105 protein-coding genes and 1 pseudogene (2 of these 106 cut by a window edge) are annotated in these 113651 nt (G+C 68.3%); 58 read left to right on the forward strand and 48 right to left on the reverse strand.

Translation table 11 applies throughout. The annotated features are described in order from the left end of the window. Nucleotides 1-1039, forward strand: partial view of an epoxide hydrolase family protein gene (locus ACFXHE_RS18020; protein WP_379384347.1) — the 3' portion only. It extends 122 nt beyond the left edge of the window; the window shows 1039 of its 1161 coding nt (coding positions 123-1161); its start codon lies off the left edge, out of view; it ends in the stop codon at nt 1037-1039. A gap of 36 nt (nt 1040-1075) precedes the next feature. Beyond that, nucleotides 1076-2188 carry a winged helix DNA-binding domain-containing protein gene (locus ACFXHE_RS18025; RefSeq protein WP_379384349.1) on the forward strand — a complete coding sequence of 371 codons (1113 nt, stop codon included), beginning with the start codon at nt 1076-1078 and terminating at the stop codon, nt 2186-2188. Between the two features lie 263 nt (nt 2189-2451). On the opposite strand, the gene ACFXHE_RS18030 is transcribed toward ACFXHE_RS18025, so the two are convergent. Next, nucleotides 2452-3231 carry an amidohydrolase family protein gene (locus tag ACFXHE_RS18030; protein ID WP_379384351.1) on the reverse strand — a complete coding sequence of 260 codons (780 nt, stop codon included), beginning with the start codon at nt 3229-3231 and terminating at the stop codon, nt 2452-2454. A gap of 84 nt (nt 3232-3315) precedes the next feature. Between ACFXHE_RS18030 and ACFXHE_RS18035 the strand changes: the two genes are divergently transcribed. The 4 genes from ACFXHE_RS18035 to ACFXHE_RS18050 all read left to right on the forward strand — a co-directional run bounded on the left by ACFXHE_RS18035 (nt 3316) and on the right by ACFXHE_RS18050 (nt 8373). Then, nucleotides 3316-3684 carry a MerR family transcriptional regulator gene (locus tag ACFXHE_RS18035; RefSeq protein WP_379384353.1) on the forward strand — a complete coding sequence of 123 codons (369 nt, stop codon included), beginning with the start codon at nt 3316-3318 and terminating at the stop codon, nt 3682-3684. 31 nt (nt 3685-3715) lie between these two features. After that, nucleotides 3716-5647, forward strand: a complete 1932-nt coding sequence (locus ACFXHE_RS18040) for a CocE/NonD family hydrolase (protein WP_379384355.1) — start codon at nt 3716-3718, stop codon at nt 5645-5647. Between the two features lie 134 nt (nt 5648-5781). Continuing rightward, nucleotides 5782-7725 (forward strand): DUF6301 family protein, encoded by a 1944-nt coding sequence (locus tag ACFXHE_RS18045; RefSeq protein WP_379384357.1) that lies wholly within the window; start codon nt 5782-5784, stop codon nt 7723-7725. 9 nt (nt 7726-7734) lie between these two features. Beyond that, nucleotides 7735-8373: a class I SAM-dependent DNA methyltransferase gene (locus ACFXHE_RS18050; RefSeq protein ID WP_379384359.1), complete on the forward strand. Its 639-nt coding sequence runs from the start codon at nt 7735-7737 to the stop codon at nt 8371-8373. 12 nt (nt 8374-8385) lie between these two features. Here ACFXHE_RS18050 and ACFXHE_RS18055 read toward each other — a convergent pair whose 3' ends face one another. Continuing rightward, a complete protein-coding gene (locus tag ACFXHE_RS18055) occupies nt 8386-8511 on the reverse strand; it encodes a hypothetical protein (protein WP_379384361.1) in 126 nt (41 codons plus the stop codon). Between the two features lie 66 nt (nt 8512-8577). On the opposite strand from ACFXHE_RS18055, the gene ACFXHE_RS18060 reads away from it, so the two are divergent. From ACFXHE_RS18060 to ACFXHE_RS18070, 3 genes are all read left to right on the forward strand, one after another. After that, a complete protein-coding gene (locus tag ACFXHE_RS18060; RefSeq protein ID WP_379384362.1) occupies nt 8578-9480 on the forward strand; it encodes an NADP-dependent oxidoreductase in 903 nt (300 codons plus the stop codon). Nucleotides 9481-9569: 89 nt separating this feature from the next. Continuing rightward, nucleotides 9570-11105 carry an FAD-binding protein gene (locus ACFXHE_RS18065; protein ID WP_379384364.1) on the forward strand — a complete coding sequence of 512 codons (1536 nt, stop codon included), beginning with the start codon at nt 9570-9572 and terminating at the stop codon, nt 11103-11105. 69 nt (nt 11106-11174) lie between these two features. Further along, nucleotides 11175-12728: a phytoene desaturase family protein gene (locus ACFXHE_RS18070; protein ID WP_379384366.1), complete on the forward strand. Its 1554-nt coding sequence runs from the start codon at nt 11175-11177 to the stop codon at nt 12726-12728. Between the two features lie 39 nt (nt 12729-12767). On the opposite strand, the gene ACFXHE_RS18075 is transcribed toward ACFXHE_RS18070, so the two are convergent. Continuing rightward, entirely contained in the window at nt 12768-13184 is a 417-nt protein-coding gene (locus ACFXHE_RS18075) for a winged helix-turn-helix transcriptional regulator (RefSeq protein WP_379384367.1), read from the reverse strand. An 87-nt stretch (nt 13185-13271) separates the two neighbouring features. On the opposite strand from ACFXHE_RS18075, the gene ACFXHE_RS18080 reads away from it, so the two are divergent. Continuing rightward, a complete protein-coding gene (locus ACFXHE_RS18080; protein ID WP_379384369.1) occupies nt 13272-14171 on the forward strand; it encodes an NmrA family NAD(P)-binding protein in 900 nt (299 codons plus the stop codon). On the opposite strand, the gene ACFXHE_RS18085 is transcribed toward ACFXHE_RS18080, so the two are convergent. Both ACFXHE_RS18085 and ACFXHE_RS18090 read right to left on the reverse strand, forming a co-directional pair. Next, nucleotides 14146-14790, reverse strand: a complete 645-nt coding sequence (locus ACFXHE_RS18085) for a class I SAM-dependent methyltransferase (protein ID WP_379384371.1) — start codon at nt 14788-14790, stop codon at nt 14146-14148. The genes ACFXHE_RS18080 and ACFXHE_RS18085 overlap by 26 nt on opposite strands. A 28-nt stretch (nt 14791-14818) precedes the next feature. Beyond that, nucleotides 14819-15736 (reverse strand): LysR family transcriptional regulator, encoded by a 918-nt coding sequence (locus tag ACFXHE_RS18090; protein ID WP_379384373.1) that lies wholly within the window; start codon nt 15734-15736, stop codon nt 14819-14821. A gap of 182 nt (nt 15737-15918) precedes the next feature. On the opposite strand from ACFXHE_RS18090, the gene ACFXHE_RS18095 reads away from it, so the two are divergent. Beyond that, nucleotides 15919-17448, forward strand: a complete 1530-nt coding sequence (locus tag ACFXHE_RS18095) for a threonine/serine exporter ThrE family protein (protein ID WP_379384375.1) — start codon at nt 15919-15921, stop codon at nt 17446-17448. Here ACFXHE_RS18095 and ACFXHE_RS18100 read toward each other — a convergent pair. After that, nucleotides 17364-17990: a GDSL-type esterase/lipase family protein gene (locus ACFXHE_RS18100; RefSeq protein WP_379384376.1), complete on the reverse strand. Its 627-nt coding sequence runs from the start codon at nt 17988-17990 to the stop codon at nt 17364-17366. The genes ACFXHE_RS18095 and ACFXHE_RS18100 overlap by 85 nt on opposite strands. 239 nt (nt 17991-18229) lie before the next feature. Between ACFXHE_RS18100 and ACFXHE_RS18105 the strand changes: the two genes are divergently transcribed. Then, nucleotides 18230-20686 (forward strand): flippase-like domain-containing protein, encoded by a 2457-nt coding sequence (locus tag ACFXHE_RS18105; RefSeq protein ID WP_379384378.1) that lies wholly within the window; start codon nt 18230-18232, stop codon nt 20684-20686. Here the strand turns inward: ACFXHE_RS18105 and fadD5 are convergent. Further along, a complete protein-coding gene (gene fadD5, locus ACFXHE_RS18110; RefSeq protein ID WP_379384380.1) occupies nt 20683-22248 on the reverse strand; it encodes a fatty-acid--CoA ligase FadD5 in 1566 nt (521 codons plus the stop codon). The two genes, ACFXHE_RS18105 and fadD5, sit on opposite strands and share 4 nt — an antisense overlap. A 284-nt stretch (nt 22249-22532) precedes the next feature. On the opposite strand from fadD5, the gene ACFXHE_RS18115 reads away from it, so the two are divergent. The 5 genes from ACFXHE_RS18115 (at nt 22533) to ACFXHE_RS18135 (ending at nt 28344) form a co-directional block, all read left to right on the forward strand. Further along, entirely contained in the window at nt 22533-23507 is a 975-nt protein-coding gene (locus ACFXHE_RS18115) for an NAD(P)H-dependent flavin oxidoreductase (RefSeq protein WP_379384382.1), read from the forward strand. A gap of 143 nt (nt 23508-23650) precedes the next feature. Beyond that, nucleotides 23651-23824, forward strand: a complete 174-nt coding sequence (locus ACFXHE_RS18120) for a type II toxin-antitoxin system VapB family antitoxin (RefSeq protein WP_354840953.1) — start codon at nt 23651-23653, stop codon at nt 23822-23824. Between the two features lie 174 nt (nt 23825-23998). After that, complete coding sequence (locus tag ACFXHE_RS18125; RefSeq protein ID WP_379384384.1) at nt 23999-26683, forward strand: acyltransferase domain-containing protein; 2685 nt, start codon at nt 23999-24001, stop codon at nt 26681-26683. Between the two features lie 80 nt (nt 26684-26763). Further along, nucleotides 26764-27153, forward strand: coding sequence for a hypothetical protein (locus ACFXHE_RS18130; protein WP_379384386.1), 390 nt, complete (start codon nt 26764-26766; stop codon nt 27151-27153). 27 nt (nt 27154-27180) lie between these two features. Next, nucleotides 27181-28344, forward strand: a complete 1164-nt coding sequence (locus ACFXHE_RS18135) for a cation:proton antiporter (protein WP_379384388.1) — start codon at nt 27181-27183, stop codon at nt 28342-28344. An 87-nt stretch (nt 28345-28431) separates the two neighbouring features. Here ACFXHE_RS18135 and ACFXHE_RS18140 read toward each other — a convergent pair whose 3' ends face one another. The 3 genes from ACFXHE_RS18140 to ACFXHE_RS18150 all read right to left on the reverse strand — a co-directional run bounded on the left by ACFXHE_RS18140 (nt 28432) and on the right by ACFXHE_RS18150 (nt 30037). After that, entirely contained in the window at nt 28432-28845 is a 414-nt protein-coding gene (locus ACFXHE_RS18140) for an RNA-binding S4 domain-containing protein (protein WP_379384390.1), read from the reverse strand. A gap of 42 nt (nt 28846-28887) precedes the next feature. Next, entirely contained in the window at nt 28888-29559 is a 672-nt protein-coding gene (locus tag ACFXHE_RS18145) for an NlpC/P60 family protein (protein WP_354840938.1), read from the reverse strand. 220 nt (nt 29560-29779) lie between these two features. Next, nucleotides 29780-30037 (reverse strand): hypothetical protein, encoded by a 258-nt coding sequence (locus ACFXHE_RS18150; RefSeq protein WP_379384392.1) that lies wholly within the window; start codon nt 30035-30037, stop codon nt 29780-29782. Nucleotides 30038-30225: 188 nt separating this feature from the next. On the opposite strand from ACFXHE_RS18150, the gene ACFXHE_RS18155 reads away from it, so the two are divergent. From ACFXHE_RS18155 to ACFXHE_RS18170, 4 genes are all read left to right on the forward strand, one after another. Continuing rightward, the gene (locus ACFXHE_RS18155) at nt 30226-31410 is read left to right on the forward strand and encodes an AAA family ATPase (RefSeq protein WP_379384394.1); all 1185 of its coding nucleotides are present in this window, start codon (nt 30226-30228) and stop codon (nt 31408-31410) included. A 127-nt stretch (nt 31411-31537) separates the two neighbouring features. Beyond that, complete coding sequence (locus ACFXHE_RS18160; RefSeq protein ID WP_379384755.1) at nt 31538-33493, forward strand: acyl-CoA dehydrogenase family protein; 1956 nt, start codon at nt 31538-31540, stop codon at nt 33491-33493. A gap of 362 nt (nt 33494-33855) precedes the next feature. Beyond that, entirely contained in the window at nt 33856-34842 is a 987-nt protein-coding gene (locus ACFXHE_RS18165; protein WP_379384396.1) for an alpha/beta fold hydrolase, read from the forward strand. A 182-nt stretch (nt 34843-35024) separates the two neighbouring features. Beyond that, nucleotides 35025-35312, forward strand: coding sequence for a hypothetical protein (locus ACFXHE_RS18170; protein ID WP_379384398.1), 288 nt, complete (start codon nt 35025-35027; stop codon nt 35310-35312). On the opposite strand, the gene ACFXHE_RS18175 is transcribed toward ACFXHE_RS18170, so the two are convergent. Beyond that, nucleotides 35313-35906, reverse strand: a complete 594-nt coding sequence (locus ACFXHE_RS18175; protein ID WP_379384400.1) for a TetR/AcrR family transcriptional regulator — start codon at nt 35904-35906, stop codon at nt 35313-35315. It abuts the gene before it with no gap. A 115-nt stretch (nt 35907-36021) separates the two neighbouring features. Here ACFXHE_RS18175 and ACFXHE_RS18180 point away from each other — a divergent pair, with 115 nt between their 5' ends. Beyond that, nucleotides 36022-36495 (forward strand): nitroreductase/quinone reductase family protein, encoded by a 474-nt coding sequence (locus tag ACFXHE_RS18180; RefSeq protein WP_379384402.1) that lies wholly within the window; start codon nt 36022-36024, stop codon nt 36493-36495. Between the two features lie 24 nt (nt 36496-36519). Here the strand turns inward: ACFXHE_RS18180 and ACFXHE_RS18185 are convergent, their stop codons facing one another. Next, a complete protein-coding gene (locus ACFXHE_RS18185; protein WP_379384404.1) occupies nt 36520-37821 on the reverse strand; it encodes an acetyl-CoA acetyltransferase in 1302 nt (433 codons plus the stop codon). Nucleotides 37822-38157: 336 nt separating this feature from the next. On the opposite strand from ACFXHE_RS18185, the gene ACFXHE_RS18190 reads away from it, so the two are divergent. The 4 genes from ACFXHE_RS18190 (at nt 38158) to ACFXHE_RS18205 (ending at nt 41998) form a co-directional block, all read left to right on the forward strand. After that, nucleotides 38158-38991: a hypothetical protein gene (locus tag ACFXHE_RS18190; RefSeq protein ID WP_379384406.1), complete on the forward strand. Its 834-nt coding sequence runs from the start codon at nt 38158-38160 to the stop codon at nt 38989-38991. Between the two features lie 40 nt (nt 38992-39031). Beyond that, nucleotides 39032-40963, forward strand: a complete 1932-nt coding sequence (locus ACFXHE_RS18195; RefSeq protein WP_379384408.1) for a fumarate reductase/succinate dehydrogenase flavoprotein subunit — start codon at nt 39032-39034, stop codon at nt 40961-40963. A gap of 2 nt (nt 40964-40965) precedes the next feature. Then, nucleotides 40966-41712, forward strand: coding sequence for a succinate dehydrogenase/fumarate reductase iron-sulfur subunit (locus ACFXHE_RS18200; protein ID WP_379384410.1), 747 nt, complete (start codon nt 40966-40968; stop codon nt 41710-41712). A 130-nt stretch (nt 41713-41842) separates the two neighbouring features. Beyond that, nucleotides 41843-41998: a hypothetical protein gene (locus tag ACFXHE_RS18205; protein ID WP_354840902.1), complete on the forward strand. Its 156-nt coding sequence runs from the start codon at nt 41843-41845 to the stop codon at nt 41996-41998. Nucleotides 41999-42044: 46 nt separating this feature from the next. Here the strand turns inward: ACFXHE_RS18205 and ACFXHE_RS18210 are convergent, their stop codons facing one another. Both ACFXHE_RS18210 and ACFXHE_RS18215 read right to left on the reverse strand, forming a co-directional pair. Continuing rightward, nucleotides 42045-42248, reverse strand: coding sequence for a DUF397 domain-containing protein (locus tag ACFXHE_RS18210; RefSeq protein WP_354840899.1), 204 nt, complete (start codon nt 42246-42248; stop codon nt 42045-42047). Continuing rightward, on the reverse strand, nt 42245-43132 hold the full coding sequence (locus ACFXHE_RS18215; RefSeq protein ID WP_379384412.1) for a helix-turn-helix domain-containing protein: 888 nt from the start codon (nt 43130-43132) through the stop codon (nt 42245-42247). The genes ACFXHE_RS18210 and ACFXHE_RS18215 overlap by 4 nt, the downstream gene beginning before the upstream one ends. Before the next feature lie 263 nt (nt 43133-43395). Between ACFXHE_RS18215 and ACFXHE_RS18220 the strand changes: the two genes are divergently transcribed. The 4 genes from ACFXHE_RS18220 (at nt 43396) to ACFXHE_RS18235 (ending at nt 45288) form a co-directional block, all read left to right on the forward strand. Then, entirely contained in the window at nt 43396-43599 is a 204-nt protein-coding gene (locus ACFXHE_RS18220) for a hypothetical protein (RefSeq protein WP_040862491.1), read from the forward strand. Continuing rightward, nucleotides 43569-43799 (forward strand): hypothetical protein, encoded by a 231-nt coding sequence (locus ACFXHE_RS18225; RefSeq protein ID WP_379384414.1) that lies wholly within the window; start codon nt 43569-43571, stop codon nt 43797-43799. The genes ACFXHE_RS18220 and ACFXHE_RS18225 overlap by 31 nt, the downstream gene beginning before the upstream one ends. A 155-nt stretch (nt 43800-43954) precedes the next feature. Continuing rightward, nucleotides 43955-44425, forward strand: coding sequence for a GNAT family N-acetyltransferase (locus tag ACFXHE_RS18230; RefSeq protein ID WP_379384416.1), 471 nt, complete (start codon nt 43955-43957; stop codon nt 44423-44425). A gap of 2 nt (nt 44426-44427) precedes the next feature. Then, nucleotides 44428-45288 carry a hypothetical protein gene (locus tag ACFXHE_RS18235; RefSeq protein WP_379384418.1) on the forward strand — a complete coding sequence of 287 codons (861 nt, stop codon included), beginning with the start codon at nt 44428-44430 and terminating at the stop codon, nt 45286-45288. 30 nt (nt 45289-45318) lie between these two features. Here ACFXHE_RS18235 and ACFXHE_RS18240 read toward each other — a convergent pair whose 3' ends face one another. The 4 genes from ACFXHE_RS18240 to ACFXHE_RS18255 are packed head-to-tail and all read right to left on the reverse strand — an operon-like array spanning nt 45319 to nt 50170. Further along, the gene (locus ACFXHE_RS18240; protein ID WP_379384420.1) at nt 45319-46302 is read right to left on the reverse strand and encodes an SCO2521 family protein; all 984 of its coding nucleotides are present in this window, start codon (nt 46300-46302) and stop codon (nt 45319-45321) included. A gap of 12 nt (nt 46303-46314) precedes the next feature. After that, nucleotides 46315-47364 carry an SCO2522 family protein gene (locus tag ACFXHE_RS18245; protein ID WP_379384422.1) on the reverse strand — a complete coding sequence of 350 codons (1050 nt, stop codon included), beginning with the start codon at nt 47362-47364 and terminating at the stop codon, nt 46315-46317. Continuing rightward, nucleotides 47361-48293 carry an SCO2523 family variant P-loop protein gene (locus tag ACFXHE_RS18250; protein WP_379384424.1) on the reverse strand — a complete coding sequence of 311 codons (933 nt, stop codon included), beginning with the start codon at nt 48291-48293 and terminating at the stop codon, nt 47361-47363. The genes ACFXHE_RS18245 and ACFXHE_RS18250 overlap by 4 nt, the downstream gene beginning before the upstream one ends. Beyond that, entirely contained in the window at nt 48290-50170 is a 1881-nt protein-coding gene (locus ACFXHE_RS18255) for an SCO2524 family protein (protein ID WP_379384426.1), read from the reverse strand. The genes ACFXHE_RS18250 and ACFXHE_RS18255 overlap by 4 nt, the downstream gene beginning before the upstream one ends. A 195-nt stretch (nt 50171-50365) precedes the next feature. Here ACFXHE_RS18255 and ACFXHE_RS18260 point away from each other — a divergent pair, with 195 nt between their 5' ends. The 3 genes from ACFXHE_RS18260 to ACFXHE_RS18270 are packed head-to-tail and all read left to right on the forward strand — an operon-like array spanning nt 50366 to nt 53389. Then, nucleotides 50366-51253, forward strand: a complete 888-nt coding sequence (locus ACFXHE_RS18260) for a carbohydrate ABC transporter permease (protein WP_379384428.1) — start codon at nt 50366-50368, stop codon at nt 51251-51253. Further along, the gene (locus ACFXHE_RS18265) at nt 51243-52088 is read left to right on the forward strand and encodes a carbohydrate ABC transporter permease (protein WP_379384430.1); all 846 of its coding nucleotides are present in this window, start codon (nt 51243-51245) and stop codon (nt 52086-52088) included. Before ACFXHE_RS18260 ends, ACFXHE_RS18265 begins: the two co-directional genes overlap by 11 nt. 11 nt (nt 52089-52099) lie before the next feature. Then, nucleotides 52100-53389, forward strand: a complete 1290-nt coding sequence (locus ACFXHE_RS18270; RefSeq protein WP_379384757.1) for an extracellular solute-binding protein — start codon at nt 52100-52102, stop codon at nt 53387-53389. A gap of 7 nt (nt 53390-53396) precedes the next feature. Here ACFXHE_RS18270 and ACFXHE_RS18275 read toward each other — a convergent pair whose 3' ends face one another. After that, on the reverse strand, nt 53397-54314 hold the full coding sequence (locus ACFXHE_RS18275) for a DNA-3-methyladenine glycosylase family protein (protein WP_379384759.1): 918 nt from the start codon (nt 54312-54314) through the stop codon (nt 53397-53399). Between the two features lie 330 nt (nt 54315-54644). Further along, nucleotides 54645-57416: an FAD-binding and (Fe-S)-binding domain-containing protein gene (locus ACFXHE_RS18280; protein WP_379384432.1), complete on the reverse strand. Its 2772-nt coding sequence runs from the start codon at nt 57414-57416 to the stop codon at nt 54645-54647. A gap of 177 nt (nt 57417-57593) precedes the next feature. Between ACFXHE_RS18280 and ACFXHE_RS18285 the strand changes: the two genes are divergently transcribed. The 5 genes from ACFXHE_RS18285 to ACFXHE_RS18305 all read left to right on the forward strand — a co-directional run bounded on the left by ACFXHE_RS18285 (nt 57594) and on the right by ACFXHE_RS18305 (nt 63126). Then, on the forward strand, nt 57594-59474 hold the full coding sequence (locus ACFXHE_RS18285; RefSeq protein ID WP_379384434.1) for an ABC transporter ATP-binding protein: 1881 nt from the start codon (nt 57594-57596) through the stop codon (nt 59472-59474). 96 nt (nt 59475-59570) lie between these two features. Next, on the forward strand, nt 59571-60524 hold the full coding sequence (locus ACFXHE_RS18290; protein ID WP_379384436.1) for a class I SAM-dependent methyltransferase: 954 nt from the start codon (nt 59571-59573) through the stop codon (nt 60522-60524). Nucleotides 60525-60714: 190 nt separating this feature from the next. Beyond that, nucleotides 60715-61185 carry a hypothetical protein gene (locus ACFXHE_RS18295; protein ID WP_379384438.1) on the forward strand — a complete coding sequence of 157 codons (471 nt, stop codon included), beginning with the start codon at nt 60715-60717 and terminating at the stop codon, nt 61183-61185. A gap of 51 nt (nt 61186-61236) precedes the next feature. Beyond that, nucleotides 61237-62310, forward strand: a complete 1074-nt coding sequence (locus tag ACFXHE_RS18300; RefSeq protein WP_379384760.1) for a DNA polymerase IV — start codon at nt 61237-61239, stop codon at nt 62308-62310. 33 nt (nt 62311-62343) lie between these two features. After that, nucleotides 62344-63126, forward strand: coding sequence for an enoyl-CoA hydratase/isomerase family protein (locus tag ACFXHE_RS18305; protein ID WP_379384440.1), 783 nt, complete (start codon nt 62344-62346; stop codon nt 63124-63126). A 104-nt stretch (nt 63127-63230) separates the two neighbouring features. On the opposite strand, the gene ACFXHE_RS18310 is transcribed toward ACFXHE_RS18305, so the two are convergent. Further along, nucleotides 63231-63593 carry a hypothetical protein gene (locus tag ACFXHE_RS18310; protein WP_379384442.1) on the reverse strand — a complete coding sequence of 121 codons (363 nt, stop codon included), beginning with the start codon at nt 63591-63593 and terminating at the stop codon, nt 63231-63233. A 162-nt stretch (nt 63594-63755) separates the two neighbouring features. Here ACFXHE_RS18310 and ACFXHE_RS18315 point away from each other — a divergent pair, with 162 nt between their 5' ends. Continuing rightward, nucleotides 63756-64748, forward strand: coding sequence for an oxidoreductase (locus ACFXHE_RS18315; protein ID WP_379384762.1), 993 nt, complete (start codon nt 63756-63758; stop codon nt 64746-64748). Here the strand turns inward: ACFXHE_RS18315 and ACFXHE_RS18320 are convergent. The 8 genes from ACFXHE_RS18320 to ACFXHE_RS18355 all read right to left on the reverse strand — a co-directional run bounded on the left by ACFXHE_RS18320 (nt 64745) and on the right by ACFXHE_RS18355 (nt 74137). Then, nucleotides 64745-65446: an endonuclease/exonuclease/phosphatase family protein gene (locus tag ACFXHE_RS18320; protein WP_379384443.1), complete on the reverse strand. Its 702-nt coding sequence runs from the start codon at nt 65444-65446 to the stop codon at nt 64745-64747. The genes ACFXHE_RS18315 and ACFXHE_RS18320 overlap by 4 nt on opposite strands. A gap of 127 nt (nt 65447-65573) precedes the next feature. Further along, a complete protein-coding gene (locus ACFXHE_RS18325; protein ID WP_379384445.1) occupies nt 65574-65945 on the reverse strand; it encodes a DUF5073 family protein in 372 nt (123 codons plus the stop codon). Continuing rightward, on the reverse strand, nt 65942-66757 hold the full coding sequence (locus ACFXHE_RS18330) for a heavy metal-binding domain-containing protein (protein ID WP_379384447.1): 816 nt from the start codon (nt 66755-66757) through the stop codon (nt 65942-65944). Before ACFXHE_RS18330 ends, ACFXHE_RS18325 begins: the two co-directional genes overlap by 4 nt. Before the next feature lie 130 nt (nt 66758-66887). Continuing rightward, the gene (lon, locus tag ACFXHE_RS18335) at nt 66888-69341 is read right to left on the reverse strand and encodes an endopeptidase La (protein ID WP_379384449.1); all 2454 of its coding nucleotides are present in this window, start codon (nt 69339-69341) and stop codon (nt 66888-66890) included. Nucleotides 69342-69498: 157 nt separating this feature from the next. Beyond that, nucleotides 69499-71376, reverse strand: coding sequence for a sulfatase-like hydrolase/transferase (locus ACFXHE_RS18340; RefSeq protein WP_379384451.1), 1878 nt, complete (start codon nt 71374-71376; stop codon nt 69499-69501). A gap of 106 nt (nt 71377-71482) precedes the next feature. Further along, entirely contained in the window at nt 71483-73147 is a 1665-nt protein-coding gene (locus ACFXHE_RS18345) for an MFS transporter (RefSeq protein ID WP_379384453.1), read from the reverse strand. 259 nt (nt 73148-73406) lie between these two features. Continuing rightward, nucleotides 73407-73733: a DUF202 domain-containing protein gene (locus ACFXHE_RS18350; RefSeq protein ID WP_379384455.1), complete on the reverse strand. Its 327-nt coding sequence runs from the start codon at nt 73731-73733 to the stop codon at nt 73407-73409. Further along, complete coding sequence (locus tag ACFXHE_RS18355) at nt 73730-74137, reverse strand: YidH family protein (protein ID WP_379384457.1); 408 nt, start codon at nt 74135-74137, stop codon at nt 73730-73732. Before ACFXHE_RS18355 ends, ACFXHE_RS18350 begins: the two co-directional genes overlap by 4 nt. Before the next feature lie 157 nt (nt 74138-74294). Here ACFXHE_RS18355 and ACFXHE_RS18360 point away from each other — a divergent pair, with 157 nt between their 5' ends. Further along, the gene (locus ACFXHE_RS18360; RefSeq protein ID WP_379384459.1) at nt 74295-75182 is read left to right on the forward strand and encodes an alpha/beta hydrolase; all 888 of its coding nucleotides are present in this window, start codon (nt 74295-74297) and stop codon (nt 75180-75182) included. 87 nt (nt 75183-75269) lie between these two features. On the opposite strand, the gene ACFXHE_RS18365 is transcribed toward ACFXHE_RS18360, so the two are convergent. Then, nucleotides 75270-76232, reverse strand: coding sequence for a TauD/TfdA dioxygenase family protein (locus ACFXHE_RS18365; RefSeq protein ID WP_379384461.1), 963 nt, complete (start codon nt 76230-76232; stop codon nt 75270-75272). Nucleotides 76233-76306: 74 nt separating this feature from the next. On the opposite strand from ACFXHE_RS18365, the gene ACFXHE_RS18370 reads away from it, so the two are divergent. Continuing rightward, a complete protein-coding gene (locus tag ACFXHE_RS18370) occupies nt 76307-76864 on the forward strand; it encodes a helix-turn-helix domain-containing protein (protein ID WP_379384462.1) in 558 nt (185 codons plus the stop codon). A gap of 81 nt (nt 76865-76945) precedes the next feature. Here the strand turns inward: ACFXHE_RS18370 and ACFXHE_RS18375 are convergent, their stop codons facing one another. The 5 genes from ACFXHE_RS18375 to ACFXHE_RS18395 form a co-directional block, all read right to left on the reverse strand. Beyond that, nucleotides 76946-77710 carry a hypothetical protein gene (locus tag ACFXHE_RS18375; protein WP_379384463.1) on the reverse strand — a complete coding sequence of 255 codons (765 nt, stop codon included), beginning with the start codon at nt 77708-77710 and terminating at the stop codon, nt 76946-76948. Beyond that, entirely contained in the window at nt 77707-78417 is a 711-nt protein-coding gene (locus ACFXHE_RS18380; RefSeq protein WP_379384464.1) for a hypothetical protein, read from the reverse strand. Before ACFXHE_RS18380 ends, ACFXHE_RS18375 begins: the two co-directional genes overlap by 4 nt. A 431-nt stretch (nt 78418-78848) precedes the next feature. Continuing rightward, the gene (locus tag ACFXHE_RS18385) at nt 78849-80402 is read right to left on the reverse strand and encodes a sulfatase (protein WP_379384466.1); all 1554 of its coding nucleotides are present in this window, start codon (nt 80400-80402) and stop codon (nt 78849-78851) included. Continuing rightward, on the reverse strand, nt 80399-81346 hold the full coding sequence (locus tag ACFXHE_RS18390) for a formylglycine-generating enzyme family protein (RefSeq protein ID WP_379384468.1): 948 nt from the start codon (nt 81344-81346) through the stop codon (nt 80399-80401). Before ACFXHE_RS18390 ends, ACFXHE_RS18385 begins: the two co-directional genes overlap by 4 nt. Nucleotides 81347-81407: 61 nt before the next feature. Next, the gene (locus ACFXHE_RS18395) at nt 81408-82640 is read right to left on the reverse strand and encodes a glycoside hydrolase family 1 protein (RefSeq protein WP_379384470.1); all 1233 of its coding nucleotides are present in this window, start codon (nt 82638-82640) and stop codon (nt 81408-81410) included. Between the two features lie 184 nt (nt 82641-82824). On the opposite strand from ACFXHE_RS18395, the gene ACFXHE_RS18400 reads away from it, so the two are divergent. Beyond that, the gene (locus ACFXHE_RS18400; RefSeq protein WP_379384471.1) at nt 82825-84114 is read left to right on the forward strand and encodes an MFS transporter; all 1290 of its coding nucleotides are present in this window, start codon (nt 82825-82827) and stop codon (nt 84112-84114) included. Between the two features lie 115 nt (nt 84115-84229). Further along, nucleotides 84230-85993, forward strand: coding sequence for a sulfatase (locus ACFXHE_RS18405; protein ID WP_379384472.1), 1764 nt, complete (start codon nt 84230-84232; stop codon nt 85991-85993). 141 nt (nt 85994-86134) lie between these two features. Here ACFXHE_RS18405 and ACFXHE_RS18410 read toward each other — a convergent pair whose 3' ends face one another. Further along, complete coding sequence (locus tag ACFXHE_RS18410) at nt 86135-86707, reverse strand: PadR family transcriptional regulator (protein WP_379384473.1); 573 nt, start codon at nt 86705-86707, stop codon at nt 86135-86137. 138 nt (nt 86708-86845) lie between these two features. On the opposite strand from ACFXHE_RS18410, the gene ACFXHE_RS18415 reads away from it, so the two are divergent. Beyond that, nucleotides 86846-88189: an MFS transporter gene (locus ACFXHE_RS18415; protein ID WP_379384474.1), complete on the forward strand. Its 1344-nt coding sequence runs from the start codon at nt 86846-86848 to the stop codon at nt 88187-88189. Nucleotides 88190-88193: 4 nt separating this feature from the next. On the opposite strand, the gene ACFXHE_RS18420 is transcribed toward ACFXHE_RS18415, so the two are convergent. Further along, on the reverse strand, nt 88194-88796 hold the full coding sequence (locus ACFXHE_RS18420) for a TetR/AcrR family transcriptional regulator (RefSeq protein ID WP_379384475.1): 603 nt from the start codon (nt 88794-88796) through the stop codon (nt 88194-88196). Nucleotides 88797-88990: 194 nt separating this feature from the next. Between ACFXHE_RS18420 and ACFXHE_RS18425 the strand changes: the two genes are divergently transcribed. From ACFXHE_RS18425 to ACFXHE_RS18445, 5 genes are all read left to right on the forward strand, one after another. After that, entirely contained in the window at nt 88991-89542 is a 552-nt protein-coding gene (locus ACFXHE_RS18425) for an SRPBCC family protein (RefSeq protein ID WP_379384476.1), read from the forward strand. 114 nt (nt 89543-89656) lie between these two features. Continuing rightward, nucleotides 89657-90508, forward strand: a complete 852-nt coding sequence (locus tag ACFXHE_RS18430) for an alpha/beta fold hydrolase (RefSeq protein WP_379384477.1) — start codon at nt 89657-89659, stop codon at nt 90506-90508. Further along, entirely contained in the window at nt 90501-91073 is a 573-nt protein-coding gene (locus ACFXHE_RS18435) for a TetR/AcrR family transcriptional regulator (protein WP_379384478.1), read from the forward strand. Before ACFXHE_RS18430 ends, ACFXHE_RS18435 begins: the two co-directional genes overlap by 8 nt. Nucleotides 91074-91126: 53 nt before the next feature. After that, nucleotides 91127-91966: an alpha/beta fold hydrolase gene (locus ACFXHE_RS18440; RefSeq protein WP_379384479.1), complete on the forward strand. Its 840-nt coding sequence runs from the start codon at nt 91127-91129 to the stop codon at nt 91964-91966. Nucleotides 91967-92079: 113 nt separating this feature from the next. After that, nucleotides 92080-93087, forward strand: a complete 1008-nt coding sequence (locus ACFXHE_RS18445) for a zinc-binding dehydrogenase (RefSeq protein WP_379384480.1) — start codon at nt 92080-92082, stop codon at nt 93085-93087. 30 nt (nt 93088-93117) lie between these two features. On the opposite strand, the gene ACFXHE_RS18450 is transcribed toward ACFXHE_RS18445, so the two are convergent. Continuing rightward, complete coding sequence (locus ACFXHE_RS18450; protein ID WP_379384481.1) at nt 93118-94191, reverse strand: metallophosphoesterase; 1074 nt, start codon at nt 94189-94191, stop codon at nt 93118-93120. A 206-nt stretch (nt 94192-94397) separates the two neighbouring features. On the opposite strand from ACFXHE_RS18450, the gene ACFXHE_RS18455 reads away from it, so the two are divergent. The 6 genes and pseudogenes from ACFXHE_RS18455 to ACFXHE_RS18480 all read left to right on the forward strand — a co-directional run. After that, nucleotides 94398-95753, forward strand: a complete 1356-nt coding sequence (locus ACFXHE_RS18455) for a hypothetical protein (protein ID WP_379384482.1) — start codon at nt 94398-94400, stop codon at nt 95751-95753. An 87-nt stretch (nt 95754-95840) separates the two neighbouring features. Continuing rightward, nucleotides 95841-96632, forward strand: a complete 792-nt coding sequence (locus ACFXHE_RS18460) for a TIGR03084 family metal-binding protein (RefSeq protein WP_379384483.1) — start codon at nt 95841-95843, stop codon at nt 96630-96632. A 431-nt stretch (nt 96633-97063) separates the two neighbouring features. Next, entirely contained in the window at nt 97064-97816 is a 753-nt protein-coding gene (locus ACFXHE_RS18465) for a hypothetical protein (RefSeq protein ID WP_379384484.1), read from the forward strand. A 10-nt stretch (nt 97817-97826) separates the two neighbouring features. Then, nucleotides 97827-99020 carry an L-2-hydroxyglutarate oxidase gene (gene lhgO / locus ACFXHE_RS18470; protein ID WP_379384485.1) on the forward strand — a complete coding sequence of 398 codons (1194 nt, stop codon included), beginning with the start codon at nt 97827-97829 and terminating at the stop codon, nt 99018-99020. A gap of 50 nt (nt 99021-99070) precedes the next feature. Beyond that, nucleotides 99071-99571: an SRPBCC family protein gene (locus ACFXHE_RS18475; RefSeq protein WP_379384487.1), complete on the forward strand. Its 501-nt coding sequence runs from the start codon at nt 99071-99073 to the stop codon at nt 99569-99571. A gap of 10 nt (nt 99572-99581) precedes the next feature. Then, a pseudogene (locus tag ACFXHE_RS18480) lies at nt 99582-100091 on the forward strand (ribonuclease H); the annotation flags it as partial. Nucleotides 100092-100360: 269 nt separating this feature from the next. On the opposite strand, the gene ACFXHE_RS18485 reads toward ACFXHE_RS18480, so the two are convergent. The 9 genes from ACFXHE_RS18485 to ACFXHE_RS18525 form a co-directional block, all read right to left on the reverse strand. Then, nucleotides 100361-101254, reverse strand: a complete 894-nt coding sequence (locus ACFXHE_RS18485) for a hypothetical protein (protein WP_379384489.1) — start codon at nt 101252-101254, stop codon at nt 100361-100363. Nucleotides 101255-101345: 91 nt separating this feature from the next. Further along, entirely contained in the window at nt 101346-102518 is a 1173-nt protein-coding gene (locus ACFXHE_RS18490) for an MlaD family protein (protein ID WP_379384491.1), read from the reverse strand. After that, nucleotides 102515-103630, reverse strand: coding sequence for an MCE family protein (locus tag ACFXHE_RS18495; protein WP_379384493.1), 1116 nt, complete (start codon nt 103628-103630; stop codon nt 102515-102517). Before ACFXHE_RS18495 ends, ACFXHE_RS18490 begins: the two co-directional genes overlap by 4 nt. Next, the gene (locus ACFXHE_RS18500) at nt 103627-104748 is read right to left on the reverse strand and encodes an MCE family protein (protein ID WP_379384494.1); all 1122 of its coding nucleotides are present in this window, start codon (nt 104746-104748) and stop codon (nt 103627-103629) included. Before ACFXHE_RS18500 ends, ACFXHE_RS18495 begins: the two co-directional genes overlap by 4 nt. Then, entirely contained in the window at nt 104745-105743 is a 999-nt protein-coding gene (locus ACFXHE_RS18505; RefSeq protein ID WP_379384496.1) for an MCE family protein, read from the reverse strand. The genes ACFXHE_RS18500 and ACFXHE_RS18505 overlap by 4 nt, the downstream gene beginning before the upstream one ends. Continuing rightward, nucleotides 105740-106783: an MCE family protein gene (locus ACFXHE_RS18510; protein ID WP_379384498.1), complete on the reverse strand. Its 1044-nt coding sequence runs from the start codon at nt 106781-106783 to the stop codon at nt 105740-105742. Before ACFXHE_RS18510 ends, ACFXHE_RS18505 begins: the two co-directional genes overlap by 4 nt. Further along, entirely contained in the window at nt 106780-108255 is a 1476-nt protein-coding gene (locus ACFXHE_RS18515) for an MlaD family protein (RefSeq protein ID WP_379384500.1), read from the reverse strand. The genes ACFXHE_RS18510 and ACFXHE_RS18515 overlap by 4 nt, the downstream gene beginning before the upstream one ends. 12 nt (nt 108256-108267) lie before the next feature. Continuing rightward, a complete protein-coding gene (locus ACFXHE_RS18520; RefSeq protein WP_354849113.1) occupies nt 108268-109131 on the reverse strand; it encodes an ABC transporter permease in 864 nt (287 codons plus the stop codon). A gap of 3 nt (nt 109132-109134) precedes the next feature. After that, on the reverse strand, nt 109135-109953 hold the full coding sequence (locus ACFXHE_RS18525) for an ABC transporter permease (RefSeq protein ID WP_364609113.1): 819 nt from the start codon (nt 109951-109953) through the stop codon (nt 109135-109137). Nucleotides 109954-110452: 499 nt separating this feature from the next. On the opposite strand from ACFXHE_RS18525, the gene ACFXHE_RS18530 reads away from it, so the two are divergent. Then, nucleotides 110453-111118: a serine protease gene (locus ACFXHE_RS18530; protein WP_379384503.1), complete on the forward strand. Its 666-nt coding sequence runs from the start codon at nt 110453-110455 to the stop codon at nt 111116-111118. Nucleotides 111119-111170: 52 nt separating this feature from the next. Here the strand turns inward: ACFXHE_RS18530 and ACFXHE_RS18535 are convergent, their stop codons facing one another. Then, nucleotides 111171-111803 (reverse strand): hypothetical protein, encoded by a 633-nt coding sequence (locus tag ACFXHE_RS18535; protein ID WP_379384505.1) that lies wholly within the window; start codon nt 111801-111803, stop codon nt 111171-111173. 110 nt (nt 111804-111913) lie between these two features. Here ACFXHE_RS18535 and ACFXHE_RS18540 point away from each other — a divergent pair, with 110 nt between their 5' ends. Together ACFXHE_RS18540 and ACFXHE_RS18545 are read left to right on the forward strand one after the other, a co-directional pair. Beyond that, on the forward strand, nt 111914-113212 hold the full coding sequence (locus tag ACFXHE_RS18540; protein WP_379384507.1) for a cytochrome P450: 1299 nt from the start codon (nt 111914-111916) through the stop codon (nt 113210-113212). A 293-nt stretch (nt 113213-113505) separates the two neighbouring features. Continuing rightward, nucleotides 113506-113651: the 5' portion of an Ig-like domain-containing protein gene (locus ACFXHE_RS18545; protein ID WP_379384509.1), read on the forward strand. 760 nt of this gene lie beyond the right edge of the window; the window shows 146 of its 906 coding nt (coding positions 1-146); its start codon is at nt 113506-113508; the stop codon falls past the right edge of the window.

Below are 113651 nucleotides of genomic sequence, written 5' to 3' on the forward strand. Positions count from 1 at the left end.
CGGGATTTCGCTGGAGTACATGCGGGAACTGGCCGAGTACTGGCGCACCGGTTACGACTGGCGCGTACAGGAGGCCGAGCTGAACAAGATGCCGCAGTTCACCACCGAAATCGACGGGCAGAACGTGCATTTCCTGCATGTCCGCTCGCCGCAGCCGGACGCGCTGCCGCTGCTCCTGACCCACGGCTGGCCGGGCTCGATCATCGAATTCCTCGATGTCATCGGCCCGCTCACCAATCCGGCCGCGCATGGCGGCGATCCGGCGCACGCCTTCCACCTGGTGATCCCGTCGCTTCCAGGCTTCGGCTTCTCCGGCCCCACCACGGAAACCGGTTGGAACACCGGCAGAGTCGCGGCGGCGTGGGCGGAGTTGATGCTGCGCTTGGGTTATGAGCGCTACGGCGTGCAGGGCGGCGATCTGGGCGCGTTCGTCTCGGCCGAGCTGGGCCGCATTGCCGCCGATCACGTTGTCGGAGTGCACCTGAACGCCGCCACCTTCGGATTCATCCCGTTCGGAAAGGTCTCCGACGAGGAACGCGCCACCCTCACCGAGTCCGAGCGGGCGCGGCTGGAGCGTCTCGCCGACTTCCTCGGCGACGACAACGGCTACTTCCAGATCCAGGCCACCCGACCGCAGACCATCTCCTACGCCCTGGTCGATTCTCCGACCGGCCAGCTGGCCTGGATCATGGAGAAGTTCAAGGCGTGGACCTTCCCGACAGCGGACCTGCCCGAGCAGGTCATCGACCGAGATCGGTTGCTCACCAACGTGATGCTGTACTGGCTCACCGGCACCGCGGGCTCGGCCGCGCGCATGTACTACGAGAACATGCACGTCCAGAACTGGCACGCGCAGCCGTCGCCCACGCCGATCGGCGTCGCGGTCTTCGCTCAGGATGTGGCGATCCGCCGCATCGGCGAGCAGCTCAACAATATCGTGCACTGGTCCGAGTTCGACCGCGGCGGCCACTTCGCCGCAATGGAGGTGCCGGAGCTGCTGACCGCCGATATCCGCCGCTCTTTCGCCGAACTGAAGTGATCCGCCATATCGTCCGGTCCAGGAAAGGGATTCACCATGACTCCGGTGCTCGACCGGCGAGCGCTCAACCGCGCCACCCTGGCCCGTCAGTCGCTGCTGAGCCGTAGCGAGATGACGGTCCTGCAGGCCGTGCAGCATCTGGTCGGCCTGCAAGCACAAACACCGCACAGCTGGTATCTCGGATTCTGGTCGCGGCTGGCCGATTTCACCCCGGAGCAGACGGCCGAGCCGCTCGCCGATCGTCGCCTGGTGCGAATCGCGTTGATGCGCTCGACGATTCACCTGGTGACTCCGGGCGACGCGGAGGTGCTGCGCCCGCTGATCCAGCCGGTGCTCGACCGCGACCTGTACCACAACCACACGCACGGCAAGCCCATCGCGAACATCGACATGGCCGCGCTGATCACGGTCGGAGCCGACCTGCTGTACGAAAAGCCGCGCACCAACAAGGAACTCGGCCTCCTGCTCGGCGAGCGCTGGCCCGAATGCACACCGGCCTCGCTCGTCTATGCCGTCCGCAACCAGGTGCCGCTGGTGCAGGTACCGCCCCGCGGAGTATGGGGACGCAGCGGGGCGATCGCGCACACCACGCTGCGGGCCTGGCGCGGTACCGGGCCGACCTCCACACTCTCGCTGGACGAGATGGTGCTGCGGTACCTGACGGCGTTCGGTCCGGCCACCGTCCAGGATGTCCAGACCTGGTCCGGCCTGACCCGGCTCCGCGAAGTGATCGACAGGCTGCGTCCACGGCTCACTACCTTCCGCGACGAGCGGGACCGCGAACTGTTCGACCTGCCCGACGCGCCGCGCCCGGACGCGGAAACCCCTGCGCCACCGCGATTTCTCTATGACTACGACAACCTGCTGCTGTCCCACGCCGACCGCAGCCGAGTGATCACCGACGACCACGCGAGGCTGAACTACCGCGCCCAGCGCCCCACACCGCAGCTCCTGTTGGTCGACGGTTTCACCGCCGCCGACTGGACCATAACCCGGGATGCCGACACCGCAACGATGACGATCCGCCCATTCCGCCGCCCGTTCGCTGCGAGCGACACTGCCACCATCACCGATGAGGCCACCCGACTGCTGGCGTTCACAGATCCGGCCGCAACGAGCCGCACCGTGGTCTTCGGCGACCCGATCTAGAAGGCCATGTGTTCACTGCGCCACAGACAGCCGAATTCGAGCTTCCGCGAATCGATCTCATCGATTCCGATCCTCTCGCGCGACCGGCTGACGTGGCCGCAGGGATGTTCGGAACCGGTACCCGCACCAGGCGCAAGCGGGCGTGACGACGGGGGCAGTTCCCGTCGTCACGCTCGCTCGATGTGGCTATCGTCGGCCCCGCACGATTCGTTGCTGAAAATTAGCGACAATCTTGGGGATTGGCGTGTACCCGCAGGTCAGGCTCAGAGAATTCGTTGAAAGTTGTCCTCCAGGACCAGGGTTCGCACTGCCGGATCCGCGATGGCGGCCTCGACGGTGTGCCGCGCGGCGACCACGTCGCCGTAGGGTGTGTTCGAACCGAACAGGCACTGATCGGGGACTTCCCGTGCGGCGGCGGCGACCGCGAACACCTGCAACGCGCTCGATAGATCGATGTGCAGGTTGGGCCGCTCGGCGGCCAGCTCCACCAGGTCCAGGGCGTGGAATCCGCCCAGGGCGCCGACGATCAGGGGAACGGACGGATAGCGGGCGGCCAGTGCCGCATAGGTGCGGAGATCGTCGAGGGTGTTGGGCGCGAAGCCGTGGACAAGTACGGGTATCCCGCCGTGGTCGGCGCTGACGGCCAGCACCGGTTCGATGCGCGCGGCCTGGCCGGGCGGCGGGGTGACCTCGCCGATACCCACGATGCCGGGGCGGGTCAGGTAGGGCTCGAACCATTCGCCGAGGTGTTCGGCGGGCAGCAGCGAGGGCAGGCTCGCGAAGGCGAGGGTGGTGTCGGGGTGTGCGTCCAGCGCGCGCAGCACCTCGTCCATGGCCGCCCGTACCTCGTCCGCCGCCGCGTCCGCACCGCCGATAACGGCTGTCAGCCTGGCGAATTCGGCCCGCACCTCGTCGAGCGTGCGGGCGCGTTCGGGGTGGACCCGGGTGGACAGCAGCACCGTGCGATCCACGCCGGCCTGCTTCGCGCGCGCCAGTTGTGCGGCTGGGTCGATGGTGATGTGGGCGTGGACATCGGTGACCATGGCGTTTCCTCCGGCGGGGAATGGGCGGCAGCGGCTCGACGCTAAACGTTGACACTGGGGTCAAGGTCAAGCCGGAGGACATGGATGCTGATCAGCGAGCTGTCGCAGCGCAGTGGGGTGAGCGCCCGCGCGCTGCGGCACTACGACCGCAGCGGCCTGCTGGAGGCCGGGCGGCGGTCCAATGGTTACCGGGACTTCCCGGAGTCGAGTGTCGAACGGGTGCGCCGGATTCGGGCGCTGCTCGAGGTGGGTCTCGATCTGTCGGGGGTCGCGGAGCTGCTGCCGTCCTTCGCCCCGGACGGACAGCTGGGCGGGTGTGAGCGGGCGCGGCACCGGCTGACCGATCGGATCGCGGATCTGGACCGGTCCCTGGTGGCCATCACGCGGGCGCGGGCCGCGCTGGCCGCGGAGGTCGCGCGGTGGGATCGGCCTGCTTTGCCCGATTGTCGGTGAGTGGGTGTGGGACCGGGGTTACGGTCGATCAATGAGCCGTAGTGGGAAAGGGCGCGGTCGTATCGCTCGGGTGGGGGCGGTGGCCGGGGCGATCGCGCTGGTGGTCGCGGGCTGTGGGAGCGGGGGGAACGGGTCGGCGCCGCAGGGGGCGGCGAGCTGGCCGCCGTCGAACGGGCGCGGGTCGTGCGCGGTCGACAAGCAGGAGAATGTTCCCGCGACCATGCGCGACGGCGTGGTGCTGAAAGCGGATGTGTATCGGCCCGAGTCGGCGGATCCGGTGCCGGTGATTCTGATGCGGACGCAGTATGGCAAGGCGACCGCGCAGGTCCAGCCGTTCCGCTACCAGACCCCGGACTGGTTCGCCTCGCACTGCTATCTGGTTGTGGTGCAGGATATTCGGGGTCAGGGGCAGTCGGGCGGCACGTTCACCGAGTTCGCGAATGACACCAACGACGGCTACGACTCGGTGGAGTGGGCCGCCACCCTGCCGGGTTCGAATGGCAAGGTCGGGATGTACGGTTCCTCGTATGTCGGTGCGACGCAATGGCTTGCGGCCGTCGGCGCGCCGCCGCATCTGACGACCATCGTGCCCGCCAATACCGCCTCGGACTATTACGACGGCTGGACCTATGAGGGCGGTGCGTTCCGGCTGGCGTTCGTGGAGCCGTGGGCCATGGAGACCATCGGCGCGAGCGCGGCCCTCAATCGCGGTGACACCGCTACCGCCAAACAGCTGGGGGCCGATGGCGCGGACTACACGCGCTGGCTGGGTTTCCGCCCGTATCAGCAGTTTCCGCCACTGCACCCGGGTGATCCGGTGGTCGCGCCGTGGTTCTACGACTGGATCTCGCATTCCACCCGCGACGACTATTGGAAGCAGTGGAGTATTCGCGATCGGTACGCGAACGTGAAGGTCCCGGTGCTGGATGTGGAGGGTTGGTACGACGCGTTTCTCGCGGGCGGGGTGCAGAATTTCTCCGGCATGGTCGCCGGTGGCGGCACACCGGAGGCCCGTGCGGGGCAGCGGCTGGTGCTGGGCCCGTGGGATCACGTCGGCTGGGGCCGTCCGGGCAGCAAGGTGGAGACCCCGATGCTGGCGGCGAGCGGTGCGGCCGGCGACAGTCCGATCAACGACCTCATGCTGGCCTGGTACGACCATTTCCTGAAGGGCAAGAACAACAAGGTGTCCGGGCAGCCGGTGGTCGACTACTTCCTGATGGGTGCGAACAGGTGGAAGTCGGCCTCGGCCTGGCCGCTGCCGGATACCCGATGGACCACCTATTACCTGTCCGGCAATGGCGGCAATGGGATTCAGGGCCGGGCCGGGCTGCTCACCACCGATGCCCCGCAGGACGCGCAGCAGCCGGATCGCTACGACTACGACCCGCTCAATCCGGTGCCCAGCGCGGGCGGGCACTCGTGCTGTGGCGCGTCGACGGGACCGCAGGGCCCGGTGGATCAGTTCGTGGTGGAGCAGCGTTCGGATGTGCTGACGTATACGACCGCGGCTATGTCTTCCGACACCGAACTCACCGGTCCGATTCGCGTGACGCTGTGGGCGTCCTCGACCGCGACGGATACCGATTTCACCGCGAAGCTGGTGGCGGTGGCCCCGGACGGCTCGACGGTGAATCTCAACAACGGGATCGTGCGCGCCGCGTTCCGCGATTCGCTCGATTATCCGTCGCCGATCGTGGCAGGTCAGCCGTATCGGTTCACGATCGATGTGTGGCCGACCAGCTATCTGGTCAAGGCCGGATCGGCGATCCGGGTGGAGGTGTCGAGCAGCGATTTTCCGCAGTTCGCCCCGAATCCGAATACCGGTGACCCGTTCGGGCAGAACACGAATACGCAGGTAGCGACCCAGACCGTGTATCACGACAAGGATCACCCGTCGGCGCTGGTGTTGCCGATCATTCCGGCGGGCGACGCGGGAAGTTCACGTTTCCCGCTGGCGCACTGACATATTCGCCCCCGATCATGACCGTGGCCGGGCTTCCCGTGGATTGTCCGCCCCGTGCGGGAAGCACCGGCCGCCTACAGACTAATCGCGATCGCGAAGACCCCGGCACGGCCGGACCGGGTTAGTGTCGCTGGGTGGCTTTCGAGGTGCGTGTCGATACCGCGGGTGCGATCGAGATCGTGAGAGCGGCAGCGGGGTTCGGCTGGCGCTGGGGCTCCGGCAATGTCTCCGAATTCGCCCGGCTGGTCGGATGGAGTAGTCCGCAGCCGGTGGGCACACTGCGTACCGGTCCGGTCTTCTCCCGGACCGGGCTGTCGGTGTGGTGGGACTCGGCCATGTTCTGGGGCAGCGACCGCGGCCTCGACCATGTGCGCGTGACCATCTCCGACTGCCCGGCCCCCGCGGAGTTCGGCGGCCGGGAACTCCTGGACGCGGCGCTGGCCCGCACGGCAGCGGTGTTCACCGAGCACTGGGGCGATCCGGAGAGCCCGGCCGTGGGCCCGGCCGAGGGTCCGGCCTGGCGTTTCCCGACCGTGTTCGCGGGTCTCACCATCGGTGTGGACACCGTCGATCTGCTGCTGGTGAACCCGACCGCACAGCGGTACTGGATGGAACGCCGGCACGAGACCGCCCGCCGCCGCGCCGCCGCGGGCGCCTGGACCCGCTTCGCCGAGAACCTGGCGGGCTTCGTGGAGACGCTGCCGGTGGACGCGCGCCTGCTGATCACCGCGCCCGGCAGCCGCTTCGTGCAGTTCGACGCCGGGCCGGAGCAGCTGACCGGCGAGCTGGCCCGCACCGAATTCATCGACCCCACCTGGTATTACGGCCCGGAGACCGAGCAGCGGCTGTTCGACCTGGGCTGGACGCCGCCGCGCGAGGCCAACTGGACGCGCACCCTGTCCCGGCGCGCGGGCGCCGTGGCCATGAGCGGGCTGGCGCTGCGCACCGCCGACACACTGCGCACCGTCGGTGTCACCGCGCCCACCGAGCTGGTGGCCGACGCCTGGGTGGAGGGCGGCGCGGATCTGGACGTGACGCCGCTGGGCGTCCCGCCGCATCCCACCTCCCGCAGCCAGCGCGCCGAATTCCTGCGCCGCCACGCCGTCTCCGACTTCGATGCCGGGCCGCTGCGGGTGGACGTGCCCGCCGGGGTCGAGATCGCGCGCGCGGCGCGGGACTTCGACTGGACCTGGACGCGCGCCGATCTGGACGGCTTCGCGGCCGTGGTGGGCTGGAAACCGGTGCACGACAGCGATACCGGCGAGCGCACGGTGTGGGCGGACACCGAATTGCGTGTGGACGATCCGCGCGCCCGCTTCTGCTTCGACGGTGACCGGCTGGAGTCGGTCTGTGTCACCCTCAGCGACAGCATCGAATCGTTCCTCTACGACGAGGGCCTGCCCGGTGAGGTGCGCGAGCAGCGCACCGCGGCCCAGGCCCGCGCGCTGGACGGCTTCCGCACCGAGTTCGGTGTGCCGCGCCATGCGGTGCTGGGCCAGGCGCACGGACCGGCCTGGCCCGGCGACCGGCTCACGGTGGGCCTGGTCACCGAGCCGGACACGGTGGAGCTGTATCTGGTGCGGCCGGGCGAACGCGACCGCCGCCTCATCATCGAGCAGCAGCGCGCCGCCTTCCGCGCCCACGATCGCGAATGGGCGCAGTGCTACGAGGAATTGGCCGCCCTGATCGCCGATCTCACCGAGTCCGGCCAGCTCACCGTGGACGCCGGCGAACCGCATCGCGCCCGGATCAATCTCGACCACGACCAGGACCAGGAGCTGTTGCGGCTGGAACTGGCCAGCGCGACCGCCCGCGAATTGTCCCCGCGCGTCCTGAAATTCATGCTGCGCGACGGCTGGCAGCATCCTGATCACCGATATCCGCTGTGGCACATCGATCTTCCGCTGCCCGCCCTGCCGCGGGACCTGCGCCGGCTTGCCCGGCTGGCGGTGCTGCCGCTGCGCACCCTGATGCCGCCGCAGGCCCGGTTGCGCGTGCTGCTGAACGGCGAGTATCAGGCGGTGCGCGCACCGTCGACGGGCGCGATCGGCGCGCAGGCGGCCGCGCCGGACGCCTAGAGTCGAGGCATGATCGACAGCGAGGACATGCGCGTCACCCGGGCCGCCTACGACCAGGTGGCGGAGCTGTACGCCAAGCTCTTCCACCGCCAGCTGCACACCAATATCTTCGACCGATCGATGCTGGACGCCTTCGCGGAAGCGGTGCGGGAGAACGGGAATGGTGCGGTGGCCGATATCGGTTGCGGGCCGGGGCGGGTCACCTCGTATCTGGCGGCGGCGGGGCTGGAGATGTCCGGGGTGGATCTGTCGCCGGAGATGATCCGCCTGGCCCGGGAGGAGTACCCGGACATTCCGTTCGAGGTCGGTCCCATGGAGCAACTCCGGTATGGCGACGCCGCCCTGGCCGGGCTGGTGGCCTGGTACTCGATCATTCACATTCCGCCGCACCGCGTTCCGGCGGTGCTGACCGAGTTCGCGCGGGTGGTGCGGCCCGGCGGGCACGCCGTGTTCGGCTTCCAGGCTGCCGACGAGCCCACGGGCGTGCGGGATTACGCGCACAAGGTCGCCCCCGCCTACCGGTGGGCGCCGGGCACCTTCGCGGAAGCGCTGGCCGCCCATGGTTTCCGGGCCACCGCCACGCTGTCGCGGGAGGCCCGCCCGGACGAGTACACCCCGCACGCCACCGTGCTGGCGGTCAGGGCCTGAGAGCGCCGGTGGTCAGGGCCGGATCGGTTCCGGTTCCCGTGCCGCACGCTCGTCGAATTCGGTTCGGGCGGCAGTGATTTCCTCGGCGTGCTGCAGCGCCCACTGTCCGGATGGCTCCCAGTCGGAGACGGTATCCATGAGGTACCTCGGGATCAAAAGAGTGCCTTCTTCCCCCGAGATACTATGCGGCGCAGGATCGAGATCATGAAAGCGATCAGTCAGCGCACCCTCGGTGGACCGGACGTTCTGGAGACGGTGGAGGTCGATGTTCCGCGACCCGGCACCGGCGAGGTGCTGGTGCGGGTGGCCGCCACCTCGATCAATGCCGCCGATTGGAAACTCCGCTCGGGCGCGGTCACCAAACTGGGCCCGCCGCCGTTCACGCTGGGCTTCGACCTGTCGGGTGTCGTCACCGCGGTCGGCGCGGAGGTGACCGAATTCCGGCCGGGTGACGAGGTTTTCGGGAATGTGCTCAGCCGTTCCGGCGCGTACGCCGACTATGCGGTGACCCCGGCGCAGTTCCTCGCCCACCGGCCCGCCGGGCTCGACCACATCCATGCCGCCGCGCTGCCGACGGCGGTGCTCACCGCGTGGCAAGCGTTCACCGATGTCCAACCGGGACAACGGGTGCTGGTGCACGCGGCGGCGGGCGGCGTGGGGCATCTGGCGGTGCAGATCGCCAAGGCGCGCGGTGCGTACGTGATCGGCACCGCCCGTGCGGCCAATCACGACTTCCTGCGCGGCCTCGGCGTCGACGAGCTGATCGATTACACGGCAACCGATTTCACCATCGCCGTCAGCGCTGTGGACATCGTGTTCGACCTGGTCGGCGGCGACTATGCGGCCAGCTCGCTGCGGGTGCTCACCCCGCACGGCCGGATGATCGACGCCCAGGGCGAGGAGCCGCTCGACGATCCCCGCTACCACCGCCTCTGGTTCACCCCGTCCGGCGCGGACCTGCGCGCGGTCGCGGACCTGGTGGCGGCCGGGCAGCTGCGCGCCGAGATCGATCGGGTGATGTCCCTGGCCGATGCCGCCGAGGCGCACAAGCTCAGCGAATCCGGCCGGGTGCGCGGCAAGATCGTCCTGACCGCCTGGCACGACTGATCCGGCTTTCCGGCCATCGGGATACTTGATGCACGGGCCGCTCCCGGCGCATACCGTCGCGGAGAGACCACGTTGATCAGGGAGTAACGGTGACGGACTGGAACGAAGAAGTCGATGTCCTGGTGGCAGGGTCGGGCGGCGGCCTGGCCGGGGCCTATACGGCGGCGCGTGAGGGGCTGACGGTGGCGGTGGTGGAGGCCACCGACAAGTTCGGCGGTACCACCTCGTTCTCGGGCGGCGGCGGGGTCTGGTTCCCGTGCAATCCGGTGCTGCAGCGGGCGGGCGTGGACGACACCATCGAGGACGCGCTGACCTACTTCCGGTCCGTGGTCGGTGACCGTACCCCGGCCGAGCTGCAGGAGACCTACGTCCGCAATGGCGCCAAGGTCATCGAATACCTGGAGCAGGACGAGGCTTTCGAATTCCAGATGTTCCCGTGGCCGGACTATTTCGGCAAGGCGCCCAAGGCGCGGCTGGACGGCAAGCGGCACATCATCCCCGCGCCGCTGCGGGCCGCGAAGCTGGGCGAGCTGAGCGACTCGGTGCGCGGGCCGCTCGGCACCGATCGCCACGGCGACCCGCAGCCCGACTACCTGATCGGCGGGCGGGCCCTCGTCGGCCGGTTCCTGCTGGGGCTGTCCAAGTACCCCAACGCCAAGCTGTACCTGAACTCCCCGCTGGTCGAGCTGGTGACCGAGGACGGCGCGGTGGTCGGGGCGATCGTCGAGCGCGACGGTGAGCGGGTGGCCATCCGGGCCCGCAAGGGCGTGCTGCTGGCCGCCGGCGGTTTCGAGGGCAACGACGAACTGCGGCAGCGCTACGGCGTGCCGGGCGTGGCCCGGGACACCATGGGGCCGTGGGGGAATCAGGGCCGGGCGCACGAGGCGGGCATCGCGGTGGGCGCCGACACCGACCTGATGGATCAGGCGTGGTGGTCGCCGGGCCTGGTTCACCCGGACGGGCGCGCGGCCTTCGCGCTGTGGTTCACCGGCGGCATCTTCGTCAACCAGGCCGGTGAGCGCTTCGTCAACGAGTCCGCGCCCTACGACCGGCTCGGCCGTGACATCATCGAGCATCTGAACGACGGCTCGGCGACGCTTCCGTTCTGGATGGTCTACGACGACACCGAGGGCGTCGTGCCGCCCATCAAGGCCAGCAATGTGCCGATGGTCGACGCGGAGCGTTATGTCGAGGCGGGCCTGTGGAAGACCGCCGACACCCTCGAGGGCCTGGCCGCCGAAATCGGCGTTCCCGCCGAGGCACTGGTGGCGACCGTGGCCCGCTTCAACGAATTCGCGGCCCAGGGCGTGGATCCGGACTTCGGCCGCGGCGACGAGGCCTACGACCGCGCCTTCTCCAATGGCGAGCCCCCGCTCACCCCGATCGTGAAGGGCCCGTTCCACGCGGCCGCCTTCGGCATCTCCGATCTGGGCACCAAGGGCGGGCTGCGCACCGACACCGCCGCCCGCGTGCTGAACACCGACGGCGAGGCGATCCCGGGACTGTACGCCGCGGGCAACACCATGGCGGCCGTGAGCGGCACCGTCTACCCCGGCGGCGGCAATCCGATCGGCGCGTCGGTGCTGTTCAGCCACCTGGCGGCACTCGACATGAGCGGCCGCTAGCCGCTCCCGGCGCCCCGCCCGGAGCGAAGCGGAGGGCAAATTGAACACAGAATGTGATGCGATGGGCGCATGACGCGAGCGGGATACGACGTGATCGTGGTGGGCGGCGGCCACAACGGCCTGGTGGCCGCCGCCTACCTGGCCCGGGCCGGGCGTTCGGTGCTGGTGCTGGAACGCCAGGCCCACACCGGTGGCGCGGCCGTGTCCGAGCGGGTGTTCCCGGGCTTCGACGCTCGACTGTCGCGCTACTCGTACCTGGTGAGCCTGCTGCCCGAGCGCATCGTGCGGGACCTGGACCTCAGCTTCGAGACCCGCAAGCGGCGCATCTCGTCGTACACGCCGATCGGTGGCACCGGGCTGCTGGTGGACAACGGTTCCGAGGCCGCCACCCGCGCCAGCTTCGCGCAGGTCACCGGATCGGAGCGGGATTACGAGGCCTGGCAGCGCTTCTACGCCATGATGGGACACCTCGCCGAGCGCGTCTTCCCGACCCTGACCCACCCGCTGCCCACCCGTGCCGAATTGCAGCGCACGGTGGACGATTCCACGGCCTGGGAGACGATTTTCGAACGGCCCCTGGGGGAATCGGTGGAGGCCGCCTTCGCCGACGACACCGTGCGCGGCGTGGTGCTCACCGACGCGCTGATCGGCACCTTCACCCACGCCCACGATCCGGCGCTGCGGCAGAACCGCTGCTTCCTCTACCACGTGATCGGCGGTGGCACCGGCGACTGGAATGTGCCCGTCGGCGGCATGGGCGCGCTCACCGACGCGCTCGCCGGCGCGGCCCGCACGGCCGGGGCCGAGCTGAGCACCGGATGCACCGTCACCGGCATCGAACCCTACGGCGACACCGCCGACGTGCACTACCTGCACGGTGATCACCGGCACGTGGCCAGCGCGCGGCACGTGCTGGTGAACGCCGCGCCCTACGTGCTGGCGGGACTGCTGGGCGAGTCGGCCGAGAAACCCGAGGGCGCGCAACTGAAGATCAACATGCTGCTGCGGCGACTACCGAAACTCCGTGACCCGCAGGTGGATCCGCGCACCGCCTTCGCCGGCACCTTCCACATCGCCGAATCGGCCGGTCAGCTCGAGCGCGCCTACCGGGAGGCGGCGGCGGGCACACTGCCCTCGGCCCCGCCCTCGGAGATCTACTGCCACACCCTGACCGACCCGTCGATCCTCGCGCCGGAGCTGAACGAGCGCGGCTTCCACACCCTCACCCTGTTCGGGTTGCACACGCCCGCACGACTTTTCGCCGACGATCCGCGCGGCACGAAGGAGCGGCTGGTGGATGCCACACTGGCGCAACTGGATTCGGTGCTGGCCGAACCGATCCGCGACTGTCTCGCCCTGGACGGCGAGGGCAACCCGTGCCTGGAGGCCCGCACCCCGGTCGAACTCGAACGCGAGATCAGCATGCCCGGCGGCCATATCTTCCACGCGGACTTGTCCTTTCCCTACCGCGCCGACGATGCCGACGACAGCCCCGCCGCCCGGTGGGGCGTCGCGACCGGGCACCGCAATGTCCTGCTGTGCGGCGCGGGTGCGGTGCGCGGCGGCGGCGTCAGCGGCATCGGCGGCCACAATGCCGCCATGGCCGTCCTCGAAGCGGGCTGAGCGAATCCGCGTGCGGGGCTGAGCGACCGGAATCGGCGCTCAGTCCAGTTCGCCGTGCTCCGCGTCCCAGCGGGCGCGGGCCACGGCCACCGCGTCCATGTGCGCGCGGGACCCGTCGGCCAGGTAGAAGGCGACCCCGGCCAGGCTCTCACCCATCTCGGTGAGCCGGTACTCCACCTGCGGCGGAATGGTCGGGTAGGCCGTGCGCTCCAGGAAACCGTCGCGCAGCAGCCTTTTCGTGGTGAGCGTCAGCATGCGTTGCGAGATACCGGGCACCGCGCGCTGCAGCTCGCCGAACCGGCGCACGCCCTTGCGCAGTTCGACCAGCACCTGCACGGTCCATTTGTCGCCGATCCGGTCCAGGGTGTCGCGGATGCCGCAGTGGTCATCGCCACACGGCCCGGCGGGAACAGCGGCTGCGGCCTGGTCGGTAACAGCGGTGTTCGTGACTGACACCGAAGTGCCTTCTTCCCAGGTCGCCGCCGTCGTCGGAAGCTCGGTCAGGTCGTGGTCCACGACCTTCGCAACGCAAGGAGTAGCGCAATGATTCTCGTGACCGGCGTTTCCGGCGCTCTGGGCGGACTGGTACTGGCGGGCCTGCGGGCCCGGCCGGATCTGGAGGTGGTGGCGGGTACCAGCTCCAAAGCCCCGCAGCACAGCGACAACACCGCCCGGCGCATCGATTTCGACGATCCCGCATCCCTGACCGCCGGCTTCGACGGCGTGGACACGCTGGTGTTCATCTCCGCCGGATACGCCGAGGACGATGTGGTGACGGCCCGCCACGGCGCGGTGGTGGCCGCCGCGACGGCCGCCGGGGTGCGGCACGTCATCTACACCAGCCTCTCGGCGTCGGCAGGGCACACCACCATCGCCGTCCCGCACCTGTGGACCGAGAAGCAGCTGGCCGCAGCGCCTTTCGACGTAACCGTGCTGCGCAACGGGTTCTACAGCGAGGTGCCGGTGGGCCTGGCGGCCGGGGCGGCCGAATCCGCCGCCGCCACCGGGGTTTTCGCCGCACCGTTCGGCGCCGGCCGCATCTCCGGGGTATCGCGGGAGGATCTGGCCGAGGTCGCGGTGCGGGTGGCCGCCGAGGTCGAGCGCGACCTGCGCGCCGGAGCGTCCACCGCGCACGCCGGTCGCACCTACGAGCTCGAGGGTGTGACCTCGGTCAGCGGCGTGGAGATCGCCGGGCTGCTGAGCGAATCCCTCGGCCGCCCGGTCGAATACCGGGACGTGCCGCTCACCGAGCTGCGCGACAGCCTGCTCGGCGGGGGCCTCGAACCATATCGGATCGGGCACACGGTGTCGCTGTTCGCCAACCTGAAGGCGGGCTTCCTGCACGCCGCCCACAGCGATCTGCCCGCCCTGCTGTCCGGCGCACCGCGCCCGATCCGCGCCGAGATCGCGGCCGCGGTCAGCGGGCCGGGAGCAGCTGGGTGACGAGCCACAGGCGACGCGGCAGCTCGCCCTCCTCGAAGGAATGCCGCTCGCGCAGCTCCCATCCGGCGGCGAGGGTCTCGACGAGTTCCGCGGAGAAGAAGTGCACGGCGAAGCCGCCGTGCTCGTAGATGTCGTCGCCGAGGGATTTGCCGCTGCCGAAGTGGGCGTCGTCGGTATTGCGGACGGTGTAGACGAAGGCGCCACCGGGTTTGAGGACGCGGCGGATCTCGGCGACCAGGTCGCGGATCTCCTGGGTGCTGAGGTCCATGCACAGCAGCATGTGCGCGTACACCGCGTCCACGCTGCGGTAGGGCAGCGGAATCGGCTGGCGGACATCGTGTTCCAGGGTGCGGACCCGCTCGCCCGCGCCTTCGGCGTACGCCCGCTCCCGTAATTGCGCCAGCGCGACGGCACTGAAATCGGTGGCGGTCACCCGAAAACCCTGGCGCGCCAGGTGGAGTGCGTCCCGGCCGTGGCCCGCGCCCAGTTCCAGCACGTCGCGGGCCCCGCGCTCGCGGAACAGGCGCGCCGCGTACACGGCGGCCTCCGACGGCTCGTCGCCGTACATCTCCGGATGCGTGCGGTAGGTGCGCTGCCAGTGTTCGTGCTGGTCGCTCATGCCCCCAATCATGTCCGACCGGCGGCGGCTAGGAGGTGCGACGGCCGTCCGCGCCGTGCTGGCCCATGATGTCGGAGCAGCAGCGGATGAAATACCGCATGACCGGATCGGTCTCGGAGGCGTCCGGCCACACCACCGCCACCCGGGTGGGGCCGATGCCGTGCACGGGCCGGAACACCACGCCCGGGTACTCGGTGCGGGCGGTGGAGGCGGGCGTGAAGCTCACGCCGAAGCCATTGGCGATGGCGCGCAGCCATTCCTCGGTATTGCGGGCGATGGCCCCGATGATGGCGGTGTCCGCGGGCCGCGAGTCCAGGCCCATCCAATAGTCGCGCCACCAGCCGGTTTCCGCGGGCGAGGCGACATACGGCTCGTCCCACAGCTCCCGGAAGGCGATGTCGTCGCGCTGGGCCAGCGGATGGTCCTCGGGCAGCGCGATCCAGCGCGGTTCGGCGAACAGCTCCCGCAGGTGGTATTCGTCCTGGCCCGGAAAGGGCAGGCGCAGCAGGGCGACATCGACGTCGCCCTCGTCCAGCCCGGCGGTCGGGTCGGTCCAGCCGCCCTGGTGCAGATCGACCTGCCAGTCCGGGTGCAGCCGGTGGAAAACCCGGATGATCTCCGGAATGTGGCTGTCGGCAGCGCTGTTCACGCAGCCCAGCCGCAGCACCCGGGAGGCGCGGCTGGCATCGCTCTTGGTGTCGCGCAGGATCCGGTCCCAGGACGCCAGCAGCGCCGGCACCTGCTCGGCGAGCACCTTGCCGGCCGCGGTGAGGGTCCAGCCCGCGCGGGAACGGATGAACAGCTCCACACCCAGCTGCTGTTCCAGCTGTTTGATCTGGGTCGCCAGCGCGGGCTGCGCGACATGTAGTCGCTGCGCCGCCCGCGGCAGGTTCTCCGCGTCCGCGACTGCCAGGAAGTAGCGCAGCAGTCGCGTATCGATATCCATGCCACCAGGTTAGGAAGAGGGCAACCGGTAGGCATACCCCATGGCTTGGAAGCCGGGATTCGGGCGGGATGCTATCGGCAGTTCCGCTCCAGAGCGGGGATGCATGGGTGTGAGATGGCTCGCGTCCGGCGGATCCGGGCCCGCCGCGCGCTAGATTTTGATTGCTACAAAGTTGCTCACCTATGGAGGCGAGACCTACGAGTCTGACGCGGCACCACCCACAGCACCGGCGTGCGGCGCGCGGCCGGCGCGCGCTGTCGCGCAGCCTCTACGGGGCCACCCGCAAGGCCGCCGGATCCATGGATCGCTGGCTGCGGCAGGTCGGCCCCGGCGCGGTCGCCCCGGCGGAGCAGGCCCCGCCACCGGAGGAACCACCCATCTCCGCCGATCTGCTGGATCTGTTGCGGCACATGGGCGTAGCCCTCATCCGCTCGGGCGAGACCACCGGCCGGGTAAAGGACATCCTCGACGAACTGGCACGCCGCTACGATGCCACCGAGGTGCACTTCTTCGTGCTGCCCACGGGAGTGTTCGTGCGCGTACAGGATTCGCGCGGATCGGCGATGGACCTGCTGGAGGCCGACTCCGACACCCTGCGCCTGGATCAGATCGCCGCGCTCTACGAACTCATCGACCGGATCACCAGCGAACTGCCACCGCCGGCCGAGGCCACCGCGGCACTCGAGGACATCCTCGCCTCGCCGCAGCCGACACCGGTGTGGCGCTTGCTGACCGGCAATGTGGTGCTCACCGTGGGGCTCGGCCTGATGCTCAACCCCACTTCCACCGCCCTGCTCGGCTACATCGTGCTCGGGCTGGCGGTGCAGCTGCTGATCATGGCGGCCGACCGGTTCCGGCTGCTGTACACCAGCCTGCCGGTGCTCGCCGGGGCGGTGGTCACCCTGCTGTCGTTCGGTTTTCCCAACGCGCTCGGTGGCGGCAATCCCTCCCAGCTGCTGATCCCCGCGGTGTCGAGTCTGCTGCCGGGCGCCATGCTCACCAACGGGTCCATCGAGCTGGCCACCGGATCCATGATCGCGGGCGCCAGCCGCACCATCTACGGCTTCAACAAGCTGGTGCTGCTGGCCTTCGGGGTGCTGGTGGGGCTGCAACTGCTGGGCACGCTGCCCACGGTGTCACCGCAGGCCGGACACGGATTGGGCTGGTGGACACCGATACTCGGGGTGCTGCTGATCGGACTGGGCCACAGCCGGCGGGCCAGTGCCCCGCCGAGATCCCTGGGCTGGCTGCTGATCGTGCTGTACGCGGCGTTCTGCGGGCAGCAACTGGGCACCCAGCTCGGCGGCGGGCTGCTCGGCTCGTTCCTCGGCGGCATGGTGGCGGTGCCGGTGGCATATTTGGTGCAGCGCTTCAAGGATGCCCCGCCGACACAGGTGGTGTTCCTGCCCGCCTTCTGGATGCTGGTGCCCGGCGGCATGAGCCTGAGCGGGATCTCCGCACTGGTCACCGAGAACGACCCCAACGGGCTGCACATCCTGGTCACCGCGGTGCTCACCGTGCTCGCCATCGCGCTGGGCGTGCTGGTCGGCTCGGGCCTGGTGACCTCGACCCGGGAGCCGCGGCTCCAGGGCATGGTCGAGGACTGGCTGGGACCCGGAACCGAAACTCAGCGCACCACCGGCAGTTCCGAGCCCGGATCGGCCAGCCAGAGCAGCCAGTGCGGCGCGAGCAGGGCGGCGAACTCGTCGTAGCCGGTCGCGCCCGGATGGAAGCCGTCGCCGGCCGCGATATCGCGCATCCAGATCTGGTTCTCGCGCAACGGCTGATGCGCCCGCAGGTAGCGCACCTCGGCCTCCTCGCACAGGTCGGCGAAGCGGGCGTCCAGCACCAGCAGCCGGGCATTGTGCTCGTCGTCGACATTCGGCGGCGGCGCGACCACCATTGTCTGCCAGCCCTTTTCCCGTGCCCGGCGCAGGATGTCGGCCAGATTGCGCTCCGACTCACCGGGGTCGACCCGGGGACGGCCGTCCTCGAGCTGGGTGTCGTTGACACCGGTGGAGATCACCACCCGGCAGTCCGCACCCGCGGGTAGCCGGGGCGTGCACTCGGCCTCCCAGCGGGCCCGCAGCTCGGTGCTGTTCTCCCGCCGGATGCCGAGGTTGTAGTAGGTCAGCGGCTGTCCGGCCGCCGTGGCCCGGGCCGCCAGCCGGCCCGCCCAGCCCAGGCATCGCTGATCACCGACTCCCGCGACGAAGGACTCACCGACGAAACAGACACGGAGATCGAGCACCACGGCCCGATCCTCGCACGCCCGTTCGGCCCGTGCCCAAAGCTCGGATCAAGCCGGAAAAACCGATCCCGCGAACGGGCGCTGCGGACGCCCCGGACCGGGCTAGTCGGTACCGGCCAGCGGGCACGGGTTACGGTTACCGGCGTGTTGGGTGGCCGGGGACCCCGTCGCCTGCCGCATACTCACACCGAGCCGACCATGGGACCACAGCCGTTCCCACGATCCGAAAGCGCGAATAGGACATGCGAGTCGACGGGCGGGAGATTCCCGTCTCCGGCAGCCTGCTGCAGCCGCGGATCCGCCGGACCAGTGACATTCTGCGCGTTGTGCTGTCCGCGCTGTCGGTGGCCATCGTCATCGCCGGATCGCTGATCACCAGGCCGCAGTGGGAGGCGCTGGAACGCTCGGTCTCCGGCATCGTGGGGTTCCTGACCCCGGAACAGTCGAACCTGGTCTACATCGTCTACGGCATCGCCATTCTCGCGCTGCCCTTCGCCATTCTGGTGCGGCTGGTGCTGCGCGGGCAGTGGAAACTGCTGGCGGGCTTCGTCTCCGCGGGCCTGATCGCGCTGGGCCTGTTCTCCATCACCGGCGCCGGCTTCTCCGCGCCGCGCTGGCATCTGTCGGAACCGGGACAGGTCAACACCTTCCTGTCGCAGTTCCTCGACGATCCGCGCTGGATCGCCATGCTGGCGGCGACGCTCACGGTGGCCAGCCCGTGGCTGCCCGCGCGGGCGCGACGCTGGTGGTGGACGCTGCTGCTGGCCTTCGTGCCGATCCACCTGTTCGTGTCGCTGGTGGTGCCCGCCCGGGCCGCGCTGGGCCTGGTGGTGGGCTGGCTGGTGGGCGCGGTCATCGTGCTGGTGGTCGGCACGCCCGCGCTCGAGGTGCCGCTCGACGCGGCGGTGCGGGTGCTGGCCCAGCGCGGCTTCCGGGTGACCGCTTTCAAGGTGCTGCGCCCGGCCGCCCGTGGGCCACTGGTGCTTTCGGCGAGCACGGTGCCGCAGCCGGAACTGGGGGCCTCACCCAACGGCGTGCCCGCTGTGGCCGGGGCCGCGGCGGAGTCCGGTGAATCCCGTTCACCGGACAATGAATTGATCATCGAGATGTACGGCGCGAACCAGCGCAGCCGCGGCATGCTGCAGCAGCTCAAGCGCTGGCTCACGATTCGCAGCGGCGAGTACCCGGCGCCGTTCGCCTCCATGCGCCGCGCGGTCGAGCATCGCGCCCTGATGGGTTTCGCCATCGCGGATCTGGGCCTGGCCAGCAACAAGCCGCTCACCGTGGCGGCGCTGGACCGCGGCTGGATGGTGTACGCGCACACCGTGCCCCAGGGCCGGCCGCTGGCCGCCGCCGACGGGGAGCCGGTGCTGACCCGGGTGTGGCAGGCGCTGCACAGCATGCACCAGGCCCAGATCTCGCACGGCGAACTGCACGCTGAGGAGATCCGGGTCCTCGACGACGGCACCGTGCTGTTCGGCGGGTTCGTGCAATCCGAATTCGGTGCGTACCAGGCGCGTTTCGACTCCGACGTGGCCCAGCTGCTGCTGTCCTCCGCGCATCTGTTCGGTGTCGGCCCGGCCGTGCGCACCGCGCTCGAAGTACTGGACAAGCAGGCGGTGCTGGACGCCTCGGCCCGGCTCACCAAGACCGCGGTGCCCACCCACCTCCGCAAGGCGGTGCCGGACGCGGGCGAGCTGATGAAGGACATCCGCGCGGAGGTGGCCGCGCAGACCGGGCAGGACAAGATCGAGGCCGCGCAGATCACCCGCTTCTCGCGCAACCAGATCATCCAGCTGGTGCTGCTCATCGGCCTGGTGTACGTGGCCTACCCGTACATCAGCGCGGTGCCCACCTTCGCCTCGGAGCTGCGCAATCTGAACTGGGGCTGGGCGCTGCTGGGGCTGACCGTGTCCGCCCTCACCTATGTGGGTGCGGCAATGGCGTTGTGGGCGTGCGCCTCCGAGGCCGTCAGGTTCGGCAACCTGCTGCTCATGCAGATCGCCAACACCTTCGCCGCGACCACCACCCCGGCCGGCGTGGGGGGGCTGGCGTTGAGCGTGCGGTTCCTGCAGAAGGGCGGCCTGGGCGCGGTGCGGGCCACCGCGGTGGTCGCCCTGCAGCAGACGGTGCAGGTGGTGACCCACGTGGTGTTGCTGCTGATCTTCGGCGCGCTGGCCGGAACCTCCACGAACCTGTCGCATTTCGTGCCCAGTGCCACCGTGCTGTACCTGGTGGCGGGCGCCCTGCTGGGCCTGCTGGGCGTGACCATGTTCGTCCCCAAGGTCCGCAAGTGGCTGCTCAACGAGGTGCGCCCGCAGCTGGCGGAGGTGGTCGGCCAGCTGAAGGATCTGGCCCGGCGGCCCGGCCGGCTGGCCATGATCGTGGGCGGCTGCGCCACCACCACCCTGGGCATGGCGCTGGCGCTGTGGGCCAGCATCGAAGCCTTCGGCGGCAGTACGACTTTCGTGACCGTCACCATCGTCACCATGATCGGCGGCACCCTGGCCTCGGCCGCCCCGACCCCCGGCGGGGTGGGCGCGGTGGAGGCCGCCCTCATCGGTGGTCTGGCCGCCTTCGGTGTCTCGGCGGGGATCGCGGTCCCCGCCGTCCTGCTCTACCGGGTGCTGACCTGCTGGCTGCCGGTGTTCTGCGGCTGGCCGATCATGCGCTGGCTCACCGCCAAGGACATGATCTAGGCCGAATACGCCTTGCGCAGTTCGACCTTCACGACCTTGCCGCTGGCATTGCGGGGCAGCTCGGGCACGACCACCAGATGCTTGGGGTGCTTGTAGCGGGCCAGGGACTCGTTCAGGAACGGTTCCAGCTCTTCGAGGGTCAGGTCGTCGACGCCGTCGATGAGCGCGACCACCGCGACCGGCACCTCGCCCCACTTCTCGTGCACGCGGCCCACGACGGCGGCCTCATGGATCTTGGGGTGCGCGAAGAGCACGTTCTCGATCTCGGCGCAGTAGATGTTCTCGCCGCCGGAGATGATCATGTCCTTCTTGCGGTCCACCACGTAGATGAAGCCCTCCTCGTCCTGGCGGACCAGGTCCCCGGAGTGGAACCAGCCGCCGTGGAAGGCCTCCGCGGTGGCCTCGGGCTTGTTCCAGTAGCCCTGCATGAGAGTCGGTCCGCGATAGACGATCTCGCCGACCGTACCGGGTGCGACATCGTTCATCTCGTCGTCGACCACGCGGGCCTGGATGGTGGGGATGGGCAGGCCGACCGAGCCGATCTTGCGCAGCGCGTCCCTGCCCTCGAGCACACAGGTGATGGGTGACATCTCGGTCTGGCCGAACACCGCCACATTGAAGGCGTTCGGGAAGCAGTCGGCCATGGCGCGCAGCACCGTGTCCGACGCGGGGGCCGCGCCCCAGCACAGCGCCTGCAGTGCGAGCTTGCGCTGCTTGACCGTCGGTTCCTCGCAGATGAGCTGCCACTGCACCGGCACGCAGAAGGCGGCGGTGGCCTGCTCGGCCTCGACGGCGTCGAGGAATTCGGTGGCATCGAACGCGCCCAGCGGGTGCAGCACGGTTTTCCCGCCGAGCATGAAATACGGGGTGAGCGAGCCCAATCCGGCGATGTGGAACAGCGGTGAGCTGCAGAAGCCGATGGAGTCCGGGGTGATCTCCATGGCCCGGATACAGGTCAGCGCCTGCGCGTTCATGTTCGCGTGGGTGAGCACCGCGCCCTTCGGGCTGCCGGTGGTGCCCGAGGTGTACATGATCAGGCAGGGGGTCTCTTCCGGAATGTCCAGTGGCGCATGCGGTTCGCCCGGCTCGGCCAGGAAGTCCTCGTAGCCGATGACGCCCGCGCCGGTCTGCCCGTTGATGACCACGACCGTGGACAGGTCCGGGGCCTGCCCCGCGACGCCCACGGCCAGCGGTTGCAGCACCGAGTCGGTGACGATGGCCTTGGCCCCGGAGTCGGCCACGATGTAGGCGACCTCGGGCGGGGTGAGCCGGAAGTTCACCGGCACCGCGATGGCCCCGAGCGCATTGATGCCCATGACGGCCTCGATGTACTCGGTGTAGTTCAGCGCCAGGATGAGCACACGATCGCCGAACCCGACCCCTCGACGGGACAGCGCGTCGGCGAACCGCTCCGACCGCTCGTGCAGCTGCTTCCAGGTGGTGTCCACGCCCTTGCACTTGAAGGCGACCTGACCGGGCCGCATGGCCGCGTGGGTCGCGACCTGGTTCACCCAGTGGTTGCGACGCGACCGAATCGGCTCGTCTAGCGGCTGGAAGGTCATGCGGTGTCCTTTCACGCTGATCGACTGCGAGAATAGCGCTTAACTTTCTGACGTGACAAGGGTTACAGAGAAGGTTTCATCGAGAAGTTCTCACGGCTTCATTCAGCAGTTCAGAGCATGTATTCGAGCCTGTTAGACACTCATATCCAGAAGCAGCCACCCCCGTGTTCACTGGTCACAGCCCTGGTCAGGTGCAAACTCCGACTCACATCAGGGTTGTCGCTCCATATGCAACTATGCGAGTATCGGGGCAGTTTGCGAGAGGCAGGGAGAGGACAGCGCCCATGGCACTGAAGACCAGATTCACCGAGACCTTCGGGGTCGAGCACCCCATCGTCCAGGGCGGCATGATGTGGGTCGGCCGCGCCGAACTGGCCGCCGCCGTCTCCGAGGCGGGTGGTCTCGGCATCATCACCGCGCTCACCCAGCCCACCCCCGACGATCTGCGCCGCGAGATCGACCGCGCGCGTGAGCTCACCGACAAGCCCTTCGGCGTGAACGTCACCATCCTGCCGTCGATCAACCCGCCGCCGTACCAGGAGTACGTGCAGGCGATCATCGAGTCCGGCGTGAAGATCGTGGAGACCGCCGGGTCCAATCCGGAGCCCTTCCTGCCGTACTACAAGGAAGCCGGCATCAAGGTGCTGCACAAGTGCACCAGCGTGCGGCACGCGCTCAAGGCGCAGAAGATCGGCGTGGACGGTGTGTCCATCGACGGCTTCGAATGCGCCGGGCACCCCGGCGAGGACGATGTACCGGGCCTGATCCTGATTCCGGCCGCCACCCGGGCCCTCGACATCCCGGTCATCGCCTCCGGCGGTATCGCCGACGCCCGCGGCCTGGTCGCGGCGCTGGCGCTGGGCGCGGACGGCGTGAACATGGGCACCCGCTTCATGTGCACCCAGGAGTCGGCGATCCACCAGACGGTCAAGGAGCAGATCGTCGCCAACTCGGAGCGGGCCACCCAGCTCATCTTCCGCACCATGCACAACACCGCCCGCGTGGCGGACAACGAGATCAGCCGCAAGGTCGTCGAGATCGAGAAGGCCGGCGGCAAGTTCGAGGACGTCAAGGATCTGGTGGCGGGCGCGCGCGGCCGCCGGGTGTTCGAGGACGGCGACCTGGACGCCGGCATCTGGTCGGCCGGTCAGGTGCAGGGCCTCATCGACGACATTCCGACCTGCGGTGAGCTGGTCTCCCGGATGGTCATCGAAGCGGAGGCGCTGATCCAGCAACGGCTCGCGGGCATGATCGGATAATTCCGGCGAAATTCCGTACGTCCCAGACAATTACGACAGGGCCCTTGGCATTTCCTGCCAAGGGCTCTGGCCATTCCGGCTATCGGCGCCTGCTGGATCCGTCATGCTTTGAGGACACGACGGATGCGGCGGAGGTGCCTGAAATGGCCATCACTCGAATCTATCTCGACGACGACGCGCTGCGCCGGACCATGGCCATCTCCGGTGTGAACACCGAACAGGACGCGGTGAACCTAGCACTGCGGTTCTTCAGTTCCCATGCCACCGCCGAGGATTTCGACCATCCCTTCCAGGGGCGGACGGCCACGGCCTCGTAATCGTGCGGAACGATGACCCCGATGCCGTCGGGGCGATCGGGTAGGCGCTGACCTGCACAGCGCCGGGTGACGAATTCGCCTGCGCGAAAGCTCTTCTGGCCGCGGCGAATTCTTGGCAGAATCGCCGGTGGTACCTCGACGGCCGACAGCGCGCGGACACGGGAGGGCATTCCTGTGCGGCAGAGTACGAGAGCATCGACCGATCCCACCCCGTTCCCCCGGGTGTCGATCGTCGGCGTCGGCTGCCGGTCGACGGGTCTGGAGTTCGATCACGAGTGGTTCGGCATGGATCGCCTCGCGGCCGCCGGGCTCACCCCGCGCCAGCGCACCAACCTCGAGGTCGCCGTGGAAGCCCTGGACGACTCCGGATTGGGCTGTCTGGCACCGGCGTCCAATGCGGCGGTGGTCTTCGGCGCGGTCGGCGGCACCAACAGCGCCCACCACCTGTCGCGCGCCCTGGACCTGCGCGGTCCCAGCCTCACCGTGGACAGCCGGCGCGCCTCGCCACTGGTCGCCGTGGACATGGGCGTGCGCCTGCTGGCCGACGAAGCCGTGCCCTTCGTCATCGCGGGCGGTGTGGATCTCGCTCTGCTACCGGACATTTCGGACCTTCGGATACCGGTGCCCAGGAATCGCGGCGCCGGCGGCGGCAACGGCATCTGCACCGTCGTGGTGCTGCAGCGCACGACCGACGCGCTCCGGACCCGAACCCGCCGCTACGCCGATATCGGCGGTCCCGCCATCGGATTCCCCGAGGCGGACAGCCCCGACGCACACATCGCCCTGGACGACCCCGCGCGACCGAGCGGGACCCCTGCCCTCGACCGCGGCGACGAACCCCCGGTTCTGCTGCCCCTCACCGGACGCGACCCGGCCGCCATCCACGCCCTCGCGCTGCGCTGGGCCGTCGCCATCGGGTCCTATCGCTCGCTGCGCGAATTCGCCTCCGCCACCGCCCGGCTCATACCCGAACCCACCCGCGCGGGGGTCCTCGCGCGCGACACCGCCGAGGCCGCGGCCCATCTGCGCACCCTGGCCCGCCGCATCACCACCACGCCCGCGATCGCCCGCACCACGGGGACGGTCACGCCCGCACCCCTCCAACGCGCGGCCACCGGCATCTTCGACCCGGTCCGCACCGATCACGACGGCGGCACGCTCTTCCTCTTCCCCGGAACCGGCGGCCACCCGCGCATGGGACGCGCGCTCGCGGCCCGATACCCGGTCTTCGCGGCGGCATTGACCGCGGCCGTGGACGCCGTGGCAGCGGCCGGCGGCCCACGAGTCTGGACGCCGCGCAATGGATTCCACCGAACGACCCCTGCGGGTCGAGGCGGCGACCACGGGCCCGATCGCGCGCGCGAATTCGACTGTGAGGGTGACACATCGGGCGAATCCGGCGCGGGCGACATCGTATTCGAGCATTCGGCATTGTTCGCCTTTCAGATCGCACTGGCCGAATTGCTCGAGTCGGTGGGGCTGCACGCGGATGCGGTGGCCGGGCATGGCGCCGGTGAGGTCGCCGCCGCGGTCGCGAGCGGCGCGCTGTCGCTGGACGACGGGGCACGGGTGGTGGTGGCGCGGGCGCGGCTGCTCGAGCGGGCCGGTGGGGGTGGAGCCGCGGCCGTGCTCGAGGCGACTCTCGCGGAGGTGACCCGGCTGGTCGAGCCCATGCGCGCCGATGTCGCCGTCGCCGCGGTGGACGGTCCGACCGCCATCACCGTGGCGGGCGAGCCCCGCTATATCGACGCCCTGGTGCGGCGGGCCCATCGCCGCACCATCTTCGCCCAGCGCCTCCCGGCCGACGCAATACCCGCCGCCGCGCACCTGCCCGCGATTCGCGACCGCGCCGCCGAATTGCACGGTGAACTCACCGATCTCGAGGCGAACCCGCCGCAACTGCCCTTCTACTCGACCACACGGCCCGGCCCGGTGCCGCGCATGCCGGACACCCGGGCCACCGAGGACGAGACCACGCGCACTACGGCACCGCCCGCCACGGCGGACGATCTGCGCACGGAGGCCGCCTACTGGGCGGCCAACGCGTGGCATCCGATCCACTTGGCTGCGGCTCTGGAATCCGCTGCCGCCGACGGGATTTCGAGGATTCTCGAGATCGGGCCGCAGCCGGTACTGACCCCGGGATTGCGGGAGCGCGCCCCGTTCCGGGAGGGCGCGCAGGCCGTGCTGTCCCGCGACGACGAGGCGGAGAGTTTTCTGCACACCATCGCGCGGCGCTATCTGGACGGGTGCGCCGTGGACTGGACGGCCCTCGGCTCGCTGACGGCCGCTCCACCGCAACGGCAATGGCGCAGACCGGATTCCGGTGCGCGGCGCCGGTGGCGCGACGGCGGCTTCGGGGCGGCGTACCCGGCCGGGCAGCCGCAGGCACCGGCTTTTCCGGCCGTCGAAATCCGGGCGGACGGGACGTATCTGGTCGCGGGCGGGCTGGGCCCGCAGGGCGAGGTCGCGGTGCGCTGGCTGCTGGAGGCGGGGGCGCGGGACGTGGTGGTGCTGACCCGCACGCCGCGGCCGCTGCCGGCGGGGTTGACAGGGATGGAAGAGCGGATCGTGGTGATGCGGTGCGACTGCGCCGATCGCACCGATCTGGCGACGGCGCTGCAGGACATTCGCGAGTGCGGGCCGGCCGTCCGGGGCGTGGTGCACGCGTCGGGGGAGACGCGGCTGGTGGCGGCGGCGAATCTGCTGGAGTTGACGGCGGCGGATCCCACCGATTTCACCGTGCTGCTGACCTGCGTACCCAGTGCGGCCGAGCCGGGTGCGGTGCGGGAACTGGCGGCGGCGCAGGTGGATCGGCGGGTCATCTGCGTGGAGTGGGTGGTCGGCCCCGCAGCCTGACAGCCGGGCAAAACGGTCAATTGGGACCGAATTCCGCGTGTCCATAGGCGACCGGTCGGTCGCACGGGAATGATGACTCCATGGCGGACCCCGAGATCACGGTCAAGTGGAAGAAGGAGCCGGACGAGCACGACTACCCGGCCGCCGCGGACTACCTCGACATGCTGGCGGAGCCGGACATCGTCGACAAGGTCATCCAGAAGCTGCGCGATGCCCCCGTGGTGCACAAGAAGGCGAAGGACCTGCTGCGCGCCTCGCAGCTGGAGATCCTGCCGACCTACAACCCCTTCGTCCGCCGCGACCTCGCCAAGATCACGGCCGGCCTGACGCTCTCGCCGATCCTGGTGGTGCGCGGGGACTTCCGCAAGGCCGTGCCCATGCAGATCGTGGACGGCTATCACCGCGTCTGCGCCATCTACTACACCGACGAGAACATCGCGATCCCGGTGAAGATCGCCTCCCTGCCCTGACCGCCTGAATGCCGAGACGACAACACCGTGACCTTCCAGACCCTCACCCTCATCACCCTGCTCGGTCTGGCCGGGCCCTGGCTGGCCTGGCGGCAGTCCTGGCACCTGCCGGTCATCCTGGGTGAACTACTGGCCGGAATCGTCTTCGGCACCACCGGCTTCGGCCTGCTGCACCCGGAGGACCCGACCTTCGCCTTCATCGCCGACGTCGGCTTCGCGGTGGTCATGTTCGTGGCCGGCACCCACGTGCCGGTACGGGACGCGGCGATTCGCTCGGCGCTGGGGCGGGGCGCGCTGCGCGCGGTGCTGGTGGGCGTGCTCTCGGTGATCGCCGGGCAGGGCATCGCGGCCTGGTTCGACACCGGGCACGGACTGCTCTACGCCGTACTGCTCGCCTCCTCCTCGGCGGCCATCGTGCTGCCCATCATCGATTCCCAGCGGCTGAGCGGAAAACCCGTGCTGGAGACGACCGCTCAGGTCGCCATCGCCGACGCGGCCGCGGTGGTGGCGCTACCGCTGGTGATCGATCCGCACAATGCGAGCCGGGCCGCGCTCGGGGCGCTCCTGGTGGCAGGGGCGGCGGTGGTCGCGTACTTCTTCCTGCGCTGGCTCGAGGACTCCGGCATCCGGCATCGGCTGCACAAGATCTCCGAGGATCGGCAGTTCGCGCTCGAACTGCGGGTCAGCCTCGCCCTGCTGTTCGCCCTCGGCGCGCTCGCCACCCGCAGTCACGTCTCGATCATGCTGGCGGGCTTCGCACTCGGCCTGGTGGTGGCGGCCATCGGGGAACCGCGCCGAGTCGCCAAGCAGCTCTTCGCCATCAGCGACGGCTTCCTCGCGCCGCTGTTCTTCGTCTGGCTCGGCGCACGGCTGAACCTGCGCGAATTCGGCGACCACCCGCATCTGATCCTGCTGGGCCTGGCGCTCGGCGCGGGCGCGGTGCTGGCCCACGTGCTCATGCGGCTCCTGGGTCAGCCGATTCCGCTCGGGGCCATCGCTTCCGCGCAGATCGGCGTGCCGGTCGCGGCGGTCACGGTCGGCACCCAGCTGCACGTGCTGAAGCCGGGCGAACCGGCCGCGCTCATGCTCGGCGCGCTGGTCACCATCGCCGCCGCCGCGTGGGGAGCGCGGGCGGCGTCCACGAGCACGGGCACGCCGGGCGATGCCGCAATATCCCAACGAGACAACTGATTTCGTGAGTCGAGGGTAACTCGTCGGGCACGGCCGAATCGGGTTGGCACCCAACCTTCGGCACGGGTGCAAGGCTGTCGACGGTTCCTAGCCGTCCGCTGAAGTCCCGGGGAGGTCGCGCCCCAGCAACCGGTCCGTCTCGCGGCGCTCGCGCTTGGTCGGGCGGCCCGCGCCGCGATCACGGCGCGGCAGCAGGGCGGTCAGCTGCGGGTCGGGCGGGGGCGGGCTCTTGTCGATCATGCACTGCCCGGCCACGGCCGCGCCGACGCGCTTGGTGATGAGCTGCTCGACGATGACGATGCGTTCGGAACCATGGACGCGGACGCGGATCTCGTCACCGGGCTTCAGATGGTGTGCGGGCTTGACCGGTACGCCATTGACCCGCACGTGCCCGGACCGGCAGGCCGCGGCGGCCGCGGAGCGGGTCTTGAAAATGCGGACGGCCCAGGTCCAAGAATCAACTCGGGCCTGAGCCGTGGTGCTCAGTGGAGCAGTGGTCACACGTCGACGATACTGCGTCAGGCGTTGACGACGATATATGCGTCAGGCGTTGACGATGCGGCGCGCGGTGACGACCTGGCTCGCGTGCAGGTTGGTGTAGGAGACCGGGGTGCCGGTCTGCACGGCGTTCAGCAGCTTGCCGTCGCCGGCGTAGATGCCGACGTGGCCGCCGCCATTGGTGATGACGATGTCGCCGGGCTGCAGGTCCTCGAAGGCGACCGGGGCGCCGACGTTGGACTGCTCGAAGCTGGTGCGGGGCAGCTCGACTCCGGCCTGCTTGTAGGCCCACTGGACGAGGCCGGAGCAGTCGAAGCTGTAGGGACCGGTCGCGCCCCAGGAGTACTGGGCGCCGACCTTGGTCTCGGCGGCGTGCAGCGCGATGTCGCCGACGGAGCTGGACTTCTGGAAGATGCTGGGCAGCTGGAACTGCGGAGCGGGAGCAGCCGGGACGCCGACCTGAGCGCCGCCGCCCAGTCCGCCCGGGGTCTGCAGCGCCGTCTCGGCGTCCTTGACCGTCTGGTTGAACTGCTGCACCTGGGGGGCGAAATCGTCCGGCACGTCGAAGTTTCCGATGCCCGGGATCTCGACGGTGGCGGCGGTGGCGGTGATCGCCGGGAACACGCCGGTAGTCGTCGCGGCCATCGCACCCATGACGATGGCGCCCTTCACGGAATTCGGAAGCCGAGATTCCTGCTGCAAGCTGTGCTTACCCACTGAGCCGCATCTCCGATCTTGCTGCTGTAACGTCGCGGGCTGCCTCTCCGATGAAGCAACAGACTCCGCTAAGTCACGAGAAGATTACGACTAGGCCGCCGCGTTGTCCACCCGACACGATAGGCGCGTCGCATCTTTACGAAAACGCCCCGCTGAACAAGTAATTCGGTGTATAGGGCCGCGGATCACGAGACGATATACGTGGTCGATACGCCCGTTATCAATTCTTCGCCTCGATCGCCCGCTCCAGCTCGGCAATCCGCCGGCGAGCGTCCGCGAGATCGACTTCCAGCTGCCCCAGCGCCATGACCAGCGGACCCACCGCGAGATCGGCCACCAGTTGCGGATCGTCGTACCCGCGCTCGATGGCCACCAGGATGTTGTTGCGGATGCGCGCGGCCACGATCGCCTCGGCCGGCACGTTCCAGGATTCGACCACCTCCGCGACGGTGGGCGTGGGTACGGCTTCTTCCGACATGAACCCTCCTGCGCTGGATCCCAACGAATCAGGCATAAGGGTAGAGACCCCCGGGGACACCGCGGACTCGCTGTATCGACTTCCGCTGATCGCGAATCGGGCGAGCCGGTATGCCGGTCGATAGCTGTCTCTAGCGTCCTCGATAGATGCCCGGATAATCCGCGATGACCGCGCTACGGTTGGGCCGCATGGACCCTGTCAGGAATCCCTACGCACCCGGCGCAGGGCAGCGGCCGCCCGAGCTCGCGGGCCGGGACCGGCAGCTCGACGCCTTCGACATCGTGCTGGAGCGGGTGGCGCGCGGACGGCCGGAACGCAGCGTCATGCTCACCGGTTTGCGTGGCGTCGGAAAGACGGTGCTGCTCAACCAGCTTCGCTCGGCCGCCCGCTCGCGCGGCTGGGGCACCGGGAAGCTGGAGGCCCGCCCCGATCAGGAACTGCGGCGTCCACTGGCCTCGGCGCTGCACATGGCGGTGCGTTCGATCGCTGTGACACACCGCAATCCGGAGCAGGTGGATGATTTCCTGGGGATTCTCAAGGCTTTCGCACTGCGCTCCGCCGACGGCAAGGGCATGCGGGAACGCTGGAACCCGGGCATCGATGTGCCCGCGGTGACCGGACGGGCCGACTCCGGCGATATCGAGATCGATCTGGTGGAGCTGCTCATGGAGGCGGCGGCGCTGGTGCGCGATCTGGGCATCGGCATCGCGGTGTTCATCGACGAGATGCAGGATCTCGGGGCGGCCGACATCTCGGCCATCTGCGGGGCCTGCCACGAATTGAGCCAGGACGCCGCGCCTTTGATCGTGGTCGGGGCGGGTCTGCCGCATCTGCCCGCGGTGCTGACCGCGTCCAAGAGCTACTCCGAGCGCCTGTTCTCCTACCACCGCATCGATCGGCTGGATCGGGAGTCGGCCGACCAGGCGCTCATCGCGCCGGCCGAGCGGGAGAGCGTGAAGTACTCCGAGGAGGCGCTGGACGCGCTGTACCGGAAGGCCGACGGGTACCCGTATTTCGTGCAGGCGTACGGCAAGGCCGTCTGGGACGCGGCGGCGCAGAGCCCGATCTCGGCCGAGGATGTGGCGGTGGCGTCGCCAGCGGCCGAAGAAGAGCTGGCGGTCGGTTTCTTTGGCTCCCGCTACGAGCGAGCGACGCCGGCCGAGCGCGAATACATGCGCGCCATGGCCGACCTGTCCGGCGACGACGGGCCGGTGGCCACCTCGGCGGTGGCGCACGAGCTGGGACGCAAACCCGCCTCGTTGTCCCCGGCGCGCGACGGCTTGATCAAGAAGGGTCTGATCTACTCGGCCGAGCGCGGAACCATCGGTTTCACGGTGCCGCATTTCGGCCGATACCTGCGCGGCGTTCAATAACCAAAGATTAGCCATCCGATCAAGATCATCTCATGACAAGGCTTTTCGATCTTTGCCAGCCCCTACCGGCGGGTAACAAAGACTCCTACACTCGAATGTGATTCTCATCACGGTCGAGGAGGACATCATGGCGACTGCCGCCAAAGTCGACGCCACCGAAGAACAAGCCCGGGCACTGGTCGAGGAATCCCGCGAAACCACCTGGGCAAAGCCGTCCTTCGCCAAGGAGATGTTCCTCGGCCGGTTCCGGCTCGACCTCATCCATCCATTCCCACGCCCCGACGCCGCGGACGCCGCCAAGACCGAGGCGTATCTGACCCGGCTGCGCGCCTTCTGCGAGACCATCGACGGCCAGCGCATCGAGGCCGAGGGCCGCGTCCCCGACGAATACGTGCGCGGGCTGGCCGAACTCGGCTGCTTCGGCCTCAAGATTCCCGAGGAGTACGGTGGGGTCGGGCTGTCGCAGGTGGGCTACAACAAGTCCCTCATGATGGTCGGCTCCGCGCACGCCAGCCTCGGCGTGCTGCTCTCCGCGCACCAGTCCATCGGCGTGCCCGAACCGCTCAAGCTGGCCGGTACCCCGGAACAGAAGCGAGAGTTCCTGCCGCGCTGCGCCAAGGGCGCGGTGAGCGCGTTCCTGCTCACCGAACCCGATGTGGGCTCCGACCCGGCACGCATGGCCTCCACCGCGACCCCGACCGCGGACGGGGAGGCCTACGAGATCAGCGGTGTGAAGCTGTGGACCACCAATGGCGTTGTCGCCGAACTGCTCGTGGTCATGGCGCGGGTGCCCAAGAGCGAGGGCCATCGCGGCGGCATCTCCGCGTTCATCGTGGAGGCCGACAGCCCGGGCATCACGGTGGAGAGGCGCAATGCGTTCATGGGCCTGCGCGGCATCGAGAACGGTGTCACCCGGATGGACAAGGTGCGCGTACCCAAGCGGAATCTGGTGGGCCGCGAGGGCGACGGGCTCAAGATCGCGCTCACCACCCTCAACGCCGGTCGCCTCGCCATCCCGGCCATGTGCACGGCCGCGGCCAAGTGGTCGCTCAAGATCGCGCGGGAATGGTCGGCCACCCGCGTGCAGTGGGGCCGCCCAGTCGGCGAGCACGGCGCGGTCGGCGCGAAGCTCTCCTACATCGCCGCAACGACTTTCGCGCTGGAGTCGGTGCTCGATCTGTCGGGCACCATGTGCGACGAGAACCGCAACGACATTCGCATCGAGGCCGCGCTGGCCAAGCTGTGGGCCTCGGAGATGGCGTGCCGGATCGCCGACGAACTGGTGCAGATCCGCGGCGGCCGCGGCTACGAGACCGCGGCCTCGCTGCGGGCCCGCGGCGAAAGAGCCGTCGGCGCCGAGCAAATGGTGCGCGATCTGCGCATCAACCGCATCTTCGAGGGTTCCAGCGAGATCATGCGGCTGCTCATCGCCCGCGAGATGGCCGATGCCCACATGGCCGCGGCCGGGGCGCTGGTGGATCGCAATGCCGAGCTCAAGGACAAGGCCAAGGCGGCGGTCGGGGCGAGCGGCTTCTATGCGAAATGGTTCCCGCAGCTGACCGTCGGCGCCGGCACCGCGCCGGTCAGCTATGGCGAATTCGGCCCGCTGGCCCGGCACATGCGCTTCGTCGAGCGGATGTCACGTAAACAGGCCCGCGCCCTCATGTACGGCATGGCGCGCTGGCAGGCCAAGCTCGAGTACAAGCAGGGCTTCCTGGGCCGCATCGTCGACATCGGCGCGGAACTGTTCGCCATGGCCGCGGCCTGCGTGCGGGCCCAGTCCCTGCGGGTCGACGGCAATCCCGACGGCGTGGCCGCCGAGGAACTCGCCGAGGTCTTCTGCCGCCAGGCGCGCCTGCGGGTCGAGAAGCTCTTCGACGATCTCTGGTCCAACACCGATGACGCCGACACCGACCTCACCCGCGGCATCCTCGATGGGCGCTACCGCTGGCTCGAGGGCGGCGCACTGGATCCGAGCGAGGGCACCGGCCCCTGGATCGCCGAATGGCAGTTCGGGCCGTCGGTGGAACAGAACCTGCTGCGCCCGTTCCTCCCGTCCACGAAGACGGGGGCGGTCACGTAGCCAGGCTCCACACAGAAATCTGCCGCCCTCTAGTCCGATTTCTAGAGAGCGGCAGATTGTCATGACAGCCGGAATGTGACGATGCGGCATGGGACATGCGGTCACTCTCGATGCGATATGAATCTACTTTTGTCTAGGTCATTTGCTAGATCTAAGTAGAAATTGCGGACGCCGACCGGACGTACAGGGATTTCTACACGGGTCCAGCAATGTGGCGAGACTCCGACAGATCCCCCGACAGTCGTGCATAGATCAGCGGAGACAGTTGGACAACTTGTCTATAACGCCTGGTGTGGGGGGTTAACGCAGGGGTTATTTCTATCGACAACCGGGCAAGAAGGCGCACTCTTCAGGAGGACGTCATGTCCACGATCGACACCCGCGCGGCCGATTTCGACGGCCACCACATCACCGTGTCCGCCGATGACGGCGTGCCACTCGCGGTGCGTGAGTTCGGCACCACCGACGCCCCCGTCACCGTCGTGTTCGTCCACGGGCACTGTCTGCGCGCCGAATCGTGGGCGTTCATGCGCGGGCACCTGCTGCAGACCTGGGGCGACGACACCCACATGGTGTTCTACGACCATCGCGGACACGGGGATTCCGGCAATGCCGACCCTTCCACGTACACCATCGAGCAGCTGGCCCGGGATCTGGACGTGGTGCTGCGGGTCGTGGTGCCGACCGGACCCGTTGTCCTGGTGGGTCATTCGATGGGCGCCATGACCGTGCTGGCCTACGCCCGGCTGTATCCGGAGACGGTCGGGACCCGGGTGGTCGGCGTCGGCCTGCTCTCCAGCGCCGCCAACGGGGTGACCCGGGTGGGGCTGGGGCGGCTGCTGAGCGCACCGGCGGTGAACTCGCTGCGGGTGGCGGTGCGGCGCGCGCCGCGGGCCATGCAGGCCTCGAAACACCTGAGCCGCCGCATCTTCGAGCCCATCATGCGGGACGCCACCCTGGGCACCCGCAAGGTGAGCCCGCGCGTGCTGGCGGTGGCGACGGCCATGCTCAACGACACCTCGCTGCTGACCATGGCCAGCTTCCTGGAGTCGCTGATCCGCTTCGACGAGACCGCGACCCTGCACCGGCTGGGCTCGGTTCCGGTGCTGGTGCTGGCGGGGTCCGCGGACATCATGATTCCGTTCGCGCACTCGGTGGTGCTGGCCTCCCAGGTCGCCGACGCCGAGCTGGTGCGGCTGGACGGCGCCGGGCACAGCGTGATCCTGGAGCGGGCCGAGGAGGTGGCCGCCGCGGTGGTGGCGCTGGTGGCCCGGGCGACCGCGGCGGCGCGCGGCGCGGACCCGGACTGCGGTCCCGACTGCGGGCCGGAGTACGCCATCGCGGGGTAGCCGGAAGATCATCCGCGGCGGGCGGATTCGAAGATCTGAAACGTCCGCCGCCCCAATTCCGCATCCGGTGACAGGCCCTCTAGCTGCGAATATTGGTTGCCGACGAGACGAATCCCGCACGATCACGTACTGTGTTGTAGATCACGATGTGTGGTCTGTCACACGGCTCGAGGAGGGTTTCGATGACACGCAGCGAGATTGCGGAACTCCGCTACGCGGTCGGCCAGCTCCGGCAGTGCGTCACCGCACTGCGTTCACACTACGGAGACGCGGGCACCGTCCGCCGGCTGGAGAACGATCTGGAAAGGCTCGTCATCGACACCGATGAGTTCGAACAGGCGCCGCCGCCGGAAGCACCGCAGGCCAAGCAGGAGACGATCTACGTCCCCGACGCCAAGCACGATGAGGCGGCCTGGATGGGCGCGCAGGACGAGGGCCTGGGCTTCCACTCCCGCCCCCGCACCACGTAGCTAATCCTTCGTTTCGAACAGCGGGAGGGCCACCTCGACAATGGCGTCGAGGCTGGGCAATTCGGCGAGCGCGTCGGGTGGGCTCAGCTGCCGCTGCAGGGCGCGCTGATGAGCCGCGCCGACCAGCAGCAGAGCCGGGGTGCGCAGATCCGCGGCCTCGATGCCCCGGGCCGACAGGTAGGCGACCACGGCGTCCACCGCGCGATGCGGGCCCAGGTCGAGATCGCGGCTGCGTTCCCGATAGACCGCCCTCAGCTCGGCATCCGATTGCACCGCCGCCATCACCGGCAGGGCGGAGACGAAGAATTCCTCCAGGGTCGCGAGCAGCGCCCGCAGCGCCGTGCGCAGATCCGCCGCGGGCGCGTCGGCGAGCAGATCCACGAGCGGGCGCAGCTGATGCCGGATCACGGCCTGTAGCAGGCCCATTCGATCGCCGAAGTGGTAGAAGATGCTGGATTCGGCGACGCCGGCCCGGGCCGCGATCTCCTTGGTGGACAGCCGGGCGAGGCCGGATTCCGCGAGCACCTGTTGCGCGTTGGCGATCACGGCCTCGCGCACACCGGTACTGGGCCGCCCTCGGGAACGGGTCCCCACATCGCCTCCTGTCACGTTTCGACTGTCGTTTTCCGGCACGACCCTTGCAGTATGCCGCACCTGGTCGTATTTTCTGAGTAGTGACTCAGTAAATAGGGAACCGGAGGACGCACCGATGTCCCAGCCAGCAACGACAACCCCGAACCCGGCCGCCACCCGCAAACAGGAGAGGCTCAACGCCGTCATGCGCCGGGTGCTGCGCTCACCGCTGCACCGGGTGGTCAGCGGGAAACTGCTCATCGTCACCGTGGTCGGCCGCAAGAGCGGGCGGGTGTACGAACATCCCGTCGCCTATGCCGAACACGACGGCACACTGCTGATCGGCACCGCCGCCACGTGGCGGCACAACCTGCGCCCCGGCGAGCCGGTGCGAATCGGCCTGCGGCGCCGGGAGATCGACGCCGACTGGGAGGTCGTCACCGACGTGGACGCGGCGGCCGAACCGTATCGGATCATCCTCGAGCAGAACCCGACCCACGGGAAATACGCTGGCATCAGCCTGAATTCGGACGGCAGCGTCAACCGCGAGGAGCTGGCGGCGGCCTTCGCCCGGGGCACGGCGGTCGTCCGGCTCCGCCCGCGTGACTAGTCCTCGGTGGCGGTTGACCGGTCCTCAGTGGCGGTGCCGGCCACGGCCGGAGCGCCGGCCGCCGACGCCGCGGAAGCGGGCGCCGCGCGGAGCCTGCGAAACCGGTTCCAGATCGGGGGATTCGAAGATCGCGGCCAGGGCGCTGCCGGGGCCCGCGGGGGTCACGGCCAGGCCGAGACCGCCGTCGCGGCGGGCCAGTTCGTGCAGCATGGTGGTGACCATGCGCAGACCCGCCGCGCCGCCCGGATCACCGAGGGCGATCGCGCCGCCGTGCACGTTCAGGCGCTCCGCGGTGTCGTCCCCGAGGCCCAGGGTGCGGGCCAGCGCCAGCACCTCGACGGCGGAGGTCTCCTCCACCTCCAGCAGCTCCAGGTCGGACAGTTCGAAACCGGCGCGCCACAGCGCCTTTGCGACCGCGGAGGTGGCGGCGGGCACCGGGACGCCGAGGGGAGCGGTGGTGCTGACCCAGTCGAGCAGGTAGCCCATCGGCTCCAGGCTGAGATCCACCAGCCGGTCCTCGGCCACCACCAGGCAGGCCGCGGCGGCCAGGCCGCGGCTGCTGCTGTTCCCGGCGGTGGTCACGCCGTCGGGCCGGAAGGGGGACAGCGCCGCGAAGGCGCGGTGTGAGACATCGTCGCGCAACCCCTCGTCGCGATCGACCAGGCGGACCACCGCGGAATTCGGATCGCCGGGACGCGCGCAGACCACGACGGGCGCGGTCTCCGCGCCGAACACACCCTGGCGATGGGCGCGGGCGGCACGGCGGTGACTGACCGCGGCGAAGTCGTCGGCCGCGGCCCGGCCCAGCTCGTGGTCGCGGGCCAGCTGTTCAGCAAGGTCCGAATCCGCTTGTCCGCGTGCGGGTTCGGCGGACCAGATCGCGATCTGCTGGTCGGTGGTGGGTCCGTCGCCGGCCGCGGGCCCTGGGCGGACGCCGGGCAGCGGCGGGACGCTGGCGGATTGCGCGTCGAATCCCCCTGCGGCGCTGGAGCATTCGGCACCCACCGCCAGTACCACGTCGGCCGCGCCGGTGCGCACCATCATGGCGGCGGTGATCAGGGCGCGCAGTCCGCTGCCGGGACCCTCGCCCAGGGCGAAGTCACCCAGCTCCGGCGACAGTCCGCACTGCGGCAGGGCCGAGCGGATGGCCTCGGCATCGGGGACGGCGGTGACCAGCTGTTCGACCCGTGCGGGATCGATGCCCGAGCGGCCGAGCACCGCCGCGATGACCGTGCCGACCAGCCGGTTCGGCGGCACCGCGGCGAGTGCTCCGCCGGGCAGACCCACGGGCGTGCGCATCGGCATGACGATGGCGGCGCGTCTCATTACCGGCTCCCTTCGAACCCTCAGCAGACCGACAGGCCACCACACCGTTGTTGCTGTCATATGACGGCCGGTAACCGCCGCGGACGAGCCGCCCGACCTGCGCGCGGGCCGGAATCCGAAACACTCTGACAGCCCGGCGAGTTCGCGAGATTGCCGTTTGTTCACCAAGCAAACGAATCGCTGACGGCCACAGGAAATGTGGCGCAAATCACGGGATCACGAAATAGCTGTTGCGAGCTCGAGTGATAGCACCCCTGTCGTAAGGTGCTCACCATCACATTCGATGCCGGAGGTAACGATGACGTTCCACGGGGTAGAGCAGCGAGGCATCCAGCAGTGAGCGCCGCACCAGTCAAGGCTTCTGAATCGAGCACTACCGGGGTTTTCAGTAGGGGACGGGCCGCCATTTCGGCACGCACGCTCCGCACCGACCGGTGGTGGGTGCCGCCGGCCGCGACGGTGCTGGGGCTCGCGGCCTTCGTCATCTACGCGACCGTCAGATCCTTTGTGCGCAGCGCGTATTGGGTGCCGGACTTCCACTATCTGACGCCGTTCTATTCGCCCTGCCTGAGCGCCTCGTGCGTCGAGGGCTCCAGCCATTTCGGCACGCCGGTCGGCCACCTGCCCATGTGGATTCCGCTGGGTTTCCTGGTGCTGCCGTTCCTGCTGCTGTTCCGGCTCACCTGCTACTACTACCGCAAGGCCTACTACCGGTCGGTGTGGATGTCACCGCCGGCCTGCGCGGTGGCCGAGCCGCACGCGAAATACTCGGGGGAGACGCGGCTTCCGCTGATCATCCAGAACGCGCACCGCTACTTCTTCTACGTCGCGATCATCATCTCGGTGATCAACACCTATGACGCGGTGATCTCCTTCCACGCCAAGGGCGGCGGCTTCGGCATCGGCCTGGGGACGCTGATCATCACCGGCAACGCGCTGCTGCTGTGGGCGTACACGCTGTCGTGCCACTCCTGCCGCCACATCGCGGGCGGACGGCTCAAGCACTTCTCGCAGCACCCCGTGCGCTACCGCTTCTGGACCGTGGTGTCGAAGCTGAACACCCGGCACATGCAGCTGGCCTGGACCACGCTGGGCACGCTGGTCCTCACCGATTTCTACGTCATGCTGGTGGCGAGCGGAACCATCTCCGATCCTCGCCTCATCGGCTGACAGTCCTCTATTCCTCTGTCTCCCAGGAGTATTCGGTTCCATGCCTGAAGTCGAGCGGCACAAGTACGACGTCGTCGTGATCGGTGCCGGCGGTGCCGGCCTGCGTGCGGTCATCGAGGCCCGTGAGCACGGGCTGTCCGTGGCGGTGGTCTGCAAGTCCCTGTTCGGCAAGGCGCACACCGTCATGGCCGAGGGCGGCTGCGCGGCCGCCATGGGCAATGCCAACGAGAAGGACAACTGGCAGACCCATTTCAAGGACACCATGCGCGGGGGCAAGTTCCTCAACAACTGGCGCATGGCCGAACTGCACGCCCAGGAGGCCCCCGACCGGGTGTGGGAGCTGGAAACCTATGGGGCGCTGTTCGATCGGACCAAGGACGGCCGGATCAGCCAGCGCAACTTCGGCGGCCACACCTATCCGCGGCTGGCGCACGTCGGCGACCGCACCGGGCTCGAGATCATCCGCACCATGCAGCAGAAGATCGTCTCGCTGCAGCAGGAGGATTACGCACAGACCGGTGACTACGACGCGCGCATCAAGATCTTCGCCGAATGCACCATCACCGAGCTGCTCAAGGACGGCGACCGGATCGCCGGGGCCTTCGGGTACTGGCGGGAGTCCGGGCGCTTCGTTCTGTTCGAGACGCCCGCGGTGGTGATCGCCACCGGTGGTGTCGGCAAGTCGTACAAGGTGACCTCGAACTCCTGGGAGTACACCGGCGACGGGCACGCGCTCGCGCTGCGGGCCGGGGCGTCGCTGATCAATATGGAGTTCCTGCAGTTCCATCCGACCGGCATGGTCTGGCCGCCGTCGGTGAAGGGCATCCTGGTCACCGAGGGTGTGCGCGGTGACGGCGGGGTGCTCGAGAACTCCGACGGCAAGCGGTTCATGTTCGATTACATCCCGCCGGTGTTCAAGGGTCAGTACGCCGAAACCATCGAGGAGGCGGACCAGTGGCTCAAGGACAACGATTCCGCCCGGCGCACACCGGATCTGCTGCCGCGTGACGAGGTCGCGCGGGCCATCAACGAAGAGGTGAAGGCCGGGCGCGGCACCCCGCACGGCGGCGTCTATCTGGATATCTCCTCCCGCCTGCCCGCCGACCAGATCATCAAGCGGCTGCCGTCCATGCACCACCAGTTCAAAGAGCTGGCGGACGTGGACATTACGAAGGAGCCGATGGAGGTCGGGCCGACCTGCCACTACGTGATGGGCGGCATCGAGGTCGATCCGGACACCCAGGCGGCCACGGTGCCCGGCCTGTTCGCGGCCGGCGAATGCGCCGGCGGCCTGCACGGCTCCAACCGACTGGGCGGCAACTCGCTGTCGGACCTGCTGGTCTTCGGCCGGCGCGCCGGACTGGGCGCGGCCACCTATGTCGAGCAGCTGGCCGCACGGCCCGAGATCGCCGACACCGATATCGCCGCGGCCGCGAAATCGGCTGTGACGCCGTTCGATCCGCCCGCCGAGGGCGGCCCGGGCGAGAACCCGTACACGCTGCACATGGACCTGCAGCAGACCATGAACGATCTGGTCGGCATCATCCGCAAGGAACACGAGCTGAAGCAGGCCGTCGAGCATCTCTCCGAGCTGCGCGACCGCTACGACCACGTCACCGTGGAGGGCCACCGGCAGTTCAATCCGGGCTGGCATCTGGCCCTGGACATGCGCAACATGCTGCTCATCAGCGAATGCGTCGCCCAGGCCGCGCTGCTGCGCACCGAGAGCCGCGGCGGCCATACTCGCGACGACCACCCGGGCATGGATCCGGTGTGGCGCAACAAGCTGCTGGTCTGCACCATCGACCCGGACGAGGTCGGGTTCTCGGTGCCGTCGGTGACCGTCACGGCCGAGGCCCAGGTGCCCATGCGCACGGATCTGCTCCGGTTGTTCGACCTGGCGGAGCTCGAAAAGTACTACACCCCCGCCGATCTCGCAGAGTTGCGGGACGACGCCGGAAAGGCGGAATAGCCATGGGTTACGAGGCGAAGTTCAAGGTGTGGCGCGGTGACACCGAGGGCGGCGGCCTGCAGGACTTCACCGTCGAGGTGAACGAGGGCGAGGTGGTGCTCGACATCATCCACCGGTTGCAGGCCACCCAGGCGCCGGATCTGGCGGTGCGCTGGAACTGCAAGGCGGGCAAGTGCGGTTCGTGCTCGGCCGAGGTGAACGGCCGGCCGCGGCTGCTGTGCATGACCCGCATGTCGACGTTCACCCAGGAAGAAGTGGTGACGGTGACGCCCATGCGCACCTTCCCGGTGATTCGCGACCTGGTCACGGATGTGTCGTTCAACTACCAGAAGGCCCGCGAAGTCCCGTCTTTCACGCCGCCGGTGGATCTGAAGCCGGGCGAGTACCGGATGCAGCAGACCGATGTGGAACGGTCGCAGGAATTCCGCAAGTGCATCGAATGCTTCCTGTGCCAGAACACCTGTCACGTGGTCCGTGATCACGAGGACAACAAGCACGCATTCTCCGGTCCGCGATACCTGATGCGTATTGCCGAACTCGAAATGCATCCATTGGATGTGGCCGACCGCCGGGAACTGGCGCAAGAGGATGCCGGCCTGGGCTTCTGCAACATCACCAAGTGCTGCACGGAAGTGTGCCCGGAACATATCAAGATCACCGATAACGCGCTGATCCCGCTCAAGGAACGCGTGGTGGACAGGCAGTACGACCCGATCGTCTGGCTGGGCAACAAGCTCTTCCGGCGCTGACGGCCGAGCTGGTTGTTGATCACGAAACGGCTGCCGTTTGGCAACGGAAGTATGTTTGCGACGGCTAAGCATGGGTATCCAACTATTCGTGGACCGAGGACTCAAGAATGCGCGTCCCCGGTACCGGAAAATGGGTCCCGATGACTGGGTCGAACGGCTGATCGTAGGGATGCTCTTCGCGGTATCGGCGATGGGCGTATACGTACTCACCGGCGCACTGATGCCCGCCGTTGCGATCGGCGTGCTGGTCGCCGCCGTCGCCATGGGTGTGGTCGCAATCCTCTGATACCGAGGGTTCACGGGGCGGGGCCCGTGAACCCTCGTTCAGCGAATCACCGGTCGAAGACCCCGTTTTCGAGGCCCGCGGTGAAGGATCCCCACTCCGCCGCGCCGAACACCAGCGCCGGGCCCTGCGGATTCTTGCTGTCCCGCACGCCCACTCGGCCCGCGGGCAGGAACGCCACTTCGACGCACTCCTTACCGGCCCCGCTGCGGCTGCTCTTGAACCAGCGGGCCCCGGAAAGATCCACACTCATGCCGAATACTCCTTCGCCACCTGCCGGAGCAGGTTTCTGCTGTCCTGAACGTCCAGCGCGCAGCGTTCCAGGCCCGCTTGTGCCCGGCGATAACGCTGAACGTCGCCCTGTCTCTCGAGATACAGATCGCCGGTGAACCCCTCCACGTAGACCACCGGGGGCTCCACCGGTTGCCCCTTGCTGTCGCATCCGAATTCCAGAATCACGAATGGTCCGGTCGAAAGTCCCAGCGGGACACCGGCGGCGAAGGGCAGGATACGCAGCACGACATTGGACCGGGTGCTCAGTTCCGCCAAGTGTCGCACCTGCGCCGCCATCACCCTTGCACCTCCCACCAGGCGGCGCAATACCGATTCGTGCAACACCATGGCGATGGTCGCCGGATGCATGCGGCGGGTGATCATGGCCTGCCGCTGCATACGCAGCTGAACGCGCCGATCCACCTCCACCACAGTCTCTTCCGGGTATCCCAGCCGGTTCAGTGCCCTTGCGTACTCGGCCGTCTGCAGCAGGCCCGGCACCAATTCCGATTGGTAGCAGGACAACTGCTGCGCGGATGCCTCCAGGCCGACGTAGACGTCGAAGTTCTCGGGAATCAGGTCGCCGTAGGAGTGCCACCAGCTCTTGACCGCCGCCTGCTGCGCCAAACCCTTGAGCCCCTCGGCGATTTCGGCGGGGATCCCGTAGATGCGGCACAGCTCCTGGATGTCGATGGTGCGGATGCGGTCCGCGTTGCCCTTCTCGAGCCGCTGCAAGGTGCTCGCGCCCCACTCCATCAGCTTGGCGGCTTCGGCGATGGTCAATCCTGCCTGGATGCGCCAGTCCCGCAGATAGCGACCGAGCTGACGGCGGGGCAGGGTGGATGACGCGGGACCTTCGGACACAACACGCTCCATTCGCGGTCGCGGGCATGGATCGGGGCTCGACGGCGGGCGAGGGCTTCGTCCACTTTGGAGAATCGTCCTCTCCCAAGTGGATTCACTGCTGGGAATTCGCGCAATTTTGCGTTCTCCTTCTCGAAATTCGCCCGCCTGGCGTCTGCTCGTGGTGTGCTGGAGATGTGCCCGGAGCGGTGTAGCTAGGCCCCTTTCCTTTCCTGAACCTCCGGGCACTTCAGGAACCAGCGGGAACGAGGAGTGGTCTGGACATGCAACTGACGTCCCTCAATATGCACATTGCCGGTCTGTCGCGCTGCCGCCGTGATCCGGGTGTGATGACCGTCGAACAAGCGCACGCCGCAATGCAATTGCACCTCGATTGCACGGTGCAGACCTGCAAGGTACGCCGACGAGCACGGGCAACGCTGGTCGAGGAGGGACGGTGCGTGCTCGACGAGCGGGCACTGCCATGACCGGCCCCGATCCCGTACCGACCGGCTACGACCGGTTCGTCCACCGGATGCTGTGGCTGCTGCTCGACGCCCGGACAGCACAGCTCCGCCACCAGAAGGCACAGTTCTACACCAGGATTTCGCGGCCCGGGGTGTTCCGGGGAAGGCCTCCGGCCGCGATGAACGCTGCCGCACAGCGCTTTCGAGCGCCCCGCGCCTAACCTCCGGGCAGCGGTGGCGCAGTCCCCACCGCGTGCTGCAGCGCGGTTCGGCCGCCCGCTCCACAGACGGCAGGCGGCCGAACCGCACCCAAGATTCGGTGTGACGCTTACCCTGGAATCCATCGCACTTGTGCCCGGGGTGGAGGGGAACACCGTTGTCGGCCTTCGAACAGCCGGACGATCCGGCGTGCCGGATCGCGTCACTGTCGGATCTGGACGCGATCCGCGCACTCGAGGTGGTCGAATTCGAGCATCTCGCGTATCCGTATTTCGTACTCCGGCAACTCTTCGAGCTACACGGAGCAAACTGGACGGTTGCTGAGGATGCGGGGGAGCTCTGCGGCTACGTGCTCACCGCCCTCGACGGAGAGCGCACGGCCTGGTTTCTCGGCTTCGCGGTGGCATCCGAATGCCGGGGTCGCGGCCACGGCCGAGCGCTGCTGGAAGCCGCACTGGCCCAATGCCGTCAGGCCCGCGCCGAACAGGTCTTCGTCACGGTGAAACCGGGCAATCGGGTCGCCTACCACCTCTACAAGGAGGTCGGCTTCGTGTGGGCCGACCACGAGGCCACCTACTTCGGCACGGACGAGCCGCGAGATGTGCTGGTGCACAGGATTTATCATTGATCATGCTCGAGAAAAGCGCACCGTCGTCGCCGTTCGTGACGGATATGAGCATGCGCATCGAGCGCCACGCCGACACCTACGCCGACAACGTCACCGAATTCCTGGAGCAGCCGCACGGCCTGCGCCGCCGCGCCACCGAACAGCCGCTGCTGGACCTGTTCACCCGGCACACCGAGGCGGTGGTGGCGACCTACGATCCGCCCGGAATCCGCAGGGCCGGTGACAGTCTCGTCTTCGGCCACCTCTACGCGCCGGTCCTCGAGCACACCGCCATCGCGGCACCGCAGCCGATGGCGGTCAACCAGCTGCTCGCGGCCCTGATCGCCGCGGAGGTGGAGTTCCGTGGGCCACTACGCCTGAGCCGCACCCAGAATCGGCTGCTGGCCGAGGCCTACGAGCGGCTGGGCCGCCCACTGGTGCAGGCCGGACTGCCCGCGCACGCCGCCCTGGCCTACCGCCGGGCCGGGAGTCTCTACCGCATCGACGAGGACACCGATGCCGAGGATCGCTGCGGCCTGGCGCTGGCCCGGGCGCGGCGGCTGGCGCAGCCGGCGGCCTGGCGGCGCGCCGGCGGCCTGGTCCCGGATCTCATCTGCGGCTACGGTTACCGGCCCTTCCGCATGCTGTGGTTCGTGGCGTTCCAGCTGCTGGTCTTCGTGGTGGCCGTCATGCTGCGGTCGGATCAGCCGCCGGCCATCACCGTGTACCAGGTGTTCATGAACTACCTGAATCCGCTGGGCGTCGGGGATACCGACAACCTGCGGGTCGGCGGGCGGGCGGTGTTCGTGACCGAGAGCTATCTGGGCGCGGTCACCATGTCGGTGTTCTTCGCGCTGCTGGTGCGCCGCTGGTTCCGGCTCTGATCCGGTCGCGTCGCCGGTCGGATCCGCCGGTCACCACTGGACGGTGCTGATCTTGGCGCTGCGCAGCGCCGCCAGGGTCGCCACCGCCAGACGGTCGCGCAGATGTCCCACCTGCGCGGTCCACTGCCGGGTGAAGCCCGGATCGGACTCCAGCCGCGTCCACAGTTCGCGCAGCCGGGGCGGGGTGTGGGCGCCCGGCATCCACAGGTGCACCAGCTGTTCGAGCAGCGGCGCCAGCTCGGCGGACGGATCGCGTTCGGGCATGGGACGATCCGCCTCGGACAGTGCCGCGCCCAGGGTGGACAGCAGCCAGTCGTGAACGGCCAGGTCCTCGCAGAAGCGTTGCACCGCACCCAGATCCCGGGCGGTCGGCACCATGATCCGCACCGACCGGGTGTGCTCGTCCTCGAGCCGGAACGCGAACAGGGTGCGCCCGCGCACGGTGCCACCCACCGGCGGCGCGACCCGCGCGGCCCAGCGCAGCCGGGTGGCGCTGGACCGCACCGGCGGCTGCTGATCCAGGCGGGGATCGGTGCGCACGCGGGTGAGCAGCCGGTCGCTGACCGAGCCCAGGTCCAGGGTGGTGGCGCCGGAGCCCTCCAGGAACCCCTCGGTGAGATCGACGGCGGCCGCGGCGTCGTCGGCGATGCGGTGCCACACCTCCAGCGTCCCGACCTGATCGAGGTAGTGCGACCAGGGCCGCCGGTTCTTGTCGGCCGTCCGCACCACCGTGGAACAGGCCGAACTCTGCATCACCCGGCCGCCCACCAGGATCGCGTGCGCCGCCACCGTCCCGATGGCGCGGCTGTCCGATCCGGACACCGTGGCCAGCTTGCAGTCCACCCCGACGGCGGAACCCGGCGAAATCGCCAGGGCCAGCGGTCGTTCCCGCATCAATACTCGCTGCCCCGGCAGCAGTGACAGCAGCGCCGTCGCCTCCCGCGCCGCCAGTCCCCCCGCATTGGGCAGCAGTGCCGTGCGTACCTCCCCCAGCAGCACCAGCGGCTCGTTCACCGGGCGGCCACCTCAGACGTCACCCAGGAAGACATGGTTCAACCGGTGGGTGGCCCGGCGCGGCACCTGCACCGGAATCCGTTCGCCCGCACCGCGTTCGGCGAGCTTCGCCTGCACATCGTCATCGAGTTGCAGATGGTCGAGGATGACCCGCACGGCGTGCTCGATGCCCAGGTAGCTGTAGGGCAGCACCGACAGCGCCCGGTAGGCCGCGAAGGGTTTGGCCTTCGGATTCAGTTTCACCACCGCGGGCATCCGGGACCAGTCGCTGGGCCACGGCTCCTCCCAGGGCACCGGGGCCGCCACCATGGCGCCCTCGTTGCGAATCAGGCCCAGCCGCAGCAACTGCCAGATGGCGGCCAGGAAGGGGCAGGACCAGAGCATGCGCTCCACCTGCTGATCGCCCTCTTCCTCCAGGCGGCGGCTCCACAGCTGCACATCCAGGAAGATGGAGTGATTGCGCGCGCCGAATTCCTCCGGCGGCCGGTAGCGCGAGATGCGCATGGCCTGTCCCGCATCGAATTCCGAGGATCGGCGGCCATTGCAGAGCCAGCCGGACTCGACGGTGGGCGGGCGGCGGCCGGTGCTGTCGCGCTCGGGTTCGGCGACGATGCGGGCGGCCATCATCTCGGCCAGCCGCACCGGCTCGCCGACCGGTTCGCCGTCCTGGAACGACGGCACCTCGGCGCAGCCCGCCTCGCGCGCCAGATAGTCGATGCGCACACCGCATTCCTCCGCGGCAGCCAGCAGCTTCTCCAGCACGTGGCGCGGGTCGGCGGTGCGCCGGGCATCGCGCGGGCGGTTGGCGGTGCGGGTCCAGAAGTAGTCGTCGACCAGGAAGCAGGTGCTGACCCGGGCACCCGCCCCGAATTCCGCTTCGGCAGCGGCGATCTGGGTCTGGACGATGGGCGCCACCTTGCGCAGCTGGGCGTGGATCCGGTCGGCGCCGTCGACCAGCTCGTCCATATAGAAGTGCCCGACCTCGATGGACAGATGCGAGAGCGGCTGGCCGGCCACGCGATTGCGTTCGCCCGCCTCGCTGTAGTCGGTCGCGGAGCTCATCGGCGCACCTCCACCTGTTCCCAGACGGCGTCGTTCATGAGTTTCTCGGTGAGCAGGCGGAATGCGGCCACGGTCTCGGCATTGGCGACGTGGGCGGCCACATCCACATCCAGGATCACCTGTTCCCGGCACTGCAGCATCGGTTCCACCGGGATCTTGCCCAGTATCCCGCTCTCGCCCATGCCGTGCCGGTTGGCCGCGCGGGTCAGGGTGTTGTGTTGTTCCTGCAGCCAGGCGGCCTGGGCCGGGCGGAGGCCGGCGGTCAGGTTGAGTTCGGGCACCGCGGTGCGGACGAAGCGCAGCGAATTCAGCAGCTCGGCCCGGTCGTGTCCCCAGGACTCGCCGACAGCCAGCACGCCGTGCTCGTCGTGCACCAGGCCGCGGGCGGCCGCGATGTGCTGGCGGGTCCAGCGGTGGAAGATGAGCCAGCGGCACACCGCGCGGGACAGCTGCGGGTGCCGGGTCGCGCTGAGCGCGAGGGCCAGGGCGATGGATCGGCCCGCGCTCAGATCGACGAAGGTGACATTGAATTCCTGCTCGCAGGTGGCGAACAGCGCGGCGCAGCGATCGATCATGCGCTCGTCGAGGGTGGTGAACTCGGAGCCGCCGAGATCGCCGGGGAACAGCACCAGGCGGCCGGAGGGATGCCGGGACCGGCTCAGTTCCATCCGGTCGGTCTCGGAGCGCACACTCAGCCGCGCCGGCGTCCCGTTCTCGTCGAGCAGATAGGCGTGCAGGCCGGTCCCGTCCCGGACCCCGTTGTCGATCCGGCTGATCTCGAAAGTGCCACCCGCGGTGGGGGATCCGAAATCGAAGTCCAGATAGGCGACCTTGTACCCCTTCATGCTCAGCCAGTAGGCCATATTGCAGCTGGTGACCGAGCGTCCGGTGCCGCCCTTGTCCGAAGAGGAGAACACGAGCACGGTCACACACTCCTGGTGGCGTCGAACCGGGCGTAGGCGAGCTCGTCCAGTTCCAAGAGGGCCTGCGAGGCGAGACTGACTGCGGTGCCGGGGCGCTCGTCGATGAGCGTGCGGGCCCGTTCCAGGCGTTGCTCGGCCAGGGCCAGAGCGGTGCGGCCGGCCGACACGTCGGTCTCGCTCAGCTCCAGCATCTCCCGGTTGAGCAGGTGTTCGGCCTCGGTCAGCAGCTCCATGGCCCGGGTCACCGAGGTCGGCGCCCGCAGCGGCGGCTCCCGGTACAGGCGCGCGGCGGTCACCATGCACTCGACCACCCGCTCGGTGAGATACCAGGAGGGCAGGTGGTTTTCGGGGCCGCCGAAGATGCGGCTGGGATCGTCCCACAGGCCGGTGGCCGGTCCTTCGCGGAAGGCGCGCAGGTCGAGGTGGTCCATGGTGGCCTGGGCCAGCGTCATCAGCTGATCGCGGGTCTCGATGGTGCCGGAGAGCCGCGCGGCCTGCAGGGTGCGTTTCAGAAGGACGGTGGCGTAATCGGAGACCGTCCACAGCAGCAGCGGGCCGTCCAGCGCCTCACTGCCCAGCAGGCGCAGACTCACGCCCGGCGTGTGCATGGTGCGGGCCGGATCGTCGGCGGTGAAGCGGCGCACGATGCGGCCGCGGCGGGCCAGCTCGTCGAAAATCGTTGCGGCGCGGTCCAGATCGTCGTCATTGGCCTCGCGGTTGAGCAGATCCTGCATGAGCACCGCCGAGACGATGAGACTGAAGTAGTCCGATTCCTCGCCGTCGGAGGTGCGCCACGGAATGTCCTCGAGCGGCCAGCGCCCGGTGCCGAAGCGCGCCACCGCCGCCCAGTAGCGCTGGGCCAGATCCCAGCGCAGCTGCAGGGCCTCGGCCAAGCGGCGCTGCTGGCCGTTGAGCAGATCGAGTTCACGGGTGCGCACCGAGGTGAGGTCGTTGATGCCGTCCAGCGCCACCACGGTGAAGTGCAGGTAGGGCCGGGCGACGGCATGACCGGGCTGATCCGCGATGGGCATGTCCACGAAGTCGATGGGCGCGGCCTTGCGCACAATGGCCCAGCTCCAACCACATTCGAACAGCATGTCGCCGCTGTCCAGGTCGACGCCCTCCACCTGGCTGAGGGTGGTGTCGTTGCGCAGCCGGATCCGCACCCGGTCCAGGCGCTGCTGCACGGCGTGCACCACCGCATCGGGGGAACCGCCGGTCTGGTTGAGCATCGACAGCATGGCCTGCCCGGCGGCGGATTTGGGCGAGACCGTATTCACGACGAAGCTGCGGATCAGGCCCACCATGGCGGCGGTGAGCCGGACATTGATGAGCGCGTCGAGCGCCTCGATGCGCGGGCCCAGGTCCACGGCGAGCTTGATCCGCCGGCCCACGGCCAGTTCGGCAACCGGGCCGCTGAATCCGCGCAGGAACTTCAGCGCGGCCAGGCACAGGGTCAGCGACATGGAGTAGGAGTCGACGACCTCGAGCGTGCGCTGCGCCGGGGTCGGCTCGGCGCCGTCGGAGGAGGCCAGGTAGCTGCCCGCGGCGAAATTCGGCAGGGCGGCGTCGGAGTCGGGGTCGCGGTCGGTGTGGCGGTCGATGTACTGCTCGAGCAGCCAGACCACGCGCTCGCCGATGCGCAGGCCATTGTCGCCGAGGGGGGAGAGCACCTCGCGGATGTCGTCGGCGATCTCGTCGGGATGCTCCAGCCCGAAGCCATCGATCTCGGTCGCCGGGTACAGCAGACACAGCAGCTGTTCGGCGTCGCTGATGGAGTTGGAGCCGTTGCGGCCGCCCCACACCCACTTGCCATCCTGATAACACGCGGTCAGCAGCGACCGCCAGACTCCGAGGATCTGTTCCCGTGGCTTGATTCTCATCGACGCCGTCCCCTGCCCTGTCGTGGCCAGCCTCGCCGTCATAGCTATGAACGAGCGCGGCACAAACTATCATGCGCCGTCGCCCGGCACCGGGTGGGACGCCGTCTCGAAATCGCATCGCGCACAGGGCAATATCGGGCAGATCGGGCGTGGGAGGGCGCGGCCGCCGGGAGCGGGCCGGTAGCGTCGCTGACCATGGATCGGACGGTTCGCCGCGGTTCGGCCCGGCGCAGGCAGGCGGCGGTGGGCTATGCGCTGCTGCTGCCGAGCCTGATCGGGGTCGGATGTTTCCTGCTGATGCCGATCGCGGTGGTGTTGTGGCTGAGTGTGCACAGCTGGAATCTGCTGGGGCCCATCGAATTCACCGGGGCGAGCAACTGGCGGTCGGTGCTGGCGGATCGGCGGTTCGGGCATTCGCTGCTGGTAACGCTGGCGTTGACGGCGCTGGTGGTGCCGGTGCAGACGGCGCTGGGGTTCGCGGTGGCGGCCGGGCTGGCGCGGCGCGGGCGGGGCGGGACCGTGCTGCGGATGGTGTACGCGCTGCCGTGGATGTGTGCGCCGGTGGCGGTGGGGGTGGTGTGGCAGTGGATCTTCGCACCCACGGGCGGGGCGTTGAACGCTCTGCTGGGGCGGCGGGTGGAGTGGCTGAGCTCGCCGACGCTGGCGCTACCGGCGGTAGCCGCGGTGATCGTGTGGATGAATGTCGGTTATGTGGCCTTGTTCTTCGTGGCCGGGATCAGGGCCATACCCGGGGAGATCCTGGACGCGGGCGCGCTGGACGGGGCCACTGGCTGGCGGCGCATTCGCTGGCTGATACTGCCGCTGCTGCGCCCGACCATGTTCTTCGTTCTGGTCACCGGGGTGCTGAGCGTCTTCCAGACCTTCGACGCGGTGTACGCGCTCACCCGGGGCGGGCCCGACCACCGCACCGATGTGGTTGCCATGCGGATGTATTCGGAGGCCTTCCAGGCCGCGCATCCGGGGCGGGCCGCGGTCATGGCGGTGGTGGTGTTCGCGGTCATGTTCGTGATCACGGTGGTGCAGCACCGATACTTCCGGGATCGGACCAGCTATGACTACTGAAGGCAGGAGTACTGAACGGCGGGCGGCGGCCCGGGCCGTGGCGGCGTACGCGGTGCTGATCCTCGGGGCGCTGCTGACGGTGGCCCCGCTGGTGCTCAGCGCCCTGACCGCGGTCAAGACGCCGAAGCAGTTCGCGAGCGAATCCGCCCTGGCCACACCGCATCCCGCGACGCTGGACAACTTCCGCGCGGTGCTGGACCAGGGGCTGGGGCGGGCGGTCGCGGTCACCGCCCTGATGACGGTCTGCATCACCTGCGGGCAGCTGGTCACCTCGACCATGGCGGCATACGCCTTCGCGCGCACCAGTTTTCCCGGTCGTGACGTGCTGTTCTGGGTGTATCTCGGGACCATGATGGTGCCCAGCGCGGTCACCCTGGTGCCGCTGTACCTGATGTTCGCGAAGCTGGGCTGGCTCAACAGCTTCTGGGCGCTGGTGCTGCCGTTCCTGTTCGGCTCGCCGTACGCGATCTTCCTGCTGCGCCAGTACTTCCGGGCCATTCCGGGGGAGATCATCGACGCTGCGCGGATGGACGGGGCCTCGACCCTCGACATCCTGGTGAGCGTCGTGGTGCCGATGAGCAGGCCGATCCTGGCCACGCTCGCCGTCATCACCGTGGTCTCGCAGTGGAACAGCTTCATGTGGCCGCTGGTCGCCGCGTCGGGCCCGAAATGGCAGGTGCTGACCGTGGCCACGGCGAGTATTCAGACCCAGTACAACGCGCAGTGGACGCTGATCATGGCCGCCACCACGCTGGCGATCGCTCCACTGGTGCTGTTGTTCGTGGTGTTCCAGCGGCAGGTCCTGGCCTCCATCGCGGTGACGGGGATCAAATGACAGGGATCCGGATCAAAGATTCGACCCGGGCCGTGCTCGGGCTGGTCGTGGTCGCCCTGCTGCTGGTGGCGGCGGCCCTGTGGCTGGGCCGCGACACGGCGAGCGGCGGGCGCACGGTGGTGCGGCTGCGGATCTGGGATCAGAGTTTCGTCTCCGCGTATCGGGCCTCGCTGGACGAGTTCCAGCGCGCCAATCCCGATGTCGAGGTGCGAATCACCCTGGTGCCGTGGGCTTCCTACGCGCAGAAGCTACGGCTGGATGTGGCGGGCGCGATCGCCGACGACCTGTTCTGGACCAACCTCTACGAGGACTACGCCGACAGCGGGCACCTGATGGATATCGGTGCGGCGCTGGGACCGCAGGCGGCCCGAGCCTGGGACCCGCAGGCCGTCATCCAGTACACGCGCGCCGGAAAGCTGTGGGCGGTACCGCAATTCGTGGACGGCGGGACCGCCGTGTACGTCAACCGGGACCTGCTGGCACAGGCCGGGGTCGACCCGGACGAGGTCACGGCGGCGCGGTGGAGCCCCGACCCGGCGCTGGATACCTTCCGGCCGCTGCTGCGGCGGTTGGCCCCGGCATCGGAGTGGCCGTACAACGCCGCCAACGACTTTCAATCCATCAACCTGCCGTATCTAGGCTCGGCCGGTGGGCAGCTCCAGCGCGACGGCCGGTTCGCCTTCGATTCCCCGCAGGGACGGGACGCCTTCGGCTACACGGTGGGGCTGGTCGCCGACCGGCTGTCCCCGTCGGCCGCGGACACCAATGCCAGAGGCGACGTCGCCAGCGGCGACTTCGCCAAGAACGCCTTCCTGCAGGGCCGCATGGCGCTGTTCCAGTCGGGCACCTTCAATCTGGCCACGATTGCCCAGAATGCCGGATTCCACTGGGGATTGGCCATGATTCCCGCGGGCCCGGCCGGGCGGGTGAGCGCCAACAATGCCATCGGCCTCGCGGGCAACGCCGCCACCCCGCACCCCGCGGCGGTGCGGCGGGTGCTGGCCTGGCTGGGCAGTGCGGCGGGCAACCGCTACCTCGGCATCGACGGGGCGACGATTCCGGCCGTGGTATCCGGACAACAGGTATACCGGGACTACTGGGCCCGGCACGGAGTGGACGTGTCACCGTTCTTCGATGTGTTGCGCGACAAGCAGATCGCGGCGGGCGGGGGCCCGCGATTCCCGGCCGCCCTGGAGGCGATGACGCCGATCTTCGACGAGATGTACCTGGGCCGCATTCCCGTCCCGGACGCGCTGGCCCGGGCGCAGCGGGAGGCCGGCGCGGCGGCCGCCCAGCAGTGATCGGCGCTCAGATGCGACTGTGATCGGTGTAGGGCGTGCGCGGGCCGAACTTGGGTTTGCGCGCGAACCCGGCCAGGCCGAGCAGCCGCACGGCGCGATATCGGTGCGGGCGCAGGGGTTCCAGGTATTCGACCATCTCGTCGTCGTCGATCGGCCGATCGAGCAGCGTCCACCCGACGGTGGCCGCGAGATGAAAATCGCCCACCGAGAGGGCATCCGGATCACCGAAGGCGCGCTGGGCGATCTCGGCGGCCGTCCATACCCCGATCCCGGGCACGGTGCGCAGCCGCTGCGCGGCGTCGGCGTGGCTCAGCCCGGCCGCCTGCTCCAGCTTCGGTGCGATACGCGCAGCCAGCACAATGGTTTTCGAACGCTGCGGGCCGACATTGGCGCGATGGTAGACCCAGGACGGGATGTGCCGCCAGGTCTCGGCGTCGGGCATGATCCGCAGGCCCTGCGGGGCCGGACCGGGGGCGGGAGTTCCATAGCGCCACACCAGTTTCCGCCAGGAATCGTGGGCGGTCCTGGTGTGTACCTTCTGCTCCAGCACCGCCGGGACCAGCGCCTCCCACACCAGGCCGGTGCGCAGCATGCGCAGACCCGGGTTGCGGCGGTGCGCCTCGGCGACCTTGGGAGGCTCGGGGGCGAAATCGCTGAGGTCCTCGTCCAGGCAGAGCATGGCGGGGAGCCCCGCCAGGAACTCCTCCGCGCCCGGACCCCACGCGCGGGCGTCGACCGTGTGCCGATCGAGTTGCCGCAGCCGGTAGGTGACCTCCCCCGAGGGCAGCCGGGAGGCGTGCCAGTGCGAGCCGTCGGGGGTTTCGCGATGACAGGGATCGCCGAAGCCGCGGCGCAGCGGGGAGATGGTGGCGGCCAGATCCAGCGGCCGATCCGAACGGAGGGTGCGGGCGCGCTCGACCGTCATCCGATCGATTCCGGGCGGCGCTGAAGTCACCGCGCCATTCTATTGTTAACGCGAAGATTGACGGCGGCGATGTTCATTCCGATTGTCTTGGTTGCTCAGCAAACAGATGGCATCCGACACTGGAGGTACTCGGCGTGATCACCAACCTGATCAATTTCCTGCTCGGCGTGTGGGGAAATATTCTCGCCGGTAGTAGTGGTTACCAGATTGCGCCCGGCACGCTGCCGTTCGGCAGCTGACGATGAGGGAAGGGGCACCCGCCACGGCGGGTGCCCCTTCGTTTGTGCCGATCAGAGCCGGAACGTGCCGATCATGGCCGCTCCGTACCGATTACGGCCGGTCCAGCAGGAACTGGGCCAGGTGACGGGACGGGCGGCCGGCCAGCTGTGCGGCCTGGGTCCGGCAGGAGAAACCGTCGGCTATCAAGATCGAATTCGGGGCCGCCGCCCGCAGCGCCGGGAGCAGGCCGTTCTCGGCGACCGCGACCGATACGTCGTAGTGGCCGCGCTGCATTCCGAAATTTCCAGCAAGTCCACAGCAACCAGCGATCTCGATCACTTTCGCACCGGTGCCGCGCAGTATTCGGCGATCGGCCGCGAACCCCAGCACGGCATGCTGATGGCAGTGCGGCTGCACCAGTACGGTGTGGCCACTGCGGTCCGGCGGCCGCCAGCCGGGCTCGCCCTCCAGGAATTCCGACAGGGTGCGCACCGCGCCCGCCACGGCCGCCGCCCGCGGATCCTCCGGCAGCAGGCGCGGGAGATCGTCGCGCAGCGTGGCCGTGCACGACGGTTCCAGCCCGACCACCACCCCGCCCGCGCCGACATGCGCGGCCAGGGCATCGACGGTGGCGCGCAGCCGCTTCCGCGCGCCGTCCAGCTGGCCGGTGCTGATCCAGGTGAGACCGCAGCAGACCCGGGAGTCGGGAATGCGCACGCGATAACCCAGTGACTCGATCAATTCCACGGCGGCACCGGCGATCTCGGGATCGAAGGCGTCGGTGAAGGTGTCGATCCACAGCATCACCCCGGGTGCGGAGTCGCCGGTGCGCACCGGCTGCCGCCAGGAACGCCGAAAGCTCCTGTGCGCCACCGTGGGTACCTCGCGACGCGGGTCCATTCCGGACAGCCGCAGGCCGAGGCGGCGCAGCGGTCCCGCCGCACCGAGCGCATTCACCAGCCGGGGGAGCCGCGTCGCCGGTCCGAGCCAGCGCGGCAGGCGTCCCAGGGTGTAGTGGTCGATCGGGCGCGGCCTGCGCCGATAGCGGCGGTACAGGGTCTCCGACTTGTAGGTCGCCACGTCGACGCCGGCGGGGCAGTCGGAATGGCATGCCTTGCAGGACAGGCAGAGATCCAGCGACTCGGCGACGGCGTCCGACCGCCAATCCAGCGCGCCCCGGACCACCTCCTGCAGCACCCGGGCCCGGCCGCGCGTGCTGTCCTTCTCGTCGGCGGTGGCCAGATACGACGGGCACATGAACCCGCCCGCGGCGTGGGTGTCGGCCCGGCACTTGCCGACTCCGACGCAGCGATGCACGGCCGTGGCCAGATCGCCGTCGGCGGGAAAAGCGAAACCACCGGTCGTGGGCAGCGGGCGCAGCCCGGCCAGCCGCAGGTCGGCATCGATCGGTCGGGGATGCACGAGCACACCGGGATTCAGCACGGCGTCGGGGTCGAACAGCGCCTTGAAGCCCGCGAAGGCGTCGAGGGCCTCCCGGGAGTACATGAACCGCAACAGATCCGAGCGCGCCCGGCCGTCGCCGTGCTCACCCGAGAGCGAGCCGCCGAACCGCACCACCTGCCGGGCGGCGTCCTCGAGGAAGCTCCGGAAGCGTTGCGGCGCATCGGCTATCGGCAGATCCAGGCGCACATGGATGCAGCCGTCACCGAAATGGCCGTAGAGCAGGCCGTCCAGGCCGTGGTCCCGGAGGAGCGCCTCGAACTCGCGCAGGTAGTCGCCGAGGCGGCCGGGCGGCACGGCGGCGTCCTCCCAGCCCGGCCAGGCCGGGCGGCCGTCCGGGGTGCGGCCGGCCAGACCGGCGCCGTCGGCACGGATGCCCCACAGCGCCTGCGCCTCGGCCGGGTCGGTGACCACGCGGGAATCCAGCGCGTGCGCGCTCCTGCGCAGCAGCTCCGCCTTGTCCCGTGCCTGTTCCCTTGTCTCACCGTCGATTTCGATCAACAGCCAGCCGCCGCCGCGCGGCAGATCGGGCACCCCGCCGCGATGGGCACGCACCACGTCGACCAGGCGCGCGTCCATGCCCTCCACGGCAATGGGCCGCACCGCCATGATCGCGGCGATATCGTCCGCGGCCGCCGGCATATCCGGGTAGCCGAGCGCCACCAGCACGGTCGCCGCGGGCACCGGAACCAGCCCGACGGTGGCGTCCAGCAGCAGCCCGCAGGTGCCCTCGGTGCCGACGAAGGCCCTGGCCACCGACGAACCGCGTTCCGGCAGTAGATGTTCCAGCGCGTATCCGGACGCCTGCCGCTCGAACCGGCCCAGCTCGGTGCGGATGAGCGCCAGGTGGGTGCGGGTGAATTCGGGCAGGCCCGCGAGCACGGACAGGTCCGTGCCCAGGGTGCGCTCGATGCCCATCCCGTCGAGAATCCGCAACTCGCGCACCGTATCCGAGGTGCGGCCCCAGGCCACCGCGCGCGGACCGCAGGCATTGTTGCCGATCATCCCGCCCAGCGTGCACCGGTTCTGGGTGGACGGGTCCGGGCCGAAGCGCAGCCCGTGCGCGCCCGCGCGCCGTTGCAGCGCGGCCAGCACCACCCCGGGCTGCACCCGTGCGGTGCGGCGCTCGGGATCGAGGTCGAGGACGGCGTTCATATGGCGGCTGAAGTCCAGCACCAGACCCGGCCCGATGGCATTGCCCGCCACCGAGGTGCCCGCCCCGCGCGCGGTCACGGTCAGCCCCTCCGCGCGCGCCACATCCAGGGTCGCCCGCACATCGGCCGCATCGCGCGGGAAGACCACGCCGCGCGGGAGGATCCGGTAGTTCGAGGCGTCCGAGGAGTACTCGGCCCGCCGCCGGGGGCCGGTGTCGACCTCACCGGTGATCACCGCGCGCAACGCTCGCTCCCACGCCTCGCTCACGCCCCAACCCTATGCGCGCCATCGCGAGGCTTCGCCGATCCGGCCCGGTGGCGGGCGGCGGATTTCGCTCAGCGCGAACCGCTGGGCTGGGCGGATGGTCTTGATCTCAACTTTTGTTGAGGTATTAGTGTCGGTGGTGCGGGGTTCGATGGATCCCGTGACCGGTGAGGAGCGGGGATGAGTATCGAATCCGTGGCGTGGAATCAGCTGTATCGGCAGATGAACGCGCCCACAGAGCAGCGACCGCTGCGGTTGGCCACTGCCCGGCGGATCCTCGCCTTCGCGCGGCCACACCATCGGCAGCTGGTGGCGTTCCTGGTATTCAGCATCGTGTCGGCGCTGCTGGCGGTGGCCACCCCGGTCCTGGCCGGGCGAGTGGTCGACGCCATCGTCGGGCACGGCGCGCCGCGCACGGTGATCACGCTCGCCGCGATCATCGCGGCGGTTGCGGTGCTGGATGCCGGCTTGGGGTTGGTGATCAGGTGGTTGTCGGCGCGCATCGGAGAGGGGCTCATCTTCGATCTGCGCACCGCGGTGTTCGATCACGTACAGAAGATGCCGATCGCGTTCTTCACGCGCACCCGGACCGGCGCACTGGTGAGCCGGCTCAACAATGACGTTATCGGGGCGCAACGCGCGTTCAGCACCACCCTGTCCGGGGTCGTCACCAACCTGGTCACCCTCGCGCTCACGCTGGCCGTGATGCTGCGGCTGTCGTGGCAGATCACGCTGCTCGCCCTGGTGCTGCTGCCGGTCTTCGTCGTCCCCGCCCGGCGCATGGGCGAGCGGCTGGCCGGCATCCAGCGCGAGGCGGCCGGGCTGAACGCCTCCATGAGCACCCAGATGACCGAGCGGTTCTCCGCGCCGGGCGCGACGCTGGTCAAACTGTTCGGCCGGCCGCGTCAGGAGTCCACGGAGTTCGGGCTGCGAGCCGGGCGGGTGCGCGATATCGGGGTGCGCACGGCCATGCTGCAGACGGTGTTCGTCACCGCGCTCACCCTGGTCTCGGCGCTGGCGCTGGCCCTGGTCTACGGGCTGGGCGGCTATCTGGCGCTGAAGGGTGAGCTGGAACCCGGTGCGGTGGTGGCCCTTTCGCTGCTGCTGACCCGGCTGTACTCGCCGCTCACCGCGCTGGCCAGCGCCCGGGTGGATGTGATGTCGGCGCTGGTGAGCTTCGAGCGGGTCTTCGAGGTGCTGGATCTGAAGCCGCTGATCGAGGATTCGCCGCTGGCCGTGCCGGTGCCCGCGGGCCCGGTGGCGGTGGAGCTGGACGGCGTCACCTTCGGCTACCCGTCGGCCGACAAGGTCTCGCTGGCCTCGCTGGAGGATGTGGCCACGCTCGACACCCGCGGCGGTGAGGAGGTGCTGCACGATGTCTCGCTGCGGGCCGAGCCCGGGCAGATGGTGGCGCTGGTCGGTTCCTCCGGGGCCGGGAAATCCACCATCGCGCAATTGGTCTCGCGGCTCTACGACGTGGACTCGGGTGCGGTGCTGCTGGGCGGCATGGATGTGCGCGAGCTGACCGGGCAGTCGATTCAGGACACCGTCGGCCTGGTCACCCAGGACGGGCACCTGTTCCACGACACCATTCGCGCCAATCTGCTGCTCGCCCGCCCCGCGGCCACCGAGGACGAGCTGTGGGATGCGCTGCAGCGCGCCCGGTTACGCGAGCTGATCGAGTCGCTGCCCGACGGCCTGGACACCGTGGTCGGTGAGCGCGGCTATCGGCTCTCCGGCGGGGAACGCCAGCGCCTGACCATTGCCCGGCTGCTGCTCAAGCAGCCGCGCGTGGTGATCCTGGACGAGGCCACCGCCTCGCTGGACTCCACCTCCGAGGCCGCGGTGCAGGAGGCGCTGGCCGAGGCCCTCGACGGCCGCACCGCCCTGGTCATCGCGCACCGGCTGTCCACCATCCGCAATGCCGACCAGATCCTGGTGCTCGAGCACGGCCGCATCGTGGAGCGCGGTACGCACACCGAACTGCTCGCCGCGGACGGCCGCTACACCGAGCTCTACCGCACCCAGTTCGCCGATTCCGGTGCCACGGTGACAGTCTGATCGGACCCGATGCTCGGCAGTCCGATCGGACCGGACACCTTGCCGGATCGGCAAAAGGATTCGAGCCGTCCGGGTGCGCGCCGATAGCGTCGGAGTATGAGCGCTCACTCACACGAACAGGCAAGCACGCACGGACATCCGCATTCCCGCGGCCACGAACATGGCCACGGCCACGGCCACACCCACGACGGGATCGACTGGGCGGCCATGGTCGACGATCTCCGGCGCGATGACGCCATGTCGGCCGACGCCAATGCCGAGATCGCGCGGCGGCTGGTCGCCCTGATCCCGGCCGGTGCGGAAGCGACCGTGCTGGACATCGGCGCGGGAGCGGGCGGCCAGAGTGTCGCGTTCGCGCGGGAACTGCTGGCCCGCGGCGGCGGGAGTCTGGTGATCGTGGACGCGGTGCCGGAGCTGCTCGAGGCGGCCCAGCAGGCCGTGAAGGTCGCGCTGGACGGGGACAATCGGGTGCGGGTGCGGACCGTGCACGCCGACGCTGCGGCCGCGGACTTCGGCGCCGGGATCCCGGCCGCGGATCTGGTGTGGGCCTCGCGCATGGTGCACCACCTGCCCGATCAGCAGGCGGGCACCGCGCGCCTGGCCGGGCTGCTGCGCCCGGGCGGCTGGCTGGCGCTGGCCGAGGGCGGGCTGTCGATGCGTTGCCTGCCTTGGGAACTCGGCGTCGGCGCGCCCGGACTCCAGGACCGGCTGCTGGCCCTGCGCGACGCGGGCTTCGCCCAGATGCGGGCCGACATCACCGCCGTGACCCCCATGCCCTACGGCTGGAATGTGGCGCTGAGCCGGGCCGGGCTGGCCGACGCGACCTCCTTCAGCGTGCTGATCGATCACCCCGCGCCGCCCGCGCCGGCCGTGCGCGAGAGCGTCGTCGCCTGGCTGGGCGGCTTGAGCGAGCGGGTCGGCGAACGCATCGGCGATGATGATCGGGCCACCCTGGCGGCACTGCTGGATCCGGCCGCCGACACGTTCATCGGTGCGCGCGAGGACATTTACATTCTCGGCGCCACCACGGTCTTCCTCGGCCGCCGCTAGCCGTCACCGCGACCGCGCGCGGGGCGGGTCCGCGTTCGGGCACGATCGTGATCTGGCCGTGCCCGAACCGACACCGTGTTGTGGCCGCAGCGGCCGCTCTGACCTCCCGAAATGCCGTGCTATGCGGCATAATTCGAGCTCCCATGGCATAACCCACAAGATCGTTTCACATGCCGGGGGAGGAGTTTCGGTGACCCGTACCAAGGAGCAGCGGCGCACGGCCGCGACCCGTGCCGACGATATCGAGCGCATGTTCGGCGCCCGCCGATATCAGCCCACCGCCGACACCCCTGCCATGGAACTACGGGTGACGAGCGGCACGAAACGCACCGACGACGACTGGATCGTCCCCAAACAGCTGGTGGCCGACTGTGTTTCGGGCAAGCTGGTGCTGGACTTCACCCGGGCCCGGTGCTCACGGCGGGAAATCGACATCCGGGTCGAGGCCGATGCCGGAACGATCGTGCTGATCGTGCCGCGCGGCTGGCGAGTCGACACGGACGGCGTGCAGCCGGGCGCCGGATCGGTGGCCAACCGGGTCAAGCTGCCGCGATTCCCGGGCGCGCCGCTGATCCGGGTCACGGGTGAGGTGGATACCGGTGCGGTGAAGGCGCGCTACGCCTACCGCTCGCCGCTCAGGTGGTTGCGCCGCTCCCGCTGACCGTTTCCGCAGTTCCCGGCATTTCGGGAGACCATGCGGTATGACGGAGGGGTGACGCGCTGGCTGCTGCACGTCGACCTCGACCAATTCCAGGCCGCGGTCGAGTTCCGGCGGCATCCGGAGCTGCGCGGGCAGCCGATCATCGTGGGCGGCAGCGGCGATCCGGCCGAACCCCGCAAGGTGGTGTCCTGCGCGTCCTATCCCGCCCGGGCCTTCGGGGTGCGGGCGGGCATGCCGCTGCGCACGGCCGCGCGGATCTGCCCCGACGGCGTCTTCCTGCCCCAGGACCTCGCCGGCTACGCCGAGGCGTCCGAGGAGATCATGGCGCTGCTGCGCACCTTCCCCGGCCGGGTCGAGGTGCTCGGTTTCGACGAGGCGTTCCTGGCGGTGGACACCGAGGATCCCGGGGAACTGGCGCGTGAGATCCGGTCCGCCATCGCGGAATTGGAGCTGACCTGCGCGGTCGGCATCGGGGACAACAAGACCCGGGCCAAGCTGGCCACCGGCTTCGCCAAGGCGGTCGGCAAGTCGGCGCGGTCGGCCGACGAGCCGCCGGCGGCGGACACCGGAACCGGAATCTTCCGGCTGACCAGGGACAACTGGGTCGAGCTGATGGCGCACCGGCCCACCTCCGCGCTCTGGGGCATCGGCGCGCGCATCGCGAAACGCCTGAGCGGCTTGGGGATCGAGACCGTGGCCGACCTGGCCGCCGCCGACCGGAAGGTGCTCGCGGCGGAGTTCGGTCCCAATACCGGGCCGTATCTGTGGGTGCTCGGGCACGGCGCGGGCGACACGGACATCGCCGAGCCGCGAGAACCGGTGGGCCACAGCCGATCCGAGACCTTCCCGCAGGATCTCACCGAACGCGCCGAGATCGATGCCGCGGTGGTGCGGCTGGCCACCCAGGTGGCCGAGGAGACCCTCGCGGCCGGGCGGGCCGTCGGGCGGGTCAGTGTCACGGTGCGCACCAAGACCTTCTTCACCCGGAGCAAGCAGCGGAAACTATCCACACCGACCACCGATGTGGACGAGATCGTGCAGACGGCGCTGGAAGTGCTGCACGCCTTCGAGCTGGATCGGCCCATCCGGTTGCTCGGGGTCCGGGTCGAATACGCCATGCTGTGATCCAGGTTCCACCCGACGGAAGGCACTCTCGCGATGAACGACTACGAGAACATCCTGTTCGAGCACGACGGCCCGATCGCCCGCATCACGCTGAACCGGCCCAATGCCGCCAATGGCATCGATCAGGCGCTCGCGGAGGAGCTGGAGCGCGCGGCCACCTACTGCTCGGAGGATCCCACCGTGAAGGTCGTGGTGCTGACCGCGGCCGGGCGGTTCTTCTCCGCGGGCGGCGACGTGCGGGCCATGGCCGCCAGCGCGGACACCGGGGCATTCATCGAGCAGCTGGCCGGGACCCTGCACCGGGCGGTGTCGGCGCTGGCGCGGATGGACGCGCTGCTCATCGTGGGCGTGAACGGCACCGCGGCCGGCGCGGGCATGAGCCTCGCGGTGGCCGGCGATCTGGTGGTCGCCGCCGAATCCGCCGCCTTCACCATGGCGTACACCAAGGTCGGCCTGAGCCCCGACGGCGGCGCGTCCTACTACCTGCCGCGGATCATCGGCCTGCGCAAGACCCAGGAGCTGATGCTCACCAACCGCACCCTGTCCGCCGCGGAGGCGCTGGAGTGGGGTCTGCTGCACCGGGTGGTGCCCGATGCCGAGCTGACCGGCGCCGTCGAGGCCCTGGCGCAGGAATTCGCCACCGGCCCCAAGGGATCCAACGCCAATGTGAAGAAGCTGCTGCTGGTGTCCTCGCGGCACACCCTCGAGGAGCAGCTGGACACCGAGGCGGCCTTCATCACCCGCTGCGCCGATTCCGCCGACGGGCAGGAGGGCATCGCCGCGTTCACCGGCAAGCGCGCACCGAAGTTCGCCTGAGGACAACGGGTTTCGCCCCCGGCCGAGATCGGGGGCGCGTGACGCCGGAGCTCTCGGTCCTCGAGTTCGCCGTCAGCCCTTGATGAAGTCGAGGATCTCGGCATTCACCTCGGCCGCGTGGGTGATGTAGAGACCGTCAGCGCGGCCACATCGGGGCGGTGATCGGTGGTGAACGCTTCGCGCTGCATGACCTGGATCGCGTACGGCGAGGCCGACAGGCAGCGCCTGATCTCCTCGTCGATGACCGCCTGCGTGACGCCCGGACGCAGGTGCGTGGCGAAATAGCCCTGGGACCGCTCGACGAACCACTTGGGCCGGTCGGTGCGCAGCTGCTCCAGCAGGCCCTCCAGCGCCTCGATCGGGATGCCGATCGGATTGTCGTCGGTGAGCATCATGAACGGAATCGCCGGGGCCAGCAGCGCGATTCGCGCCACCCGATCGGAACCGTGCCGGCTCAGGTAGCGCATTGGTGGTCTGGAAAGTCGGCATATCTGCTGCGCTCCTTCGCAATTCGATCGCTGATTCGACAATCGCAAAGCGCGGGAACGAAAGCGATTACCTCCCGGGTAACGGGTGCGATCGGTCCGGAAGGTGACGCGTCCGCGCAGGTGGCGACCTATGCTCTGGACATGGAGTTCCAGGCGATGGTGGCACACGAAACGGACAGTGGGATCGCCCTCATCCGGGAGGAGGTCGCCGACGACTTCCTCATGCCGGGCGACGTGACGATCAAGGTGCACTTCTCGAGCGCCAACTACAAGGACGGGCTGGCCATCACCCCGCGCGGCGGCGTGGTGCGGCAGTATCCGCTCATCCCCGGCATCGACCTCACCGGTGAGGTGGTGGCCTCCACCGATCCGGAATTCGCGCCCGGCGACCTGGTCGTCGCACACGGCTACGACATCGGCGTGGCCCACCACGGCGGGTTCGCCGAGTACGCACGGGTTCCGGCCGGGTGGGTGGTGAAGCTGGACGAGCTGACCCCGCGCGAGGCGGCGGCCATCGGCACCGCGGGCTACACCGCGGCCATGAGTGTGCAGGCGCTGCTCGACCGCGGTCTCACCCCCGACTCCGGTCCGGTGCTGGTCACCGGCGCGACCGGCGGCGTCGGCAGTGTGGCGGTGGACATCCTGGCCGGGCTCGGATTCGAGGTGGTGGCCTCCACCGGCAAACTCGGTGCGGGCGAACTGCTCACGGCGCTCGGCGCCGCCTCGGTCATCGGCCGCCAGCCGGGCGAGGGGGAGAAGCTGCGCGCGCTCGGCAAGGCGCAGTGGGCGGGCGCCGTCGACAGCGTGGGCGGAACCTCGCTGGCCCACATTCTGAGTACCGTCAAATACGGTGGCGCGGTGGCGGTCTCGGGCCTGACCGGCGGCTCCGACCTGCCCACCACGGTCATGCCCTTCATCCTGCGCGGCGTGTCCCTGATCGGTATCGACTCCGCGCACTTCCCGATCGCCCAGCGCCGTGAACTGTGGGCGCGGCTGGCCAAGGACCTGAAGCCCCGGCATCTGTCGCTGCTGGAGAATTTCGCACCCATCACCGAGGCGGAGTCGGTGCTGCGCGCCATCCTGGACGGAACCCACTCCGGCCGAACGATTCTCGGGGTCGCGGTCGAGTTCTAGCCGACGATCGCGCGCACGAGGTTGTGGTCGGACGCCCCGGCCACATCCTCGACCGCGACGCCGCGCACCGGCACGCCGCGCGTGACCACATGATCGATGAACTGGGATTTCGAACCGGCCGTCCGGGGCCGGGTGGGAACGGAATCCGGCGGGAATCCGGGGATGGTGAAGCCGGCGCCGAACGCGGCGGCGAGATCGTCCCGGCCGACATTGAAGTCACCGAGCAGGACTGCCGGGCCATCGCCGGCGACCGCGGCCAGGCGCTCGAACTGGCCGGCCCGGCGCCGGTCCCCGCTCACATGGGTGGCGATGATCAGAATGCCGTCGATCTCGGCCGCCAACAGCCCTTTTCCCGGATCGACCGCGTGCGGCTCCGCGGTGACGAACCGGCTCGGCCCGCGCACGATCAGCACGAGATGCTCTGAGCGATCCGCCAGGGTGCTGGGTACCCGGCGCGGGTTTGGAATGCGCGGGTAGTCGAGGACGTGAAAAGTCCGGTCGGGCAGCGCCTCCCGCAGGCTCGCCAGCTGATCGCCGCTGACCTCCTGGAGCGCGATGACCGCTTCGGGCCGGGCTGCGACGGCGGCGGTCACGACCGCGATCCGCTTCGCCTCCTGCGGCCAGCGCGCGGCCATCTCGCTGTCCCAGTTGTCGGCGTGGACGCGGTGCAGGACGTTCCAGGTGGCAATGGTGATCACCTACGCACCCTACGAGAAACCAACTGACCGTGCGGGTTTCGTTTCATGTGAAACAAAGGATATTCGCCGGTTGATTGCCAACTGGCCCTCTCTCGATAGTCGGTTCAGCCCTTGTTCGACATTCGGCTCAGCCCGGACCCGCGAGAACGTCCAGCGCCGCCGAGAGGTGGGGCAGCGCGGTCGGACCGTACGAGGCGGCGATCTCGGCTAGCGCCCGGGCCAGGTGCGGGGCGATGGTGGCAGCCGGCAGCAGCTCCTCGGCCAGCACGATGCCGCCCACCACGTGGGCCGCGCGAATCCGCTCGTCGGAGGTGACCTCGTAACGCCACGAACCGATCTGGACCCGCTCCGGCTCCGAGCGGAACCGAGATTTGCGAGGCGGTGTCCGGGTCACCCCGGGGACGCCCGCGAAGACGGTGAAGACCAGTCCGAGGCCGCCCGGGCCGCCGAGCGCGCCATCGATGGCGCGGGTGGCGGCCACGGTATCGAAATCGCTCACGAGTTCATGCCGAGGGTGAACTGCGGAATGATCGGGTCGCCGTCGCCGATGCGGCGGATGGCCGTGCCGGAGGCGTAGAACTCGACCGTGTGATATCCCCACGCGTAGTTGGAGATATCGACGCTGACGCCGGTGACGCCGTTCGCGCCGTCCCGTTCGGCCTCGGCCTGCATGCGGGACATGGCCAGCTCCCGGGCCTGATAGTTGCCCTGGGTCCACTGCGGCATCTCCATATTGCGGCCCATCTGGCTGAGCATCTGCCGGAAGCCCTGCACCGCCACGTGGAACACGCAGTTGCCCATGACGAAGGCGATCGGGGCGTAACCGGTGCGCATCAGCGTCACCATGTCCTGCCCCGAGAGGTGACTGGTGAAGGCCTGCCCGTTCGGCCGCCGATAGCTGCCCGGCGATTTCGCGAACCGCACCGCGGTCCCCACCGCGATGAACTCCAGATGCTCCATCGATTCCCCGTGCTGCCGCCACTCCAGCCGCACCCCCACCACCCCGTCGGCCTGGAGCGAGTCCGCCTCGGCCTGCATGCGCGACATGGCATTCCACCGCGCCCGATAGGTGGCCTCGGTCAGCACCGGCAACTCCTGCTGCTGCCGGATCCCGGTGAACTGGAACCCGACGTGATAGACGGACACGCCCATCACCAGGTCGATGGGTTCGAAGCCCGCCCCGTGCAGTAGCGCGAACTCGTTGACCGACAGATCCGAGGTGAAGATCCGGTTCGCGTGCGAAAGCCGCTCACCCGCGACCTGATCGAGCTGGTTCGGTTGATTCGGCTGACTGGGCTGGTTCGGTTGCATGTCGTTCGCCCTCCGTCGGATCCCCGGTGGACCCCTAACGAGGGTACGACCCGGTCAGGTTCGGAGCCTGCCGAAATGGCCGGGAGCCGTGCGTGTTTACAGAACACGCACGGCTCCCGTTCTCGCTACCTCAGGCGGTGGCGCTCAGCGCGCGGCCGTCGTAGGCCGGTTCGGCGACCGGCTCGATGGCGTAGGCCAGGATCTCGGCCACGTCGGCGACGGGGCGGACATCCAGGGCGGCCAGCACCTCGGCGGGGACCTCGTCCAGGTCCGGCTCGTTGCGGGCCGGGATGAACACGGTCTTCAGGCCGGCGCGCTGAGCGGCGAGCAGCTTCTGCTTCACGCCGCCGATCGGCAGCACCCGTCCGTTCAGCGTGACCTCGCCGGTCATGCCGACATCCGCGCGGACCTGGCGGCCCAGGGCCAGCGACACCAGGGCGGTGACCATGGTGACGCCCGCCGACGGACCGTCCTTCGGGACCGCGCCCGCCGGGAAGTGGATGTGGATATTGCGATCCAGCACCTTCGGCTCGATGCCGATCTCCTCCAGGTGGGAGCGGACGTAGGTCAGGGCGATCTGCGCGGACTCCTTCATGACGTCGCCCAGCTGACCGGTCAGGGTCAGCGAGCGGTCGCCCTCGGCGGCATTGGCCTCGATGTAGAGGACGTCGCCGCCCGCGCCGGTCACGGCCAGACCCGTCGCGACACCGGGGACCGCGGTGCGCTCGACCCCGTCGGGGGTGAAGCGCGGACGGCCCAGGTAGTCCTTCAGGTCACCCAGTCCGATCACCAGCTTGCCGGAACCGCCTGCGGCCGGACCGGATTCGGCGTCGTAGCCCAGCTCGCGGTCGTAGCCCAAGCCCTCCGGCACGAATTCGCCCTTGCTGACCAGGCTTTCGGTCTCGGCGATGTCCGCCGACTCCGACAGCTTGGTCGCCGCCTTGCGCAGCGCCTTGGCGATCAGCCGCTCCATCTGCCGCACCCCGGCTTCCCGGGTGTAGTTCGCGGCGACCTCGCGCAGCGCCTCGTCCGTGATCGAGACCTCCTCGGCGGTCAGGGCATTGCGCTCCAGCTGCCGCGGGATCAGGAAGTCGCGGGCGATGGCCACCTTGTCGGCCTCGGTGTAGCCGTCCACGGTGATCAGTTCCATGCGGTCCAGCAGCGGGCCGGGAATCGTCTCCATGACGTTCGCGGTCGCGATGAACAGCACGTCCGACAGGTCCAGATCCAGGTCCAGGTAGTGGTCGCGGAAGGTGTGGTTCTGCGCCGGGTCCAGGACCTCCAGCAGAGCCGCCGCGGGATCGCCGCGGAAGTCCGAGCCGACCTTGTCGATCTCGTCCAGCAGGACAACGGGATTCATCGATCCCGCCTCCTTCATGGCACGCACGATGCGGCCGGGCAGCGCGCCCACGTAGGTGCGCCGGTGACCGCGGATCTCGGCCTCGTCGCGCACGCCGCCCAGGGCGACGCGAACGAACTTGCGGCCCAGGGCCCGTGCCACCGATTCACCCAGCGAGGTCTTGCCGACGCCGGGCGGACCGACCAGCACCAGCACCGCGCCGGAACCGCGACCGCCGACGACCTCCAGGCCGCGCGCGGCCCGGCGGGAACGGACGGCCAGGTACTCGACCATGCGGTCCTTGACCTCGTCCAGGCCGTGGTGATCGGCGTCGAGCACCGCGCGAGCGGCCGAAACATCCGTGGAATCAGTGGTTTTCACGTTCCAGGGCAGTTCCAGGACGGTGTCCAGCCAGGTGCGGATCCAGCCCGTCTCCGGGCTCTGATCGCTGGAACGCTCCAGTCGACCGACCTCGCGCAGAGCCGCCTCGCGGATGTCGCTGGGCAGGTCGGCGTTCTCGACGCGGGTGCGGTAGTCCTCCGCGCCGTCCGGCTCGTCCTCGCCCAGCTCCTTGCGAATCGCGTTGAGCTGCTGGCGCAGCAGGAACTCGCGCTGCTGCTTCTCCAGCCCCTCGCGCACGTCCTCGCTGATCTTCTCGCTGACCTCGGTCTCGGCGATGTGCTGAGTGGTCCACTCGATCAGCTTGGTCAGCCGCGCGAAAGTATCCGGGGTGTCCAGGATTTCGCGCTTCTGCTCGTTGCTGAGGTAGGACGCCCAGCCGGCCGCGTCGGCCAGCGTGGACGGATCGTTCATCTGATTGACCGCGTCGATGACCTGCCAGGCCTCACGGCGCTGCAGGACCGACACGACCAGCTTCTTGTATTCGGCCGCAAGCTCTTTGGTGCGTCCGTCGGCGGCCGGAATCTCGACCGGTTCGGCCTCGACCCAGAGCGCCGCACCCGGCCCGGTCACGCCGTGGCCGATCTTGGCCCGGCTCTCCGCCTTCAGCACCGCCGCGGGAGCGCCGCCGCGCATCCGGCCGACCTGTTCGATGGTGGCCACGACGCCGTAGGTGGCGTACCCCTCATCGAGGCGCGGCGCGACCAGCACCTGGTTGACCTTGCCCGCGCGGGCGGCATCGATGGCGGCCTGCGACGACTCGTCCAGCTCGATCGGCACGACCATGCCGGGGAGCACGATCGGATCGGTCAGGAACAGGACCGGCAGGTTCGTTGGTGTAGTCACGTCTTCGACCCCTTCCAAGGTTGAGCGTTACCTACTCAACCCGGGGGGTATACCGATTGTTCCGGACCGATGTTCGCCGGGGGCGAACATGCTGTGGGTCTCCCGGACGCGGCCGCAGCGGGTCGAAACGTCGCCCCCGGGTACCGGTTCAACCGAGTCAGCGCCCGTCCGGCGCGGCCGAGCCTCCGAGCTGGGCCATGATCTGCTCGGGGGTGGCTCCGAATCGGGCTGCCTGCGCGAGCATTTCGGCCGGCGGAGTGAACAGGATCATGCTCGGGGTGTAGGTCCCGTCGATGCGCGCCAGCAGATATCGCGCCGCGCCCGACACGTATTCCCCGTTGGACTGCGCGGCCGCGTCGATGGCCGCGCGGTGCGGACCGATCTGCGCATCGGAGAGAGCCGTCAGCGCCGAGAGCGCTTCGAGCCGGACCGGCCGTGGCTGCGCGGCATCCAGGTACCCGGCCAGGCGGGTGACCGCGTCGGCATCCTCCGCGTAGCGTGCCAGGGTCTCCAGGCTGGGGATCATGACGAACGGATCGGGCTCGCTCGCAACGAGACTCCGCAACCGGGACGCGATCTTCTCGTCGATCGCACCTGCGGCGAGAATGCCGATGGCAGCCCAGCGGCGCACGGTGGCATCGCGATCATCGAGCGCGGCGACGAATACCGCCGCGCTGCCTGGACGTTGTTCCGTGACCGCGTCGGCGATGTCGAGCACTCGTTCGAGCGGGTAGGCGCCGGGTACGCGGCTGGCGTCGTAGCCCTCGTGCGGTGAGCCTTCGGGCAGAAACCCGTTGTCGTGGACCGCGAGAAGGTGCGCGCGCAACGCTGTCGCGAGCCGGTTCTCCACTCCGGCGTACTGCGGGTCACCGGCCAGATTCCGCACCTGATCCGGATCAGTCTCGGTGTCGTACAACTCGATACCCGGTTTCGCCTTCCAGAAGACGGATTGGACGGCGTCGAGTCGTCCCGCGAGATGCTCTGTCTCCCAGGACTGATAACCGGCCGCGATCCACGCGAACGGCTGATGCCGGCCATAGGGCCGATGCGGGTGATAGTTGCGGACATAGCGGTATCGCTCGTCGCGGACGCTGCGGATGAGGTCGTACCGCTCATCCATCCGGCCGCGGCCCCCGAACGCGAGTGACGTGTAGGGGTCGAACTCGGTACGCGCCAGGCTGTTTCCGCGCATGTGCGCGGGCAGCCGGGCACCGGCCAGATCGATCACGGTGGCCGGAATTCTGTCGGTGGTGACGGCCGCGCCGACGCGAGTGCCCGGGGCAGGGAAAAGCCCTCGATAGGGCTGGGGCGCCCGGATGATGAGCGGGACCTGCAGTCCTTCGTCGTAGCAGAAGCGTTTCGACCGCGGATTGACACCGCCGTGGTCCGAGGTGTGGATGACGATCGTCGTATCGGCTAGTCCGTCCTCGTTCAGCTGGGCGAGCAGATCACCGACGAAGGCGTCCATCGCGTCGATATTGTCGTAGTAGCGGGCGATATCGCCTCTGATCTCGGGGGTGTCCGGAAGATAGGCGGGCACGCGGACGAAATCGGGGTCGACCCGAGCGGGCGCGGTCCGCCGGAACACCGAACTCTCGTGCGTGCCATCGAAATTGAACACCGCCAGGAACGGCGTGCCCGGCGCGCGGTTGCGCCAGTGCGCGGTGCGGGACGACTCGTCCCAGATCACATCCGGATCTACGTCGGAGTTGTAGTCGGTCTTGGCGTTGTTCGTGCAGTAGTAGCCCCGCTCGCGCAGGATTTCCGGATAGGTGCGCAGCCAGGACGGCATCGGCGCGGTGGCGCGCATGTGGTTGGCCGGCGCGTGGCTTTCCGGGCGCAGACCGGTCAGCATGGCGAACCGGGAAGGGGCGCAGACCGGGCTGACGCTGAACGCGTGCTCGAACAGCACGCCCTCGCCGGCCAGCCGGTCGAGGTTCGGGGTCCGGGCCAGTTCGTCGCCGTAGCAGCCGAATCGCGGCGGGCAGTCTTCGCTGACGATCCAGAGGATGTTGGGCCGGTCGTCGAGTGGCATTGGGGTCCTTCCGGGGGAGCGGGATCCGCAGGCGGAAACAGTGACGGATCCCCGATTATTCCACAAGTGGAATAAGACAGGCGTTGGTCCGGCAGGCGGCTCGCGGTCAGCCGGCCGGGTTGGGCGGCAGCGAAGGCGCGCTGGTTCCGGTCCGTTCGCCGATGACCGGGGGCCGGCTTCCGCGCATGACGAGTGCGAGGACGAGCGCGGCGAGGGCAGTCGCGGTGGCGAACCAGAATCCGAGCTCGAAGCCTTGGTCACCGAACACCTTGGGAATCGGGCTGAGCTGCGGCGGCCGTCCGGCGACTCGCACACTGGCCGACATCGGGTGGGCCGCGGCGAAAGCGGTGACGACGGCGACGCCGATGGCCGTGCCCACGCCCTGGACGAGGCTGAACACGCCGAAGCCGACGCAGGTCTGCTCCTGCGGCACCGTCTGGGCGACGAGAACCGCAGCGGCCGTGTAAAAGAAGCCGAGCGCCGAGCCGAAGGCCGCGTTGGTGACGGTGAGGATGTCCCAGGTATGCAGTCCGACGGCCTCGATGAGGCCGATCACGGCGAACACCGCCGCCGCGGACAGCAGCGGGAGCCTGGCCCCGAACTTGCGCGCCACGATCGCGCCGATCACGCCGAAGGCGATCGTGATGACGCCCTGCAGCACCGCGATGCGCAGGGCGTAGTCGTGTGAACTGAATCCGCTGCTGTAACTGAAGCCGGGGATGAGGCTCACCTGCACGGCTTCGGGTGGCAGGCGCACGCCGCTCGCCTGGGCGACCTTTGCGAGAGTGCTTGCGACGATGCCGTTTTCGATCGTGCCCGGGCTGGGCGTGCGAGCCATATAGGTGATCGCGTACGTCTGGACGCCGATCATGCAGGACGCGAGCAATCCCACCGCCAGGAGCAGGCCGAAGCGAGGCTGGAACAACACGCGCGGATCGATGAGCGGCGTGCTCGCACGCCGTAGGGCGAGAACGAACAATGCCAGCAATGCCAGTCCGCAGGCCAGCCCGGCCACGCTCGCAGGTCTGGTCCACCCCCACACCTGGCCCCGGTCGACATAGACGATCACGAGTGCGGCGCCGAAGGTGAGCAGGACCGCGCCGGTGAAGCCGAGACGCTGGCGCGCAATCGGTTTCGAATCCGGTACGAACACCGCAACCAGCGCGATCATCACCGTCATGAATCCCAGCGACAGCCAGAACGCCGCTCGCCAGCCGTGGGCTCGGGTCAGCCAGCCGCCGACCAGCGGGGCGAAGGCCGTGGCGAACCCGAATCCGGCTGCGATCGCGCCGAACCCGAGGGCCATGTGCTTGCGCGGCAGGAGATCCCGGACCAGACCGTAGGCGAGGACCGCATTGGCAACAGCAAAAGATTGCAGGCAGCGGCCGAACAGGAAGACCGCCCAGCTGTCGGCGAGCGCGCAGACCAGGCAACCCGCCGCAAAGAGCGCACCGCACGTCACGAACGTCCGCTTCATCCCCCACACATCGCCGATCCTGCCGATCAGCGGTGCGGCGGCGGCCCCGACCAGGCCGGACATGATGATCATCCAGGCGATATTCGTGCCGCTGCCCGGGAATGAGGCCGCGATCTTCTCCAGCGCGGTCGCGGCCATCGTCGTCTGGATCGGCGCGATCTCACTGAACAGGACAATGAGGACCACCGCCGTGAACATTCGGGCCCGGGAAACGCCGGTGGGCCGGCCGGTCACCGCAGGGGATTGCGGCGGATCGGCAGCGCCGGCCGGGTCGATGGTGGGAGTTGTGGACATACCAACCCCTTTCGGGAATTCAACTGACGACAGACGCGTGACATCACGCCGCGGGTGCGGTTATCGGGATGGTCGCGCTGCGAATCGCGCTCATGTCGTCTCGACGAACTCAACTACTCCACAAGTTGAGTGGGTGAAGTATGACACAAGTGGAATATCGAGTTGGTGAATTCGCACTTTTGCGGGGACCCCGCGTCCAGGTGACCGATGTGCCATGCAGCTGCCTGCCGGTCAGGCCGGCCAGCTCATGAGGATGTCCTCACAGCACCGCGGTGAGCGCGGTGACGAGGGCGGCGAGGGCGGCAGTCGTCGCGACGGCGATGATGAGCGTGCCGATGCTGCGCGGCTGCCGCCGCCGCAGTTGCCGGCCGCGTCGACGGGCGCAGGCCGCGATCACTGCGACCGTCAACGCCGCGGCGGCAGCGCTCGCGCAAGCCGAGAGCGGCCCCGGTGCCGCAGTGAGGGCCGCGTGCACCGATGCCGCGAGCGCGACGGCCGACGAGAGCGCGGTTCGCCGCCACGCGAGTGCGGTGCGTTCGACGGCCAGCCCGGGATCGGGGGGCCAGTGCGGCGCTCGAGCTGTCACGACACCAGCACCGCAGCGGTGGTGAGGATCGCGACGATGGCAACTATTACGGCGAGGAGAGGCATCAGAGCCGGCGGCGGCAGAGCTTCCCCGCGGTGCATGGCGATCTCGGCTTGCCGCCAGTGCCGGTGGGCCGCGGCGGCGATCAGCACCGCTTGGGCGGCACAAGCCGCAGTGATCGCTCGCCGAAACCCGGCGTTGGGCAACTGCTGGGTAAGCGTCTGCACAGCGACACCACCGGCCAGCAGTCCCAGCGCGGTGCGCATCCACGCCAGGAATGTGCGCTCGTTGGCGAGGCTGAACCGGTAGTCGATCGGACCGCTGACATCAGCGACAGCCGGTGGCGGCCCGGTGTCGGCATCGACCCAGCGACTCGAAGGATGGTCCTCATTGGTGGTGCACATCGTGGTTCGTGCTCGCTTCCCTGCGATCCCGGAATCAAAGTGGAATACCACTAGTGGAATACATCATTATGACACTAGTGGCATTATCTGTGGTTAGTTGTCCGCCGACACAGGCGACGGCGGTCACAGGCGGCCCCGAGATCTGGAGATAATGACCATGCCGAAGGCGAAGCTGATCGGATACACCACCCTGGCGGCCCTGCTACTGGGTTCCGCGAGCATGCCGGGCGTCACGGCGCAGCCACCGGCACCGGCTCCCGAGATGCCGACCGAGAACAGCGTCTACCCCACCACCCACGGGCCCGAGGCGATGACCGTCTACCGCCCCGAGGGCCGCGACGAGAGCGGGCAGCCCCGGGCCGGGCTGATCTTCGTCCACGGCGGCGCGTGGGTCCGTGGCGACCGGTCGCTGCTGGACAACGCCGCACACACGGCGGCTCAGCGGGGCTTCGTCGTCTTCGGCATCGACTACGACCTGTCCGCACCACGAGATCCGCGTGAGTACCAGGACGTCGAAGCGGCCATCACGCACATCCGCACGTATGCCGCCGATTATGGGGTCGACCCGGACCGCCTGGGTGGGCTGGGAACCTCGGCCGGAGCGCATCTGCTGATGCAGGCCGTGATCACCGACGGCGCCCCGCTGGCGGCCGTGGTGGGTTGGTCAGGCCCCTACGACCTGACCGATTCGGCCATACCGCGGGCGTCACTGATGTCGGCCGCTGCCGCGATCACGTATCTGGGATGCGTCCCGGGCACCGCGGACTGCACACAACGCGCACGCGCCGCATCGCCCGCACTGCACACCTCCGCGGGCAACCCACCGGTCATGTTGTTCAACTCCAGCGACGAGCTGATGCCGGTCGAACAGATGACAGAGTTCGCTGCGCGGCTCCGGGCCGACGGCACGCCGGTGGATACCCGTGTCCTGCCCGGCAAGCGCCACGCGGTCGCCTACAGCGACGAGGCTCTCGACCCGACTTTGGATTTCCTGTCGGCCCAACTCCAGGTCTCCGATAGCGGCCGCGACACCTCCGGCCACTGAGCACACAGCCTTCGCGTGCTCCCAGGGCTGCGGTTCGTAGTCGAGCGACGGCGCCGACAGCCGAAGGGGCCGGCGCCGTCACGGGGGTCACCGCTGTGGACGGTCCCCGACGATCGAGGCGCGTTCCATCACACGGATCTGCGGCCAGTAGTCGCTCGACGCGTAGTGCTGAACCGCCCGGTTGTCCCAGAACGCGATGGTGTCCGGTTCCCACTGCAGCCGCACCTGATGCTCGGGGTAGTCGGCCTGCCGGCACAGCCGATCCAGCAGTGCGCTGCCGGCCTCGGGGCTCAAGCCCGCGATCCGCTCGACGAAGATCCGATTGACGTAGAGATGCTTCCGTCCGGTCTGGGAATGGGTGCACACCAACGGGTGGTGAACCTCGGGGTGCTTGGCCCGCATCTGCTCCCGCTGGTCCTCGGACAAGGCATGCCCGAAGGCGCGGGTGAAGTCGTGAACCGCGGCGAGCTCTTCGATCTCGGCGCGGGTATCGGAATCCAGCGAGTCGTAGGCGGCGTACATGTCGGAGAACAAGGTGTCGCCGCCCACGGGCGGCACCTTGATCGCGTGCAGGATCGCACCCTTCGACGGTGTGTCCCGCCACGTGACATCGTGATGCCAGGTGTTCTCGAACCCTGCGACCTGAGCGCTCTTCTCGAATCGCACCAATTCGGGCTGGCCGGTGTTGGCGGGGATGAAAGGGTGGATTTCGAGATCGCCGAATCGGCGCGCGAAAGCCACATGCTGGTCGGGTGTGATCGGCTGATCCCGGAAGAACAGCACCTTGTAGTCGAGCAGAGCTTGGCGCAGGTCGTCGACGACCTCGTCGGCCAGTTCGACGCGAAGGTCGATCCCGCTGATGAAGGCGCCCAGCGTCGACCCGACCTGGTGGACGTCGAAGTTCTGCCAGCGCAGTCCCGCCAGGCGATCACGCTCAGCGGCCAGGTGCGTGAACGGTCCGCTGATCAGCGGCGACCCGGGAATCTGCACAGGCCTGACCCCAACGTCAGCACCAGGGTCCTTGTCGACGACGACGGTGTTGTCGCGCATTTCGCATGCCTCCTCGTGGCTGCCGACAGAAATGTAGTCACTCGACTACAGTCGGCTTGCGCTACTGTAGTCGAGTGACTACGCCCGAGGCAACGACTTCTCGCAAGACACCCCCGCAAGGCCGGGAGGCCATCGTCGCGGCGGTGCTCGACAGTGCGACCGCGTTGTTCGCCGAGCGTGGCCCCGCATCGACATCGATCCGCGACATCGCCGAGCGGGCGGGGGTCAATCACGGCCTGGTGTTCCGGCATTTCGGCACCAAGGACAAACTCGTCGTCGAGGTTCTCGACCAGCTGGGAGCCGCCTCCGCCAACCGTGAGCTCTCCTCGACCGACGTTCAGTTGAGCCTGCATTGGACGGTGATCGCTCGCTGCCTGCTCGACGGGTATCCGGTCGGCGAGCTGCAGCATCGATTCCCCGTGATGAACCGGTTGCTTCACTTGGCGCAGCAGCATCACGACGAGCCGGCGGACGCCGCTCTGGCGGCCGCGCATGCGGCTGCCCTCGAGCTGGGCTGGCAGCTGTTCGGGCCGTTCCTGCGCAATGCCGCCGGGCTGCACGAGCTCACACCGGAGCAGTTGCAGCTGGCCGCCGATGAGCGGGCGCGCACGATCCTCACCCCCGAGCCGTAGCAACGTCGCGCGAATCAGCCCTCGATCACCGGGCACATGACCCGGTGATCGAGGGCTGATTACGCCGTCACACCGCGCTGGTCACCTCTTCCCGCTCCCGCTGCTGCTTCCGCCGCCGGACCCGGTGGCCAGTTTGGGTATGCGCAGATGACTGTCGGGCACGCCGGCGGCATTGGTGCCTTCTCCGTCCTTGGCGTACCGGCTGTCGCCCGGCGCCTTGGACAGGGTGTCGAGGTAGTTCCATACGGCGTAGGCGGCTGCTGCGCCGCCCCCGAGGATCGTTCCCGCCAAACCGCCTGCGCCGGCGAAGACGCCGATGATCGGCAAACCGGTGAGAAGGCAGCCGATGGTGAGCACGGCGCAGGAGGCCAGCGCTACGACGACACCGATGACAGCGCCACCAATCGCCCCGGCCAGCGGCCCGACCGCCATGGCGAGACCGAGCTTGCTCTGACTTTCATCCAGGGCGAGCTGGTTTTCCAATGGTGAAGCAATCGGCTGTGCACCGGCGATGTCGGGCAGCAGCGACAGCGTCCGGCCGTCAGCCGATATCTGGGGCTGTATCTCGTACTTGCGGTTGTCGAGTACGAAGGCGAGCGGGATCCGGCCGGCCGGTTGCCCTACCGCGTCGAGGACGGTGACCCCGGCGCCGTCCTGGTCAGCCTGGAAGGTACCGGCGTCGATGGTGGTGGTGACCGCCCAGCCCTGGGAGACCTCGGTCCGGAACTCGGTATCCCCGGGCGCGGAGGCGTCGATATCGGCGATCGCCTGTGGTGTGGCCGCGGCGCAGGCGATCGCGATGCCGCCCGCGGCGACGGCGGTGAACGCTCGTTGTCGCACGTTCATCGGGTGGCCTCCGGCGCGGGCTGGCGGAAGGCCGGAATCTGGTCGGCGTATTTGCTGGCCCCGGGTGCGGCCTGCAGCGTCGTGTAGTAGTTCCACAGTCCGTTGATCAGGCCCGGCGCACCGCCGAGGACCAGACCGGCGAGTCCTCCGACCCCACCGAGCATGGTGACGATGGGGACGACCGCCAGAACGCATCCGATGGACAACACCACGCACGAGGCGCCGGAGATCGCGAGCCCGGCACCGACCCCGACGACCGCACCGATGATGGTGCCGATCAGGCTGCCGGCCGACAGCCCGAAGCTCACCGAGTTGAGTACGTCGTTCATCGCGAGCTGGTTCTCGAGCGGGGAGGCGACCGGCTGCAGCACCGTTGGCGGCACCCACCCGTCCGGCAGCTGCGGGGTCAGTCGAAGCTGCCGCCCGTCCGCGGAGATCGCGGCGTCGATGGGGTATCGCTGCCCGTCCATGACGAAACTCAGTGGCACCGAGTCCCGAGCCGTCCCGGCCGCATCGCGAAGGATGGCCTGGCCGGTGTTCTGGTCGACGGTGAATCCGCCGGTCGCGACCGACGCCACGACCGCATTGGCATCCAGGTCAGCGTGATAGCGCAGCGCCATGGCGATCATTTCCGCGCTCTCGGGCGCCCCAGCGGGGAGGGGGGACATCGGCTCGGCGGCGGCGGTCGCCACCGCGGCAACAGACATTGTCGCAACCAGTGCGGTTACGCACAGTCCTTGGCGAAGTTTCATGTATTTCATTGCTCTCTGAGAAATGCCGGCATATGGCCGCGAGCAGGGGCTGGACACAAATGCGGGCATGAATGTGATCATGGACAGCTGATCCATGATCAGCGCGCGCTACGAGTAGGCTACGTCACACCTGCGGTTTATTCAGACAATTCTCAGAAATTTTTGGAAGCTATTTCACGCACCTATTCCAAGGTGTTGGAGAAACGGAAGCAGCCGCATACCGAAGGGTATGCGGCGTTCCACACAGAGAGCGATCCAACCAGGTCAGAACGCTTCCTAAGGCAGGAGATACCACCAATGAACGGAAATTCAGGCCATATCTCCGGTTATGAAATTTCCACCCTCAATTCGAGTTAGGACATTTGCCCATGATGCATTTCACAGCATCATGAATTATTTCGGGCGGCGTACGCTTTCAGAATTGCCCTTTGTTCGGGAGGCATCAACGGACCCTCCGCGGTCCAGGAGGCGCCGATTGCCCCATTACTCGGGTGCAGCCTTTCGTACAGATCGTCGGCTTGATCGCCGCGGCCGGTGTCGCGCAGGTGCTGGATGTAGTCGGCGGGGTCGTTGTACAGAGTCGGGCCGTTCTGCAGGCTCGTCTGCATCGGATCGGGGAGGGCGCCGGGCGTGCCGGCATAGAAGTCCCACCACTGCTGCAGTTTCGACCGCATCGAGTCGGCGAGCTGCGGTTCGTCGGTGATCAGGTTGGCAGTCAGGTGCGGGTCGGCGGTGACGTCGAACAGCGATTCCCATTCGGCTTTGAAGCATCCTGGGTGATAGGTGCGGATGTAGAGGTGGTCTCGGGTCCGTACCGCTCGCTGGTAGGTATGCGCGCCATGGCCCCAGACCAGGTAGTCGCGGGATTCCATCGATTCACCGCGCACCGCCGCGGCGAAGGACCGGCCCTGCCACTTGTCCGGGATCGGCAGTCCCAGCAGTTCGCACAGGGTGGGTGCGTAGTCGATGTTGTAGAGCAGAGCATCGCTACCGCGGCGGTCGGCACGGTCGGTCACGCCCGGCCAGTAGATGATCATCGGTAGCCGGTGCACGGCTTCGTTGGCGAGTCCGTGTTCGGCGTAGGAGCCTTGCTCACCGAAGGATTCACCGTGGTCGGCGCTGACGATCAGGGCGATGTCCTCGGTCAGGCCGAGTTCGGCGATCGCGGCACGCAGGCGGCCGAACTGACTGTCCCAGAACATGATTCCGCCGTCGTAGCCGTTGATCAGGTGTTCGAAGTCGGTGCGGTCGGCAATGCGATCGGGCATGTTGTGCGGTACCGAACTGTTGCGAGGCACCCACGCGTAGTGCAGGTCGCGGGCGGTGCGGGGGCCGTAGATGTCCTGGTGTTCGTCGATCGCGGCCTGGTCGGGCCACTCGGGTGCGGGACCGGCCGCTGCGGCGCGTTCATTCCACTGCGGGTCCTGTGTGTAGTCGGTGTGGGGGTCCCAGTAGGTCAGGTGCAGGTACCAGTTGGGTTCGTCGCGATGCTCGGTGATCCAGGCGATGGCCGCGTCGGTGACCTCGTCGGCGGGTTCGTCACCGAAACCAGGTGTGGCGCGCAGGGATTCGCGGAAGTTGGCCAGAAAGAAGTGCGCGCGGTGGCGTTCGGCGAAGCTGGAGATCGCCGCAGTGTAGTACCCGCAGAACGACAGGTACTGGCCCAGCAGCGGCCGGCCCAGCTGCGGTCCGTGGCCGGTATCCATGCGATAGCGCGCGCCGCTGCCGGCGTGGCCGATGACTCCGGTCGTGATGCCGAACTGCCCGCTGGTCAACGCCGTCCGCGAGGGCAGACATGGGGAATCGGAGCAGTAGTAGCGGTCGAAGCGCACCGAGTCCGCCGCCATGGCGTCGAGGTTCGGTGTGATGTCACGGCGGTAGCCGTAGGGGCCGGTGTGGTCGGGGCGGAGGGTGTCCACGTCGACGTAGATGATCTTCATGCGGTCTTTCCACTGCGAAGGGTCATGGAGGTCTCGGGCGCCGGTAACGAACGGGCACAGCGGAATCCGGTATGTCCCGCGGAACTGTCGGGGGTGTTGGCCGATCGGGCGGCGACCCGATACCGGAAGCAGTAGGAGTCGTGACACATGTGGGAGCCGCCGCGAATCACCTTGGCGTCACCCGTGATCGGTCCGGTCGGGTCGTCCAGAGGGCCGCTGCCGTGGTCGGTGCTCCACCAGTCGGCGCACCATTCCCACACGTTGCCGCACGTGTTGTAGAGACCGAATCCGTTGGGAGCGAACGCGTTCACCGGTGCTGTGCCGCGATAGCCGTCTGCGGCGGTATTGCGGGCGGGAAAGCTGCCGCGCCAGATGTTGCACCGGTATTCACCGTCGGGGTCGAGGTCGTCGCCCCAGGGATAGCGGGCCTGCTGCAGCCCGCCGCGCGCGGCGTATTCCCATTCGGCCTCGGTGGGCAGCCGGGTACCCGACCATCGGCAGAAGGCGAGGGCGTCGTTCCAGGAGATGTGGACCACTGGATGCTGAGCGCGGCCCTGCAGGTCACTGCCCGGACCTTCGGGGCGATCCCATCTCGCGCCCTCGACGCCACACCACCAGGGCGTCCGCTCCGGCCGCTGCGCGCCACGACGCAACGCGGCCGGGAGGAAGCCGGAGAACACATACGACCAGCCGATCTCCTCGGCCTCGGTCCGATACCCGGTCGCCGCGACGAACTCGGCGAAGCGCGCATTCGAAACCGCGCAGGCGTCGATGAGAAAGGGAGCCAGACGCACCTCGCGCACGGGTCCCTCACCGTCACTGCGATAGCCCAGACGATCGTCGGTGCCCATCTGGAACAGGCCGCCGGGCAGGGCGATCATCTGACGGCTCAGCAACAGCCGGTCGGGTTGGAGATGGACCGGATCTGCCGCGGGTGCCGCCACGGCGGCCGGCCTGCGCGGCTCGGGCGTGCGGGCGGGAGCACAGCACCTGCCGTGGCCGCCGTCACCGGCCATGCGTGGAACCCGACTCGGCGGGTGTCGCGGGCTCTGGTAGACGGTTGGCTCGCGCCAGGTCGCCGAGCCAGGCGAGGCTGGGTTTGGGGGTTCGGGTGAAGGTGTCGCGGTCGACGGCGATCAGCCCGAATGTCGGGTCCCATCGGCCCCATTCGTAGTTGTCCAGGGCCGACCAGTGCAGATAACCCCGCACATCGACGCCGTCGTCGATGGCGGCGTGCAGCTGGCTCAGCGCCTCGGTGGTGAAGGCAATGCGGCGGTCGTCGGCGGCGGTGGCGATGCCGTTCTCGGTGACCAGCACCGGCGTACCCGCCGTGACGGTCCAGGCGTGCCGGACCGCGAGCCCCAGTGCGTCCGGGCGGTAGGCCCACCCGGTGAGCGTGTTGTCCGGGTGCTGCGGGTGCGGGCGCGGGCCGTCGGGACCGACGCTGCGACCGGTGTAGTTCTGTGTGCCGATGAAGTCGTCGTCGATGGCCGCAGCGAGGTACATGTCCTCCCATATCCAGTTGGCCGCCGCCAGTTGCGCTTCACAGCCGGGTTCCGCTGTGAACGCTTGCTGGGCGACGGACCATCCGACCGCGGCGCGGGTGTTTGCCCGCAGGATCTCCCGCGCGGCGTGGTGCGCGGCGATGAGGGTGGTGCCGATTTCCTCACTCGGTGTGGGCAGCTCACCCGCGGCGAGTCGCGCCAGCACCTCGGAGTCCATCTCGGTCAGGATGCGACGAACATCCGCCATCACCGCGACCATGTTGGATTCGTTGATGGTGCATACCCACCCGACGTCTGTGAGCAGGGGCGACACGGCAGTGACGTAGTCGGCGAATCGATCCACCGCGTCCCGGCCGATCCAGCCGCCCGCCTCGGCGAACCACCGCGGATTGGTGAAGTGGTGCAGGGTGACCACCGGGGTGAGACCCAGTTCGATGGCGGTATCGATCATGCGCCGATAGTGATCGAGTTCCGCGCGCGAGAACTTTCCCGGCTCCGGCTCGATGCGTGCCCACTCGACACCGAACCGATAGGCATTGAGCCCGGCGTCGGCGAGCAACGTCATGTCCTCGCGGTAGCGGTGATAGCTGTCCACCGCGTCTCCGCTTCGTTCGGGCAGGAACGACGCCACGCCGTTTTCCTGTAGCCACCAGTCGCTGTTGAGGTTGTTGCCCTCGGTCTGATGCGGAGAGGTCGCAGCCCCCCACAGGAATCCGCGCGCGAGTCGCGCCATGTCGCCTCCTCGATGAGTTCCCTTGCAGTGAAAGGTTTTTCAGATCTCCGTGGATGCGGATGCGGTGCGCACTCTCGGCGAATCCCGCGCCAGGCATTCCACTAGTTGAGTACTCTCTCACTATGGCACTAGTCATATAGGACGTCAACCGATCCAGCTTCCCGCACCGATCCCGAGGAACCGAATGTGCCACCCGGCCCCCGCTCAACCCACCGACCCCGACCCCGCCGCCGACGCGACCCCGGCCACGGTCCCGCCCTCGCCCGCGCGGCTGCGCCGACTCTTCGTCTGGGCGCCGTTCACAGCAGCGGTGCCGCAACTCGCGTTCGGTATCACCGCCTACTTCTCAGCACTGCAGATCCAGACCCTGGATCCGGTGCACAAGCTCGAGAAGCTCGCCCTGGTCCACACGGTCGTCGCAGTCGTCTCCATCGCGGTCCAGCCGCTGGTCGGCATCATGTCCGACCGCACCCGGACCCGCCACGGCGCGCGCACGCCGTGGCTGCTCATCGGCGCCGCCATCGGCGCTCCGGCCCTCGTGGCAACCGGCATGTCGCAGTCGGTGCCCTGGCTGATCGCCTCGGCCGTGCTGGTGCACATCGGGTTCCACACCCTCGCCGGGCCCCTGTCGGCAATCCAGCCCGATCGCATCCCGGTCGACCGGCGTGGCCGCTACTCCTCCCTGTTCGGACTCGGGACCATCGCGGGGGGCATGCTCGTGCCAGTGATCGGGTCGAGGTTCGCGACCAGAATCCCGCTCGGTTACGCGGTCACCGCGACACTGCTGCTGGCGATCACGATCGCGTTCATCCTGCGCAATCCCGATACCGACAACCGAGCCGCCACCACGGAAGGCGCGAGCCCCACCGGGTCATCACTGAAGGGGCTGTGGGTCAGCCCGGCACGCCACCCCGACTTCTTCTGGGTCTTCGCGGGCCGGTTCCTGCTGTTCGGGGGCTACGCCATGATCCACACGTTCCAGCTGTATGTGTTGCAGGACTACATCGGGCTCAGCCGTGACCAGGCCACGAATCTCACCCCCATGATCGCCCTGGTGTGTGCGCCCGGATTCGTTCTGGCCGTCGCACTCTCGGGTATGGTCTCCGATCGCATCGGCCGCCGAAAGCCCATCGTGCTCGCCGGCGGCCTGGTGGTCGCTGCGGCGGCGCTGATACCTGCGCTCACCGCCACGGTCCCGGGAATCGTGGTCTCGTTCGCCGTACTGTCCATCGGCTTCGGCATCTTCATCTCGGTGGACCAGGCGCTGGCCACTCAGGTCCTACCCGATCAGCGCTCCGGTGCGGCCAAGGACCTGGGCATCCTCAACATCGCTGCCGCTCTGCCCAATGCGATAGCCCCTGCGCTCGCCGCAGCCGTCGTGAGCTGCTTCGGCGGCTATGCCGCGCTGTATGCCACCGTCGCGGTGATCGGGGTGGTCGGGGCATTCGCGGTGCTGCCGGTCAAAGTGCGCTGATGCCCCGGGGCGCATCGGCAACTCGCAGTGGCGACTATGACACAAGTGGAATATCCTGGGTGGAACACCCTCGACACACAGCTCCGCACCTCGTGTGCGGGAGAGGAGAGCGCCCGTGAAGGCGATCATGGTGATGTTCGACAGCCTCAACCGCCGGATGCTGCCGCCCTACGGTTGCGACTGGACCCATGCCCCGAACTTCACGCGACTGGCACAACGGGCCGTGACCTTCGACAACGCCTATGCCGGCTCGATGCCGTGCATGCCGGCGCGACGCGAAATCCACACCGGTCGCTACAACTGCCTGCATCGGAGCTGGGGACCGCTCGAGCCGTTCGACGACTCGATGCCGGAGCTGCTGAAGCAGAACGGCGTCCACACACACCTGGCCAGCGATCACTACCACTACTGGGAGGACGGCGGCGCCACTTACCACAACCGCTACAGCACCTGGGAGTTCTTCCGTGGCCAGGAAGGCGATCCATGGAAGGGGCAGGTCGCCGATCCGGAGATCCCGGAGAACCTGAAGAGAATGCGGTATGGAGGGTTCCGCCAGGACTGGGTCAACCGCGCACACATGGCCACCGAGGACCGCCATCCGCAGACGCTGACCTTCGATGCCGGACTGGAGTTCATCCAGACCAATGCCGCCTCCGATCGCTGGTTCGTCCAGATCGAAACCTTCGATCCGCACGAACCGTTCTTCAGCCACCAGCACTACAAGGACCTGTACCCGCACGAGTATTCGGGCCCGCACTTCGACTGGCCGGACTACAAGCGTGTCGTCGAAACCGACGAACAGGTCGCGCACGCGCGCTTCGAGTACGCCGCCCTGTTGTCGATGTGCGACCGTTCCCTGGGGCGGGTGCTGGACATGATGGACGAGCTGAACCTCTGGGACGACACCCTGCTGATCGTCAACACCGATCACGGCTTCCTGCTGGGAGAACGGGGATGGTGGGGCAAGTCGGTACAGCCCTGGTACAACGAGCTGGTCCACCTGCCGCTGTTCGTATGGGATCCCCGCACTGCCGCGGGCGGCGAGCATCGTCGCGCGCTGGTTCAGACAATCGATCTGGCGCCGACACTGCTGGACTATTTCGGTGTGCCGATCCCGCCGGACATGCAGGGCTCCCCACTTCCCACCGCCGACGACACACCTGTGCGCACCGCGGCTCTGTTCGGTATGCACGGCGGGCACGTGAACGTGACCGACGGCCGCTACGTCTACATGCGTGCGCCATCGGCGCCGGACAACACGCCCCTGCACGAGCACACGCTGATGCCCACCCACATGAAGGGCCGATTCGGCATAGACGAGCTGCGTGAGGCAGAGCTGGCCGAGCCGTTCACCTTCACCAAAGGCCTGCGCACCCTGCGCACCAACGCGGGCGCATTGATCAATCCCTACTCGCACGGGACCCTGCTGTTCGACCTGGCCACCGACCCCTACCAGCTACGCCCGCTCGTCGACGACGAGGTGGAGACCCGGATGGCGGGCCTGCTCGTGGAGGCGATGCGCGCCACCGACGCACCGCCGTCACAGTTTGCGCGGCTGGGCCTGCCCGCCGACGGCCCGGTCGGCTCGCAGCACCTGCTGGCCGGCGAGCAACGCGCCCAGGCCGAACTGGCGGCGACCCCGCTGCCGAACCCGGCCGACTTCCCGACCAGCCGGCTGTCGGTGCACACCCCGCTGCAGGCGTTGCTCGACGACCCCTCGGCGTGTGAGGTGCTGCGACGCCATGTGCCCGCCGTCACCAATACCGAAATGCTGCAGTTCCTGGGTCCAATGGCCTTGCTCGACCTGGCCGCAATCTCGACAACCCTGGTCTCGGCTCCGGTACTACGCACCCTCGCCGACGAGCTGGCGACACTGTGAGGCATCGCTGCGGACACGGATCCGGCCGCTGATACGCTCGAGCACCCGCGACAACGCCGTCGCCAACCCGGTGGCGGTTGGCGGGTGCTCGAGCTCCGAACCTCAATCGCCGCAGCCGGGCCGGAGCTCGCCGAACATCGCTCAACAGCCCGCCGGGAACCGGCCCGCCCGCAGATCGTCCCGGAACGCCTCCAAGCGGGCGATGTGGATATCGATGTCCTCGGCCCCCCACCTGTGCAACTGCTCTGTCATGGCGATGCCCAGGTCACGGTCGAAGGGGAACTCCGATACCTGCGGCAGGGTTCGATCGCGACCGCGGAAGAGCGCCACTTGGTCAAGGCGCGCGGCAAGTTCGGTCTCGACCAGTCGTAGCAGCTGTTCCCTGGTCATGAATCCCGAGAAGCTCATCCGGGCTAGGAACTCCGGATCGGTGAACTTCGTCGGAGGGTTGTAGGGACCGGTGAGCCAATCCAGAAAGACCGTCATTCCTTCGGCGGTCAGATGATATGTCTTCGCGTCCTGCGGACCGGGCCGCTCCTGGACCTCGTAGGTGACCAAACCCTCGTCGGCGAGCCGCGACAACGCGCGATACACCTGACTCATCTGGGTATTGGAGCGCATGAACCGCCCATGAGTATCGAAGAACTTCTTCAAGTCGTAGCCGGTCGCCGGGACCATACCCAGCACTCCGAGCAACAGCAGCTCGAGCTTCATCGGCAAGCCCTCTCACCTATAGCAAGTATTCCATTTGTTGAGTACTCTCGTATGCCACTAGTCTAATACACGGACACCCGAGGAGCGCTGCATGGAGTCATCGACGGGCGGGACCATGCGATCTGGCCGGCCTCTCTCATGACCTCCTCTCCCGCCCCGGCGGCATCCGCCGACCTCGACTTGCCCGGCTCCCCGCGCCGCTGGCGGCAACTGGCCCTGCTCAGCGGGCTGATCAGCATGGACAACAGCGAAGCCGGCGTGGTGTCCACCCTGTTCCCGGCCATCAGAACCGCACTGGGTCTGCCGCTGTCGGCGTTGGGTGTGCTGGTGGCGATCAGCAAGATCGTCACAATGATCTTCGGGCCGGTCTGGGTCCTGGTCGCCCAGCGATTCGGCCGCAAAACCGTCCTGGTGACAACCTGCGGACTCTGGGGCCTGTGGTCCTGCGCCGCCGGGCTGTCGCAGAACTTCACCCAGCTTCTGGTGCTGTACACCATCGCAGCCATCGGATTCGCTGCCGGCGGGCCACTGATCAACGGCCTGCTCGCCGATCTGTTCGACGACAGCCACCGTGGCCGCGCTGCCGGACTGCTCTACGGAGGCGCCGCAGTGGTCGGCGCGCTCGTCGCACCAGCACTGGGCCAACTCTCGCGCCTGGACGACGGCTGGCGCTACGGCTTCTTCGCCGCGGGAGCTGTCACCGTGGCAGCCGGCCTGCTGGTGTGGCGTTTCTTCGAAGACCCCCACATCGGCGCAACCGACGGGCCTACCGTCCCGCAAACCACGCTGGGGTTGTCGCAAGCACGGCAGCTGCTCGCCGGGCGCACCTTGCGGCTGATCCTGGTACAGCGACTGTTCAACACCCAGTTGGCCTTCATGAGCTTCGGCGTCGTATTCCTGGTCGGTACCCGCGGATTCAGCAACGCCGATGCCGCGTTGATCGCCCCCTTCTCGATGTTGTCGTATCTGCTGGGCACGGTGCTGGGCGGATTTCTCGGCGACTACGTCCAACGGATACTGCCCCGCACCGGCCGGCTCGCACTGTGGCAGTCCGCGGTAGCGCTGTGGGCCGCCGCCGCCGCGCTCGGAACCCAGGTTCCCTGGAGCGAGCTGTGGATCTACGGCGCCATCTTCACAGTCGTCGGACTCACCCAGGGCTTCGTCCCGGGCTGCAACCGCCCGATACTCATCGCCGTCACCGCACCAGAACTCCGCAGCGCGGCATTCTCACTGATGCTCGGTGCGGAATCAGCCGGCTGGGCGATCAGCACCCTGATCATCGGCTACCTCGGCGACCGCATCGGCCTGCAAGCCACTCTCCTCTACGTCGTCGTGGCAGTGACCTTCGCCAACGCCGTGTTCATGTCCCTGCTGTACCGGCCCTACAGTCGGGAATCCGAAGCCGTGCACAGACATTCGAACGAACTCGCAGACGTCGCACGAACATCACAGCCACGCGACGCCGTCACCAACGAAAACTAGCTGGTCAGCGCGCTATCAGGGAGTCGAGCTCCGCGGCGAAAAGGTGAGCGGGGTCGAAATCCATGCCGTTGAAGTGGCCGGCGAGCTCGAGGGAGAGGACGCCGTGCAGGCGGGTCCAGAAGGACAGGGCGCGGCGCGCGGCCGGGGGGAGATCGGCGGCGAGTGGTGTCGTCGAATTGGCTTGGGGCAGTGCGGAGAAGGCTTCGACCAGCAAGGTCATGATCTCGTCGGAGATCTCGGTGGTGTCCGCGGGGGCGTGGTAGCCGGGGACGGGGGTGCCGTAGATGAGGAAGTACCGCTGGGGATCGGTCAGGGCCCACTCCCGGATGGCGTGTGCGAGTCCGGTCACACCGGAGTCGCGCACGGCTCGGAGGGTGTCGGCGAGGCTTCGGTAGGCGTCCCGGACCAGTGCGGTGATCAACTCGTCGCGGCCGGCGAAGTAGCGGTAGAGGGCGGGGCCGCTCATGCCGACCTGCTTGGCGATCGCATTGAGTGAGAGCGCCGACGCTCCCGCCGTGGCGATCTGCTGCCAAGCGCACTCTTTGATCTCGGCCCGCATCTGCTCGCGATAGCGGTCGCGCGGGCTCTTCACCTCGGGCTCCGTCATGGAGTACCCCTCTCCAGCTGCGATTCTCCAGCCAGTTAGAGGTTATCACTTTCGCGCTTGCCTCTTACCATTCGCAGTTATAACCTCTAACTAACGCGATAGTGACTAACAGTCGCGGAGACACAGAGGAGCAGAACCATGAACGTCAGCCGGAAATCCGCCCTGCTCGCGATCGTCCTCACCGCCGGAATCGGTTGCGCCACAGTGGCGCCCGCGCTCGCCGATGGACTGCGGCGGATACCTCACCGCTGACCTGCGCGGGGCAGAGCATCGATACCGCCGCACCGATCCACTACCGCACCGAGGCGCTGATCAAGGCGCCGCTGGACACCATCTGGAATCTGCAGACCGACGTCGAGGGGTGGCCGTCCTGGCGGCAGCCCGTGACCAGCATGCGGCACCTGGATGCGGGACGGCTGCAGCCGGGCTCGCAATTCCGTTGGACCACACCGGCTCCCGCCACCGCCACCACCCCCGCGACCACGCTGACCATCACCTCCACGGTCCAGCAGGTGCAGGCCGGCCGGTGCATCCGCTGGAGCGGGCCGGCGGTCGGCGACGGGGTGAGCATCGACGGCGGCATTCACGTCTGGACCTTCACCCCGGTCGACGGCGGCGTGCTGGTGCGCACCGAGGAGAACTGGAACGGGGCCCAGGTCGAGACGGATGTGCCGACCTCGACCCAATTCCTGGGCGCCGGACTGGAGGCCTGGCTGGCCAACCTGCGGACCGCGGCCGAACGCTAGAACGCGGTGCGCCACGCCGGGCGGACCGATTTTCCGGATAGGGGTTGACGGCTTCAGCTAAAGAGATTAGCTTTATAGCTATCGCAGTTAGCTACTCCCAGAGAGTGAAAGACCATGACGCAGTACGTGGACATCGACGGTGGCCGGATCGCTTACGACGAGATGGGTGAGGGTCCGCTGGTCGTGCTGTCGCACGGCATGGGGGTCGATCGCAATGCCTACCGGCACCTGATGCCGCTGCTGGCGGCGGCCGGGTACCGGGTCGTCAACACCGATATGCGCGGCCACGGCGAGTCGAGCATGGGCTGGGCGTCGGTCACCGGCAAGGAGGCCATCAGCCGCACCGATGTCGCCAATGATCTGCTGGCGGTCATCGAGAAGCTGGGCGGCGGACCGGCCATCGTGGTGGGCCACTCGCTCTCGGGCGGGTCGGCCACCATCGCGGCGGCGCAGCGGCCGGACCTGGTGCGGGCCATTGTCGAGATCAACCCGTTCACGCTGACCCAGAAGGCCGACATCGCAGCGCTTTTCACCAACTCCCGCCACCGCAGCGGCATGATCCCGCTGATGGGCACCATGATGTTCAAGAGCCTCGGCCAGTGGCTGAAGTACCTGAAGGTGGCCATCCCGACCAAGCCCGCCGACCTCGACGACTACCTGGCCGAGGTCGCGGCCAAGCTGCGCGAGCCGGGCCGGTTCGCCGAATTCATGAAGACCGGGCAGTCGACCCCCGCGGACGCGGAAGCCCAGGTGCCCAATGTGACCCAGCCCGCGCTCATCATCATGGGCACCGCCGATCCGGACTTCCCGAGCCCCGAGGCCGAAGGCCAGCGCATCGTCGCCGCCCTGCCGGCCGGACTGGGCAGCCTGGGCCTGGTCGAGGGCACCGGCCACTACCCGCAGTTCGAGGCCGCCGACCGGGTGGCCGAGCTGATCCTGCCGTTCCTGAAGGAACATCATGCCTAGGGTGGGCTTGAGCCGGACCGACGTCGTCGCCGCGGGGGCCGCCCTCGCCGACGAGGTCGGTTTCGGCAATCTGGCACTCGGGGCCCTCGCGCAGCGGCTCGGGGTGCGTACCCCCTCGCTGTACAAGCACATCGAGAGCCTGGCCGACCTGCAGCACGCCATCGCCGCGCTCGCCATGACCGAAGTCGACCAGCGGGTCCGCGACGCCATGCACGGGCTCTCCGGCAGTGCGGCCCTGGCCGCCTTCGCGAATGCCTTCCGCGACTACGTGGTCGAGCATCCGGGCCGGTACACCGCGACGGTCGGCGCCACCTTCACCGGGCCGGATGATCCGCTGCTGCAGTCGGGCGCACGGGTGCTGGAATCCATGGCGGCGGTGCTGCGCGGATACGGGGTCGGCGAGCAGGAGATGGTGCACGCCCAGCGCACGCTGCGCTGCCTCTTCCACGGCTTCGCCACCCTGCAGGCGTCGGACGGCTTCCAGTGGAGCAATGACTCCGAGGACAGTTTCGAGTGGATGATCCGCTTCCTCGACCGCGGCCTCACCGAAATCGGCTCGCACTGAACCGGTTTGCGGGACCATGAATCCAACACTGGCAACGAAGGTGCTGGAGTGTCATGGAAGACTTCACATTCGACGGCACCCGGATGGCGTATGTGCGGCAGGGGGAATCCGGTCCGCCGGTGGTGATGCTGCACAGCGCGGGGTCCTCCCATCTCATCTGGACGCCCCAGATCGCGGCGCTGTCCCGTGCATACCGGGTCTACGCGGTCGATCTGCCCGGTTACGGCGCCTCCTCCCGGCCCGCCGACGGGTACACGCTCGAGCGCTACACCGAGCTGATCCGCGCGTTCATCGAACACCATGAGCTCAGCGAGGTCGGACTGGTCGGCAACTGCGTCGGTTCGGCCGTCGGCCTGACGCTGGCCCGGCGGCATCCCGAGCTGATCCGGGCGGTGGTGGCGATCAATCCGCTCACCGAATCCACTGCCATGCACGGTGATTGGCGGCAGGCGGCACGCCTGGCCCGAGCGCTGCCGGGTGACACGGCACGCAAGCTGAGCGGCTGGCACACCCCGCGCTGGGTCGCCCGCCGCACCGCCCGATCCTGGTTCACCACCCGGCGCGCCTACCGCGAATGCCCGTACGTGGCGCCCCTGTCCTCCGGTTTCCCGGCGCGGGCACTGATCTACCTGGTCCGCGACCTGTCTTCCTTTGCGGCACTCGATGATTGGCCCGATCGCGATGGCTTGTCACCGATCTGCGTCATCTGGGGCAACCAGAACCGCGTCCTCTCCGCCGCGGCCGGGCGCACGGTCAATGCGCGACTGCGCCCCGACCGCGCCGAATACCTCGACGGTTGCGGCCACGTCCCCATGCTCGAACGCGCCCCCGAGGTCACCGCCATCATCACCGAATTCCTCACCGCCCACCTGCCCGCCGACAGCGTGCACTGAGCACCACACCGAGTAAGTCGGCGGTTCGGGCAAACCGCCCGAGCAGGCGCGGGTGCGGCCTACCATGGCGCCGGGGAGGGGCCGCCCGAATCGGATACCGCGAGGAGTCATCGATGACCATGCTGGCCGCACGACTACACCTGGGGCCGAACCGCCGACTGGAGCTCGAGGAGGTGCCGATTCCGGAGCCGGGACCGGACCATGTGCTGGTCAAGGTGGAGGCAGCGGGAGTATGCCTCTCCGACGTGCACCTCATCGACGGCACGCTGACGCCGCTGTTCCTGCGTGACGATGCGGTGACGCTCGGGCACGAGGTCGCCGGGACCGTGCACACGCTCGGGCCGGGAGTGACCACCGCGAAGGTGGGGGATCGCGTAGTGCTGCAGGCCGGGGAGCTTCGCAATGGGGCCACCTTCACCCGCGGCGTGGACTACGACGGCGGCTGGGCCGAATACACCCTGGCGCGGGTCGACACCCTGGTGCCGATTCCGGACGACCTGCCGTTCGAGCAGGCCTGTTTCATTCCCGACGCGGTGTCCACGCCGTGGGCGGCCATCACCGCCACCGCCGAGGTGAAACCCGGTGAGGCCGTGGGCGTCTGGGGCGTCGGCGGGCTGGGCGCGCACGGGGTGCAGCTGCTGCGCCTGGTCGGCGCCGCGCCGATCATCGCGGTGGATCCGCTGCCCGCCGCCCGGGAGCGGGCGCTGTCCTTCGGCGCGGACCTGGCCTTCGATCCTGCCGATCCGGACCTGCGGCGCAAGGTGTTCGAGGCCACCGGCACCGGCCTGAACGCCGCCTTCGACTTCGCGGGCGTGGCGCCGGTGCGCGAGCAGGCGGTGGTCTGCCTGGCGCCGCAGGGCCGCCTGGTGCTGGTCGGCCTCACCGACAAGCCGATCACCATCACCGGCGGCACCGCGTTCAGCTTCTTCCAGCAGCAGTTGCGCGGGCATTACGGGTCCACGCCCGAGCACGTCACCCAGCTGGTGAAACTGCAAGGGCTGCACCGGGTCGACTTCTCCCGCTCCGTGAGTGCCGTGGTCCCGCTGGCCGATGCCGCCAAGGCCGTGCACTCCCTGGAATCCAAGGAAGGCAACCCGATTCGGATCGTCCTGAAGCCCTAGGCCGCTCACGCTCCCGGCACGGTTCGCGGATTACGCGAGCCGACGCTGGAAGACGTTGGCGGACCGGCCGTTCGAGAGATCGACCGTGTAGACCCCCAGGTCGGCGGACGTGGGGGTCAGGTCCAGGACCATGAAGCCGAGGTCGGTGTAGTTCTCGTACAGCGCGCCGTTGGCGGTGTGCTTGCCACCCGTGGACGGTTCGCCGTGCACCGATTTCGCGGCCGCACCGGAGATGATCTGCCGGGTGCCCTTGGCAGCCGCATTGGGTTCGAGCACCTGCAGCGAGTGGTCGTGGCCCGACAGCAGGAACTGGCACCGGCCCAGCACGTGTGCCTCGAAGAAGTCCTTCACATAGCGGCCGTCGATCGGCTCGATGCTCAATCCCTCGTATTCCCCGGCGTTTCCGTGCGGCCCGTTGTTGAGGTACGGGTGGTGGGTGCAGGCGATCTTCCACTTCGCCGGCGACTCGTCGATGGCCCGGTCCAGCCAGGCGGCCTGCTCGGTCATGAACTGGCCGTCGGCCGCCCAGTAGGGCTGGAAGAGCGGCGGCAGGTAGGCGGCGATGGGATTGAGGTCCAGCACGAAGAATTCGACGACCGGCTGCTCCTGCGGAATCCGCACCGAGTAATAGCGGGACGGCATGAACCAGCGGGCCGAGCGCGCGTGATAGGCCACCTCGTGATCGCCGCGCAGCAGCCAGCCGCCGTCGCCGGGCAGGATCGAGGAGTTGTCGTGATTGCCCTGCACCATGAGCCAGGGGAAGTCGAGGTCGTGGTTGGGGTCCTCGAATTTGGCGGCGAACTGGGCGTCGTCGTCGGACCACGGGCCCTGCTCGTAGACATTGTCGCCGAGGCCGAGGGCGAGGGAGAACGGCTCGCGCGCATGCAGTTCCCGCATGGCGTCGGCGACCTGCCACTGCGGCCGCGCACCGGTGCCCGCGTCGCCGGTGACGAGAATGCGCAGGTGGTCGGCGTCGGGGAGCGGGAATTTGCCGGTGGCCGGGGCATTCTCGGCGCGGCCGGGCGCACCGGTGGCCGCGAGCGCGGCGACCCCGGCTGCAGTGGCGGCCGTGCCGGTCAGAAACCCACGACGGTCGAGCGACATGCTGATCTCCTGCCTGTATCTGCTGGTCGATTGACCAGTATTCCCACTTCCGGAACCCACCGCAGACCACGTCGGCATGACCTTGCCGACACCCCCGCGACACGACGCGTTCTTCCAGGCCAGGACCTTTTGACAGCTCCTCGGACCGATGAGAGTGTTGGGAGTCCGTTTTCTCACCATCAGCTAGGCCACAGGGGGACGCTGCTATGACGACACTGGCCTCGGGTCTGTTCCTCGACTGGGAACAGCTGACCGGCCAGCCCAAACTCGTCGTCGATCTGATCAGCTTCCCGATCTTCAGCGCCATCGCCGGCTGGCTCACCAACTGGACCGGCGTGCTGATGTTGTTCTGGCCGGTCTACTTCCAGGGCTTCCGGGTGCCCGGCCTGGAGATCCTCTACCCCTACCTCCCGCGCCGCGTGCAGGTGCTGCCCACCTTCTCCGGCGACGGAAAGCGGCTCGGCTTCCAGGGTTTCATCCCGGCGCGCGCCGAGAAGATGGCCAGCATCTGCGTCGACGTGGCCATCATGCGAATCGGCAGTCCCAAGGACTTCATTCGCGAACTCGACCTCGAGGGCATTGCCGACTACATCGCCGAGGTGGGCCGAAAACAGATGCCGGACATGGTCGACGAGATCATGAGCAAGGAGAACCCGGACCTGTGGGGCGCGGTGCCCAAGTCGGTGCGCAATGTGCTCTACCAGCGCATCGAACGGGAACTGCCGACGCTGGCCCGCCGCGCTTTCGAACAGCTCGGCGACAATGTCGACCAGCTCATCGACATCAAGGACTTCGTCATCCGGTATCTGCGGGACAACCCGGAGATCCTCAAGGACCTGACCACCACCATCGCCGCGCCGGAACTGAAGTTCATGGTCCGCATCGGCCTGCTGGGCGCGCCCTTCGGCCTGCTGCTGGCGCTGTACATGCATGTGCACCAGAGCATTCCGGTGCTGGGCTGGATTCCGCCGTGGCTGGTCATCCTGGCCGCGGCCGCGGCCATCGGCGTGAGCGTCAATGTCATCGCCATCAAGATGGTGTTCGAGCCGGGCGACCCGCAGCCGCGCTACCGGTACCTGTGGAAGCAGGCGCTGCTGGCCAAGCGACAGCCCGAGGCCGCGGCCGATCTCGCCAATATCCTGGCCTACCAGGTGCTGACGCTGCCCAACCTGGCCCGTGAACTGCTCGACGGCCCGAACGGCGACAAGACCCGGCAGCTGCTGGAACGGCTCATCTCGCAGGAGATCCACCGCCAGCTCGGGCCCACCCACTCGGTGGTGCGAACGGTCTTCGGCAAGCGGCAGTTCGACAATCTGACTGTCGGCGCGACCTCCGCCGCGGTGGGCCTGGCCCCGAGCCTGGCCGACGATCCGGAATTCGCGGCCGCCCAGGCCAAGAAGATCGACGAGTTCGCGGCCCGCAAGCTGCAGCAGCTCACCCCCGGTGAGTTCATGGAGATGTTCTACGCCTCGGTCGAGCAGGACGCGTGGCTGCTGTACCTGCACGGCGCGGTGCTGGGCCTGGTGGTCGGGGCCGTGCATCTGATCCTTTTCGGCTGGTAGACGGCACTTTTTCAGGCAGGAACGAGGGCCGCCAGAAATCAAGCACGCATGCTTGCATTTTTCCGGCGGGGCTGCGATGCTGGCCCGGTGGCCGACCTCGAGGCATTGCTCGCCGACTTCACCGCCGAATGCGCCGATCTCGATCGGCTGATCGCGGACCTGGATCCGGACGGCTGGCAGCGCGACACCCCCGCCGCCGGCTGGACCATCGCCCATCAGATCGCCCACCTGAACTGGACCGATCAGGTCGCCACGGTGTCCGCGACCGACCCGGTCGAGTTCGACAAGCTGGTGCAGGCGGCGCTGCCCAAGGCGCTCACCTTCGTCGACGAGGCCGCCGAGGAGGGCGCGAAAACCCCTGCGCCGCAACTGCTCGCGACCTGGCGGCAGGATCGCGAGGCCCTGGTCGAGGCGCTGCGCACGGTTCCGGCGGGCACCAAGCTGCCGTGGTTCGGGCCGCCCATGAGCCCGGCCTCCATGGTCACCGCCCGCCTGATGGAGACCTGGGCGCACGGGCACGACGTGGCCGACACGCTCGGCGTCACCCGCGAACCCACGGCACGCCTGCGGCATATCGCGCACATCGGCGTACGGACCCGCAACTTCGCCTACCTGACGCATGGCAGGACCGTGCCCGCCGAGGAGTTCCGGATCGAACTGACCGCGCCCGACGGCAGCGCCTGGACCTGGGGCCCGGCCGAGGCCGCGCAGCGAATCAGCGGTCCCGCCCTGGACTTCTGCCAGCTGGTCACCCAGCGGCGGCATCTCGACGATCTCGGCCTGGACGTGGTGGGCGCCGACGCCCGCGAATGGCTGGGCCTGGCACAGGCTTTCGCCGGTCCCCCCGGAAGCGGCCGAACGGCGGGTCAGTTCGACTGACCCGCCGCCTATCCCGGCCTCCGACCAGAAATCCCCAATTCCCACAGGGGCTTCGTTCTCGGCGGAACGGGTTTCCAAGGGTTTCGGCCCTTGGGGTCACCACTGCTCCCCGAGGAGGAGCGAGCGAGCGCCAGCCTGGGTGCGCCGTGCCTGGTGCCGACCGGACGCCGTTGGCCGGAGGTCTCTTCGATGGCAGTCGAGTTGGCGCTCGCCGCTACCAGGTTTTTACCCAGTCTTTCGGCGGGGAAAACCTGTTGATGCCCAACCTTTCCCCGATGTGATCCTGCTCTCACCGGGGCCGTGTGTTACCCGCCGCCACCGTAACCTGGACGCGCGTACGACTTTCAATGGTGCGGGTCGTCGCGCCGTCCACGCGCAAGGGGACGGACGGGTGCAGGGGGCCAGGGGAGAGGGAAAGGAACGCACCAGTCATGTCGCATGAACTCGCGACACAGGCCGCCCGGTCGACCCGGCGTACGGCCCAGGTGTTCCGCTACAGCGCCATTGTCACCGCCAGCATGGCCAGCATCGGGCTGACCGTCGCCGCCGGTTCGTATATCGCCCATGAAATGGCCCAGCAGCCGGGCAGACTCGCCACGGCCGCGCCGGGCAACCATCCGTCGCTCGTCGAGCTCGGCCCGCGCGGAGCCGATCAGCCGGGCGTCCAGTCCGCCGAGCCGATCGCCGAGAAGGTCACCCTGACTTCACTTTTCACCAACCGGGGCACGGAACCCGCGTTCGTGCAGGTGATTCCGGCCCGCACCCCGGGCACCGGCGCCGCCACCGCGGCCGAGGCGCCCCGCCCGCTGGGCGGTCAGTTCCGGCTCGGCACCGCCTACGTGGGCGCGCAGGTGGCCGCGGCCCAGCACACGGCGACGCTCACCGTCGACACCAATGTCTTCGCCACGTTCGCCGATATCCTGCTGAACACGCCGCTGGGGCACCAGCTGGGCATCAACGGCGATCCGAGCGCCACTACCCGGCTGCGCACCGATGTGGACAGCCGCGGCGACGTGACGCTGACGCTGTCGGACCCCGCGATCGGCAGCTACGGCCTGCAGATCGCGCGCCATCCGGTCCCGGCCACCGCGACCGGCGCTCCCGCGCACGACACCACCGACACGCGCGCACACGAGACGGACGGCCGCACGGCAGGGGAAGACTCGGCCACCGTCGCTGTGTGAGACTTCCGGTGTGTACGACTACTGCGTGATCGGCGGCGGCATCGTCGGGGTGGCCACCGCGCATCGCATGCTCGAACGCCATCCGGGGGCGAGCCTGCTGCTGCTGGAGAAGGCCGGGCAGCTGGGCCTGCACCAGACCGGGCACAACAGCGGGGTCATCCACTCGGGCATCTATTACGAGCCCGGCAGCCTGAAGGCGCGGCTGTGCGTGCGCGGCGCGCAGCTCACCAAGGAATTCGCCGCGGCGCACGACATTCCGTTCCGGGTGTGCGGAAAACTGCTGGTGGCCACCGATACCGCCGAGCACGCACGGATGCTCGCGCTCTACGTGCGGTCCGTCGCCAATGGCGTCGAGGTGGAGTTGCTCGACGCCGCCGAGCTGATGCGGCGGGAGCCGCGCATCACCGGGGCCGGGGCGCTGTTCGTGGCGAGCACCGGCATCATCGACTACGGCCGGGTGACCCGGGCGCTGGCGCAGGAGGTGCGCACGGCCGGTGGTGAGATCGTGCTCGGCGCGGAGGTCACCGCCATTACCGAAACCGACTCAGCGGTAACCGTTTCCGGTCCGGCCGGCACCTGGCAGGCCCGGCGGCTGGTGGTGTGCGCGGGCCTGCAGGCGGACCGGATGGCCCGGCTGGCGGGCCTGGACATCGATCTACGCATCGTGCCCTTCCGCGGCGAGTACTACCAGCTGCCGCCCGAGCGCAACGATCTGGTGAACACCCTGATCTATCCGATCCCCGATCCCGAACTGCCGTTCCTGGGCGTCCATCTCAGCCCGACCATCGACGGCGCGCTGACCGTCGGGCCCAATGCGGTGCTGGGCCTGGCCCGCGAGGGCTACCGCAAGGGCAGCGTGAACCTCCGCGACGCCCGGGAGATCCTGGGCTACCGTGGTTTTCACCGGGTGGCCGCCGCCAATGTCCGGACCGGCCTGCGGGAAATGCGCAACTCCCTGTTCAAGCGCGGCTACCTGGCCGAATGCCGTCGCTACTGCCCCGAGCTAACCGTCGCCGATCTGTTGCCGCGGGAGGCGGGCATCCGCGCCCAGGCGGTGCTGCGGGACGGCGCGCTGGCGCACGATTTCCTGCTCGAGCACACGCCGCGCTCGGTTCACGTGCTCAATGCCCCCTCTCCGGCGGCCACCTCCGCCCTGCCCATCGCCGAGTACATAGCGGACCGATTGGACGAGTTCGCTCAATAAATAGGATTGCTGTAGTACTTTTAAGGCAGCCGTGGGACAGGGAGCAGCCTATGGGCCATTTCAAGTACGCGAGTGATGTCGGCGCACCGGTGGAAGTCGCGTTCACATATACGGACAACCATCAGTTCGTGCCGGACTGGGCCTTCGGCGTGGTCGCCTTCGAACCGATCGGGGATTCCGATCACGGTGCCGGAGCCGTCTTCGCCGCGACCCTCCGGGTCGGCCTGTGGCATCCCACGATCGAGTGTGAGATCACCGACTACCGCCGCAACGCGGTCATCGAATACACACTCCGCCGACGCCGGAAGGGGAAGCCGGCGTCGGCATGCTCCGACTTCTGTGTCATCACCCTGCGTTTCGACCCCCTCGGGTACGGCCGCGCGGTGCTGACCTCGGAAACCGAGTACTGGGCCCCGCGCGGGCTCACCGGCAAGTTGCTCTCGAAGATGCTGGCCGCGATGGTGCAGGCCACCGTCCGCCGGACCGAATCGCAATTGCGTAGGGAGATAGAGGAATTCCACGGCACCGATCTTGTCGGCCGGATCGCGTAGGGTAGGCCGCATGATCATCGTGAGCACCGACGGATCATGCCTGCGCAACCCGGGCGGCGCGATCGGCTGGGCCTGGGTCAATCATGCGGGCGGCGCGGCCAGCGGCGGTGCGCCCTCGGGCACCAATCAGATCGCGGAGCTACGCGCCCTCCTCGAAGCCGTCCGGGCCCATCCGGACGCCGAACCCCTGCTCATCGAGAGCGATTCGCTCTATGCCATCAAGTGCGCCTCCGAGTGGATCCATGGCTGGCGCACCAATGGCTGGAAGACCTCCACCGGCGGCGCGGTCAAGAATCTCGAGCTGATCCAGCAGATCGACCGCGCCATCGCCACGCGGCCCGGCCCGGTCCGGTTCCGCTGGGTGCGTGGGCACGTCGGCAACTACTTCAACGAGCAGGCGGACGCGCTGGCCGGTCAGGCCGCGCGGAAGGTCGCCGCCACCGGGGTCGCCACCGATCCCGACGGCGACGAACCGGTGCCCTTCGATCCGCCCACCGCGCCGATCCCGATCGTGGAACCCAAGACCGAGCCGCTCCCGGTGACCGCACCCGCCGGGTCGGAACGAGCCGAGACGGAACAGGCCGAGAAGGTCGGCGCCACCACGCATTCCGCGCACTCCGCGGCCGCGACCCCGCGCCGCCGGGCGACGGCCGCCAAAGCGGCTGCCGCCGAGGCACTCACGTTGTTCTGAGCGCCCCGGCGCAGGCCCTTTCACCTGCGAAGACATGAAAAGGGCCCGCCTCCGGAAGTACCGGAGGCGGGCCCTTTTTCGTACTCGGGATATCCCGATCAGTTACCCGGCTTGGGCGCCGCGGTGGTGGCGGGCGCGGGCTGACCGGACGGGGCGGGCTGACCCGAGGGAGCCGGCTGACCGGAGGGCTGGGCGCCCTGCTGGTCGCCGCCGCCGGTTCCGCCCGGGAACAGCGGGTTTTCGTCACCGGCGTAGACCGGCTGGAACTTCGACACCAGCCACCTGCCGTCGTGCTTCTCCAGCTCGACATAGGTCGGGATGGTGAGCACGATCGGCTTGGCGTGGAAGTCGTTGGTGGAGGTCTGGGTCAGGCTCACCAGGACCGAGGCCTTGTCGGCATCGCCGGACTCCCAGCCGCAGCGCAGCACGTTCAGCGAGGACTTGGCGTGCGCGCTGGACAGGATGTCCTTCACGTCGCCGGCCATCGGGTCGAACATCTGCTTGAACTCACCGGTGATGAGCGCCTGCACGCGCGGGGCGAAATCGTTCCACGAGGACTGGTCGTAGACCGAGACCGCGCGCGCGAAATCGCAGGCGGCCTTGGCGGCGGAGTCGCGGTCGGCGAGTTCGTTGCTCTTGGTGTGCGATTGCCACCAGAACGCGCCCAGACCCGCGAGCGAGGCGACCAGCAGCACGCCGAGCGCGATGAGCGCGACCATCGGCACCGCGACCTTGGCGACCAGCGCGGACTCGGACTTCGCCGGCGGCGCGGCGGCCGCCGGTTCCGGCTTCGCGGCCGGTGCGGCCGAATCCGCTTCCGGCTCGGCAGCCTTCGCTTCCGGCTCCGCCTTCGCTTCCGCCTCGGGCTGGGCCGCCTCGGCGTCCTTCGTCAACTCCGGCTTCTCGGCGGCCTGTTCGGCGCTGCTCTGGGCATCGGCCTCGGCGATGGAATCGTCTTCGGTTTTCTTGTCCTGGGCAGCGTCGTCCGACATCTATTCGATCACTTTCCCGGTGCGCTGCGGACGCACCGTCTAGGTTTCGTCAGCGAGTATGCCCGCTGCTCCTGAGAGCGGCGGGCGGCACTCACTTGACCGGCGGCAGAGTCCGCTCGTTCGGATCCGAACCTGCGGGCGGGAGCGCGCCATTGTTGGGCACGTCCGGTCGCGGTGCGTTGCCCGAGCCGCGGATCTGCTGGTCCTGGGGTGGGTTCTGGCAGTAGCTCGCCCATTTCGGGAAGGTGTTCTCGGTCGCTACGGCGGGGTTCACCTTCTTGGTGACGTAGTCGCAGAAGGACCGCGGCCAGATGTCGACGATGGTGTAGAACTCACCATCGTGCGCCGGCACGCCCATGGCGGAGGTGCCGACCACCAGCGACGGGAACAGTGCCCGCAGCGCCGGGGTGCGCAGCTGCGCGGCCTTGGTGATGGCCGCGAAGTTGGTGGCCAGGCTGGTCATCGGGTCGGCGGTCTTGTCCAGCACCGCGCCGAGGGCCTGCATCTGGCCGGGCGCCTGCTCCAGGATCTTCTGGAGTTCGGCATTCGCGTCGTTGAACTGATTGAACAACACACTCGAATTACGGGTCAGCGTACCCAGATCCGGCTGCGCCAGCGATGTGGTGCCGGAAATGACCTGGAGGTTCTTGATCAGGTTGGTGGTCTGGGGGAGCAGGTTGTCCAGGCCGTTGGTGGCCAGGCTGATGCCATCGACGAGCGAGCGCAGCTGGTCCGGGCCGCCGGAGAGGGCGGTGTCCAGCTCGGTCAGGATGACGCTGAACTTGTCCGGATCCACCTGGGCGATGAGCGCGCTGGCGTTGTCGAGCACCGACCACACGGGGGTGGGGGTCTTGACCTTGCCGGCGTCGAACTGGATCACCGAACCGCTGCGCAGGAACGGGCCCTGATCGGTGTTCGGGCGGAAGTCGATGTACTGCTCGCCTGCGCCCGACAGCGCGCCCACCGACACCTGGGTGTCGGCCGGGATCGAGTACTTCTTGTCGATCTCGGCGGTGGCCGCGATGGCCGCGCCGTTGTCGATGAGCTTGATGTCGAGGACCTTGCCGACGCGGTAGCCGCGCAGGGTCACGTCATTGCCGCTCTGCAGCCCGCCGGATCGGTCCAGATTGACCGTCACCGTGTAGGTTTCGCGCAGCGGATTCACCCGCATCACGCTGATCAGCAGGTAGGACGCGCCCACCAGCAGGATCAGCACCAATGCGGAATTGGACACCAGGTTCTTGTGTCGCGATACCCAGCTCATCGGTGTCCCCCGTTGATCCGGCCGTAGATGATCTGCAGCACCTGGATCAGGCTGCCCCCGAAGTCGTTGAGGTCCTTGAGGTCCGGGAACTTGCTGTTGGCCGGATCGGTGAGCAGGCCGATGTCGAGCATGGAAAGGGTCGCGGCCACGGCCAGGGTGTCGCCCTTGAACGAGGCGTCGGCCTTGGGCCGGATGTCGTGCAGGGCGTCCAGGGCGGGACCGAGGGTCTGATCGGTCCGGGACAGCGCGCTCATCAGCTGGTTCACATTGTCGAGCAGGCTGCTGAGCGAGTCCGAGGTGGTGTTGGCGTAATCGCCCAGTGCCGCACTGGTTGTCGAGATCTTGGTGAGCAGATCACCGAGAGCCTGGTTGTTCTCGGCGATGGCGCCGATCATGCCCGGCAGGCTGTCGGCCACCTGACCCAGCTGCTGGTGGTTGGCCTCGATGGTGTTGGCCAGCGCGCTGAATCCGGCCAGCACATTGTCGATCCGCGAGCTGTTGGCGTTGAGGCTGGTCATCACGCTGGTCAGCTGAGTGATGACGTGACCCACCTGGTCGCCGCGTCCGCCGACGATGGAGTCCAGCTCCGAGGTCAGCTTGGACAGGCTGGCGATGCCACCGCCGTTGAACAGCAACGAAACCGACATCAGCAGTTCTTCGACGGTCGCGCCGGCCGAGGTGTTGGTGAGCCGGTCACCGTTCTTCAGCAGTTGCATGCCGGGCTCGGCCTTGGGGATGGACACCGCCACGAAGACGTCGCCGAGCGGGGTGGCCTGGCGCAGTTCCGCGGTGCTGCCGGCCGGCAGCTCGATGTCCTGGCGGATGGCCAGGTCCACATTGGCCTTGAAGTCCTTGGTCGTGATCTTGGTGACCACGCCGACGTCGGAGCCACCGACCTTGACCTTGGCCTGGTCGGGCAGGTTCAGCGCATTGTCGAAGGTCGCGTGAATGGTGTAGGTGTTGGCACCCGGACCGGGTTTGGGCAGCGGCAGGCTCTCCACCGTGATGCCGCAGCCGGAGGCGACGACGGCGGTCGCGGTGACCGCGATGGCGACGACCGCCCGCCGGGCCGAGCGGCCCGCGCGCAGATCCTTCCAGAAGCGATTACTCATTTGGTCATCCCCAGCATCGCCGCCATCAGACCGAAGTCGGGTCCGAAGTCCTCCATCTTCCCGGTGCGGCAGCCATCCGATTTCATCTGGATGCGTTCGCAGAACAGGCTCACGATCTCACCGGAGAGCGCGGTACCGATCAGGCCGTGCAGGCGAATGAAGTTGCCCTGCCGGTTGACCGAGCGGTCCAGGTTCTGCATCAGCAGCGGCGCGGTGTCGACCACCTCGGTCACGCCGGCCGCGTTGGCGCGCAGCTGGTTGGTGACATTGGTGAGCCCGGTGAGGGTGCCGTTGAGCTGATCGGAGTACTGCGAGAACGCGCCACTGGTGTTGGCCAGGAACGCATTCAGCTGATCGAGCGTGCCCTGCAGACCCGGCGCCTGGTCGGCCAGCAGACCGGTCATCTGGGTGATCTTGTTGCTGAACCCGCGCACCGAGTCGTCGTTCTCGGCCAGCATGGTGGTCAGCTCGTTGAGCTTGATGATGATGGTGGAGATGGCGTCCTTGTTGTCGACGCCGGTCTTCAGCGCGCCGGAGAGCGCATTGAGCACATCGCGCATCTTCTCGCCGTTGCCGTTCATCATCGGGTACAGCACGCGACCCGAGAGCGGGCCGACGCCTTCCTGTCCCGGCTCGGGCTCGAGCGCGGCGGCGAAGCTGTCGATGGTCTTGATCATGGTGTCCAGCTCGACCGGGGTCTTGGTCTGCTGGGTGGTCAGGTGCGAACCGTCGGCCAGGGTGTCACCGCCGGTGTAGCGCGGGGTGAGCTCGATGTGCCGGTCGGTCACGATGGACGGCGAAACCAGCGCGGCCTGAACGTTCTTCGGGATCTTCACGCCCTTGTCCACGGTCATGTGGACCTCGACGTACTGACCCTTCGGAATGATCTTGTCGACCCGGCCCACCTCGAGCCCGAGCACCGTGATCGGGTTGCCCTCGAACATGCCCGCGATATTGAGGAAGTCCGCGGTGAAGTGCTGGGTCTGCCCCGCGGCGTCCTTCACCCCGAGCGGCACGATGGAGCAGGAGCCCACGGCCCATGCCGCGGCGCCGATCATGGCCGCCTTGGCGATTCGGCCGAGCAGGCGCTTCTTTTGTTCTGCAACAGTCGATGTCATTGGTGGCACCCCTCGTTCACCTGCGCGAAGCACAACCAGTTGTCCGGGAACAGCCATGGCAGCGCGACCTCACCGTAGTTGCCGTTGCCGAAGGCATTGTTGAACTGCCGGATGGCCGGCGGCATGATCGACAGCAGCCGATCCAGGTTGTCCTTGTTCTTCTGCAGACCGTCGGCCATGGTGTTGAGCTGTTGCAGGGTCGGGCCGAACTTGTTGTCGTTGTCCGCGCCGATCTGCTGCAGCTGCCCGGTGAGCGTTGCGATGTTGTCCAGCAACGTCTTCAACAGGTTCTGGCGCTGCATCACCCGGTCGGCGATGGCCTGGCCCTGGGTGATGACCAGCAGCACGCTGTTGCGGTTGTCGCCGAGGATCCTGGTGACCTTGTCCAGATCCTTGAGCAGCTGGTCGACCTGATCCTTGCGGTTGTTCATGGTCTTGGCCAGCGCGCCGATGGCGTCGAGCGCCTGCACCGTCATCTGCGGGGTGTCGCCCATCTGCTGGTTGATCAGATTCAGCGAATCCGCCAGCTTCTTGGTGTCGAGCTCCTCGAACTTGGGCGTGCCCTCCTGCACCACGTCGGCCAGGTTGTAGGGAACCACGGTGTTGGACTTGGGAATCCGGTTGTCCTTCAACCCGGAACCGTCGCCGGGCATCAGGTCGACGTAGCGCGCGCCCAGCAGGGTCGCCATCTTGATCGCCGCCTTGGCATCGGGGCCGAGCTTCACGTCCTTGTCGACATTCAGGGTGAGGAGCACGTGGTCGCCCTCGAGCTCGGCGCCCGAGATGGTGCCGACGGGAACGCCCGAGACGTCCACCTTGTCACCGACTTTGACGCCGGCGGTCTGCACGAACTCGGCCTTGATGCTCTGTGTGCCGATACCCACCGTCTTGTAGAGGGTGGAGCCCAGCAGCAGCGCGACGATGACCGCCACGCCGAGCACGCCGAGCCAGAAATTGCGATTGGTACTGAAGCGGTTCTCGAGTTTCGAGATCATGGCCGGCACACCGCCGAGTGGGAGTTGCCGCCGATCTGCGAGAACAGACCGCGCGGGAAGAGGATGCCGTACAGCGAGACGTCCAAGCTGCACACGTAGGCATTGGCGTAGGCGCCGTTCTGGGTGAACTTGCCGACGTCGGAGAGGATGCCGGGCAGGTCCACCGCCGCCTGGTCGAGCTTGGCGCCATTGGACAGCAGCATCGCCAGCGCGTCGTGGGTGGCGTTCTGCGCCAGCACCAGCTTGGGCTGGATGGAACCGAACATCCCCACCAGAGCCGTTGTGGCATCGGCGATCTGGACCGTCGACGCCTGCAGCGACTGGCCCTGCGCGTAGAGGCCGCCGATCAGGGCGCGGGTCTGGGTGACCAGCGTCTCCAGCTCGTCGCCCCGCTTGGCCAGCCCCGACATCACGCCGGACAGGTTGGTGATCACGTCGGAGAGAATGCCGTCGCGGCGTTCGAAGTCCGAGGCCACCGACGCGGCCTGGGTGATGAACGCGCTCAACGACACATTGTCACCCTGCAGCGCCTGGATGAAGGTGTTGGACAGGTTGTTCACCTGCTCGGGCTGCAGCACCTGGAACAGCGGCTGGAAACCGTTGAGCAGCGCCGAGATATCGAACGACGGCTCGGTCCGCTCCAGCGGGATACCGCCGTTGTTCTTCAGCACCACATGGTCGCCGGTATGCGGCTTACCCGCGGCGGGCGGGTTCAGCGCGACATACCGCTGCCCGATCAGGTTCTGGTACCGGACCAGCGCCTTGGTGTCCCCGTACAGCGTCTGATCGCGCTGCACGATGAAGGTCACCACGGCCTGGTTCTTCTTGTCCAGCTCGATCTTCTCGACCTTGCCGACCCGCACACCGGCCATCCGGACGTCATCGCCCGCACGCAGGCCCAGGACATCGCTGAAGGTCGCGGTGTAGGTGTTGGTATCGCCTTTCACGGTGCGCGCGAGCGTATTCCAGATGACCGCGGTCACCAGGATGGACACGATCGCGAAGATGCCGAAACCGATCAGCGGCTTACGAACGCTCATCGGCCGGCCTCGCTCTGGCTCAGTTGCAAGGTCGCACCCTTCAGGATCGGGCTCAACAGCAGGTACTCGGCCGCGGTCGGACGCCGGCCCAGCAGGGCGGTGATGGCGTCGTCACCGGCCAGGGCGATGTTCCCACCGGTGGGCACCGAACCCGGCTGGCTCGCCGGGGCGGCCGGAGCCGGAGCGGCCGGCGCCAGGTTCGGGAACAGCCCCTGCAGCGGCGTGCCCGCGAGCGGGTCGGTACCCGGCTTCGCAGCACCGTCGCTCGGCGTATCGGTGGGTGTGCCGGTGGCGGTGAGACCCGGGATCAGCGGGAAGCCCGGCGGCGGCGCGGTGACCGGCAGGTCCTTGGCGGCGTCGATGCCCCTGGGCCGCATGGCTTCCGGCAGCGTGCCCGGATCCGAGGTGAGCGGCGCGGTGGCACAGCTCGGAGCGGCCAGGTCGCCGTAGCGCGGGCAGTCGTCGCGGGTGTAGGGCTTGTAGGGCGTGAAGGTGAGGCCCATGTTCCAGATCATCTGGTTCTGCGGACCCCAGTGGAACGTCGAACCCAGCTTGCGCACCGAATCGTTCAGGTTCGCGATGGCCTGCGGAATGGCGTCCGGGTTGTCCGACAGCGCGCCGAACATGGCGCTGGTCCCCGTGGTCAGATCCTTACCGACATTGGGGTTGCGGGCGAACAGCCCGTTCACCTTGTCGATGGTGTTCTCACTGCCGGAGATGAGCGCGGTGAGCTCGGCCCGGCGATCGGAGATGGTCTGCGCGGTCTTCACCGAATCCGACAGCACGCCCATCAGTTCCGGCGCGGACTGGTTGAGCGCGTGGAAGGAGGAGGAGAAGTCGTCGAGGAAGCCGCCGACATTCGGCACCGCCCCGCGCACGCCCTCGAGCCAGCGGTCGACGCGCTCGATGGTGGAGCCGGGCATGCGGCTGCTGCCGTCCAGCGCGTAGGACAGCGTGCCCAGCACGCGGCCCAGCTGTACCGGATCGATCTTGCTCAGGATATTGCGGACCGTGGTGAGGGTGTCCTGCAGGGCGATGGTGCCCTTGGAGGTGTCCTCCGCGATCTGCGAACCCTCCTTCAGATGCGTGGAATCCGGTCCGTTGTAGACGAGTTCGACCGAGGTGACGGCGAACAGGTTGGAGGGCACCACGCGCGCGGTGACATTGGCCGGGACGCCGCCGGCGTACTCCGGCTTCATCTCGATGTGCACCTCCTGCTTCGTCCCCTTGGCCGCGACCGACACGTCCTTGACGGCGCCGACCAGCACGCCGCGGAACTTCACGTCGGCATTGGCCGGCAGGCCGTCACCGGTGGTGGTCAGATTCGCTGTGACATTGACCTTTTCGACGAAATAACCGCGGTACCGGGCGAACAGGAAGCCCAGCACGACCGCGATGACGGTGAGGCCGCAGGCACCGGCGATGAGCAACTGCCGCATCGTCGGTCCGCGCCCGCTCGGATCGATGATCATCGTGTGCGCCCCCTATCCCGAGATCCGGATGCCAGGGTTCACGCCCCAGATCGCCAATGTCATGAACAGGTCGGCGAAAACGACCGCGATGATGCACAGCTTGATCGCGCGACCGGCCGCCACACCCACGCCCTCCGGGCCGCCGGAGGCGAAAAACCCGTAGTAGCACTGGATGAACGTGGTGATCGCGACGAAGAGGATCGCCTTCAGCAGTGAGTACAGCACATCGTGCGGCACCAGGAATTGATAGAAGTAGTGCTGGAAGGTGCCTGTCGCGGTGCCGCCGACCAGGGACACGGTGAGCGAGCAGGAGATGTAGGCCAGCGGCAGTGCCACGCAGTACAGCGGCACGATGGCGATCATGGCCGCGATCATGCGGGTGCTGACCAGATACGGAAGCGGCCGGATGGCAACCGATTCCAGCGCGTCGATCTCCTCGGAGATGCGCATGGCGCCCAGCTGCGCGGTGAACCGGCAGCCCGCCTGCGCCGCGAAGGCGACCGTGGCCAGCATGGGCCCGAGCTCACGCGTGGTGGCGAAGGCCGAGATGGCGCCGGTGAGCGGGCTCAGGCCGAGCAGGTTCAGCGAGGTGTAGCCCTGGATGGCGACGGTCATGCCGCCGAACGCCGACAGGATCAGCACCACGCCGATGGTGCCGCCACCGACGATGAGATTGCCGTTGCCCCAGGTGACGTCGGACAGCAGCCGCCACACCTCTTTGGGGTACTGCTTGAACGCGAGCGGCATGGAGCCGACCGAGCGCAGGAAGAAGAACACCTGGTGGCCGATGCGCGCCAGCCAGTCACGCGGCGAGTTGGCCGCGCCTTTGATCCGTTGGAACGGCCGCAGCAGCGGCGGTACGTACGTAGCTGACACGACTCAGACCACCTGCGGGGGGAAAAGGGTGTTGTACAGCTGCGTCATCATCAGGTTGACGCCGAAGAGCATGACCGCGGACATGACCACGGCGGTGTTCACCGCGTTGGCCACGCCACCGGGGCCGCCCTTGGCGTTGAGCCCCGAGTCACAGGCGATGACGGCCGCGAACAGGCCGTAGATGAGCGACTTCAGCAGGGCCACAGCCAGATCCGCCGTGATCGCGAACGACGAGAATGTACTGATATAGGAGCCCGGGGTGCCGTTCTGGACGAAGATGTTGAACATGTAGCCGGTCAGGAAGCCGACGAAAACCACGAAACCGCACAGCAATACCGAAACCAGCATGGCCGCGCCGAGACGCGGAGCGACCAGCCGCCGCATGGGATCGACGCCCATGACCTTCATGGCGTCGATCTCCTCGCGGATGGTGCGGGAGCCGAGGTCGGCACAGATGGCGGAACCGACGGCGCCGGAGATCATGAGCGCGGTGACCAGCGGCGCGCCCTGCTGAATGATGCCCAGGCCGTTGGCCGCGCCGATGAAGGACGTCGCCCCGACCTGCCCGGCCACCGATCCGACCTGAATCGAGACGATGACGGCGATCGGAATGGCGACCAGCAGGGTGGGCGCCGCGGCGACATTCGCCATGAACGCGCACTGCCGGATGAACTCACGGTAGGGGAAGCGGCGACGGAAGATCGCGATGAAAAGCTCGGCAACCGCGGCGACACCCATCGACATCATCCGGCCACCGGTTTCCAGCGACCGTTTCGGATGATCCTGCCAGTACGCCTTGGCCCAATCCACGGCCACATTCATCCGTGATGGTGACGGTGGGCTTCCCTGGTCCCCCGGGCTCTTGGTCAACTGCACTGACTACCCCTCTCGACGCCGGAGTTACCCGTCTCCGGCGACTGTTGCTGGACGCACCCTACTACGGAGTTAGGAAAAACACACCACCGATTGTGGTTCCGGTCATAGAGACGGATCACTTTCGATGTATTGCTGTGAACAGCCACATCAGGGTCGGTTTACGGGGCAAAAAACCTGGCAGAGATCTAGAACTTGTTCTAGTTTTGAACTATCCATCGGTGTATGCGGACATCGACCGGGTAACAATTTGTAGGAACAAATTTATCGGAATTCGATAGCTTTTGCGTATTGTCCCGTAATCCACATCCAACTAGGTATCGGCCGCGAACCCCGGCAGGACACGGCTACGCAACATGTGGCAGTACAACAGGCAACCGGGCTCGAATACTGACAGGATGAGTAACCGCAGGTTGAGATTCGTGCGGCTTCCGACGTCTGGAGGGACATGATCAAGAAACTCGCCGGGGCGACCGGCGCATTCGCCATCGCCTTGAGCACCGCGCTCTTCGGAATCGGAGCCGCTCACGCCGATGCAGCGCCCGCCGTCATAGGTGGCGGCTCCGGGATCATCATCGATGATCAGTTCGAGTGCACCGTGACCACCATCGGCCACGACGGCGCCGGACGGCTGGTCGGCCTGACCGCCGGGCACTGCGGCGACGCCGGGTCCCGGGTCTGGGCCGAAAAGGATCGCGCCGCAGGACAGATCGGTCAGTTCGTCTACTCCAACCACGATCTCGACTACGCCGTCATCCAGTTCGATCCGGACCGCGTCGTCCCGGTCAACCACATCGGCAATGTCACCATCACCGGGATCGGCGGCCCGCCCGGATTCCCCATGATCGTCTGCAAGGAGGGCCGCACCACCGGCAATACCTGCGGCATCTCCTGGGGCGACGTCTTCGACACCAACATCGAGACCTGGAGTCAGATGTGTGTGGTGGAGGGCGATTCCGGCGCGCCGGTCGTCGTCGGCACCACCCTCGTCGGCATGGTCAACGCCTACCTGGCGGTGGCCTGCTTCGGCCCCGAGGTCGGCACCAACATGAGCTCGATCATGGCCGACCTCAACGGCCGGGGCGGCATCGGCTCCGGCTACGCGGTGATCTGATCCCCGAACAATGCTGACCGGGGCGGTGATTCGGGAATCACCGCCCCGGTTGCTATTTGAGGGTGTTGACGCAGACGACGAAATTGCGTTCGTCGTAGACGTAGCCCTGGTCGCCGTCGGGACAGTCGTCGACGCTGCTGCTGTTCTTCACGATCGACACCACCTTCACACCCTCGGTGGCCGTAGTGGCGGTGCAGGGAATGCGGTGGGCCGCGTCGTTGCCGACGTCCATGCAGTCGCCGACCACCCAGTCGATGGTCAGGCAGAGGGCGCCGGTCTCCATGCCATTGAGGGTTTCGTAGTAGACCTGGTCGGAATCCTTGCCGCACTGGGCATTGCGCGGGGCCTTGCCGGTCACCTTGTAGTTGGAGTCCTGGCTGCCGCAGCTCGCCTTCTGGATACTGGCGTTGTCGGTGGTGCCACCGAGCTGCACGCAGTCGCCGATCACGGCCTGGAAGTCGGTATTGCCGCCGCGGTCGGCGCGCGGGGTGGTGGTGGGCGCACCCGAACCGGGCTTGCCGGAGGGTTTGCCGGGGGTGGCGCCGGGGGTCTTGGTGGGGAGCACGATGTCGCCGGGGGCGGCCTGGGGATGGCCGGAAACGGTGGTCCCGCAGCCGGCGAGCAGCAGGGTGGCGGCGGAGATCGCGGGCAGGGCGATCCGGGCGGAAAGCTGCTGACGCAACACGGGCGAGTCCTATATTTCGAAACAAACAGATTTGACTTCTGTGCCCATGCATACACCACGGACACCGGGAAGATCGAACCGAGGCGGTCCGGCATTTCGTATAGGAAGCCATGAGCACCGACATCCTGGAGCGCTATCTCTCCTGGCGGCGCGGGCGCGACGGTGACCCCTTCCGGGTGCGGATGCCGGCCCTGGGACCGGTGCTCTTCACCGGCACTCCCGAGGGCGCGCGCGAATTCTTCCGGGCCCCGGTGGACCTGCTGGAACCGCCGCTGCCCAATCCCATCGAGCCCATGGTGGGCGCGGCCTCGCTCATCCTGGCCCGCGACGGCCGGCACCGGCGCGAGCGGGCGCTGCTCGCCCCGGCATTGCACCGCAATCGAATCAGCGCCTACGGCAACACCATTCGCGAGGCGGCCCGGGCCGAGCTGAGCGGGGAGCGGACCGGGGACCCGTGGCGGCCCGGCACCCGCATCGATGCCCGGGCGGCGGCGCGGGCACTGACGCTGCGGGTCATGCTGGCGGCGGTGTTCGGCATCGACGATGCGTCGCGCCGAGCCGAATACACCACCGTCACACAGGAATTCCTGGAGTCCTTCGGCAGCGCGCTGTTCCTGGTTCCGGCATTGCGGCGCAAGCTGTTCGGGCTGTCCGGCTGGGAGCGGTTCAGCACCGCACGGGATCGGCTCGACGAACTCATCGACGCCGAGGTGGCGCGGCGGCGCGCGGACGGGGGCGGCGGGGCGGATCTGCTGGCGCTCATGCTGGACACCCGCTACGAGGACGGCAGCGCCATCACCGACACCGATCTGCGCGAGCAATTGCGCACCCTGCTGGTGGCGGGGCACGAGACCACGGCGACCGCGCTGGTGTGGGCGCTGTACCGGCTGCACCGGGAACCGGAGGCGCTGGCCCGGCTGCGCGCCGAAGTGGCCGCCGCCGGAAGCGATCCCGGCCCGGCCGAACTGATGGCGCTGCCCTACCTGGACGCGGTCTGCCAGGAGACGCTGCGGTTGCATCCGCCGGTGCCGATCGTATTGCGCAGGCTTACCGGTGATTTCACGCTGCGCGGGGTACCGCTGTCGGCGGGGGACACCATGGGGATCTCGGTGCACCTGCTGCACACCGATCCCGCGGTGTGGCCGCAGCCGCGGCGGTTCCGGCCCGAGCGATTTCTGGAGCGCCGCTACAGCCCGTTCGAGTTCGCCCCGTTCGGTGGCGGGCACCGGCGTTGCGTCGGTGCGGCGCTGGCCGATTACGAACTTCGCATTGTGCTGGCTACTGTATTGACCGATGTGCGGCTGCGGTTGTCGCCGCGGTTCGCGCATGGGCCGGCGCCGATGTCGGTGCCGCACACCATCACGGTCGGGCCGCGCAGCGCCATCACGTTCGATGTCGCCGGGTCCTGAAGGGACCTCGGTGATTTCGATCACAAGCAGGTTTCGGGAAGTGAGCACTCCGAAAGCAGCCGCGCCGGTGTCACTTTCGGGGAATCGCCGATGTCATCGGCGCATTCGCGCCAGTCGAGTAACCAACCCGCAGACCCGTGACGCAGTGCACACCGGTTAGTCGGTATGCATAACTGGCAGAAGCCAATTGGCTTGCCGGACGGATCGCTGTAGTAATGGACGCGGGTTGGGACCTGCGCGGGTGACGTGTGCCCGCAATCTGCGTGTGAACGAGGATCTGAGAGGACCGAGCTGTGCGCCATACCCGGTATCGGAAAACGGGACTGATCGCCCTCGCCGCCATCGCGGCGACCGGAGCAGTGGTGGCAGCACCCGCCTCAGCGACTCCGCTATGGCCGGGCGGACCGGATGTACCGGGCGTGCCCTCCGCGGTCATGCC

Source organism: Nocardia sp. NPDC059229, assembly GCF_042754165.1.
GTDB lineage: Bacteria > Actinomycetota > Actinomycetes > Mycobacteriales > Mycobacteriaceae > Nocardia.

Excerpts from the sequence above, each read along its gene's own strand:
- ACFXHE_RS18360 (WP_379384459.1), top strand. The coding sequence starts at position 74,295 with ATGCCGAAGGCGAAGCTGATCGGATACACCACCCTGGCGGCCCTGCTA.
- ACFXHE_RS18500 (WP_379384494.1), bottom strand. The coding sequence starts at position 104,748 with ATGACATCGACTGTTGCAGAACAAAAGAAGCGCCTGCTCGGCCGAATC.
- ACFXHE_RS18375 (WP_379384463.1), bottom strand. The coding sequence starts at position 77,710 with ATGAACGTGCGACAACGAGCGTTCACCGCCGTCGCCGCGGGCGGCATC.
- ACFXHE_RS18505 (WP_379384496.1), bottom strand. The coding sequence starts at position 105,743 with ATGATCTCGAAACTCGAGAACCGCTTCAGTACCAATCGCAATTTCTGG.
- ACFXHE_RS18475 (WP_379384487.1), top strand. The coding sequence starts at position 99,071 with ATGGGCCATTTCAAGTACGCGAGTGATGTCGGCGCACCGGTGGAAGTC.
- ACFXHE_RS18180 (WP_379384402.1), top strand. The coding sequence starts at position 36,022 with ATGTCCCAGCCAGCAACGACAACCCCGAACCCGGCCGCCACCCGCAAA.
- ACFXHE_RS18400 (WP_379384471.1), top strand. The coding sequence starts at position 82,825 with ATGTGCCACCCGGCCCCCGCTCAACCCACCGACCCCGACCCCGCCGCC.
- ACFXHE_RS18035 (WP_379384353.1), top strand. The coding sequence starts at position 3,316 with ATGCTGATCAGCGAGCTGTCGCAGCGCAGTGGGGTGAGCGCCCGCGCG.
- ACFXHE_RS18380 (WP_379384464.1), bottom strand. The coding sequence starts at position 78,417 with ATGTCTGTTGCCGCGGTGGCGACCGCCGCCGCCGAGCCGATGTCCCCC.
- ACFXHE_RS18255 (WP_379384426.1), bottom strand. The coding sequence starts at position 50,170 with ATGAGAATCAAGCCACGGGAACAGATCCTCGGAGTCTGGCGGTCGCTG.
- ACFXHE_RS18365 (WP_379384461.1), bottom strand. The coding sequence starts at position 76,232 with ATGCGCGACAACACCGTCGTCGTCGACAAGGACCCTGGTGCTGACGTT.
- ACFXHE_RS18260 (WP_379384428.1), top strand. The coding sequence starts at position 50,366 with ATGGATCGGACGGTTCGCCGCGGTTCGGCCCGGCGCAGGCAGGCGGCG.
- ACFXHE_RS18090 (WP_379384373.1), bottom strand. The coding sequence starts at position 15,736 with ATGGATATCGATACGCGACTGCTGCGCTACTTCCTGGCAGTCGCGGAC.
- ACFXHE_RS18415 (WP_379384474.1), top strand. The coding sequence starts at position 86,846 with ATGACCTCCTCTCCCGCCCCGGCGGCATCCGCCGACCTCGACTTGCCC.
- ACFXHE_RS18410 (WP_379384473.1), bottom strand. The coding sequence starts at position 86,707 with ATGAAGCTCGAGCTGCTGTTGCTCGGAGTGCTGGGTATGGTCCCGGCG.
- ACFXHE_RS18155 (WP_379384394.1), top strand. The coding sequence starts at position 30,226 with ATGGACCCTGTCAGGAATCCCTACGCACCCGGCGCAGGGCAGCGGCCG.
- ACFXHE_RS18540 (WP_379384507.1), top strand. The coding sequence starts at position 111,914 with ATGAGCACCGACATCCTGGAGCGCTATCTCTCCTGGCGGCGCGGGCGC.
- ACFXHE_RS18055 (WP_379384361.1), bottom strand. The coding sequence starts at position 8,511 with ATGGATACCGTCTCCGACTGGGAGCCATCCGGACAGTGGGCGCTGCAG.
- ACFXHE_RS18105 (WP_379384378.1), top strand. The coding sequence starts at position 18,230 with ATGCGAGTCGACGGGCGGGAGATTCCCGTCTCCGGCAGCCTGCTGCAG.
- ACFXHE_RS18430 (WP_379384477.1), top strand. The coding sequence starts at position 89,657 with ATGACGCAGTACGTGGACATCGACGGTGGCCGGATCGCTTACGACGAG.
- ACFXHE_RS18025 (WP_379384349.1), top strand. The coding sequence starts at position 1,076 with ATGACTCCGGTGCTCGACCGGCGAGCGCTCAACCGCGCCACCCTGGCC.
- ACFXHE_RS18515 (WP_379384500.1), bottom strand. The coding sequence starts at position 108,255 with ATGATCATCGATCCGAGCGGGCGCGGACCGACGATGCGGCAGTTGCTC.
- ACFXHE_RS18315 (WP_379384762.1), top strand. The coding sequence starts at position 63,756 with ATGGAGTTCCAGGCGATGGTGGCACACGAAACGGACAGTGGGATCGCC.
- ACFXHE_RS18040 (WP_379384355.1), top strand. The coding sequence starts at position 3,716 with ATGAGCCGTAGTGGGAAAGGGCGCGGTCGTATCGCTCGGGTGGGGGCG.
- ACFXHE_RS18185 (WP_379384404.1), bottom strand. The coding sequence starts at position 37,821 with ATGAGACGCGCCGCCATCGTCATGCCGATGCGCACGCCCGTGGGTCTG.
- ACFXHE_RS18275 (WP_379384759.1), bottom strand. The coding sequence starts at position 54,314 with ATGACGGTCGAGCGCGCCCGCACCCTCCGTTCGGATCGGCCGCTGGAT.
- ACFXHE_RS18465 (WP_379384484.1), top strand. The coding sequence starts at position 97,064 with ATGTCGCATGAACTCGCGACACAGGCCGCCCGGTCGACCCGGCGTACG.
- ACFXHE_RS18510 (WP_379384498.1), bottom strand. The coding sequence starts at position 106,783 with ATGAGCGTTCGTAAGCCGCTGATCGGTTTCGGCATCTTCGCGATCGTG.
- ACFXHE_RS18420 (WP_379384475.1), bottom strand. The coding sequence starts at position 88,796 with ATGACGGAGCCCGAGGTGAAGAGCCCGCGCGACCGCTATCGCGAGCAG.
- ACFXHE_RS18435 (WP_379384478.1), top strand. The coding sequence starts at position 90,501 with ATGCCTAGGGTGGGCTTGAGCCGGACCGACGTCGTCGCCGCGGGGGCC.
- ACFXHE_RS18330 (WP_379384447.1), bottom strand. The coding sequence starts at position 66,757 with ATGCAACCGAACCAGCCCAGTCAGCCGAATCAACCGAACCAGCTCGAT.
- ACFXHE_RS18395 (WP_379384470.1), bottom strand. The coding sequence starts at position 82,640 with ATGGCGCGACTCGCGCGCGGATTCCTGTGGGGGGCTGCGACCTCTCCG.
- ACFXHE_RS18160 (WP_379384755.1), top strand. The coding sequence starts at position 31,538 with ATGGCGACTGCCGCCAAAGTCGACGCCACCGAAGAACAAGCCCGGGCA.
- ACFXHE_RS18345 (WP_379384453.1), bottom strand. The coding sequence starts at position 73,147 with ATGTCCACAACTCCCACCATCGACCCGGCCGGCGCTGCCGATCCGCCG.
- ACFXHE_RS18455 (WP_379384482.1), top strand. The coding sequence starts at position 94,398 with ATGACGACACTGGCCTCGGGTCTGTTCCTCGACTGGGAACAGCTGACC.
- ACFXHE_RS18130 (WP_379384386.1), top strand. The coding sequence starts at position 26,764 with ATGGCGGACCCCGAGATCACGGTCAAGTGGAAGAAGGAGCCGGACGAG.
- ACFXHE_RS18285 (WP_379384434.1), top strand. The coding sequence starts at position 57,594 with ATGAGTATCGAATCCGTGGCGTGGAATCAGCTGTATCGGCAGATGAAC.
- ACFXHE_RS18385 (WP_379384466.1), bottom strand. The coding sequence starts at position 80,402 with ATGAAGATCATCTACGTCGACGTGGACACCCTCCGCCCCGACCACACC.
- ACFXHE_RS18115 (WP_379384382.1), top strand. The coding sequence starts at position 22,533 with ATGGCACTGAAGACCAGATTCACCGAGACCTTCGGGGTCGAGCACCCC.
- ACFXHE_RS18450 (WP_379384481.1), bottom strand. The coding sequence starts at position 94,191 with ATGTCGCTCGACCGTCGTGGGTTTCTGACCGGCACGGCCGCCACTGCA.
- ACFXHE_RS18445 (WP_379384480.1), top strand. The coding sequence starts at position 92,080 with ATGACCATGCTGGCCGCACGACTACACCTGGGGCCGAACCGCCGACTG.
- fadD5 (WP_379384380.1), bottom strand. The coding sequence starts at position 22,248 with ATGACCTTCCAGCCGCTAGACGAGCCGATTCGGTCGCGTCGCAACCAC.
- ACFXHE_RS18440 (WP_379384479.1), top strand. The coding sequence starts at position 91,127 with ATGGAAGACTTCACATTCGACGGCACCCGGATGGCGTATGTGCGGCAG.
- ACFXHE_RS18165 (WP_379384396.1), top strand. The coding sequence starts at position 33,856 with ATGTCCACGATCGACACCCGCGCGGCCGATTTCGACGGCCACCACATC.
- ACFXHE_RS18485 (WP_379384489.1), bottom strand. The coding sequence starts at position 101,254 with ATGTCGGACGACGCTGCCCAGGACAAGAAAACCGAAGACGATTCCATC.
- ACFXHE_RS18060 (WP_379384362.1), top strand. The coding sequence starts at position 8,578 with ATGAAAGCGATCAGTCAGCGCACCCTCGGTGGACCGGACGTTCTGGAG.
- ACFXHE_RS18120 (WP_354840953.1), top strand. The coding sequence starts at position 23,651 with ATGGCCATCACTCGAATCTATCTCGACGACGACGCGCTGCGCCGGACC.
- ACFXHE_RS18205 (WP_354840902.1), top strand. The coding sequence starts at position 41,843 with ATGGGTCCCGATGACTGGGTCGAACGGCTGATCGTAGGGATGCTCTTC.
- ACFXHE_RS18050 (WP_379384359.1), top strand. The coding sequence starts at position 7,735 with ATGATCGACAGCGAGGACATGCGCGTCACCCGGGCCGCCTACGACCAG.
- ACFXHE_RS18080 (WP_379384369.1), top strand. The coding sequence starts at position 13,272 with ATGATTCTCGTGACCGGCGTTTCCGGCGCTCTGGGCGGACTGGTACTG.
- ACFXHE_RS18245 (WP_379384422.1), bottom strand. The coding sequence starts at position 47,364 with ATGAGCTCCGCGACCGACTACAGCGAGGCGGGCGAACGCAATCGCGTG.
- ACFXHE_RS18030 (WP_379384351.1), bottom strand. The coding sequence starts at position 3,231 with ATGGTCACCGATGTCCACGCCCACATCACCATCGACCCAGCCGCACAA.
- ACFXHE_RS18495 (WP_379384493.1), bottom strand. The coding sequence starts at position 103,630 with ATGAGTAATCGCTTCTGGAAGGATCTGCGCGCGGGCCGCTCGGCCCGG.
- ACFXHE_RS18310 (WP_379384442.1), bottom strand. The coding sequence starts at position 63,593 with ATGCGCTACCTGAGCCGGCACGGTTCCGATCGGGTGGCGCGAATCGCG.
- ACFXHE_RS18290 (WP_379384436.1), top strand. The coding sequence starts at position 59,571 with ATGAGCGCTCACTCACACGAACAGGCAAGCACGCACGGACATCCGCAT.
- ACFXHE_RS18195 (WP_379384408.1), top strand. The coding sequence starts at position 39,032 with ATGCCTGAAGTCGAGCGGCACAAGTACGACGTCGTCGTGATCGGTGCC.
- ACFXHE_RS18095 (WP_379384375.1), top strand. The coding sequence starts at position 15,919 with ATGGAGGCGAGACCTACGAGTCTGACGCGGCACCACCCACAGCACCGG.
- ACFXHE_RS18235 (WP_379384418.1), top strand. The coding sequence starts at position 44,428 with ATGCTCGAGAAAAGCGCACCGTCGTCGCCGTTCGTGACGGATATGAGC.
- ACFXHE_RS18070 (WP_379384366.1), top strand. The coding sequence starts at position 11,175 with ATGACGCGAGCGGGATACGACGTGATCGTGGTGGGCGGCGGCCACAAC.
- ACFXHE_RS18200 (WP_379384410.1), top strand. The coding sequence starts at position 40,966 with ATGGGTTACGAGGCGAAGTTCAAGGTGTGGCGCGGTGACACCGAGGGC.
- ACFXHE_RS18525 (WP_364609113.1), bottom strand. The coding sequence starts at position 109,953 with ATGAATGTGGCCGTGGATTGGGCCAAGGCGTACTGGCAGGATCATCCG.
- ACFXHE_RS18305 (WP_379384440.1), top strand. The coding sequence starts at position 62,344 with ATGAACGACTACGAGAACATCCTGTTCGAGCACGACGGCCCGATCGCC.
- ACFXHE_RS18150 (WP_379384392.1), bottom strand. The coding sequence starts at position 30,037 with ATGTCGGAAGAAGCCGTACCCACGCCCACCGTCGCGGAGGTGGTCGAA.
- ACFXHE_RS18085 (WP_379384371.1), bottom strand. The coding sequence starts at position 14,790 with ATGAGCGACCAGCACGAACACTGGCAGCGCACCTACCGCACGCATCCG.
- ACFXHE_RS18340 (WP_379384451.1), bottom strand. The coding sequence starts at position 71,376 with ATGCCACTCGACGACCGGCCCAACATCCTCTGGATCGTCAGCGAAGAC.
- ACFXHE_RS18265 (WP_379384430.1), top strand. The coding sequence starts at position 51,243 with ATGACTACTGAAGGCAGGAGTACTGAACGGCGGGCGGCGGCCCGGGCC.
- ACFXHE_RS18210 (WP_354840899.1), bottom strand. The coding sequence starts at position 42,248 with ATGAGTGTGGATCTTTCCGGGGCCCGCTGGTTCAAGAGCAGCCGCAGC.
- ACFXHE_RS18490 (WP_379384491.1), bottom strand. The coding sequence starts at position 102,518 with ATGAGCTGGGTATCGCGACACAAGAACCTGGTGTCCAATTCCGCATTG.
- ACFXHE_RS18220 (WP_040862491.1), top strand. The coding sequence starts at position 43,396 with ATGCAACTGACGTCCCTCAATATGCACATTGCCGGTCTGTCGCGCTGC.
- ACFXHE_RS18355 (WP_379384457.1), bottom strand. The coding sequence starts at position 74,137 with ATGTGCACCACCAATGAGGACCATCCTTCGAGTCGCTGGGTCGATGCC.
- ACFXHE_RS18530 (WP_379384503.1), top strand. The coding sequence starts at position 110,453 with ATGATCAAGAAACTCGCCGGGGCGACCGGCGCATTCGCCATCGCCTTG.
- ACFXHE_RS18170 (WP_379384398.1), top strand. The coding sequence starts at position 35,025 with ATGACACGCAGCGAGATTGCGGAACTCCGCTACGCGGTCGGCCAGCTC.